This window comes from Streptomyces venezuelae (assembly GCF_008642355.1).
GTDB lineage: Bacteria > Actinomycetota > Actinomycetes > Streptomycetales > Streptomycetaceae > Streptomyces > Streptomyces venezuelae_B.
This window is the reverse complement of sequence record NZ_CP029193.1, coordinates 227,941-339,798: the sequence shown is the minus strand read 5'-3', so window position 1 is coordinate 339,798 and position 111,858 is coordinate 227,941. Positions and strand designations below refer to the sequence as shown.

Genomic DNA, 111,858 nt, shown 5'->3' with positions numbered 1-111,858 from the left:
TCGCCGTCCACACCGACACGCTGAACGAGGCAGGCTTCATCGACGCCACGTTCGACGCGGTCGCGGGCCGCACACTGCACGCCTTCCACGTCGAGGGCGCGGGCGGCGGACACGCCCCCGACATGATCACGGCCGTCTCGCTGCCCAACATGCTGCCGAGCTCCACCAACCCCACCCGGCCGCACACCGTCAACACCGTCGAGGAGCACCTCGACATGCTGATGGTCTGCCACCACCTCAACCCGGCCGTCCCCGAGGACCTCGCCTTCGCCGAGTCCCGCATCCGGCCCACCACGATCGGAGCGGAGGACATCCTCCACGACCTCGGCGCCATCTCGATCATGTCGTCCGACTCCCAGGCGATGGGGCGCATCGGCGAGGTCGTCATGCGTACGTGGCAGACCGCGCACGTGATGAAGCGACGCCGCGGTCAGCTGCCCGGGGACACCCGCGCCGACAACCGTCGCGCACGTCGCTATGTCGCCAAATACACGATCAACGCGGCCGTCGCGCAAGGCATCGACCACGAGCTCGGCTCGGTCGAGTCCGGCAAGCTCGCGGACCTCGTCCTGTGGGAACCGGCGTTCTTCGGTGTCAAGCCGCAGCTCGTCATCAAGGGCGGCCAGATCGCGTACGCGCAGATGGGCGACGCGAACGCCTCGATCCCGACCCCGCAGCCGGTCCTGCCCCGACGCATGTACGGGGCACACGGCAAGGCCCCGGCCCTCAACTCGGTCAACTTCGTCACGCGGTCGGCCCTGGACGACGGCCTGCCGGAACGCCTGGGCCTGGACAAACCGTTCGCCGCGATCCGCTCCACGCGCGGGCGGAGCAAGGCCGACATGCGCGAGAACGACGCGCTGCCCCGGGTCGAGGTCGCGGCTGACAGCTTCGCCGTGACGATCGACGGAGAACTCGTCGAACCGTCACCGGCCGCGGAACTGCCGCTCGCACAGCGGTACTTCCTCTTCTGACGGCCCGGCACCCGATACCGACGGTCCGACATCCGACAAGGCTGGCGACGATCACATGTCACGAGCAGCACTCCTCGTCCTGGCCGACGGCCGTTTCCCCGCCGGCGGGCACGCCCACTCGGGCGGAGCCGAAGCAGCCGTCAAGGCGGGCCGCATCACCGGGGCGGCGAGCCTGGAGGCGTTCTGCCGGGGTCGGCTGCACACCTCCGGGCTGGTGGCGGCCGCACTCGCGGCGGCCGCCGCCCTCGGTGCCGACCCGGCCGCTCTGGACGCGGCGGCGGACGCCCGCACACCGTCACCGGCGCTGCGCACCGCCGCGCGGCGGCTCGGCCGGCAGATGATGCGGGCCGCCCGAGCGACCTGGCCGCACCCCGAACTCGACGCGCTGGCCCGGCGGTTCCCCAAGGGAGCCCACCAGCCCGTGGTCCTCGGGCTCGCAGCCCGCGCCGCCGGGCTCGGCCCCGAGGACGCCGCGTACTGCTCGGCGTACGAAGGGATCAGCGGCCCCGCGACCGCCACCGTCCGGCTCCTCAGCCTCGACCCCTTCGACGCGACGGCTGTCCTCGCCCGGCTCGCCCCGGACGTCGACGAGGTGGCGCACCGGGCCGCCGAAACCGCGCGACGCGCCGTCGACGAAGGGGTCGACGCGCTGCCCGCGGCGTCCGCGCCGCTCCTGGAGATCAGCGCGGAGGCGCACGCGGCGTGGCCGGTGCGGCTCTTCGCGTCCTGACCACGCCCCCCTACCCGCACGGGCCCCCGCACACCGACCTCTCCCCGCACGACCGGCACCACACGAAGGAGCAGCAGCATGCACCTCGACCATTCCCACGACGGGCCCGCCGCCGTATCCGCCGACGCCCACCGCCCCGACGGCAGCCGCCGCGCGCTGCGCATCGGGCTCGGCGGCCCGGTCGGCTCCGGCAAGACGGCGACCGTCGCCGCGCTCTGCCGCGACCTGCGCGACGAACTGTCCCTCGCCGTGGTCACCAACGACATCTACACGCGCGAGGACGCCGAGTTTCTCCTCCGCGAAGCCGTCCTGCCGCCCGAGCGCATCACCGCGGTGGAGACCGGGGCCTGCCCCCACACCGCGATCCGCGACGACATCTCCGCCAACCTGGAGGCCGTGGAGGACCTGGAGGACGAGGTGGGCCCGCTCGACCTGATCCTCGTCGAGTCCGGCGGCGACAACCTCACGGCGACGTTCTCCAAAGGGCTCGTCGACGCGCAGATCTTCGTCATCGACGTCGCGGGCGGCGACGACATCCCGCGCAAGGGCGGCCCCGGCGTCTCCACGGCGGACCTGCTCGTCGTGAACAAGACCGACCTCGCCCCGCATGTCGGCTCGGACCTCGCCCGGATGGCCGCCGACGCGAAGGCCCAGCGCGCCGAACTCCCCGTGGTGTTTCAGTCGTTGCGGTCCGCCGAGGGCGTCGGCCCGGTCGCCGCGTGGGTGCGCGAGCAGTACGCGGCGTGGACCGCGTCGGCGTGACGACGGACCTCGCGCCCCGGGACGCAGCCGTGGCGGACGCCACCCCGCTCCCGGGCACCGGCGGGAGGCGACCGAACGCCGCCGGCATCCGTGCCACGGCCCGCGTCGAGGCGCGCACCGACGACCGCGGCCGCATCGCCCTGCCGGTACTCGACGGCGACGGCCCGCTCGCGCTGCGCCGCACCCGCTCCACGGGCCGCACGGCGCGCGTGACACTGGTCGGGGCGATGAGCGGCCCTCTGGGGGGCGACCGTCTCGCCGTCGAGGCGGCCGTCCACGCGGGGGCCGCGCTCCACATGGACTCGGCGGCGGCCACCATGGCCCTGCCGGGCCAGACGGAGAAGGCGGCACGCTACGACGTACGCCTGTCGGTGGCCGACGGCGCCGAACTGCGCTGGCTGCCGGAACAGCTGATCTCGGTGTGCGGCAGCGACCTGCGCGTCACGACGTGCGCCGAACTGGCAGCGGGTGCCCGTCTGGTGCTCCGCGAGGAACAGGTCCTGGGCCGCACGGGCGAGGCCCCCGGCCGCCTCACGAGCCGCCTGACGGTCCGCCGCGCCGGACAGCCGCTCCTCGACCAGGAACTGGCGTGCGGTCCCGGCGCGCCCGGCGGCTGGGACGGCCCAGCGGTCCTGTTCGGCCACCGCGCGGTCGGCCAACTCCTCGTCGTACGCCCTGAGTACGCGCACGAGAAGCCGCCCGCCGAACCGCTGGGGGAGTGGGCCGCGATCACACCGCTCGCGGGCCCGGCAGTCCTGGTCACGGCCGTCGCACCGGACGCGCTGCTGGTCCGCAGGGCGATGGACGAGGCTCTGCGGCGGCTGGGCTGAGCAGTCGCCGATAGCCGGTGTCACCCGCACCGGTTATCGGATTAGTAAAGAACCATCCCCCCATCTGTTCTCGGCCACCCCACAGGCGCGAGGATCCCCCGTACTGCTCGAATCTGCTCGAATCGATGTGCGGGAGGCCCGACTTGAGAAGGACCCCAGGGACCAGACGGCGGACGGCGGTGTTCGGATCCGCGGGGGCCCTCGTCGCGGCGACGCTGATAGCCGGTGCCGTCGCAGCCCCGACGGCGAACGCCGACGCCGCTTCGACGGCGCGGGCCGACGTGGCCCGCTCCGGCAAGGACCGTGAGATGCGCGGAGCCGTCCTCGCCGCGCAGCGTGCCGCGAAGGCCGGCATCGACTGGCGGGACTGCCCTGCCGACTGGGGACTCGAGAAGCCCATCCAGTGCGGCTGGGTCACCGTCCCCCTCGACTACGCCAAGCCCGACGGCAAGAAGATCAAGCTCGCCGTCGACCGCATCGGCAGCACCGGCACCAAGGACGAGCGCCAGGGCGCCCTCGTCTACAACCCGGGCGGCCCCGGTGGCTCCGGCATGCGTTTCCCGCGCCGTGTCACCACCAAGAACAAGCTCTGGGAGAAGACCTCCAAGGCGTACGACTTCGTGGGCTTCGACCCGCGCGGCGTCGGCCGCTCCGCGCCCATCTCCTGCGTCGACCCGCAGGAATTCGTGAAGGCGCCCAAGCTCGACCCGATCCCCGACAGCGAGGCCGACAAGCGCGCCCAGCGCAAGCTCGCCGCCGAGTACGCCGACGGCTGCCAGGAGCGCAGCGGCGCCATGCTGCCGCACATGACGACGCCCAACACCGCCCGCGACCTGGACGTCATCCGCGCCGCGCTCGGCGAGAAGAAGCTGAACTTCCTCGGCGTCTCCTACGGCACCTACCTGGGCGCGGTCTACAGCACCCTCTACCCGACGCACGTGCGCCGCATGATCTTCGACTCCGTCGTCAACCCGCGCACGGACAAGATCTGGTACGAGGTCAACCTCGACCAGGACGTCGCCTTCGAGAAGCGCCTCGTCGACTGGATGAAGTGGGTCGCGAAGAACGACTCGGCCTTCCACCTCGGCGACACCTACACCGAGGTCCGCGCCCAGTGGGAGAAGCTGCGCGCCACCGCGAAGAAGCAGCCCCTGAACGGCGTCGTCGGCCCGGCCGAGCTGCACGCGTACTTCCAGAACGCGCCGTACTACGACTCGTACTGGGTCGAGATCGCCACCAACTGGAGCACGTACGTCGCCGGTGACCCGAAGCCCCTCATCGAGGCGGCCGGCCCCGATCTGTCCGACACCGCGGGGAACATCGCGAGCGAGAACGGCAACGCCGTCTACACCGCCGTCGAGTGCGCCGACGCCAAGTGGCCGCGCAGCTGGAAGAAGTGGGACCGCGACAACACGCGCATCCACCGGACCAGCCCCTTCATGACCTGGGGCAACGCCTGGATGAACCTGCCCTGCGCGACCTGGTCGAGCAAGCAGCAGCGCCCGATCGAGGTCGAGACCCACAAGGGCCTGCCGAAGACGCTGATCATGCAGTCCACGCGTGACGCCGCCACGCCGTACCCCGGCGCCGTCGAGCTGCACAAGCGGCTCAAGGGCTCCCGCCTGGTCACCGAGAAGGACGCCGGTTCGCACGGCATCACCAACATCACCAACCCGTGCCTCAACACCCGTGTCGACGCCTACCTGTTGACGGGCGAGGTCGACGCCTCCGACGTCACCTGCGGCCCGCACGCCACCCCCAAGCCGTAGCGCACGCGGTGAACCGCACGGCCGCCACCGGCACCATCGCCGGTGGCGGCCGTCGTGTGTACCGGGCGGCTCAGGAGCTCCGGTCTCCCGCCAGCCACGCGTCCTCCGCCGCATAGTCGAACAGGTCGACCGACGGGTCATAGTTCGCCGCCATCTTCGGGAACGCCTCGCGCCAGTCGCGGTCGCCCAGGTGGGCCGTCAGCCAGTCGACCGTCTCCTCCAGGGCGTCGGCGTACGACGTCACGGCGCGGTACCCCAGCTCCCGCTCCGCCGCCGACATGTCGTAGACGACCGGATGCGGCGTGCTCCACGGGGTGACACCGACGTTCGGGGCAGGGGCTTCGCCCGGCACCGTCACCGTCTCGCTCTCGAACCCCATCACGCGGTCGACCGCCGCGCCGATCTCCGAGACCGTGAACGCCTCCGGATCGGCCGCGTTGAGGACCCGGGACCCGGGCCGCGCGGCCGCGAGCCGTACCAGCTCGGCGATGTTGTGCACGCTCACCGGGTGGAAACGGCTGCGTCCTCCATGGGTGAGGACGCGCGTGCGCCGTTTGTCCAGGTTCCGCTTCACGAAGTACAGCTCGCGCGGTGTGCGGCAGTACGGGCCGTAGATCGCGCCCGCCCGCAGCAGCGTCACCGGCAGCGTGTCGCCGAGCGCCAGGAGGTCCCGCTCGACCCTGATCTTGCGGGTGCCGTATGTCGCGTCGCCGGGCTCGACCGTGGGCCCGCTCTCGGGGATCGGCACGGGGTACTCGGGAAAGCCGTCGGGCTCGTCCTGGGTGTCGAAGCTGCGACCCCGCCCGTCCGCGTAGACCGCCCCGCTGGACAGCACCACGGCCGACCCGATCCGGTCGGCGAACCCCACGTACTGCCGGGCGTGCGCGGCCGTGAACGCCACCATGTCGACCACGAGGTCCACACCGTCGCCGAGCGCGCCCCCGAGCGCCGTGTCGTCCTCCCGGTCGAGCCGTACCGTTCGTACGTCGCCCGGCCACCGTTCGTCCCGGCCGGCACTCCGCGACGCGGCCCGCACCTCCCAGCCGTCCTCGGCGAGGGCCCGCGCCGCGACCCGCCCGATCTGTCCTGTCGCCCCGATCACCAATGCGCTCTTCATGATCGGACCGTATGCGCGGCGCGGTGCGCGCAGAAGAGGAATCTGCTGTCGGCAGACGGGCCGCCTCGGGCGTGTTCCGCTCAGCTCAACGGCATCCGCGGCCGCCGCCGCGGCTCCTTGCCCCCCGCCGCCGCGCGCTCGCGTTCCGCTTCCGCCGCCTCCTCCGCCTTCACGACGGCCGCGTACTTGTCGACGTACTCCTGCCCGGAGAGCCCGAGGATCGCGTACATGATCTCGTCGGTGACGGCCCGCAGGACGGCCTTCTCGCCGTCCATCCCGACGTAGCGCGTGAAGTCGAGCGGCTCGCCGAAACGAATCGTCACCCGCTTGAACTTGGGGAACTTCCGGCCGGGCGGCTGCGCCTCGAAGGTGCCGATCATCGCGCACGGCACCACCGGCACCTGTGCCTTGAGCGCCATCGCCGCCACGCCGACCTTGCCCTTGTAGAGCCGTCCGTCGTGCGAGCGGGTGCCCTCCGGATAGATGCCGAGCAGCTCGCCCTTGCGCAGCACGCCGAGGCCCTCGCGGATCGCCGCCTGCCCCGCCTCCTTGCCGGAGCGGTCCACCGGGATCTGCCCCGCGCTGCGGAAGAACGCGGCCGTCAGGCGGCCCTTGAGGCCGGGCCCCGTGAAGTACTCCGCCTTCGCGAGGAACGTGATGCGGCGCTTGATGATCGCCGGCATCAGGAAGTGGTCGGAGAACGACAGGTGGTTTCCCGCGACGATCGCCGCGCCGCCGTCCGGCACATGCTCCAGGCCCTCGATTCTGGGCCGGAACATCAGCCGGAGCAGCGGGCCGAGGATCACGTGCTTGAGCAGTAGGTAGAACATGGCGGCCGCCTTCCCCCTCGTCCAGGTGCCGACGCACAGTAGTCAATCGATGGCGCGGACGCGAGAGCCCATACGGGTCGTCGCGTGCGGCCGGGTGGGCGAACGACCGGCGTTGCGGCGCGACGTACGCCGCCGGAGAGGGGTGCCCTGGCTTCTTCCGGGTGTCGTCCGACGCCACGGAACGTCACCGCCGCCGTCACATCCGACGCGTGTCCCGGAGGTCTCCCATGCGTTCGCTCCCCCTCGCGGTCGCCACCGCCCTGCTCGCTCTCGGAGGGCTCGCGCCCGCCCACGCCACCGGCACCGCGGCACAGGCCGCCGACCCTGCCGCGCCCGCCCCGAAACGCGGGCTCTTCCTCACCGTCTCGGGCGCCGAGAACACCTGGGTCCGCGGCGTACTGCTGCACTGCTCGCCCAAGCCGGCCGGGGCCCACCCGCAGCCGGCCATGGCGTGCGGAGCGGTTGCTCGGGCCAAGGGCGACTTCGACGACCTGCCGGACGACCCGCATGCCTGCACGAAGGAGTTCGACCCGGTCACGGCGACGGCGACCGGGTCGTACAGGGGCAAGGCGGTGCACTGGCGCAAGACGTACCCGAACGCCTGCGCCCTGGACGCGGACACGGGCCACGTGTTCCGCTTCTGAGCCCCTCGGGTGACGGGTGCGCGCCGACACGCTCACGCGGTCCGCGACAGCACCATCGCCAGCGTGATCAGGCCGAGCACCACCCAGCCGAACCACAACCAGCCGTTGCTTCCGAGAGCCACCGTGTAGGCCGTCACCATGACGAGGCCCCCGATGGTGAACCCACCCATGGTCTTCGTGGAACCGGGCATCGCTCAGCCTCCTCCCGGCAGTCCGTGGCGCCGAGGCGCCCGGACCGCGGTCCGAAGACCATCGTGACCCGGGAAGACCCTCTGGCGCTAGCGTCCGCGAGCGGCCAGTGAGGCCAGATAGGCGTTGTACGCCTCCAGCTCCTTGTCACCGTCGCGGTCGGCGGCGCGGTCCTTGCGGCGTGCCTCGCGGTCGTCGGAGCGCCGCCACTGGAAGAGGAGGGCGACCAGGACGACCACGGACGGGATCTCGCTGAACGCCCAGGCGATGCCGCCCGCGGCCTCCTGGTCGGCGAGCGCGTCGATGCCGAGCGAGGCGGGCGGATGCATGTACGTGCCGATCATCGGCTGGCTCGCCATCATCAGCGCGATTCCGAAGAACGCGTGGAACGGCATGCCCGCGAACAGCTCCAGCATCCGCATGATGTAACCGGGGCGGTGCGGTCCCGGGTCGACGCCCATGATGGGCCAGAAGAAGACGAGGCCGACGGCGAGGAAGTGGACCATCATCCCGATGTGGCCCGCCTTGGACCCCATCAGCGTGTCGAAGAGCGGGGTGAAGTACAGCGCGTACAGGCTCGCGATGAAGAGCGGGATCGTGAACGCGGGATGCGTGATGATCTTGACGTAGCGGCTGTGGAGGAGCCACAGGAGCCATTCGCGCGGGCCCTTGCGGCCGCGCCCCGCCGCCGGCAGCGCACGCAGCGCCAGCGTGATCGGCGCACCGAGGAGCAGCAGGATCGGCGACAGCATGCTGATCACCATGTGCTGCACCATGTGCACGCTGAACATGACCATGCCGTAGTCGTTGAGCTTGGTGCACATCACCAGGAGCACGGTCAGGATGCCGAGCACGAACGAGACCGTGCGGCCGACCGGCCACTTGTCGCCGCGCCGCACGAGCCGCGCCACGCCCCACCCGTACAGGGCGAGGGCCACCAGGCAGCCGATGAGGAAGAAGGGGTCGGCCGACAGCTCGAGGCCCCGCCCCAGCGTGAACGGCGGCAGATCCATGTTCATGCCGTGCCCGCTGTGATCCATCCAGTGGCTCCTGATTCGTGCGGATTGTGCGACGTGTGTCGGCACCAGAGTAGAACTGCCCCCGGCCGCTGACGCGACCGGGGGCAGGAGTTCGGAGGGGCGACCGGACTACAGCACGCACTCCGCTTCGGCGTACCGCTCCTCGGGCACCGTCTTCAGCGTCTCCACGGCCTCGGCGAGCGGCACCATCGTGATGTCCGTGCCGCGCAGCGCCGTCATGTTGCCGAACTCGCCGCGGTGCACGGCCTCCACGGCGTGCCAGCCGAAGCGGGTCGCGAGGACGCGGTCGTACGCGGTGGGGGTGCCGCCGCGCTGGACGTGGCCGAGGATGACCGGACGGGCCTCCTTGCCGAGGCGCTGCTCAAGTTCGAGGGAGAGCTGGCGGGCGATGCCGGCGAACCGCTCGTGGCCGTAGACGTCCTTGCCGCCCTCGTCGAACTCCATGGAGCCCTCGCGCGGCTTGGCGCCCTCGGCGGCCACGACGATCGCGAACTTCTTGCCCGCGGAGAAGCGTTCGCCGACCTTCGCGGCCAGCTCCTCGATCTCGAAGGGACGCTCGGGGACGACGATGGCGTGCGCGCCCGCGGCCATGCCCGAGTGCAGCGCGATCCAGCCGGTGTGCCGGCCCATCACCTCGACGATGAGCACGCGCTGGTGCGACTCAGCGGTGGTCTTGAGGCGGTCGAGGGCCTCCGTCGCCACGCCGACGGCCGTGTCGAATCCGAAGGTGACGTCCGTGACGGCGATGTCGTTGTCGATGGTCTTGGGGACGCCGACGATGGGCAGACCCGCGTCGGAGAGGAGCCGCGCCGCCTTGAGGGTGCCCTCGCCGCCGATCGGGATGATCGCGTCGAGACCCAGCTCGGCGACGTGCCCCTTGGCGCGCTCCACGCCGTCCCGCAGATGCGCGGGCTGGACGCGCGACGAGCCGAGGATGGTGCCGCCGCGGGCGAGGATGCCGCCCACCGCGTCGAGGTCCAGCTTGCGGTAGTCGCATTCCAGGAGGCCTTTCCAGCCGTCGTGGAAGCCGATGACCTCGTCGCCGTGGTCCGCCACCGCGCGGTGCACGACGGAGCGGATGACGGCGTTCAGACCGGGGCAGTCGCCGCCGGAGGTCAGGACACCAATGCGCATGGCCCGGAATACCTTTGCAACGTGGGTCGGTGACCGGACCACGTCGTCCGGCTGGATCTCCGCCACCCTATAGGCGCCGGGGGGCCGGGCCGCACCCGGCGTCCGAGGGCTGGACGGCCCCGCTCACATGTGCGGGCGGGGCGTCAGGCGGGCCCTCGGACGGGGCGCGACAGGGGTGTTACGCGGGCTGCTGCGCGGCGTTGATGCGCTCGTTGCGCAGCGCCTCGTACCAGCGGTCGTCCGTCGGCGGCAGCGCGTTCACGTCGAGGGCCAGCTTCAGGAGCAGGTCCGCGATGAGCGGGTTGCGGGCGAGGACGGGGCCGTGCATGTACGTGCCGAAGACCGTGCCGTTGTACGCGCCCTCGGTGCCGTCGCCCGTGCCGTTGCCCCGGCCGAGCGTCACGCGGGCGAGGGGCCGTGCGGCCGGGCCGACGTGCGTGATGCCCTGGTGGTTCTCGAAGCCCGTCAGCGGCGGCAGGCCGAGCTGCGGGTCGATGTCGGCGAGCACGTCGCCGACGCACCGGTCGCCCTCGCCGCGGGTCGAGACCACGTCGAGGAGGCCGAGGCCCGGCTCGCGCTGGCCGAGGTCGTTGATGAACTCGTTGCCGAGGATCTGGTAGCCGGCGCAGACCGAGAAGACGATCGCTCCGTTGCCGACCGCGCGCTGCAGGCCGCCGTCGCGGCGCAGCCGCTCGGCCGCGAGCCGCTGCGGGCGGTCCTCGCCGCCACCGATCAGGTAGATGTCGCCGGAGGTGGGCACCGGCTGGTCGCTGCGCACGTCGTAGCGCTCGACCTGGAGGCCGCGCTGACGCGCCCGGCGCTCCACGACCAGGGCGTTGCCCTGGTCTCCGTACGTGCTGAGCAGGTCGGGGTAGACCCACACCAGCCGCAGGCTGTTGTCGCTCATGCTCATGTGTCCCTACGAAGATCTAGAGGGGCCGGGCGGGTCAGTTGCCGACGCGGCGGCGCAGGTCCTGGAACGCGGTGTAGTTCGCGATCGTCTCGATGCGTCCCGGCGGGGCGAACTGCACCGCCTCGTCGACGCTCTCGCAGACCCGGAAGTCCAGGCCTGCTACCTCCAGGCGCACGGCGAGGTCCAGCTTGCGGTCGCCGAGCACGAAGATCGGGTGACCGGCGAGCCGGGTGTAGTCGACGTCCCAGAGCCAGGAGGTGTCCGTGCCGTCGGCGCCGCGCGCGTTCACGGAGAGGATCACCGGGGTCGGCGGCGGGTCGATCAGCGAAAACGTTTCGAGCCAGCCCGCGGGGTTCTTCGCGAGCAGCAGTCGCAGGTCGCGGCCCTGGAACTGCACGACGTCGTAGCGTCCGGCGACCGCCTGCACCTGGTACATGCGCTCCAGGGCGACCTGCGGCGGCACGCCGAAGACGGCGGCCACGGCCGCCGACGACGCGGCGTTGGCCTTGTTCGCCCGGCCCGGCAGCTGCAGGTGGATCGGCCACGCCGAGCCGTGCGGGTCGAGGACGTGGTCGCCGGAGAGCACCCAGCTGGGCGCCGGACGGCGGAAACCGCACTCGCCGCAGAACCAGTCGTCCCCGGGGCGCTGCATGACGCCGCCGCAGGACGGGCACGACCAGGCGTCGTCCTTCCACTCCTGGCCGGCGGCCACCCACACCACGTTCGGCGAGGAGGAGGCCGCCCAGACGACCAGCGGGTCGTCGGCGTTGGCGATGACGACGGCCTTGGAGCCGGCCAGGCCCTCGCGCCACTTCTCGGCGAGCATGCGGGTCTCCGCGGCGCGGTCCAGCTGGTCGCGCGAGAGGTTCAGCAGGGCGATCGCCTTGGGGTCGACGTCACGGGCGACGCCCGCGAGGTACTTCTCGTCGACCTCGATCACACCGAACCTGGCGTCCGAGCCGCCGGCCAGCGCCGAGGTGATCCCGGCGGGCATGTTCGCGCCGAGCGCGTTCGAGACGACCGGGCCGCTGGCCCGCAGCGCCTCGGCGATCAGGCGCGTGGTGGTCGTCTTGCCGTTGGTGGCCGACACGAGGACGACGTCCAGGTGTGTGGCGAGCCGTCCGAGCAGTTCGGGGTCGAGCCTGAGCGCGACCTTGCCGCCGATCACCGATCCGCTGCCGCGGCCCGCTGCCCGGGACACCGCCGCGGCCGCCTTGCCCGCCGTCACGGCCAGCTTGGCCCGCGGCGACAGCGGGTCCGTGTTGCCTGACATCTGTCGAGATCCTCCTTGCGTACGGCGCCGCGCCTGCCCCCGGCATCGTTTCGCTGCTCAGCCTATCGAGATCCATCTGCAAGCCCGAATTGCGGCACCACCTCGGCACCTCGGCGGTGCCGCTCCTTCCCCTGGACCGTACTCTTGCCGTCATGCGACACGGCACGATCCCGGGCGCCTCGGGGCGCGTACGACCTCTGACCCTGCTCGGCGACCCGGTGCTGCACGCGCCGTGCGAGGAGGTCACCGACTTCGGCCCCGAACTGGCCCGCCTCGTCGAGGACATGTTCGCGACGATGTACGCCGCGCGCGGCGACGGGCTCGCCGCGAACCAGATCGGCGTCGGCCGCCGGGTGTTCGTCTACGACTGCCCGGACGACGAGGACGTCCGCCACCTCGGGCACGTCGTCAACCCGAAACTCGTCGAGTTGGACGGCGTGACGGTGCGCGGACCCGAGGGCTGTCTCTCGCTGCCCGGACTCGAAGCGGGCACGCCGCGCTTCGACCACGCCGTCGTCGAAGGTGTCGACATGCGGGGCGAGCCGGTTCAGGTGCACGGGACGGGCTGGTTCGCCCGCTGCCTCCAGCACGAGTGCGACCACCTCGACGGCGGCATCTACACCGATCGCGTCACGGGCTGGCGGCGCCGCAGGGTACTGCGGGCCGCGGCCAGGGCGCCCTGGAATTCTTGAGGCTCTCAGAAACCGGGCCCCCCGACGCGGTTGCCCGCCGCCGCGAGCCGCCCCCAGAGCAGGTCGGCGAGGCTGCGCACCAACTGGGCGCGTGGGCACGGCCGTTCGCCGAGCCACCAGTCGCCCGCCGCGTGCATCATGCCGACGATGCCGTGTCCCCACACGCGGGCGAGCTGGGCGCTCTCCGGGCCGAGGTCGACGCGCTCCTCGATGACCTCCGCGAGCTCCTCGCCGAGCCGGCGCAGCAGGGGGGCCGAGTGCAGCCCGACGTCGAAGCCCTGCTCGCCGGGGGAGGGGGCCTCCGACGGATGCATGAGGAAGCGGTAGACCTGCGGACGTGCCTCGATCGCCGCGAGGTAGGTGTCGAGCGTCGCCTCGACCCTCTCCCTGCGCTCGGCGGGGGCGTCGAGTGCGGCACGCAGCGCCTCCAGGAGGGCGTCGGTGTGCCGCTTGGCGAGTGCCGCGTACAGACCGCCCTTGTCGCCGAAGTGGCGGTACAGGATCGGCTTGGTGATGCCCGCCTCCGCGGCGATGGCGTTCATCGAGGCGCCCGGGCCGTCGCGGAGCACGACCCGGTCCGCGGCCTCGAGGAGCTCTCGCCGCCGGTGCTCCGCGGACCGCTGCTGATCGGTCCGCTGCGTGGTCTCCATCGTTTCTCCCCGCCCGTGCTGAATCGGTGACGCACGCGCAACGTAACACCCGGTGGCCCGTGCGGATCGAACGGGCCACCGGGAGTTGACATGGACTACTGGCCGGTAACAGACTGCGGTTACCGCAAGTAACGTCGCAGATGATCGCAGGTCCTGGAGGGGTCATGGCCGAGTTCACCATGGAGCTCAACGACGAACAGAAGGAAGTCCGGGACTGGCTCCACGGATTCGCCGCCGATGTGATCCGCCCCGCGGCCGCCGAATGGGACGAGCGCGAAGAGACCCCGTGGCCCATCATCCAGGAAGCGGCGAAGACAGGGATCTACTCGCTCGATTTCTACGCTCAGCAGTTCTTCGACCCGTCGGGCCTCGGCATTCCGATGGCGACCGAGGAGATCTTCTGGGGCGATGCCGGCATCGGCCTGTCCATCATGGGCACGGGTCTGGCCGCCGTCGGCGTGCTCGCCAACGGGACCGAGGAGCAGATCGGCACCTGGATCCCGCAGATGTACGGCGACGTGAACGACGTCAAGGTCGCCGCGTTCTGTTCGTCGGAGCCGGACGCCGGATCCGACGTGGCCGCCATGCGCACCCGCGCCGTCTACGACGAGGCCAAGGACGAGTGGGTCCTCAACGGCACGAAGACGTGGGCGACCAATGGCGGCATAGCCAACGTCCACGTCGTCGTCGCGGTCGTCGACCCGGAGCTCGGCTCGAAGGGCCACGCGTCCTTCATCGTCCCGCCGAACACGCCGGGCCTGTCGCAGGGCCAGAAGTTCAAGAAGCACGGCATCCGCGCCTCGCACACGGCCGAGGTCGTCCTGGAGGACGTCCGCGTCCCCGGGCACTGCCTGCTCGGCGGCAAGGAGAAGCTGGACGAGCGCATGGCCCGCGCGCGGGAGCGCGCCAAGTCCGGCGGCGAGCGCGTCAAGAACGCGGCGATGGCCACGTTCGAGGCGTCCCGCCCGGCGGTCGGCGCCATGGCCGTGGGCACGGCGCGCGCCGCGTACGAGGAGGCCCTGGAGTACGCCAAGACGCGCACCCAGTTCGGCCGCCCGATCATCGACAACCAGGGCGTCGCCTTCCAGCTCGCCGACATGCGCACCCAGATCGACGCGGCCCGCCTCCTGGTGTGGCGTGCCTCCTGGATGGCCACCACGGGCAAGAAGTTCGAGTCGGCCGAGGGCTCCATGTCGAAGCTCTACGCGAGCGAGGTCGCCAAGAAGGTCACGGCGCAGGCGGTCCAGATCCTCGGCGGCAACGGCTTCACCCGCGAGTACCCGGTGGAGCGCATGCACCGCGACGCGGCCATCTACACGATCTTCGAGGGCACGAGCGAGATCCAGCGCCTGGTCATCGCGCGGACGCTGTCGGGGATGCCGATTCGTTAGACGGGACCGCTCCCGTGCCTACTTCCGGCGCCGGTAGGTCAGCCAGATCCGCGTCGCGACCAGCCCGAGTACCACCACGCCGACGGTGATCTGCACCCAGCGGGGAAGGGCGCCGGAACCGGGGAGGTACAGGGCGAGGGCGGTCATGTCGTGCTCCTTGTCGTCCAGGCGGTGTCGCGCAGCATGCGCAGTCCGTTGAGTCCCACGATGACGGTGGAGCCCTCGTGGCCGAGGACGCCGAGCGGCAGAGGCAGGTCGCCCGCCAGGTCCCAGACGACCAGGCCGGAGATGAACACCCCGGCGATCACCAGGTTCTGCACCACCAGGCGGCGGGCGGCGCGCGACAGGGCGATGACCTTGGGGACCGCGGCGAGTTCGTCGCGGACGACGACGGCGTCGGCGGTCTCCAGGGCGAGGTCGGAGCCCGCGCGGCCCATGGCGATCCCGGTGTGGGCGACGGCGAGGGCCGGGGCGTCGTTCACACCGTCGCCGAGGACCAGCGTCCTGCGGCCGCGTGCCTCCAGGCGTCGTACGGCCTCGACCTTGTCCTGGGGCAGGAGCCCGGCGTGGACCTCGGCGCCGGGGATGCCGACCTCGGCGGCCAGGCGGACGGCGGCGCGGGGGTTGTCACCGGTCAGCAGCATCGGGGTGGCGCCGGTCAGACCGGTCAGGGCGGCGACGGTCGCCGCGGCGTCGGGACGCAGCCGGTCGGCGATGCCCAGCACTCCCACCGGGACCTCGTCGAGCAGGACGACGACGGCCGTGCGGCCACCGGCTTCGAGGTCAGTGGCGATCTCGGCGGCGTCAGCCGTCGCGGTGTCGTCATCACGGTCGAGGAGGCGGGCGGGTGCGCCGACCGTGACCGTGCGGCCGGAGACGGTGGCGGTGACGCCTACGCCGGGCGTGGAGGTGAAGTCCCGCAGGTCGGCGACGGACAGGCCGCGGGTGCGGGCGGCGTCGACGACGGCGCGGCCCAAGGGGTGTTCGCTGGGGTGCTCGGCGGCGGCCGCGAGTGCCAGCAAGGAGTCCTCGGTCAGTCCGGAGCCGGGTACCGGGCGGACGTCGGCGACGTGCGGGGTGCCCTCGGTCAGGGTGCCGGTCTTGTCCAGGGCGACCGCGTCGACCTGCCCGAGCCGCTCCATCACCACGGCGGACTTCACCAGGACGCCGTGGCGCCCGGCGTTGGCGATCGCCGACAGGAGCGGAGGCATCGTCGCAAGGACCACCGCGCACGGCGACGCCACGATCATGAAGGTCATCGCCCGCAGCAGCGAGGCGGTCAGGTCCGCGCCGAACGCGAGGGGGACCAGGAAGACCGCCACGGTCGCGACGACCATGCCGAGGCTGTACCGCTGCTCGACCTTCTCGATGAACAGCTGAGTGGGCGCCTTGGTCCGGGAGGCCTCCTCGACCATCGCCACGATCCGGGCGATCACCGAGTCCGAGGCGTCCCGCTCCACCTTCACCCGCAGGGCGCCGGTGCCGTTCAGGGTGCCGGCGAAGACCTCGTCCCCCGCCTGCTTCGCGGCCGGCAGCGGCTCACCGGTGATGGTGGACTGGTCCACCTCGCTGACCCCGGACAGGACGCGGCCGTCCGCGCCGACCCGCTCGCCGGGGCGGACCAGGACGGTGTCCCCGACGACCAAGTCCCGCGTGGGGACCGTCGATTCGCCGCCGTCGTCGGACAGACGGGTGGCGACGTCGGGCGCGGGGTCGAGCAAGCCGCGCACCGCGTCCTGGGTCCGTGCGGTGGCCAGGGCCTCCAGGGCACCGGAGGTGGCGAAGATGACGATCAGCAGCGCGCCGTCCATCGTCTGCCCGATCGAGGCCGCGCCGAGGGCGGCGACGATCATCAGCAGGTCCACGTCCAGGGTCTTCTCGCGCAGCGCCGTCAGCCCCGCCCGGGCGGGCTCCCATCCGCCGGTGACGTAGACGGCGGCGTAGAGAAGTCCCCATGACCAGGCGGGTGAGCCGGTCAACTGGAGCGGCAGCGCGATCAGGAACAGCACCAGTGCTGCGGCGGCCCAGCGCGCTTCCGGCAGGGCGAACACCCGGGTACGTCGTCCCGGCGCGGGGCGCGGGGCGGCCGGAGCCATCCGTGCGGGCGGTGGGATCAGGTCGGAGGGCATGGCGAAGCAACCCCTTCGGGGCGGGGGGACGGCGACACGCTCACCGTACAGGAACATCTGAACAGGTCTTCATATGTCACCGATAGGGTGGCGGCATGGGTCACGGAGCCGACGCCAGGAACCACGCCACCCCCCGCGAGCGCCTGGACGCGGTGGGGGCCACTGACGTCGCCGCCACCCTGCAGGCCCTCGCGACCCCCTCACGGCTGCATATCCTGGCCCGCCTCCAGGAAGGTCCCTGTGCGGTCGGTGATCTCGCCGAGGCCGTCGGCATGGAGGCCTCCGCCTGTTCCCACCAGCTCCGCCTGCTGCGCAACCTCGGGCTCGTCACCGGGGAACGCCGTGGCCGCTCCATCGTCTACGCCCTCTATGACGGCCACGTCGCCGAACTGCTCGAACAGGCCCTCTTCCACGTCGAGCACCTGAGGCTCGGCCTGCGCGACGAACCGGCCGCCGGGCGCTAGAGCGCGACGCGCGCCGCGTTCCTGGGCTGCTCGGGCAGCATGCCGATGGGTCGGCCCGTCGAGCGCTCGGCGCTCTTGCGGGCCAGATCCCTGACGATGTGGGCGGCGGGCTGAATCTCCTCGCGCGGGGAGAGGTGTGGCGCGTGCCCGGTCGGGGAGGGGTGGGTGCGGGGGGTGTCGGCGAAGGCCGCGGCCGTCGGCATGGCGACGGCCGCGAGTGCCGCGATGACGATCGCGAGGGCCCTCAAGCGTGCGCCGATGGACATCGTCTCTTTCCTCTGATTGCTCCGATTCGAGTGGGATGTCCACGAAGCTATGCACTCGACATCAAGGCGATGCGTAAGGGATGTAACGGGCGCGAGGAGTATGCGCAGCAAAGTGGTCGCCATGTCCCGGCCGGGCCCCGGGGCTCGACGCAGGCAGAAAGGAAGGCTTGCAAGTTTGACTTCCTTTCTCGTACCGTCGCTGCATGAGCGGACACTCTGAAGAGCCCACTCCGGAGCAAGTCGCCGCCGATCTGACGCAGGTCGTCGGGCGTCTCGTGCGGAAACTGCGCAGCGCGTCGCCCATGAACGGGCTCAGCCCCTCGCAGCGCTCCGTCCTCGCCCGCCTCGACCGGGGCGGCCCCACCACCACCGCGGAACTCGCGCGCGCCGAGTTCGTGCGACCGCAGTCGATGCGGATGACCGTGAGCGCCCTGGAGTCCATGGCGCTCATCGAGCGAGCCCCCGATCCGGACGACGGGCGGCAGTCCGTCCTCTCCCTGACCGACCAGGGCCGCCGCACCCTCACCGAGGGGCGCGCCGCCAAGCGGGGCTGGCTGTCGGAGGCCGTGTCCGCAGAGCTCGATCCGGCCGAACTGCGTCAACTCGCCGACGCCGTCGTGCTGTTGGAGCGACTGGTGCAGAAGTGACCGGCGCGTCCGTCGCGCGCGCGAAGCGGCGCCAGGCCCGGGAGCGGCCCGCCTTCGGAGCGCGGCTGACCGCGCCCCTGCTCCTCGGCTCCCTGCTCAACCCGCTCAACACGACCATGATCTCCACCGGCCTGGTGGCGATCGGCCACGACTTCGGCGTCGGCGCCTCCGACACCGCCTGGCTCGTCTCCGTGCTCTACCTCGCGAGCGCCGTCGCCCAGCCGGTGCTCGGCAAGCTCGCCGACAGTCTCGGACCGCGCCGCGTCCTCCTCGCCGGACTCGTCCTCGTCGTCGCATCGGGCCTGGTCGGAGCGTCGGCCCCGGGATTCGGCTGGCTGCTCGCCTCCCGGGCGCTGCTCGGGATCGGCACGTCGGCCGCGTACCCCGCCGCGATGGCCGTCCTGCGCGACGAGTCGACCCGGCTCGGCACCCCCACCCCGCGCACTGTCCTCGGCCGGCTCTCCTTCGCGGCGCTCGGCAGCGCGGCGATCGGCCCGACCCTCGGCGGCCTCCTCGTGGCGACCGCCGGCTGGCGCGCCCTCTTCGCCGTCAACGTGCCGGTCGCGGTCATCGCGTACGCCACAGCACTGCGCTGGATACCGAAGGACATACCGCGCGGGAAGGCACCGGCAGACCGGAAGGGCACGCTCGACCCGCTGGGGATCATGCTCTTCACGGGCGCGCTGAGCTGCCTCGTCGTGTTCCTGCTCGACCTGCGCCACCCGATGTGGCCCCTGCTCGCCCCGGTCGTCCTGCTCTCCGCCCTGCTCACCCGGTGGCAGTTGCGCCACCCGCACCCCTTCGTCGACCTGCGCATGCTCGGCACCCACCACGCACTCGCCCGCACCTACCTGCGGCACGGACTGAGCTACCTCGTCGTGTACTGCGTGATGTACGGCTTCACCCAGTGGCTCGAGGAGGAGCGCGGCTACTCCTCGCTGCACACCGGACTCGTCATGCTGCCGATGTCCCTCGCCGCGCTGGCCTGTTCCCTGATCGGGGCGCGCACCAAGGGCATCCGCGCGCCGCTCACCGTCGCGGCCGTGCTCCTCGCCGCGGGCAGCGCGCTGCTGCTCCTCACCACGGACTCCACACCGCTCGCCGTCCTGCTCCTGGGCGGTGCCTGCTTCGGGATTCCGCAGGGGCTCATGGGCACCGGCAACCAGGCGGCCGTGCAGCAGTTCGCGCCCGCGGAGGCCATCGGCTCGGCCGCGGGACTCCAGCGCACCGCGCAGTACATCGGCGCCATCACGGCCTCGGGTCTGATCGGCCTCGCCTACGGGCAGCGCGCCGACGACGGCGGACTGCACCTCATGGCCGCCGTGGGCGCCGTCCTCGCCCTGGCCCTCGTCGTCCTGACCGTCACGGACCGCGCGCTGTCACCGCAGGCCGCCCGAGTAGGCGCGTAGTCCCGACCGCTCACGCACGTCACCAGTACCGCTCGAGAAAGGCACCCCCCATGACCGCCACCGTCCTCGACCCCACCACCGCCCTTGTCCTCGTCGACCTCCAGAAGGGCATCACCGCGCTGCCCACCGCCCACCCCGCGCAGCAGATCGTCGAGCGGTCCGCCGCGCTCGCCCGCGCCTTCCGCGAGCGCGGGCTCCCCGTGGTCCTGGTGCGGGTGACCGGCGGCGCCCCGGGCCGCACCGAGGGGACCGCGCGGGGCACTGACGCGCCCGCGGACTGGGCTGACCTGGTGCCCGAGCTGGGACGTACGGACACGGACATCGTCGTCACCAAGCAGCGGTGGGGCGCCTTCTACGGCACCGACCTCGATCGGCGACTGCGCCGCAGGGGCGTCACCCAGGTCGTGCTCGCCGGCATCGCGACGAGCATCGGCGTGGAGTCGACGGCCCGCGCGGCGCACGAGCACGGCTACCACGTGACCGTGGCCGTCGACGCCGTCACCGACATGGACGCCGACGCCCACCGCAACAGCGTGGAGAAGATCTTCCCGCGGCTCGGCGAGACGGACACGGCGGAAGCGATCACCGCGCTGCTCGGCCGCGCCTGAGCAGCGCGGCCCGCTCGGGCGTCACGGCCGGTACACGTACGGCGTGGTCGTACAGAGCGTCGTGAAGCCGAGCCGGTCCAGGATCGGGCGGCTGTCGTCGGTGGCGTCGACCTGCAGATAGCGGTAGCCGCGCTCGACGGCGATGCGGGCGCGGTAGGCGACCGTCGCGCGGTAGATGCCCTTGCCGCGCCACAGCGGGTCGGTGCCGCCGCCCCAGAGCCCGGCGAAGTCGGTACCGGGACAGAACTCCATGCGGGCGCCGCACACCGGCCGGTCGCCGGCCATCGCGACGACCGCGACGATGTCGTCCGGTGTCTCGGCGAGCTGCGCGAGCACACGCCGTGCGAGACGCTCGCTCAGCGCCGCGTCGCCCTCGCCGAAGGCGGCCAGGTGCGCCTCGGACATGAGGCGTACGCCTTCCGCGTCCGTCACCGGGACAAGCCGGACGCCGTCGGGCAGTTCGGGGCCCGCGGGCAGCGCGGCGGCCTCGGCGACCATCAACGTCTCTGCCGGCTCGGCCTCGAAGCCTGCCGCGAGGAGCCGCTCGCCGAGGTCGGCGGGACGGTCGTACGAGTGCTGCTTCCACTCGAACTCGCGGCCCGCGGCGGTGTAATGGCGCACCTGCTCCGCGATCACGGCGTCCGCTGTCGACGTGTCGACATCGGCCCACAGGACACCGTTCCAGTCGTGCGCGGAACCGGTGACGCGCACGACGTCCCCGGTCCGCTCGACCCGGGTGTCACCGCCCTCGCCCGTGGTGTCGTGCCGGAGCTGACGGTCGTACGCGGCCAGTACCGCTGCGTGATCCATGCGGTCACCTCAGCAGCGGGGCGCGGCGGCGGCAACCGGTTTTCACCGGAGCCGGCGGGTCCTAGGCGTGCCAGCGACAGCGCAGGGCCGCCGTGGTGAAGCCGGGGCCGAAGGCGACGGCCGCGCCGTGCGCGCCGTCCTCGGGAGGGTCGGCGTGGGTGCGTTCCAGGACGCGCAGGATGCTCACGCCGCCCAGGTTGCCCTCGTGGCCGAGTGTGTCCGTGGAGTGCCGTGCGGCGTGCTCGTCCAGGCCCAGCGCGGCCGCCGTGTCGGCGATGATGCGCGGGCTGCCGGGGTGGATGACGGCGAAGTCGGGCTGCTGGGGGCCCATCCACTCCAGGAGGGGCGGTGTCACGTCGGTGACCGCGGCCAGGACCTGCTTGGTCGAGTCGAAGTGGATGCCGTCCTCCGCGATCCTGCCGCGCTGGCGTTCCAGGCTGTCGGGAAGGACGTACTCGAAGGTGTCCTCGACGGCGAGGCCGGGACCCAGCGGGGTGTCGGTGACGACGGTCGCGGAGGCCGCGTCGCCGAACAGCGCTTTGTAGATCATCGACTCGATGGTGGTGTCGCTGTGGTGGTAGATGCTGGACAGCACCTCGGAGGCGACCACAAGGACCTTGCTGCCCGGCCGTGCGGCGAGGAGGTCGGCGGCGCGGGTCAGGGCCTGGGCGCCGCCGGGACAGGCCACGGAGGTGAGTGCCACGCGGCGCAGGTCGGGGCGGAGGCCGAGCCGTGTGACGAGGTGGATGTCCAGGTTCGGGACGGCCCAGCTCGTGGTGTGCGTGGTGACGACGGCGTCGATGTCGCGCGCGGTGAGGGCGGCGTTGTCCAGGGCCGCGGCGCAGGCCCGTTCGGCCATGTCGAGCGCGTCGGAGAAGGCGACCCGGGCGCGTTCCCCGACGTCGGCCGTGCCGGACACGGTGGGGGAGTCGAGTGGGCGCGTGAAGTGGCGGGTCCGGACGCCGGAGTTGCCGATGACGCGGAGTATGGCGCGCAGGCGCGGGTGGTCGGCGTGGTGCGCGCTCACGTCGTCGGCTATCTCGGCCGTGGTGACCTTGTGGTCGCCGAGGACGGTCCGTGGTCGCAGTACGTGAGCAGTCACGAGGCGGCTCCCCATGGTCGGCGGCGCGGGTGGGGACGTGGCCAAATTACTGCACTGTGCCGAGAATGCCCTGTTGTGCGTGACCTGCTCGAATGTGTGTGCGATATCCGCCCGGGGTGGTGCGCGGTGTGTACACGAATCAGTCGGAGCGCAGGTTGGGTGCGCGCGAATGGACGCGCTGCGAGCCGCGGTGGAACACGAGGATCATCAGCCGGGAGCCGGGCGCCGTCAGGGGCTGCGCCGCGCACATCGTGACCCAGCCGGGACCCTCCAGGGCGTGCATCAGGGGACGCTCGTCACCGTCGGGGTGGGGGTGGGAGTTGCCCGCGGCGTAGAGGTCGGCGGTCTCGGGGTCGGCCAGGATCTCCTTCTCGATCTGTCGCAGGATGTCGTCGTCGGGCCGGGTGGCGAGCGCGGCCCGCAGCTGGGGGAGGACCATCGGGGCCCAGGCGGTGTGCCAGTCCATCAGGGTCTCGCGCCCGTGCGGGTCCAGGAGCATCCAGCGCAGGGTGTTGCCGGGAACCTTGCCGCCCGGGAACATCCCGGCGAAGGCCGTGTTGTACGCGAGCATCTCCCAGGAGGCGTCGGTCACGTAGGCCATGTGCCCGATCCCGTCGACCGCCTCCTGCCAGACGCCGGGGACCTCCTTGCCGGAGGAGAGGTGGAGCGGACCCGGCGGGTCCTGGAGCAGTGCGTAGCGGCAGAGGGAGACCCACTCCTGTTCGTTGAGGCCGAACAGGCGCGCCACGTCGCGCAGCAACGAGGTCGGCGGGTTGGGGTAATTGCCGGACTCGAGACGGTGGTACGTCCCGAACGTGCGGTGGAGCAGTTGGTCGACCTGGTGCTGCGACAGGCCGGGTGCGCGCCGTCCCTGGCCTGTCGGTCGGGCGAAGCCGTGCGATTCGGGGGCTATGAGGGCGCGTCGTTCGCGGAGCAGAGCGCGGAGCGCCGTCTTGTTCATGGTGGGTAATCCCTCTTGGTGCACGCCGAGTTGGAGCGTGATCAGTCTAAATATTCACATCGGCTTTGGTAGTAAACATTGCCCGAAGAAAACGATCAGTCGCTCGGGCATCATGGAGCGTGCGGGGTCACCGACCTGCAGGTTTGAACGTCGGATGACAGCCGTGCACAACAGCGGGGCATCTTGTCCGGGGAGCATGAGAATGGCTGAAATTCCCCGGCATTGGGTACCCCCTAGGCCTACAGAGCCGACGTGGGAAGCGTGTGGGACAACTGTTCGTATTCTGATCCGCGTGGTCGGAATCGGAGCAGTACAGGACCGCACAGCTCGACTTCTCGCTTCCGGTTCCGTAGGACCACCGGCTGCGGTCGGTGCCGTCACTCGCCATTACGTAGCGGCCACGGTACCGGCCGCCCGTGGTTGTTCCGGGCGCGTCAGGTGGCCGTGATGTGCTCTTCCGCCCGCGCCAGGATCTCCGAGACGCGCAGTCCGAACCGTACGTCGCACGGATGAGCCGTGCCCGTCGTCACGGACTCGAGGAGCGCGTCCACCGCGGCGCCGAACGCGTCGCCCGCGCCCTCCCACGGCGGGAGCGCCACCGTACCGCTCTCGCCGCGCAGCTCCACCGCGAGCCCTTCGCACTTCGGCGGTGCCGTCAGACTCAGCGTCGCCGTGCTGGACGCGCCGCTGTCGTGCCGCAGGATCAGGTGGACCGTGTCCCTGGGGCCCTCGGCGGCCGTCACGGCCGTCACGTCGCCGAGCACGGGCAGCAGCATCGACAGGGCGTGCGGGCCCACGTCCCACAGGCCGCCACGGCTCGCACGCCAGGGTGACGAGAACGCGGCGCTGCCGTCCGGCGCGTAGAACGAGCCGTACCAGTCGGCGCGGCCGGTGAACCAGCCGCCCGTGGCGGTCTGTTCGGCCAGCCAGGCCGCCGAGGCGGCGGTGAAGCGCAGCGTGAAGAAGACCACGGAGGCGACGCCGGCGCGTTCGGCCGCCGCGGCGAGGTCCCGCGCCCCGGCGGTCGTCGTGGCCACCGGCTTGTCGAGCAGCAGGTGACACCCGGCCGCCGCGGCCCGCGCGGCGAGCGGTGCCTGCACGTCCGGCGGCACCGCGAACGCCACGGCGTCACACGCGGCGAACAGTTCGTCCACGTCCGCGAACGCCCTCGTCCCGTGCTCGGCGGCGAGCGCGGCCGCGGGCTCGGGGCGGCGGCCCCAGATGCCGTTGAGGTCCACCCCGGGGTGCCGGGACAGCGCGGGCGCGTGCGTGGCGGAGGCCCAGGGGCCGGTGCCCACCAGGCCGAAGCGGAGTCGGTTCATGGGCCGCAGTATGACCGAAGCCGCCGACAGCGGCCCTGCCGCGGCGGGGGTGGGCGGTGGCCCGGGGCGGTTCACGGCCACGGGCCGGACGGAACGTCTCGTCCGCGCCCTTCCCGAACTCCTCCGGGTGAATTCCCATTCACCAGCTACCGTGAATGGGAATTCACCTCATTCTCGGGGGCGATGTGATGGCGCCGGTTCCCGCGGTCGGCGACGGGGGAGGGCCACGCGCCCGTCTCACGGTTCCCGTGCACGGTCGGGATCGGCGCGGCGCTCGGGCTGCCGCTGGCCGCGCTCGTCGTGCAGTACGCGGACTGGCACGCCATGTTCTGGGTGACGGCCGCCCCGAGCACGGCCGGACTGCTGCTCACCCGGTGGGCCGTGCGGGAGTCCCCGGTACGGTCGCCGGGGCGGTTCGACACATGGGGCGCGCTCGGCCTGGCGGCCGGGCTCGTCTGTCTGCCGCTCGCGGTGTCACAGGGCGGACAGTGGGGGTGGGGGAGCGGCCCTGTCCTCGGACTCCTCGCGGACGCGGTCGTCGTCCTGGCCGTGTGGTGGCGGACGCAACTGCGCGCGGAACAGCCGCTGGTGCACCTGCGCCTCGCGTCCGGACGGCGCGTCGCGCTGCCGCACCTGACCGCGTTGCTCGCCGGATTCGCCTTCTACGCCAACTCGTTGGTGACGGCACAGCTGGTGCGGGCGCCCGCCGAGAGCGGCTACGGCCTGGAGCTGTCGATCGTGGCAACGGGCCTGTGCCTGCTGCCGAACGGCGTGATCATGCTGGCCCTCTTACCGGTGTCGGCCCGTGTCTCGACAGCACGTGGTCCGAGGGTGACCCTCACCCTCGGCGGGGCGGTCATGGCGCTCGGCTATGCGGTACGCATCGTGGACAGCCGGGAGTTGTGGGTGATCGTGCTGGGCGCCGCGGTCGTGGCGACCGGGACGACCTTCGCGTACTCGGCGCCGCCCACGCTGATCCTCCGGGCGGTGCCCGTCGAGCAGACCGCGTCCGCGAACGGCGTGAACGTCCTGATGCGGACGGTCGGCCAGAGCGTTTCGAGCGCGGCGGTGGCCGCGGTGCTCGTCCGCCACACCGCGTCCGCCGGAGGCACCGAGTTCCGCACGCTCGGCGGCTACCGACTGGCCTTCGCCCTGGCCGGTACGGTGGCGCTCGTCGGCTGTGCCGTCGCGCCGGCCATACCCTCGGACACGGCCCCGGCCCCGCGGTCAGGCGGCAGGGGCGCGGGGCGCGAAGGGCCCGCGCAGGAGACCGCTCTGGAAGGAAGCTGACCATGGCCGAGGTTCGCACGGAGGGGGAGGCGCGCGTGAGCGGCGACGCCGGGTGGGTGGACAGTGGCGCCCGTCGGGCAGAGGGCGCGCCTTCGGATGCTGTGGCGGCTGGAAGAGCCGGGGCCGCCGACCGGTTCCACCCCGCCGCCCCTGGCGGGCAGGTGACGGGCGGTGCCCGTGGGGCGGAAGGGCCGCAGGGTGCGCCTTCGGGTGGCGCCGCGCTGAAGGATGCCGGAGACCGGTCCCATCCCGCCCAGTCCGGCGGGCGCAGGGACGCCGAGGCGAGCAAGGCGGCCATCGTCCGGGCCGCCCGCCATCTCCTCGCCCGGCACGCGCACGGGGACATCACCCTCAAGGCCGTGGCCGACCGGGCCGGAGTCAGCGCCCCGCTGGTCCTGAAGTACTTCGGCAACAAGGACGCCCTGTTCTCCCAGGTCATGTCGTTCGAGGCCGACGCCGACACGTTCCTCGACGCCCCCGTCGACGACCTCGGCCGCCACATGGTCCTGCACCTGCTCACCGTCCAGGCCGAGCGGGGCGCCGACCCGATCCTGCGTATCGTCTTCGCCCCGCTCCACGGCGAGCAGGGCGACATACTGCGCGCCAACTTCCGCGTACAGGTGGCCCAGCGGCTCAGCGAGCGGCTCGCGGGGCCGGACGCGGGACTGCGGGCCGAGCTCGCCGTGGGCATGCTGCTCGGCCTCGGCGTGATGTACGGCATCGCCCGCGGCCCGCACCTGCGCGCCACGGAGATCGCCGAGATCACCGACCGGTACGCACCCGCGGTCCAGGCGCTGCTGACGCCGCACTGACCCGCGCCCCACGGGAGGCGGGGGCAGCGGCCGGGTGCCGCTCCGCTCCCCGTTCCCCTCGACGTACGACCGCCACCGCCGCGAGCCCGACCGCAAGGCCCACCGCGGTCTGCGGCCCGAAGGGCTCACCGAACATCAGCGCGCCCCACAGCGCGGTCACGGGCGCCATGAGGAACATCAGCGTGTTGACCTGCGTGACCCCGGAACGCCGCAGGATCAGCCAGTACAGGCCGTACCCGCCGAACGTGGAGAGCGCGACCAGCCACGCGATCGCGCCCCAGAACGACCCCTCGGCCGGAGGCGTCGCGGCGCCGGACGCCAGCGCGAGACCAGTGAAGACGACCGCGCTGGTGACGCAGTGGGTGGTCATCGCCACCGACGGGGCCACCGTGCGGGGCGCACGCCGGTCGAGGAACGTCGCCGCCACCAGCGAGAGCATGCCGAGGAACGGTACGAGATAGGCCCAGGCGGGCGTGGCGCCGCCCTGCGAGAAGTCGGCGGCGGTGACGATGACGACCCCGGCCACGCCGAGTCCGAGACCGGTCCACTGCGTGCGCGAGACGTACTGACCGAGCAGGGGCCCGGCGAGCGCGCCCGCGACCAGCGGCTGGGTGCCGTCGATCAGTGCGGTCGTCCCGCTGGACACGCCGAGCTGGATCGCCAGGTACACGGTGAGAAGATAGCCGCTCTGCGACAGCGCGCCGACGGCTGCCTGCCGCCCCACATCACGTGCCGTCACGCCACGCCACGCCGCCCGTGACAGCACCAGCGCGACCAGCCCCAGCACCACGGCCAGCGGCAGAAAGCGCCACATCAGCACCGTCACGGCGGACGCGCTGCCCGCGCCCAGTTTGGCGCCGATGAACCCGGAGCTCCAGGTCAGCACGAAGGCGGTGGACAGCAGGACGTTCATGGGAATCTCCCGTCTCGGGCCTCCGGCGTCGGTGCGAGGCCCGTCATGGGCGAGTAAACCGTTCTGTCTACCTCGCCGAGTATACAGATCGGTATATGTGCGCTGTATACCGGTCGGTCTACCATGGGTGCATGGGTGAAAAGGCGCACGGAAAAGAAGAGGCGCACGGAGAAGAGGGCGGCGTCGCGCGCCCGCACCGCATCGTCATGACAGCGGCCGCCCGCCGCGCCCTCGACGCCGCCGGGCGCCTGTTCTACGAGCACGGCATCCACGCCGTCGGCGTGGACCTGATCGCCGTCGAGGCCGGGGTGACGAAGAAGACCCTTTACGACCGGTTCGGCTCCAAGGAGCAGATCGTCGTGGAGTACCTGGCCGACCGCGACGAACGCTGGCGTGCCTTCCTCGCCCCGTACATCGAGGCCGCGGCCACGCCCCGGGCCCGGATCCTCGCCGTCTTCGACGCCCTGCGCGACTGGGCCGACGGGGCCGACGGCCGTCTGGCCAAGGGGTGCGGCATGGTCAACGCGCACGCCGAGATCAGTGACCCCGCGCATCCCGCGTACCCGATCATCGTCGGCCAGAAGGCCTGGATGCTCGCGCTGTTCACCGATGTCGCCGGGGGTGTCGCGCCGTCCGGGGCCGAAGCCGCGCGGCTCGGGCGCACGCTCATGCTGCTGCACGAGGGTGCGCTCGTCGCCCACGGCCTGCGTGTGTTCCCGGACGCCGTCGAGCAGGCCCGTGGTGACGCGGAAGCGCTGCTGGAAGCCGTCGCGAAGAGGGGGTCGGCGCATCGTTGACAAGTCTTTGCCTGTGGCCAAAACCCTCCCTCGCGGCTGCCCTGCTGACACGAGTCAGGCCCTCCGCCATCGGTAAAAGTCGGTAAAGAGCGGCTGAAATCACCGGGGTCGACGAGCCGTGCCGTCCGCGGTGGGCGTTGACCGTGCGCAAGTACAGGAGCACGCTGCACGCATAGGTGCTAGTTACATCTAGTTCGGCGAGCGGAAGGAAAGCGCATGTGCGGCATCACCGGCTGGGTCTCCTTCGACCGTGATCTGACGGCCGAGTCCACCACCCTGGACGCGATGACGGAGACGATGTCCTGCCGCGGGCCCGACGACCGCGGCACCTGGGCCGCGGGGCCCGCCGGCCTCGGACACCGGCGGCTCGCGATCATCGACCTGCCCGGCGGACGCCAGCCCATGACCGTCGAGACACCGCAGGGCGCCGTCGCGCTCGTCTACTCCGGTGAGACGTACAACTTCACGGAGCTCCGCCGCGAACTGGCGGGCCGCGGCCACCGGTTCACCACCGAATCCGACACCGAGGTCGTCCTGCGCGGCTACCTCGAATGGGGCGAGGCCCTCGCCGAGCGGCTGAACGGCATGTACGCCTTCGCGATCTGGGACGCCCGGCACGACAGGCTCGTGATGATCCGCGACCGCATGGGCATCAAGCCCTTCTACTACTACGAGACGTCCGACGGCGTCCTGTTCGGCTCCGAACCCAAGGCGATCCTCGCCAACCCGCTCGCACGACGCCGGGTCGCCCTCGACGGGCTCAGGGAAATCTTCGCCCTCGTCAAGACACCGGGGCATGCCGTGTGGGACGGCATGCGCGAGGTCGAGCCCGGCACCGTTGTCACGGTGGACCGCTCCGGTCTGCGCCGGCACGTGTACTGGTCCCTGGAGACCCGTCCGCACACCGACGACCGCGACACCACCGTCGCCCGGGTCCGTGAGCTCCTCGACGACATCGTGCGCCGTCAGCTCGTCTCGGACGTGCCGCGCTGCACGCTGCTCTCCGGCGGCCTCGACTCCTCGGCGATGACGGCGATCGCCGCACGCCAGCTCGCCGAGGCGGGGGAGACGGTCCGCAGTTTCGCCGTCGACTTCGTCGGCCAGGCCGACAACTTCGTCGCCGACGAACTGCGCGGCACGCCCGACACCCCGTACGTCCACGACGTCGCGAAGTCGGCGGGCACCGACCACCGCGACATCGTCCTGGACTCCCACGCCCTCGCCGACCCGGACGTCCGTGCCAAGATGATCCGCGCGCGGGACATACCCATGGGCTTCGGCGACATGGACGCCTCGCTCTACCTCCTCTTCCGCGCCATCCGCGAGCACTCCACGGTGGCGCTGTCCGGGGAGTCCGCGGACGAAGTCTTCGGCGGCTACCTGCAGTTCTTCGACGAGGCGGCACGCACGGCCGACACCTTCCCCTGGCTGGTGCGGTTCGCGGAACACTTCGGCGACGACGCCGGCATCCTGCGCCCCGACCTGACCGCCGCGCTCGACCTTCCCGCCTTCGTCAAGGAGAGTTACGCGGGTGCCGTGGGCGACATCCGCCGCCTGGACGGCGAGAGCGACTTCGAGTTCCGGATGCGGAAGATCTCGTATCTGCACCTGACGCGGTTCGTCCGCGTCCTGCTCGACCGCAAGGACCGTGCCAGCATGGCGGTCGGCCTCGAGGTGCGCGTGCCGTTCTGCGACCACCGGCTCGTGGAGTACGTCTACAACGCGCCCTGGGCGCTGAAGTCCTTCGACGGCAGGGAGAAGAGCCTGCTGCGCGAGGCGACCGCCGATGTGCTGCCGCGGTCGGTCTACGACCGGGTGAAGAGCCCGTACCCCTCGACGCAGGACCCGCAGTACGCCGTGGCGCTCCAGGGGCACGTCAAGGACCTGCTCGCGCGGCCCGGGCACCCCGTCTTCGACCTGGTGGACCGGGAGGCGGCCGCGAAGGCCGCGGGGCGGGAGGCGCCGCAGATCACCCAGGCCTCGCGGCGCGGCCTCGAGCGGACGCTCGACCTGGCGCTCTGGCTGGACACCCACCGTCCGGAGATCGTCCTCACCTGACCCGCACGCCGCGTCTCCCCGGTCACCGCCTCTGCTGGTCCTCGGGGTCCGCCGAGGCGGCGAGGGTGTCGAGGAACCGCCGGAGCGCCGGGGTTCCGGCCGGGCCCAGGCCGCGCTGGACGGGCGGTACGGAAGCCCCGCGCCGACTGTCGGACGTCTGGCTCGGGCCGGGTGGCTCCTCGGCCCGGACGGTCACCGCACGGCGGATGAACTCGGCCACCGGCACCCCGAGACGGTCCGCGTGACGCAGGATCGCGGCGTACTCGTCGGGCGTGAACAAGACCTGCACAGGCTTGGCACCGTCCATGGACGCATGATGCCGCCCGGGCGTGTGTGACGCGCTGTGCTTGTCATATTCGCCCTCGAAGGCGTGAAAACCGGGGAAGGCGTCCACATGGCGTCGGAGCGAAGGTGGCGTGAAAGGGATGTGACCCCGACCGGACGGGGGAATCGCGGTCGGGGCCACATCATGTTCAACGATAAACCATGGGGTGGTGTTCCGACGTGCGGGGTCTGCCGGTGTGAACCGCGGCACCCCGCTCCTCACGTCCTCACTGCATCAGCATGATGATCGAGGCCGTGGTCCCCACGACCACGATGAAGGTGCGCATCGCCAGCGGCGGGAGCCGGCGGCCGTAGCGTGCGCCCACGAGGCCGCCCACCGTCGAACCGGCGGCGATCAGCCCCGCCGCCGTCCAGTCGACGTCCGCGACCACGATGAAGACGACCGCGGCGACGCCGTTGACGATCGACGCGAGTACGTTCTTCGCGGCGTTCAGCCGTTGCAGGTCGTCCAGGATGAACGTGCCGAACAGAGCCATGAGCAGCACACCCTGCGCCGCCCCGAAGTACCCGCCGTAGATGCCGGTGGCGAGGACCCCGCACCACATGGGTATGCCGCCGTCTGCCCGGCCGCCGCCCTCGCGGTTCCGGAGCCTGCGGGTCAGCCACGGCTGCAGCAGCACCAGGAGGCAGGCGCTCAGGATGAGCGCGGGGACCACCGCCTGAAAGGCGTCGTCGGGGAGCTTCAGGAGGAGCAGCGCGCCGATCAGCCCGCCGACGAGCGAGGCCGTGCCGAACCGTACGAGCCGCCTGAGCTGGCCCTTCATCTCCCGCCGGTAGCCGTACGCGGCGCTCAGAGTGCCCGGCACCAGGCCGAGGTTGTTCGACACATTGGCGAGCACCGGCGGGAAGCCGAAGGCCAGCAGTGTGGGGAAGGTGATGAGGGTGCCGGACCCGACCACCGCGTTGAGCCCGCCGGCCGCGACACCGGCGGCACCCACGGCCACCATTTCGAGCGCTTCCACTCAGCACCTTTCCCGATGTTCCTGACGTTGCCGGGCCCCGGGTCGACGCCCGTCGCCGGGTCGCCGCCCGGGCTGTCATCGATCTTGGTGCACGGTCAAAACCCCAGTCAATCCTCGGGTTTCCTTGCATCCCCCCAAGGGATACCTTCATCCACCGTGACCCTCGACGACCTCCGCGTCTTCATCGCCGTGTGCCGGGCGGGCAGCCTCAGCGCCGTCGCCCGTGAGCTGTCCTGTACGCAGTCCGCCGTGAGCCAGCACGTCAGGCGTCTGGAGCGGGAGCTCGGCGTGAGCCTTCTGGAGCGGCAGGCGCGGGGTGTCGTGCCCACCGCGGCGGGGCGGATCCTGCAAGCCGCCGCCTCGGACGGGATCGGCGGTATCGATCTCGCCGTGCGCCGCCTCCAGGAGCAGGTGCGCGGCGAGGGCGGCAGGGTGCGGATCACCACCGGCGCCACCTCCGTACGGCACTTCATGACCGAGGCCGTCGTCGGCTTCCGGGACCGCTACCCGCGCGTCGGCCTGGAGTTCCAGACCATGAGTTCGAGCCGCAGCTGCTTCGAGGCCCTGGCCGCCGACGACCTCGACCTCGCCTGGATCACCGTCGGCGAGCCCGTGCGCGGCATCGAGCAGCGGCCCGTCGTGGAACTGCCCTGGGTCCTGGCCGTCCGCGCCGACGATCCGCTCGCCGTGCGCCCGCGCGTCGAGCCCGCCGAACTGGCCGCGGGGCAGCTCATCACGCCGCCGGAGGGGTCGACGTCCCGCGCCCGGCTCGACGCGCGCCTCGGCGAACTGGACGTGGTGCTGCGGACGGTGACCAGCGTCGCCGACTGGGACACCGCCGTCCTCCTCGCGGAGCTCGGGCTCGGCCGGGCCGTCGTGCCGCTGCTGCCGGGGTGGCGCGAGTGCGGGCCCCCGGGGCTGCGTCTCGTTCCGGTGCCCGAACTGCCGCCGCTTCCGGTGGGGTGGGCGGTGCGCCGCTGGGATGCGCTGAGCCCGCTGGCGCGCGCTTTCGCGGACACCGTCGCCGGGCACTGCGCACCGGCCGGCCGGGTGCCGGTTCAGGGTGCCAGTCTGGCGGCACGTGTCTGAAGGTAGTGGGCCTCGGGGCGGCTGAGCGTGCCCCGGGCCGCCGACCGGTAGGCGGCGCGGGCGCGTTCGGTGTCTCCGGCCTTCTCCAGGAGGTGGGCGCGGACGGCGTCGAGGCGGTAGTGGCCCCGCAACTCGTCCTCGAACGACGCCAGTTCATCGAGGCCGGCGTGCGGCCCGTGGACCATCGCGTAGGCGACGGTCCGCCCCAGCCCGGCCATGGGTTCGGGGGTGAGGCGTACGAGAATGTCGTACAGGGCGAGGATCTGCGGCCAGTCGGTGCTGTCCGGCGTGGCCGCCTCGTCGTGGAGGGCCGCGATGGCCGCCTGCAACTGGTAGGGGCCGGGCGGGCCTTGGGCCAGTGCCTCCTCGACGAGAGCTGTGCCCTCGGCGATCGCCCGCCGGTCCCAGCGGGTGCGGTCCTGCTCGTCGAGGGGGATGAGCTCACCGTGCGGGCCGGTCCGCGCGGCGCTCCGTGCCTCGGTGAGCAGCATCAGTGCGAGGAGGCCCGTCACCGGACCTTCCCGGGGCAGGAGGCGGCGTACCGCGCGCGTCAGACGGATCGCCTCGCGGGCGAGGTCCGCTCGGCGCAGGGCGTCGCCGGAGGTGGCCGTATAGCCCTCGTTGAAGATCAGGTAGAGCACCTGGAGGACGACGGCGAGCCGCGCGTCGCGGTCCGCGGGGCCCGGCTGCCGGAAGGGCGCCCCCTTGATCTTCGCCTTGGCGCGGCTGATCCGCTGCGCCATCGTCGCCTCGGGCACCAGGTGGGCGCGGGCGATCTCGGCCGTGGTCAGGCCGCCGACGGCGCGCAGTGTCAGGGCGACCTGCGCCGCCGGGCTCAGCTCGGGGCGGCAGCACAGGAACAGCAGCGTGAGCGTGTCGTCGTCCGCGGGGGCGCGGCTCTCGCCCGGCGGGGGAGCGGTGAACGCGTCCCGGGGCGTCAGCCGCGCCGCGTCCTCCTCGCGCCGCCGCCGCGCCTCGTCGGCGCGCAGCTGGTCCATGAGACGGCGCGAGGCGACCTTGATCAGCCAGCCGCGCGGGTTCTCCGGCAGGCCCTGGTCGGGCCACTGTCGCGCCGCCGCGAGGAGCGCTTCCTGTACGGCGTCCTCGGCGGCGCCGAAGTGTCCGTACCGGCGGACGAGCGCGCCGAGGACCTGCGGCGCGTGCAGGCGCAGCAGGTCCTCGGTCCCGGTCGTGGGCCTCACGGCGTGCTCGTACGTCTCACCGGGTGCTCCGCGCGTCTCAGACCTCGCCCCCCGACGCGTCCTGGAGGGGGCGGATCACCACGGGCGGGTCGACCACGCCCTCCGGGGAGGGGCACTCGCTGATGCGCAGGGCGATCTCGGTGACGCGCTCCAGGCTCTCGCAGTCGAGCACCCAGTACCCGGCGAGCACCTCCTTCGTCTCGCCGTAGGGCCCGTCCGTGATGACCGGGCGGCCGTCCTTGTCCCGGCTGACGAACCGGGTCTGCGCCGGCTCCGTGAGTCCCTGGCCGTCGACGAGCTCACCGGACTCGGCGAGGTCGTTGTTGAGCTCGCTCATGAAGGCGAACATCGCCTGCAGTTCCTTCTCGCTCCAGGCCGGGCTGTCCGCGGACGGTTTGCCGGACATCGCTTCGTAGTCGGCCTGCGAGCCCTGGACCATCACCAGATACTTCATGACTTCGCTCCTCGGCTGTGCGGTCACCCCTTGCGGGCGACTCTCACAGGGGACGTCGGCGCACGCGACACGTTCTCGACACCTCGCGGAAAGAATTTTATCGGCGGGCAACCTTCTCTGCCCTCGGCGACGACTGATCAGCGGCCCGGTCCACCGGACACGGGCCTTCCCCCCCACGTCCGTACAGATGGGAAGCGACGCATGAGAGAACTCCACGGCAAGCCGCGGCACCGCAGAAGGAGGACGGCTCTGGTGACCGGCGCCCCGCTGGCCGTCGCCGCCGCGGGAGCCCTGGTGTACGGGACGGCTTTCGGGGCGTTCGGTGAGGACGCGGAGCCCCGCGCGGCGGCCGCGCCGGCACCCGCCGCCGCGCCGGCCTGGGCCGACGACGCCGCCGACGGCTTCGCGTCGGTCCACGCCCAGGGGCAGAAGGGGACGTACGGCGGACGGGACGGGAAGACCGTCACCGTGCGGACCCTCGCCGACCTGGAGAAGTACGCGACCGCCCGGGAGCCGTACGTGATCGTCGTGGCCGGGACCATCGCCGTGGACCCCAAGGGCAAGGAGATCAAGGTCGCCTCGGACAAGACGATCGTGGGCGCGGGCACGGCCGGGCACATCGTCGGGGGAGGCTTCTTCCTCGGCCGCGGCGTGCACAACGTGATCATCCGCAACCTGACGATCCGGGACGCGTACCGGGGCACCTGGAACGACAAGGAGCACGACTGGGACGCCATCCAGATGGACGGCGCGCACCACGTGTGGATCGACCACAACGACCTGCGGCACATGGCCGACGGCCTCATCGACAGCCGCAAGGACACCACCCACGTGACGGTGTCCTGGAACAGGCTGAGCGACAACAACAAGACGTTCGGGATCGGCTGGACCGAGAACGCCACCGCCGACCTCACGATCCACCACAACTGGTTCCGCGAGACCGAGCAGCGCAACCCTTCCACGGACAACGTCGCCCACGCGCACCTCTACAACAACTACCTCCAGGACGACGCGGGCACCCGCATCACCTCGTCCTACGGCAGCTACGCACGCGGCCGGACGAAGATGGTCCTGGAGAACAGCTACTTCAAGGGCGTCAACAACCCGGTCGTCAAGGACAGCTCCGCGGCGCTCGTGCGGCGCGGCAACGTGTTCTCCGGGACGAGCGGCCGCAACGAGAGCGGCGGCACGGCCTTCGACCCCAAGACGTACTACAAGTACGCCCTCGACAGAGCAGCCGACGTCCCCGCGCTCCTCAAGTCCGGTGCGGGACCGAGGAGTTCGCTCGGCGCGGCGGCCGGTGCCCGCGCCGCCGGCCGCGTCCTCACCGTCGCCAAGGACGGCAGCGGCCGCTACACGAGCGTGCAGAAGGCCGTCGACGCCGTACCCGCGGGCAACACCTCACGCGCCGTGATCCGTGTCGCGCCCGGCACCTACCGCGAGACGGTCGAGGTCCCGGCGAACAAGCCGCACGTCACGGTCGAGGGCACGGGCAGCAGCCGCAAGGACACCGTCATCGTCTTCAACAACGCCGCGGGGACGCCGAAGCCGGACGGTTCGGGAACGTACGGCACGGGCGGCAGCGCCACTTTCGCCGTCGAGGCCGACGACTTCACGGCCCGCAACCTCACCGTCTCCAACGACTTCGACGAGGCACGGAACCAGAAGCTGGACGGGCACCAGGCGGTGGCGCTGCGCACCGCCGCCGACCGGGTCCGCCTCGACTCGCTCATCGTCAGCGGCGACCAGGACACCCTGCTCCTCGACACGGCGGGCAAGGACAGGCCGGGCCGCGTCCACCTGACCAACTCCTACGTCATCGGCAACACCGACTTCGTCTTCGGCCGCGCGACCGCGGTCATCGACAAGTCGGTCCTCACCCTGAAGAAGCGCTGGGACGGCACGTCGGCCGGTTACGTCACCGCTCCCAGCACGGCGGCGGGGCGCAAGGGGTTCCTCATCACCCGCTGCACGGTCAACGGCGACGTGGCCGCGCGGAGCTTCCACCTCGGCCGCCCCTGGCACGCGGGCGGCGACGCGACCCTCGACCCGCAGACCACAGTCCGCGACACCGTGCTCAGTGCCGCGATCAAACCGGGCCCCTGGACGGACATGGGCGGCTTCTCCTGGAAGGACGACCGCTTCGCCGAGTACCGCAACAGCGGACCGGGTGCGGGCGGCCCCAGGGGTGACCGCCCGCACCTGACGGACGCCCAGGCCACGAGCCAGGAGACCGCCGACTGGCTCGGGGACTGGAAGCCGTAGAGCCGGACCCGGCCGCTGCGGACGGGGTCTCAGCCCATGTGGACCGGCGCCGCGCCCTCCGCCGTCTCCTGCTTGCCGGCGTTGATGGCGAGGGCGGTCACGGCGAGACCGGCGAGGAACATGACGCCGGCGCCGACGAACGCCAGCGTGTAGCCGTGGGTCAGGGCGTCCGCCGCCCTGGCCACCAGGCCGTGGTCCTTCATGGCCAGGCCCCGGTACAGCGAGGCGGCCGCGTCGGGCAGCCGGTCGTCGGCCGCCGAGGTGGAGACGGTCGCGAGGACGGCGAGGCCGAGCGCGCCGCCGATCTGCTGGGCGGTGTTCAGGAGTGCGGAGGCGATGCCCGTGTCCTGGTGCTCGACACCGCTGACCGCGCCCAGCGTCATCGGGACGAAGCCCATGCCGAGGCCGAGCGCGGTGACGAACATCGCGGGCATCAGGTGCCCGGTGTACGAGGAGTCCGGGGTCAGCGTGGCGAACCAGAACATGCCGCCCGCCGCCACGAGCAGACCGGGCCCGGCGATCGCGCGCGGTGCGAGACGTGTGACCAGCTTGGCGCTGAGCGCGGCGGCGACCCCCATGCCCAGGCTGAACGGCAGGTTGGCGAAGCCGGTCTTGACCGCGCTGTAGCCGAGGATCAGCTGCATGTAGAGGGTGAGGAAGTAGAAGGTGGCGATCATGCCTGCGCCGATGAACAGCATCGTGGCGAACGACCCGGAGCGGTTGCGGTCCCTGAAGAGCCGCAGCGGCATCATCGGGTTCGTGGTGCGGCTCTGGACGGCGAGGAAGGCCGCGAGCAGCACGGCGGCGACGGCGAAACAGGACAGCGTCAGGCTGTCGGTCCAGCCGTGCTCGCCGCCGCGCGTGATGCCGTAGACGAGGGTGATCAGGCCCCCCGTGCCGGTGACGGTGCCCGGCAGGTCGAGCCGGCCGGGATGGCGCTCCGCCTCGACGAGTGTCTTCGTCCCGGCGAGAACGGCCAGGCCGATGGGGATGTTCACGAAGAACACCCACCGCCAGTCCAGGGCGTCGGTGAGGACGCCGCCGAGCAGCAGGCCGACGGTGGCGCCGATGCCCGCCATGGCGGCATAGACGCCCATCGCCTTGTTGCGCGGCTTGCCCTCGGGGAACGTCGTGGCGATCAGGGAGAGCGCGCTGGGCGCGGCGAACGCCGCGCCGACGCCCTGGAGGACACGCGCGCCGATGAGCAGGCCCTCGTTCGGGGCGAGCCCGCCGAGCAGTGAGGCCAGCGTGAACACGGCGATGCCCACCTGGAACATCAGCCTGCGGCCGAAGAGGTCCCCGGCCCGGCCGCCGAGCAGCAGCAGCCCGCCGAAGGCCAGCGCGTAGGAGTTGACGATCCAGGCCAGGTTCGCGTCGGACACGTCGAGCGCGGTCTGGATGCTGGGCAGCGCGATGTTGGTGATGGTGCCGTCGAGCACCACCATGAGCTGGGCCGCGGCGATGACGAACAGGGCCAGGCCGAGGTGCCGGCCGCCGCCGGGCGACGCGGTGGTGTCCGCGGGCGAGGGTGTGGTGACAGCCGTGCTGTCAGCAGACATGAAAGAGCTCCAGGGCAGATACGTGGACGACACGGACACATTCCGCCGGAACGGGAATCAGACCTGGAAGGCCCCCTTCCATTCCGGTGTGAGGGGCGACGGCGGCCGCCACGAGAGGGCGGTGCGCCGCAGCGCAATCCGAGCGGTGCACCGATGCAAATGCGGCCCGGCTCGGGACGAGTAAAAACACTAACATCCAGAAACCGCTGGTCGGGGCCGTGAAAAACGAATTTTGGCAGACCTGTCGACCGACTTGACTTTTCGCTCGCTTTCCTAGGCCACCGACTTTCGACGGCTTTATGGATTCCACTTGCATTTCTGCTTCGGCTGTGAGCAATGGCAGGCCCGATGGGATGGTTGCTGTGCTCACACTTTTCACGAAAAGGCAACTCGCGCTAACGTTCACCCCCTGGACCGGGACGGGGGGGCAGTGGCCATCGGCTTGGGGGCGTTCCCGCCCGCGGCGCACGCGGAAGGGCAGAGGCAGGCGGGGGAGTTCGCCGCGGCGACCGCGTGCGCGCGTTCCGGGCGCCACGAGAGCGGACGGGACGGCGACGCCCACGAGCCGCCCGTCCCGGCGGTGCTGCGCCGCTACGGCATCGACGCCGAACGGGCCTCCGCGATGCCGGTCGACGGCACACCCGAGCGGGCTGCCGAGAGGATCGTCGAGTTCGCCCGCGTCGGCGTTGCCCGGCTCGTCCTCGGCTTCCCCGACGCCGACTGGCGCACCCGGTACGAACTAGCGGCCCAGGCAGCACGTGCGGTGCGGGTGCACCGTGCCTGGGTGCACGAAGTCGACGCGAACGAGCGGGTGTTCCGGGAGGCGGGCCGCCAGGCGGTCACCGAGGCGCCGGCCGCGGGACGTACGGGGGTCGCGGAACGCGCTGGCGGGCAGCGGTGACCGAACCGGCGCCGCCGAACACCTCGCTGTGGCGCAACCGCAACTACCGGACCTTCCTCGTCATCCAGACGCTCTCCGCCCTCGGCGACTCGTTCTCCTTCGTGGCCATCCCTCTGCTCGTGCTGCACAGCACCGGCTCGGTCGTACAGATGGGTCTGGTCACCGGCCTGACGGGCGTCGCGTCGATCGTCACCGGACTCTTCGCCGGTGTGATCGCCGACCGGTTCGACCGGCGCAGGCTCCTCATGCTCGCCGACATGGCGCGCTGCCTGCTGTACGCGCTGATCCCGCTGGTCTGGCTCCACGCGACCCCGATGTGGCTCATCTATACGGTCGTGCCGCTCACCGGCGGCTTCGCGATGCTCTTCCAGGTGACGTACGTGACCGTGGTGCCCGCCATCGTCGAGCCCGGCCAGATCATCAAGGCCAACGCCCACCTGTACGGCTCCTACGCGGTGGCGACGGTCGGTGGGCCCACCCTCGCGGGCCTCGTCGCGGCGGCGTTCGGGCCCGTGGTCGCCATCGGGATCGACGCCGCGACGTTCGCCGTGTCGGCAGCGGGGCTCCTCCTCGTCAAGCTGCGGCCCACCCCGCGGCCGATCGGGGACAAGGGGGCGGAGCGGGAGCGGGGCGCCGAACGCGGCGGTGTGCGCGGCGAGTTCCTCGCGGGATTCCGCTTCCTGTGGGCGCACCCCGTGCTGCGCCCGCTGACCGTGCTGCTGTCCCTGTTCATCTTCCTCACGCACGGCATGACCGACGTCCTCATCTTCCGGATCAAGGAGGACCTCGGGCACGGCGACGGCACGGTGGGCTATGTGCTGAGCGCGGGCACGATCGGTACGTTCCTCGCCTCGTTCCTGGTCACCCGAGTGCGCAAGCGCCTCGGCTTCGGGACGAGTTGGGCCGGCGCCGTCGCGCTCGCCGGCATCGCCGTCGCCTGCCTCGGACTGACCGGGAGCGTGCCGGTGATCGGTGCGCTCTCGGCGACGATGCTGCTGGCCACCGGCGTCGCCGGGATCTGCTCCATGTCGCTGCGACAGGAGGTGACTCCGGGGCATCTGCTGGGCCGGGTCACCGCCGCGTTCTGGACCACCCACTACTCGCTCGGCCCTCTCGGAGCCGCCGCCGTCACCGCGGCCGCCGCCGGGTTCGGGGTGGCCGAGGTATGCCTGTCCGTCGGCGCGGGCGTGGTGTGCGTGGCGCTGAGCGGGACGCTGACGGGGATCGTGCGGGCGGAGTCGCCGGAGGCGTCGTCCCGTACGGCGGCGTCGGGCACACCCGAGTCGGCGACGGAGACCGCCTGACGCAGGGGGCGAGGGTGGGCCTACCGGGAGCGGGTCGCGCCGCCGACGGTCTCCTCGTCCGACGGGCGCGCACCGCCCCGCCCGTTCCGCTTCTCGTCCCCGTGCCCCGGCCACCACGCCGCGTGCCCTATGAGCGCCGTCAGCGCCGGAGTGAAGATCAGTGCCATGACGAACGCGGCGACGAGGATGCCGAACGAGAGCGAGAAACCCATCTGGGAGAGCGTCGAGTTGCCCGCGAGCATCAGTGTCGCGAACGTACCCGCGAGGATTACGCCCGCCGAACCGATCGTCGGCCCCGAGTGGCGGACCGCCGTGCCCGCCGCGTCGTGCGGTGAACGCCCCTCACGGGCTTCCTCGCGCAGCCGCGACACCATGAGGATGTTGTAGTCCGTGCCGAGCGCGACCACGAACAGGTACATGATCACGGGCAGCATGAACATCAGGCCCGGCTGGCTGCCGATCTGCTGGAAGATCAGAGAGGTCGCGCCGAGCGTCGCGCCGAAGCCGAGCGCGACGGACAGCATCAGGTACCAGGGCGCGACCAGGCTGCGCAGCAGCAGCCCGAGGATCACCATGATGGCGAGCGCGGCCACCGGGAAGACCACCGAATAGTCGCGGTCGACCGCCTTGTTGATGTCGACGTACACCGCCGTGGTGCCGCCGACCAGCGCCTCCGTGCCGGCCGGGGCGTCCTCGTGCGCGGCGGGGCGCAGCCGGTCCTTGAGGGTCTCCAGGGCCTTGTCGGAGGCGGGCGGGTCCGAGAGGATCACGGAGTACGAGGCCGTCGTGCGGTCCGGGTTCAGCCGCGGCGCCGCCACCTCGCCCACGCCGCGGACGTCGGCGAGCTGCTTGCGGAAGGCGGCGGCCCGGGGCTCCGCGACCGGCTTGCCGTTCGTGGAGGTGAGGTACACCGACGTCGGGTCGGTACTGCCCGCAGGGAAGCCCTTCTGGAGGTCGTCCAGGGCGACCATCGACTCCTTGTCCTTGGGCAGCGAGGACCCGGCCAGGTCGAAGTTGGCCTTGTAGCCGAGCGCGCCGAGCGCGAGGGCGCCCATGAACAGCGCGGACACCACCGCCCAGACGGCTGGCCTGCGGGCGATGGAGGTGCCGAGCTTGGCGAACCCCGTGCCGTGCGGCTCCCGCTGCCAGGACTTCGAGGGCCAGAACACCTTCGTACCGAGGAGCGACACCACGGCGGGGACGAGGGTGAGGCCGGCGAGGAGGGTCACGAACACGGCGATGGCCAGGGCGGGGCCCATCGACCGCAGCATGCCGAGCGAGGACAGCGTCAGCGCGGCGAAGGCGACGATGACCGCACCGGCCGCCGACGTGATCGCCTCACCGACCCGCTCCACGGCGTGCACCATGCCGCCCTTGGGGTCCTCGCCCGCGCGCAGCGCCTCCCGGTAGCGGAACAGCAGGAACAGGATGTAGTCCGTGCCGACGCCGAACAGGACGACGGTCAGCAGCTCCTGGATGGATGAGTCGGCCTTCATGTCGAACGCCTTGTTGGCGGAGGCGATCAGACCGGTCGCCATCGGTGAGATCAGACCGATGAGAACGACGGGCAGCAGCGCGATGATGGGGCTGCGGAAGATCACGAGCAGCAGCACCACGATGATGACGATCGTGCCGACGCCGACGAGCAGCCCTGCCTTCTTCGAGGCGTCGCTCTCGTCGAGCGCCTGCGCCGCCGAGCCGGTGATACCGGCGGAGAGGTCCGTGCCCTTCAACTCCGGCTTCAGGTCGTCCCGCAGCTCTTTCACGGCGTCCTGCTGCGCGGTGTCCTCGGGGTCGGTGAGCTTCGGCATGGCGACGACGGAGGTCTGCACCTGCTTGTTGGGCGAGACCTCGCCCGGCACGACGGCTTGCACCTCGGGGATCCTCCGGTTCTGGAGATCCTTGGAGACGCGTGCCACGTCGGCGGAGTCGGCGGCGGTCAGCTTCCCGCCGTCCGAGCGCTGGAAGACGATGATCGCGCCGACGTTCTGCTGTTGGGGGAAGTCCTTCTCCTGGACGTCGGCCGCGCGAATGGACTCGTAGTGGTCCGGAAGGAAACTCGCCTCGTCGCTGCTGGAGGTGAGCTTCGGCGCCAGCGAGATGACGGCGCCCGCGGCGATCACCCACGCGAGGATGATCCACCAGGGGCGGCGCACCACGAATCGACCCAGGCCAGAGAACATCGGCTACTGCCTCTCCTCGCCCCCGAGGCAAACAGTCGTGTTCCGCCCAGGATCGACCGGAGCGGGCGGCCCCGCCACCCGAGTGACTCGTTTCCGGCCACTCGTGCCGCGGCGGGGCGCCCGTGGCGCCGACGGCCGGTCAGAAGTTGATCATGTGTCCGGCCAGGCCGTGCACCGCTTCCTTGACGGCCTCGCCGAGGGTCGGGTGCGCGTGGACGTTCCGCGCCACCTCGTGGACGGTGAGGTCCCACTGCTGGGCGAGGGTGAGCTCCGGCAGCAGCTCGGTGACGTCGGGGCCGATCAGGTGGGCGCCGATGATCTCACCGTGCGTATCATCGCTGATGATCTTGACGAAGCCGACGGTGTCGCCCAGGCCGTGCGCCTTGCCGTTGGCCTGGAACGGGAACTTCGCGACCTTGACGTCGAAGCCCTTCTCCTTGGCCTGCGCCTCCGTCCAGCCGAAGCTGGCGATCTGCGGCTGCGAGTAGGTGGCGCGCGGGATCATCGGATAGTCGAGTTCCATCGTCTCGGCGTCCGCGAGGGTCTCCGCGGCCACCACACCCATGGCCTCGGCGGTGTGCGCGAGCATCAGCTTCGCGGTGACGTCACCGATGGCGTAGATGTGCGGCACGTTCGTACGGCAGCGGCCGTCGACCTCGATCGCGCCGCGCTCGGTGAGCGCCACGCCCGTCGCCTCCAGTCCGAAGCCGGACACGTTCGGCGCGAAACCGATCGCCTGGAGGACCTTGTCCGCCTCCAGGACCTGCTGCTTGCCGTCCTTGCCCGTGACGGTCACCCGCACCTGCTCGCCCGACTCGTCGATGGACTCCACACGCGTGGAGGTCATCACGTCGATGCCCAGCTTGCGGTACTGCTTCGCCAGCTCCTTGGAGACGTCCGCGTCCTCCAGCGGCGCGACCCGGTCGAGGAACTCGACGATGGTGACCTTCACGCCGTAGTTGTGCAGGACGTACGCGAACTCGATGCCGATGGCACCCGCGCCCGCGATCACGATGGAGCGCGGCAGCGAGTCGGCGAGGATCTGCTCCTCGTACGTCACCACGCGCTCGCTGCGGCTCGTGCCGGGCAGGAGGCGGGGTGTGGCCCCGGTGGCGATGATGCAGTTCTCGAAGCCGATCGTGGCGGTCGTGCCGTCGGACTTCGCGACCTGCAGCGTGTTCGCGTCCAGGAACGTGCCCCGGCCGTCGAACTCCGTGATGCCGTTCTTCTTCATCAGGAAGTGGACGCCCTTGACCCGGCCGTCCGCGACCGTGCGGCTGCGGCTGAACGCCTCGCCGTAGTCGAAGGAGACCTGCCCGTCGACCTTGATGCCGTACGTCTTCTGCTCGTGCGTGAAGAGGTGGGCCAGCTCGGCGTTGCGCAGCAGGGCCTTCGTCGGGATGCAGCCGACGTTGAGGCAGACACCGCCCCAGTACTTCTCCTCGACGACCGCGACCCGCTTGCCCAGCTGGGCGGCGCGGATGGCGGCCACATAGCCGCCGGGTCCTGCTCCGAGTACGACGACGTCGAAGCGGTCTTCCATGGGGAGGTCCTCTCTGGGTGGTACGGATCAGGTGGTGCGGATGGCTCTGCCCCGATCATCCGTCATGAGCGGGCCAGGACGGTCGGCGGGTGAGGGACACCACAGACCCCGCTCCGACCCGGCCCGGGGGCACGGCCAGGAACCCCCGCCAACCCGCGCCTCCCGCAGGGGCGTTGAGTTTCCGTACTTCATTCACCCGAACGTGGATCACCGGATAGTGTCGCGACAAGGAACACGTTCCGTGAATCCTGCGGGAGAGGTGGAGAGCGCGCTGTGGCGAGTGACAACCAGTCCGAGACGGTGTCCGGGCCGTCCAACCCGTCCATCCCCTACGACGTCCCGACGTCGGCACGCGGCTACGGCTGGATGCTGGGCGGCAAGGACAACTACGAGATCGACCGGAAGTTCATTCTCTCCACCGTGCCCTCGTTCCCCGAGGTCGTCGACATCTGTCGGCAGAACCGCCAGTTCCTCTACCGGGCGGTGCGATACCTGACCCGTGAGCGGGGCATCCGCCAGTTCATCGACATGGGCTGCGGCCTGCCCACCGACAACAACGTCCACCAGGTCGCCCAGCGCTTCGCACCCGACGCCCGCGTCGTCTACGTGGACATCGACCCGATCGTCCTCGCGCACGGCCGCGCGCTGCTCGCCGACGACTCCTCCACGACGGTCATCATGGGGGACATGCGGGACCAGGACGCCATCCTGAACCACCCCGACCTGGTGCGGCTCATCGACTTCGACGAGCCGGTCGCCACGCTCTTCCTGTCCGTCGGCCACCACCTCGTCGACGCCGACGACCCGCGCCGCGTCCTGCGCACCATCATCGACCGCGCGGCCCCCGGCAGTTTCGTCGGCTTCTCGCAGGTCATCTGCGAGGACCCGGTGCGCGGCGCGAGGATGACCGAGCACATCGCGGGCGGCGGCGTGCCGTGGCAGACCCGGACACCCGCCGAGGTCGACGTCCTCCTCGAAGGTCTCGAGCCCGTGGAGCCCGGCGTGGTCAACCTCGTCGACTGGCGCCCCGACCCGGACCAGCCCGCTCTGGAGCCGGTCGACCCCGACCTCGTGCCGTACCTCGGCGTGACCGAGGCCAACAAGGGGATCTACGAGTACGGCGGAGTGCTGCGCAAGCCGTAGCGGACGGTTGACCCGCGGGGGTGGACGCCCCACAATGACGATCATGATCCAGCACCTGACCGCCGCCGTACGGACATTCGACGTCCCGTGGCGGCGCGGGTGCGAGCGATCGGGCCGCTAGCTGTACGGAGCCGCGCTCCGCGCCGCCCTGCACGCCCGTCCGCTCCCGCATCCGAAGGATCAGACCCGATGACTGTCGCACCCCAGCCCGCCGCCACCACCGCTCTTCGCGAAGCGCGCGTCCCCGCCGACGGCATGTACGAGGGCCGCCGCACCCTGCGCCGCCTGCCCGACGACTGGCAGGAGCGCCCCTACGAGCTCTTCGACGTCGTGCCCCAGGGGCGCGTCATCGGCGCCGAGATCCGCGGCGTCGACCTCGCCCGCCCGCTGACGGCCGCCCTGCGCGAGGAGTTGAACCGGGCCCTGCTGGAGTGGAAGGTCCTGTTCTTCCGCGGCGCCCGCATCACGTCCGAGCAGCAGCGCGCCTTCGCCCTCAACTGGGGCGAGCTCGAGACCAACCCGCTGCTCGCGCGCGGCTCCGCCGACGACGTCGTCCGCTTCGACAAGGGCGGCAGCGCCACGCCCACGTTCGAGAATGTCTGGCACGCGGACGTCACCTTCCGCGAACGGCCCGCGCTGGGCGCCGTGTTGCAGCTGCACGAGGTGCCGCCGGTCGGCGGCGACACGATGTGGGCGGACATGGCGGCGGCGTACGACAACCTTCCCGATACCATCAAGGCGCGCATCGACGGAGCCCGTGCCGTGCACGACTTCATCCCGGGCTTCGCCCGCTTCTACGGCCCGGACCGGCTCGCCCCGCTCCAGGACCGCTTCCCGCCCGTCACCCACCCCGTGGTGCGCACGCACCCGGAGACCGGGCGGCGCATGCTCTTCGTGAACACGTCCTTCACCACGCACATCGTCGGCATGGACCGCGAGGAGAGCGACCGGCTCCTCGGCCACCTCGTGCGTCAGGCCCACGTGCCGGAGTACCAGGTCCGGTTCCACTGGCAGGCGGGCGACGTCGCCTTCTGGGACAACCGTGCCACGCAGCACTACGCCGTCGACGACTACGCCCCGCACCGGCGGGTCGCGGAGCGCGTCGCGATCGCGGGTGACCTGCCGTACTGAGCGGACCCCCCCCGCCCACGCGACCGAACTGGGAGCAGCCGATGACACCTCCGCCCTCCGGCCCCGGCACACGCGGCGGCGCCCTCGCCGGAGTCAAGGTGCTCGACCTGTCCCGCGTCCTCGCCGGGCCCTACTGCGCCCAGCTGCTCGCCGACCACGGAGCCGACGTCATCAAGGTCGAACCCCCCGCCGGCGACGAGACCCGCGGCTGGGGCCCGCCGTTCGTCGCGCCCGGCACCTCCGCCTACTACCGGAACCTCAACCGCGGCAAGAAGAACATCGTCGTCGACCTGTCCGTTCCCGAGGGGCGCGACATCCTCGACACCCTGCTGCTCGGCACCGACGTGCTCGTGGAGAACTTCAAGGCGGGCACCCTCGCCAAGTGGGGTTACCCGGACGACGAGTTGCGCCGCCGGTTCCCCGCCCTCGTCCACTGCCGCGTCACCGGCTTCGGCACCGACGGGCCACTCGGCGGGCAGCCCGGATACGACGCGGTCCTCCAGGCCTACGGCGGCCTCATGAGCGTCAACGGCGAGGCGGAGGGGCCGCCGCTGCGCGTCGGCGTGCCCGTCGTCGACCAGGTCACCGGCATCCTCGCCTTCTCCGGCATCCTGCTGGCCCTGCACGAACGCCACCGCTCCGGACTCGGCCAACTCGTCGACTGCGCGCTTCTGGACACCGTGATCAGCCTCCTCCACCCGCACTCCGCGTCATGGCTCGCCGACGGTGCCGTGCCGCGCCGCACCGGTTCCGCGCATCCGAGCATCGCTCCCTACGACTGCTTCGCCGCCGCGGACGGCCCGCTCTTCGTCGCCGTCGGCAACGACCGGCAGTTCGGCGCCCTCACGGACGTACTCGACGTGCCCGAGCTGGCCCAGGACCCGCGCTTTGGCACCAACCAGGACCGCGTACGCCACCAGCGGGAGCTGCGCGCCGAGTTGGAGCAGGCCATCGCGGACCGCCCCCGCGCCGAACTCACCGCGCACCTCACGGCCCGCGGCATCCCGGCCTCGCCCGTGCACGACGTCGCCGAGGCACTCACCGCACCCCAGGTGCGCCACCGTGGCCTCGTCGTCGAGGACGGCGACTACCGCGGTCTCGCCTCGCCCGTCTCCCTGTCCCGGACACCGGCCCCGGTGCGGGCCGAGGTGCGGGACGCGGGGGCGGACACGCGCGAGGTGCTCGCCGCCCGCGGGTTCGACGAGGAGGCGATCGAGGGGGCGGTCGGACGCGGGGTGGTGCGGGCGGCCGTGACCAGGGACGACGCCTGATTGTCAGTGGCGGGTGCGAGGGTGTCCGGCATGACACCACTGCGACTCACGGACATCGAGGCGGCCCTGCGGGACAGTTGGGGCGCGGACACCTATCCGCCGGACTCGACGAACAACTGGCCTCCGGAGAACCCGGCGCGGGGCCAGTGCGGTGTGACGGCACTGGTGCTGCACGACCTGCTGGGCGGAGAGCTCATGCGGGGCGAGGTGCTCGTCGACGGCGTCCGCACGGACTACCACTGGTGGAACCGCCTGGGCGCGGGCGTGGAGATCGACCTCACCCGTGAGCAGTTCGCGCCGGAGGAGATCGTGACGGAGGGCGCCGTCATGGCGCGCCCGCCGGAGATCCGCCGCTGCCGCGAGGAGTACGAACTGCTGCGCGCCCGCGTGCTCCGCAGACTCGCCGAACGCGCCGGGAACCCGGACCCGGTGCCCGCTCACGCCACGTCGTAGACGTCCAGCCGCCCGCACATCCCGAACCGGCCCCGGATCACGGGCCGTTCGGCTCGCACCGCCGCCCGCGCCAGATAGCCGGCGTCGCCGCGCTCCAGGCGGTCGAGCTGGTCGCCGGTCGCCTCCGCCGCGGCGGCCGCACCCGCACGCCAGCGCTCCCGCCACGCCGCCGCCGGCGGCTGGGCCAGGGCGACGGCGGCACGGTGGAAGGCGGCGAGCGGCTCCGGGTCCCCTGTCTCGGTCGCCTCGCGGAGTGCCGTGAACCCCTCGACGGCCAGGTCGCGGCGGCGCCGGGTCGCTGCCGCCAGCTCGGCCTCGCTGCCGCCGGAGGGCAGGGCGACGGCGGCGCGGTAGGTCCCGGGGTCGGCGAGGAGCGGCGGCGGCAGCGTCAGGACGGCATCCCCGGCTTCGGGGAGCCCGCAGTTCTGCATGAGCACGTTGATGGTCAGTCCGCCGTCGTTGACCAGGCGGTGGATGGTTCCGGGGGTGAACCAGACCAGGGCGCCGGGGGAGAGGGGAGTCTCGCGGAAACCGTCCGCGGTCAGGGTCTGCACGGCGCCGCTCCCGCCGGTGACCGCGTACCCCTCCGAGCAGGTCAGGTGCAGATGGGAAGTTCCGCCGCGCCTGCCGTCGCCGGCCGGCCAGTTGTAGACGCTCAGCCGGGAGACCCCGATGCCGCCGGGGAGCCCCTCGTACGGGACGGGCATCGCTTGCGCTCGGGGCGGTCGGTTCACCATGGACTCCTCGCGACGTCGCCGGGTCGGATACCGGTGGAAACACTACGGCCCCCGGTGTCGCCCGACACCGGGGGCCGCCCCGCGTCCCGGCCGCCTTCCCCCACGAAAGGTCACCGGGACATCCCCTGAGTGTGGTCAGGGTCTGTGATCCCGTCAGAAGGTCAGTGCCGCACCCTCCCCGAGACCCGCCTTCATCGTGCACTGGTTGGCGAAGGTGCTCGTCCAGTTGACGTGCTTGCCGTTCCAGGCGCCGACGACGGACACGGTGACCGGACGCCACTCCTTGGTACAGATGGCGTCGGACGAGGCGCCGACGAGCCGGGCGAACTGCCCGTTGACCTTGGCGAGTTCGGCGCAGGCCGCCGCCGCCGACGGGTGGGTTCCCCCGGGACGGGGCGCACAGGTGAGCGTCACGGCGCGCTCCACCGCCGCCGACTCGGCGTTCTCGCCCTGGCCGACCGTCAGCACGAGGGCGGACGGTGCGTAGAGGCTCTCCGCCTTGGGGGCCTCGGCCTGCGCGGTGCCTGCCGTCGCGGCGAGGACGCAGGTGGCCGCCGCCGCGGCTGCTCCCACGGCCTTGAGGGTGCGACGCATGGTGAACTCTCCTTCGATCGATGCGGTTGGTGACTGCGGTGAGGAGTCTTGCCGGTGCGGAGAGTGAGTGCCATCCGGATGGTCGATTTCCGGATGTGGCGTTCCGGTGAGCGGTGACCGCACGCTCGTTCGGGCAGCTCAGGGGTGGTGGGAGCGGTTCCGTGGCGCCTGTCCAGCATATGGACGAACGGTAATGGTATAACCAGAAACGACCGTTTGACCTGCGGAAACGTAAAATTGGTTCTCTCTTCGACTACTCGCATCGTCCGGAAATCGTCGCTGAATCGCCCGCCATCCTTACGAATCGTTGGCATTTCAGCATCTGCACCCCTGGATTGGTGACCGCTCCCGCGGTGGTCATCCCCGGGCGAACGCCAGGACGGCGGCGAGGTTCATCGGCTGCCGCGTCGACACATAGACGTAGGGCGCACCGCCCCAGGCGCCGGGCAGCTCGATGCGGAGCGCGGTGGGGACGTAGGAGCGCAGGAGCAGCAGCGCGTACGGGTTCGCCCGTGCCGTGCGCCACTCGAAGGCCTCCCGCTCGTCGAGGATCTCCGTCGCGCCGAGCGCCTCGATGGGGATGACCCGCTTGCCGACGACGAGGGACCCCGGCGTCACGAGGATGCGCACCCTGCCGTGCAGGTGCACGAGTGTCGCGGACACGGCGATGCCGAGCGCGGCCGCGATCACCGCGGCGAGCGCGCCGAAGGGAATCGCCGCCACGGCCAGCCCCGCGCCGCCGAGCGCCACCAGCCCCCACCAGGAGCGGGGGACGCTCAGCCGCTCTTCGTAGATGTGCATGACCGCATCCTGGCAGGCAACCGCGCGGCGTCCGGCGGGGGGTTCCCCACACGTACCGGCAGGCAACTCCCGGCCGTCGATTCCCGTCATCGAAGGAGTAGGCGGGGCACGTGAGTTCGGTGTGACCCATGGGACTTCAGTGCCCGTGGGCGTGCCCCGATGTGCTTGATGGCAAGGAGAATCACGTTGAGACGTGTGCTGAAAGGGGCGACCGCCGCGTTAGCGGTGCTCGCGCTCGCGGCGGTGTCGCCGGGCGTCGCCCATGCCGGGTCGGCCGCCGAACCCCCGCCGACCGGGCCGCCCCCGGCGTCGGCGTCGAGCGACGGACAGGGCGGTGCGGGACTGCCGGAGGGCTGGCGGCTGACCGGCAAGGGCGAGGGCAAGGAACTCGTGTGGACCTCGTCCGACCCGGTGCCGATGGGTGACGCGAGGGTCGAGTTCCATGCCGGGGACCGGCTCCTGGGCCGGCCCGTGGCGGCGCGGGACGGGCGTTCCTTCCGGCTGCCGCTGCGCGGCGCACGCATCGGCTCCGCGCGAGAGCTGAAGGTGCTGGCGGCCGGGCGCCGCCTGGACGAGGCCGGGTCCGGCGCCGAGTCGCGCACCCCGCGGCCAGGCCGGGCCGCCCGCCCTGAGGCGCCCCTGCCCGCCAACCCGGTCGACCCCGGAGTCCCGGGCCGCTACCGCACCGTCACCGGCTCGTACACGCTCAAGTCGGTGCGCCTGCCCGGGTTCCCCGCGCCGGTGGAGATGAAGGCCCACGTGGTCGGCCCCGCCGACGCCCCCGGCAAGCGGCCCCTGGCCCTCTTCCTGCACGGCCGCCACTACACCTGCTACGGGCCGGACGGCGAGGAGGCCATGAACTGGCCCTGCGCGTCCGGCCTGAAGCCGGTGCCGAGCCAGAAGGGCTATCAGCGCGCCCAGAAACTCCTGGCCTCCCAGGGGTACGTCACCGTGTCCATCGCCGCCAACGGCATCAACGGCCAGGACCACCTCGCCGAGGACGGCGGCGCGCAGGCCCGCTCGTCGCTGGTGCGGCTGCACCTCGCCCGCTGGGCCGACTGGGCGGGCAACCGGTCCACCGCTCCGGACGCGGTGCGCGACGTCGCCCCGGCCGACCCGTCCCGCGTCCTCCTCGTCGGCCACTCCCGCGGCGGCGAGGGCGTCGACCGCGCCGCTCTGGACAGCCTCTACCGCCCGCCCGCGGCGCAGGACGGCCACCGCGGCCCGGTCCGCTGGAAGATACGCGGCAACGTCCTCATCGGCCCGACCCTCTTCAGCCAGAACCCGGCCCCCGACGTGCCGTCCGTGACGATCCTGCCGGGCTGCGACGGAGACGTGTCCGACCTCCAGGGCGAGCTCTACGCCGACGGGACGCGCGGTGTCAGCCGCGGCACCGCCCTGCACAGCGCGGTGTACATGGTCGGCGCCAACCACAACTTCTTCAACAGCGAGTGGACGCCGGGCCAGTCGACGGCACCCTCCGTTGACGACTTCTCCTCCGACGCCCCCGACCCGGTCTGCTCGAAGGGCACGAGGACCCGGCTCACGGCGTCGCGTCAGCAGACCGCCGGTGCCGTGTACACAGCCGCGGCGGCCCGGCTGTTCGTCGCGGGCGACGACCGGGTGCGCCCCCTCCTCGACGGCTCCGGCCGACGTGCTCCGTCGGCCGACCCCGCGCGAGTGCTGACCCACGCGGTGGGCGCGCACCGCACACAGGCGCTGCTGCCCGGCCCCTCCACCAAGGTCGAGGGCGGCCGTGTCTGTGCGCAGGTCGCTCCCGACGACGCCAAAGCCTGTCTGCCGCCCAACACGTCGGGCGGGTCACCGCACTTCGCGGCATGGGAGCTCGCCCCGGAACCCGGCCGCGACGCGGTCGCGATGCGCTGGTCGAGAGCGGGCACCCCGGTACGGGTGAGCCCGGCGCGCCCGGTCTCCCTGGCGGGCGCGAAGGATCTGGCGCTGCGGGTGATCGTGCCGCCCAACACCACCGGGACCCGCCTCGACGTCGCGCTCGTCGACGCCGCGGGCCGTCGCGCCAAGCTCGGCGGGGTCAGCGTGGACGGACTGCCGGGCAGCGACCGCACCGCCTCCTACTGGGGTCGCGAGGTGCGCGTACCGCTGTCGCCCACGGTCCGGGAGAAGCTGGACCTCAAGCGGGTGAAGACCGTGGAACTCACGCCGCGCACCCGCTCCGGCAAGGCGTGGCTCATGGACGCCTGGGGCTGGCGCCCGGGAACGCCCTCCGTGCGGGCGGCGCAGCTGCCGCGTGTCGACGTCGGCCGGATCACGGTCCAGGAGGGCGACTCCGGAGCGCGTACCTACCGCGTCCCCGTCACGGTGTCCGGCAAGGGCAGCGGCAAGGTCCGGGTCTTCGTGCCCGACACCGAGACGGGCGAGGTCGCGCACCGGACGCTGACGGTACGTCCCGGCGACCGTGTCGACGTGCCGCTCAAGGTCCGCGGCGACACCCGCTACAACTACGACACCGAGTACGACGCGCTGATCAAGGCGGTACGCGGCGCGGTGGTCGGCTCGTACCACGGCGGCGTGCTCGCACTGAACGACGACCCCGCGCCGAAGGTCACCCTCGAACCCGTCGCGGACCGGGTCACCGAGGGCAAGGCCCTGAAGTAGCGGATGACGCTGTCGGAGCCGGTCGACGTGGACATGATGGCCACGCTCTCCTTCCAGCCCGTCGACGGCGGTCCGGAACTGACGACCCTGGACGTCGACCCGGAGTGGCTGGAGAACGAGCTCGGCTCGGAACCACGCCCGGAGAGGCCGCTGTCCGAGTTGGAGCAGGACCAGGGACTGTTCGTGAGCGTGCCCGCGGGCGAGACGACCGCCGACGTCAGCATCCCCACGCGCAAGGATGAGCTCGGCGAGCCGGAGGAGTCCCTCAGGGGCCGGCTCTTCGTCTACGACACGGGGTGGCGGCCGCAGCCGGGCCCGGTGGTCACGGGCACGGTCCGCGACGCGTCGTAGTACACGCGACGGTCAACCCGGCTGCGCCTGAGCCGGGTTGACCGTCGCGTCGTGAGGCTCACCGGGACACGGCCGGGCCGGGCTCATTACAGTTCTCCCATGCCCGACCCCGCGAACCTCCCCGACCTGCAGCTCCTCCGCGCCGACCACGTGCCCGCGCTGCGCGCCTTCGAGGAGACCAACCGTGCCTACTTCGCGGCCTCCGTCCCCGACCGCGGAGACGCCTTCTTCCGGGACTTCGACGCGATGTGCCGCGCCCGCCTGGCCGAACAGGCCGCCGGGGTCTGCTTCTTCCACGTCCTGGTGGGCGACGGCGGCGAGATCATCGGGCGGGTCAACCTCATCGACGTGGCGGACGGCGGCGCCGAACTCGGCTACCGGATCGCCGAGAAGGCCGCGGGCCAGGGCCTGGCCACGTGGGCCGTCCGGCAGATGTGCGGCCTCGCCGGCACCGCGTACGGCCTCACCGGGCTGCGCGCCGCGACGACGCTCGACAACCCGGCGTCGCAGACCGTGCTCGCGCGGGCCGGTTTCGTGCCGGTCGGCCACATCCGCCTCGACGGCCGCCCGGGAATCAGCTACGCCCTGACGCTCTGACGCGGCCGCGACTCGTGCAGCCGCGTGTGATAGCGGCCCTCCGACTCGTACCCCTCAGGGTCCTCGCCCGCCAGCCGCACCTGCCGCACCGCGTCGCGCTGCTCGTCGGCGCTGGTGAAGAGCCGCTGGGTGTAGGTCCGCGAGGAGTCGGTCACCGTGTCGAGGCCGTGCGCCGCGAGCGTCTCGGCGATCCGCCCGTAAGGCACCGTGCGCAACACGAACGCGCTGACCCAGACCGGCAGCCGTGCACAGTCGAGCAGCGCGTCGAAGGTGCGGTGCGAGATGTAGCCGATGCCTCCGGTGACCGTGATCAGGCCGGTGCGGGCCATCGCGCGACGCAGCTCGGAGCTGGGCGGATGCCGCTCCAGGTTCTCGGCGTACGCCTCGTCGAGCAGGCCCGCGTCCAGGGCGTAACGGGTCGCGTTCGCCGCCATGTCCAGGCCGATGACCGGTGTGGCATCGGCGCGCCGCCGCGAGGCGTAGAACTCCTTGTCGCGCTCGACCATCTCGGGCGGCGTGAGCGCGGCGGCCTCCTCGCTCGTGTAGTGCGCGTACAGGTCGGCGAGCGTCAGGTCGTGGTTGAGCAGCGCCGCGTTGATGCCGTACGAGCAGCACAGGTCGAGCACGGTCACCGGGCCCTCGTCACCCGCCACCCGTGCGCGCAGGTCGCGGGTGCGGCGGAAGACCGCCTGGGCGTGCTGCGGGATCTCGTACCGGAAGGGCGCCAGCGTCCGGAAGTACGCGCGCGGGTCCGGCTGGTCGTAGATGTCGTCGAACCGGGTCTTGCCCGACGCGTTGCTTGTCCTGTGCCGGTCTGCGGCCATGGGGCACCTCCGGGAGCGAGGAAAGGGTCTGAGGCAGACGTGCACTCCTACCGGACCCTCGCCGCCCCCCGATAGACCTCGTGGCGGTATCCGGCCACGGCACCGCCCCGCCGCGGACCCGGCCCACCGCCCCGCTGACTACCCTGGAGACGATGTTCTCCTCCCAGGGTCCCACGCTGCGTGAACTCGCCGTTCAGGCGTTGTCGTCCACCGAGCACGGGTACGACCTGCTCGCCCCCAAGTTCGACCGCACGCCCTTCCGTACGCCTGGCCGGTTCCTGGCGGCGACGGCGGAGGCGCTGCGCCCGCTCGGCCCCTTCGACGCCGGCCTCGACGTGTGCTGCGGAACCGGTGCGGGCGTCGAGGCGCTCCTCCCGCTGTGCCGGGAGCGCGTCACCGGGGTGGACTTCAGTGCGGGCATGCTGGCCGCCGCGGCGCGTGCGGTGCCGCGGGACGCCGGTGGTCCGGACGGACCCGCGGTCGACTGGGTACGGGCGGACGCCCGCGCCCTCCCGCCCTCGGGCCCCTTCGACGGCGGCTTCGACCTGGCCGTCAGCTTCGGCGCGTTCGGCCACTTCCTCCCGTCGGAGCGCCCCGCCCTCTTCGCCGGCGTCCACCGGGCGCTGCGCCCCGGCGGCCTCTTCGCGTTCCCGATCGGTGCCCCGCAGCCCTTCGCCTCGCCCTGGTACTGGGCACTGCTCGGCTTCGACGCCGTGATGCGCGCCCGGAACCTCCTGTGGCGCCCGCCGTTCGTCATGTACTACCGGACCTTCCCGCTCGGCCCGGTCCGCGAGGACCTCACGGCCGCGGGGTTCGACGTACGCCTGCTGCCCCTGGAGGGTTTCGGGCGCCGCCCGGACGGCAGCCCGCACTGGCGCCTCGTCGTGGCCCGGAAGCGATAGCGCCGCCGCCCGGACGGCACGGCGGGACCGGGCGCTACGGCTTGCCGTCGGCCGCCGCCCGCAGCGCCGCCACGTCCAGCTTCTTCATGCCGAGCATCGCCTGCATGGCCCGCTGGGCCCGCTCGGCGTCCGGGTCGGTGAGGAGTTCGTCGAGCACCGTCGGGACGACCTGCCAGGACAGGCCGTACTTGTCCTTCAGCCACCCGCAGGGGCCTTCCTCGCCGCCCTCGGACAGTTTGTACCAGTAGTGGTCGACCTCGTCCTGGTCGGCGCAGAAGATCTGGAAGGACACGGCCTCGTTGAACGTGAACTGGGGCCCGCCGTTGAGCGCCGTGTAGTGCTGGCCGTCGAGGACGAACTCCACGGTCAGGACGGTGCCCGCCGGGCGCGGGGCACCTTCGCCGTAGTACGAGATGCTCTTGATCTCCGAGTTGGGGAAGACCGAGACGTAGAAGTTCGCCGCCTCCTCGCTCTGCAGGTCGAACCAGAGGCTTGGCGTGATCCTGGGCATGACGTTCTCCTGTCGCGTACGCGGCGGTCCTGTCCGCCTTCGTCTCTGCCTATGTGGACCGTCGCACCCCCCGGAACTCATCGCCACACGGCGGACCGGTCACTCCTTTTCCCGTACGTGCGGCTCCCGGTCCAGAGCGATGCCGAAGTGCCGCTCGTACGCCGCGAGCACCTCCGCCTCCGTGGTCAGTTCGAGGGTCTCGCGCTCGCCGCCCGCGGTCGTCGTCAGGGTGCGCCCGCTCAGCGTGACGCGGCCGCTCGCCGTGAGGCGGGAGCAGACGAGCGACCGCGTGAAGTGCGAGTCGGGCGACGTGCGGTGGTACCAGGCACCGACCTTGAAGTCGGACAGCGCGCGCGGACGCGGGTCGGCCAGGTACTGCCGCTTGCCGTCCTTGAGGATGTCGAGGTCGCCGTCCGGAGTCTCCGCGACGCGGAACGCGCCCGCCGGGTCGGCCTGCTCCCCGCGGTCCGCGTAGGCGAGCGGCAGCTCGCTGTGGGCGCCGAAACCGACGTCCGCGAGCCAGTCGCCGCCGTCCTCCGTGCGGACCCGCAGAGCGAGGTGGTCGAAGGGGATGCCGGGCTCTCCCGCGTCGTCGTACACCCGGGCCTGCAGCAGCACGACGTCGAACCCGAGGGCCTTCAGGAGCGCGCCGAAAGCGCCGTTGAGTTCGTAGCAGAAACCGCCCCTGCGGGCGTCCACGACCTTGCTCACCAGGGCCTTGTCGGTGAGCTCGATGTCCTGGCCGAGGTGGATCGAGAGATTCTCGAAGGGCACGCTGCGCAGATGCGCCAGATGCAGGTCGTGCAGGGCTCGTGACGTGGGGGCGGCGGGGCGCTCGGCGCCGATGCGCCGCAGGTAGGCGTCGATCCGTTCGGTGTCCATGCGCACCAGTGTGGTCCGCGGTGCGGTGGACCGGCCACAGGCCCCGGACCGCGTCGGCGCCGTCCGTCGGTCCTAGGACTTCCGGACGAGGGCGGGAGGGACGGGTGGGTCGTGCCGGGGGCCGTCAATTCGGCGGTGGCGCACCGTCGTACGTGTGTATGATCGCCGACGACGTACGCGCCGCACCCGGCGCGCGACGACACGAGTGACGCATGGAGGTGAGCCCGATGACCGCGCGGCACAGCACGCAGCACCCCGTCCGGGCCCTCCTGCCCGCGGCCCGCGTCCGCGGCCTCGTCTGACGTCCCACGCCGGACACCCGGTCGCCTGCACCGCAGACGCGACGCCACCGCCAGGAGCGCCCCCCTCCGCGACCGAACGTCGCACCCTCCTGAGCAAAGGAACCGCTTCACCGTGCACGTCACGCCCTTCCAGGTCTCCGTCCCGGACGACGTCCTCGACGACCTGCGCACCCGCCTGCGCCGCACCCTCTACACCGCGGCCTCCGCCCCGACCTACTGGGCCGCGGGCACCGACCCCCACTACCTGAGCGACCTCGTCTCCCACTGGGCGGAGGGCTTCGACTGGCGCGCCGCCGAGGCCGCGCTCAACACCTTCCCGCACCGCGTCGCCGACGTCGCGGGCACCCGTGTGCACTTCGTGCACCTGCGCGGTGTACGGCCCGAGGGCGCGCCCGCGCCGCTGCCGCTGATCCTGAGCCACGGCTGGCCGAGCAGCTACGTCGAAATGCTGCCCCTCGCGCGGCGGCTCGCCGACCCGGGCGGCCACGGCGGCGACCCGGCCGACGCGTTCGACGTCGTCGTGCCCTCCCTGCCCGGCTTCCTCCACTCCGGGCTGCCCGAGGGGCCGTTCACCCGCAGAGGCGTCGCCGGGATCTGGCACGAGCTGATGACCCGCACCCTCGGATACCGGCGCTTCGGCGCCTTCGGCGGCGACATCGGGGGCGGCGTCACCCAGTGGCTGGGGGCCCGCCACCCCGAGGACGTCGTCGGCGTGCACGTCACCTCCGCTGTGGTCCCCGGGGACTTCGACGCGCGGCCGCCGACCCCCGAGGAGCAGGCCTACCTGGACCATCTGGACGCGTACGACGCCGAGGACCAGGGCTACAGCGAGATCATGTGCACCCGCCCCGACACGCTCGCCGCCGCCCTGCGGGACTCACCGGCAGGCCTGCTCGCCTGGATCATCGACAAGTACCGGGACTGGAGCGACTGCGACGGCGACCTGGAGGCCCGCTGGGACAAGGACACCCTGCTGACCGTCGCCACCCTGTACTGGGCCACCGGCTGCATCGGCTCGTCGTTCCGGCAGTACTACGACTACGTACGGCACAACACCCCCGTGCCGCCCATCACCGTGCCCGGCGCGATCACCCTCAGCCATGAACCGGCCTTCGCGCACTACCCGAAGAGCCTTGCCGAGCGCGTCTTCACCGATCTGCGGCACTGGAGCACCCCGGGGCGTGGCGGTCACTTCATGGCGCACGAGGAGCCCGAGCAGGTCGCGCGTGAACTGCGCGAGTTCTTCCGCCCCTTGCGGCCCGCGGACTGACGGACTGCCGGGCTGACGGCGGAAGAACTCGCGGGGGTGCCGTCAGCGGCCGTCGCTCTTCCCGCCGCCCTTCTTCGTCAGGGAACAGGTGGCCGTGGCCGCCTTGTGCGGGTCGCTGACCGAGCGGGCGGTCAGGGTCAGCCGCCCCTTCGGCCGGGCGTCCGCCGTCGCGGAGACGGCGACGTCCACGTCGACCGTGGCACCCGCCCGTGCCGTGGCCAGCTTGTTGGGCAGCCAGGCGGACCAGCCGCCGCCCGCGGTCGCTGCGGAGAGCCGGTAGACGTCGGAGTCCAGGTAGCGGGCGGCGTCCTCGGGGTGCTCGCCCGGCGGGTCCGCGAGGGCGCGGCCCGTGTTGGTCAGCGGGAAGGTGCAGGTCGCGCGGCCCTTCACGGGGTTGCCGGAGGCCTCGCCGCGGTGCAGGGCGGTCCCGCGGCGCTGCGGCCCCGCGCCGTCGAGCGACTTCACGGCGATCGTGTACGACAGCACACCCGAGCGGCCGCGCCGGATGTCGGTGACGTAGAAGTGCAGACGGTTGGCGCGGTCGACGTACTCGTAGGAGCTGCCGGAGTCCGCCCCGGCGTGGAAGAGCGCGTCGCTGAGCTGCCGGTAGTCGCCCATGGTGATCTTCTGCTCGGTGCCGTCGGGGCGGACGAAGTCCACCATGTCGATGTCCTCGGGGTGTGCGTCGATCACCCAGGCGAACGGGGCGCGGTCCTGGTTCTTGGTCTTGGTGATCAGCACGCCGTTGTCCGGCGTGAAGGAGTCCATGCCCATGCGGTCCACGACCTCGACCGTGTAGTTCTCGTAGCCGCCGCCGTCGCACAGCGGGTCGGTGGCGCGGTCGCAGGCGGGGGAGAGGTCACGGGACATGGCGATGTTCACGCCGGACAGCCCCCGCGCGCCGGGCGGCGCGGACCGGGCGGTGACCTTCGCGACGACCATGCCGGACTCGTCGAGCGCGTCGCGGTCCAGGCGCAGCACGTTCTTCTCGTCCACGATGCCGAGCTTCAGCTTGTCGCGCAGGATGTGCTGGGAGCCCATCGACCCGCCCTCGGTGGCCGGGATCTTCCAGCGGGTGTGCGGTCCGCCGGGGCCGTTGAACGAGCCGCGCGACAGCATGCTCCAGATCCCGGTGTAGGCGCGGCTCAGGGGCTTGCCGTAGGGGTTGTTGTAGTTGTCGCCGATGCCCAGTATGTGGCTGAGCTCGTGGGCGTACACCCCCATGCCCGAGCTCTCGGCCTGGGTGGAGGAGCCGGTGACGGCGTTCGGCCAGATACGGGCGGCGGCCTGCCAGGACGTCCACGGCACGTAGCGGGTCGTGGCGGCGTTGGAGCCGGACAGGATCGGGGACGGCGGGCCCCATGTCCCCGGCACCTGCCCCTCCGAGCCGAACTTCATCTGGCCGAACTCCTGCCACGTGGAGGACTCGTCCTGCCCCGCGGTCAGATAGAAGACGAAGTCGTACTTCGCCGCCTCGGCCTCGCCGACCTGCGCGACCCAGGCCGCCTTGGCGTTGGTGCGGATGTCCTTGCCGCACGTGCTGTCGACGGGGCAGGCGCCCGGGTTCATGCCGGGCTCGATGCCGTACTGGAACGACTTGAACGGCATCCGGTACACACCGAAGGCCTTCAGGTCGACGCCGACGCGGCCACCGGAGTCCTCCATCCAGTACTCGTTGATGGTGTGGCCGCGGTTGAGCGCGCCGGGTTTGTTCAGGAAATCCTCGTAGAACTGCGGGAGGCGGTCGCGCGGGATGCCGGACGCGGTGGTCTGCGGATTGCCGAAGACCGTCGAGCCCGCCGGTTTGCTGACGGTGAACTCCTCGTCGGGGTAGTCGAGGAGGACCAGGGCGCCCTTGAACGTCCTGTCGGTGGGCTTCATGTCGGGGTTCGCCCAGTCGGTGCCGGGCACGGAGCGGTACTCGCTCCACGTCATGTCATCGGGATTGCGCCAGTTCTGCGGGTCGATGGGCCGCGCGAGTGACGGCCGGCCGCGGTCGGCGGGACCGGTCTCGTCCGGCGTCGCGCGGGCCGTCCCCACCGCGGCCGTCGCCAGGGCCGCGAGGACGGCGACCAGGACGGTCGCGCGACGGGCCGGACGGCGGCGCGGACGGGTGCGGGAAGCGGGCCCGTGTACGGGGCGTCTGGGGTGTTCGGTGCGTCTGTGACGGAGGAACATGGCTCACCTCGTGCCTCTTGCCGGGAGAAAAGGGACAAGTGCGTGACAAGCCGTTCGAGTGGTGCGTCAACCGCTGCCAAGGTAGGCCGCCCGAAGCGGTGATGCCAGAGTGCCTCCAGGGCGCCCCGTGGCGGGTTCCGCGTCGGCAGCGGGGCGTCAAGTGGCCTCGCCGCGGGCAGGATTGGTGCTCCCTCAGCCGGCGGGCCGCGCACACCTGACCCGCCCGGCGCGTCTTCGAGCGGAAGGAGCCGACCATGGCGGTCGACCGGCACGGCCACCCGATGTCCCGCACCGGCAAGGAGGCCGCGGCCCTCTACGAACAGGCGCTGGAACACCTGCTGTTCTTCCGCGCCGACGTCGCCGACACCTCCCGCCGGCTGCTCGCCGTCGCGCCCCGCTCGGTCATGGGTCACGTCCTCGCCGCCCACCTGGGCCTGCTCGGCACGGAGGAGAAGGAGGCCGCCGACGCCCGCGTCACGTTCGAACGCTTCAAGGAGCACGTGCACCGGGGCGAGATGACACCGCGCGAGCGGATGCACGTAGCCGCCGCCACCTCCTGGCTCAGGGGCGACCTCCACCAGGCGGGCCGGGTGCTCGGCGAGATCTCCGTGGAGTACCCGCGCGACGTGCTCGCGCTGGCCGTCGGCCACCAGATCGACTTCTTCACCGGCGACGCGGCGCGTCTGCGCGACCGGATCGGCGGCGCCCTGTCCGCCTGGGACGCGGCGGACCCGCAGTACGGCCCCGTCCTCGGCATGTACGCCTTCGGCCTCGAGGAGTCGGGCCACTACGAACAGGCGCGGGAGACCGGCCTCGCCGCCGTCGAACGCAGGCCGCGGGACGTGTGGGGCATCCACGCCGTGGTGCACACCTACGAGATGCAGGGCCGGTTCGCCGACGGCATCCGCTACCTGGACGCCCGCACCGCCGACTGGGCGAGGGGCAACTACCTCAACGTGCACAACTGGTGGCACTACTGCCTCTACGCCCTGGAGGCCGGCGACATCACGCGCGTCCTGGAGGTCTACGACGCGGCCCTGCACCACGCGGAGTCGACCGGCGCGGCGATGGAACTCCTGGACGCCGCCGCTCTGCTGTGGCGGCTGCGGCTGGCCGGGCAGGACACGGGCGACCGGTGGGGGCCGCTCGCCGACGCCTGGGCCGCCCGCCACGACGGCCCGTACTACGCCTTCAACGACGTGCACGCCGTGATGGCCTACGTCGGCGCGGGCCGCACCGCCGACGCCGAACGCCTCGTGCGCGCGCGTGAGCACTACGTCGCGTGCGGTGGCCCCGGCGTGTCCAACCACGCCATGACCGCGGACGTCGGGCTGCCCGTCTGCCGGGCGCTGATCGCGTACGGGGAGCACCACTACGACCGGGCCGTGGACCTTCTGCTCCCCGTACGGCACCGCCTGGCGGAGTACGGGGGGAGCCATGCCCAGCGCGACGCCGTGCACAAGACGCTCCTGGAGGCCGCTCTGCGCGCCGGCCGCCACGACCTGTCCCGCACCCTGCTGAGCGAGCGCGTCAACCTGCGCCCGGTCTGCCCGTACAACTGGCTGGCCCAGGCCCGCCTGGCCGACGCTCTGGGGGAGGACGCGCGAGCCGCTGTGGCCCGCGCCAGGGCGGACGAGCAGGCGGCCGACGGCGCGGCGGCGCTCAAGCGCTGACGCGCGGGCCGGCGCGGACGACCCGGGGCGGCGGGAACGGCGTGATCCGGCCAGCGGCTGTATCCGTCGCTTCCGGATGTGGATGCGTGTGGGGTGCAGGTATGCGGGCCGAGCTGCGGTGCGGCATAAGGGGAGTCGACGGTTCCGCGCCAATGATGAAGAAACCGTTGACACGTGACTGCACCCTGTGGCCTAGAAAGGGAGATCCGCTCTCCTCCCAGGGGATGACACTCCGCCCGACGCAGTACAGCGACCGTGGGTCGAGAGTCCGGCTTGCAGGCGGACTTGCTCACGTCAAAGCGCGGTGAAGATTGAGGGGAAATCCTGCTGGACCCCCTGACGTGCGGCGATCGCACCGGCAGAGGGTCGTCCGTGCCTGCCGAACCCGACGGGAGTCCCCTTCGCCGTGGCTACGTTCCTGTACAAACTAGGTCGCCTCGCCTTCCGGCGGCGCCGCTACGTGGCGCTGCTCTGGGTCGTGGCGCTGGCGGGGGCCATCTTCGCCTCCTCGGCGGCGCCCGCCCCGCCCGAGGACTCCTTCTCCATGCCGGGAACGGAGTCGCAGAAAGCTTTCGACCGTCTCGAGGAGCGCTTCCCCGACGCCAGCGCCGACGGAGCCAGCGCCCGCGTCGTGATCCGCGCCCCCAAGGGCGAGAAGCTCACCGAGGGGCAGCAGAAGAGCGAGGTCGACCGGCTGGTCGACACCATAGGCAAGGGCCCGCAGGTGTCGAGCGTCGACGACCCCTACAAGGCCAACGCCGTCAGCAAGGACGGCACCACCGCCTACGCGTCGGTCACCTACAAGGTCGCCGCCACCGAGCTCACCGACGAGGCACGGGACGCGCTGACCGAGGCGACCGACAAGACCCGCGACGCGGGCTTCACGGTCGAGACCGGCGGTGACGCCGTCATGGCCGAGCAGGAGATGGGCGGCAGCGCCGAACTCATCGGCATCGCCATCTCCGCGGTCGTCCTGATCCTCACCTTCGGTTCGCTGGTCGCAGCGGGCATGCCGCTCCTGACCGCGATCATCGGCGTCGGCATCGGCATCTCCGGCATCGCGGCGCTCGGCAGCACCCTCGACCTCTCCGCCACGACCTCCACGCTCGCGATGATGATCGGCCTCGCCGTCGGCATCGACTACGCCCTCTTCATCGTCTCCCGCTACCGAGCGGAGATAGCCGAGGGCCGCGAACCGGAGGAAGCCGCGGGCCGGGCCACCGGAACCGCCGGATCCGCCGTCGTGTTCGCCGGCCTCACCGTGGTCGTCGCCCTCTCGGGCCTCGCGATCGTCAACATCCCGATCCTCACCAAGATGGGTCTGGCCGCCGCGGCCACCGTCGTCATCGCCGTCCTCATCGCGCTCACCATGATCCCCGCGCTGCTCGGCTTCGCCGGCCGCAAGGTGCTGCGCCGCAAGGACCGCAAGAAGTCCGCGAGCGAGCTGTCCGACCCGAACGCCAAGCCGAAGCTCGGCACCCGCTGGGCGCGCTTCGTCCTGCGCCACCCGCTGTCCGTGCTCCTGGTCGCCGTCCTCGGCCTCGGCGCCGTGGCCGTACCCGCCGCGAGCCTGGAACTCGGTCTGCCGGACGAGGGCTCGTCCGCGCCGGACTCCACGCAGCGCAAGGCGTACGACATGCTGTCCCAGTCGTTCGGCGCGGGCTTCAACGGCCCGCTGATGATCACGGTCAGCAAGGACGCCGACGTCGCGGGGGCCGCCAAGACCGTCGGCGACTCGATCGCCAAGATCGACGGCGTCGCCGCCGTGACGCCCGCTCAGGCCAACAAGCCCGGCGACACCGCGATCCTGAACGTCATCCCCGAGACCGGACCGAGCGACCACAAGACCGAGGAACTGGTCAAGTCGATCCGCTCGACCGCCGACGGCATCGGCGCCGACACCGGCTCCGAGATCCTGGTCACCGGCCAGACCGCGATGACCATCGACTTCTCGCAGACCCTCGACGACGCGCTCCTGCCCTACCTCGGCCTGGTCGTCGGACTCGCCTTCCTGCTCCTGATGCTGGTCTTCCGCTCCATCCTGGTCCCGCTCAAGGCGGCGCTCGGCTTCCTGCTCTCGGTGGCCGCCGCGCTCGGCGCCGTGGTCGCGGTCTTCCAGTGGGGCTGGCTCGCCGACCTCGTGGGCGTCGACCAGCCGGGCCCGATCATGAGCATGATGCCGATCTTCATGATCGGCGTGGTCTTCGGCCTGGCGATGGACTACGAGGTCTTCCTCGTGACCCGGATGCGCGAGGCGTACGTCCACGGGGCGCGCCCCGGAGAGTCGGTCGTGACCGGCTTCACCCACGGCGGACGGGTCGTGGCCGCGGCCGCGATCATCATGATCAGCGTCTTCTCCGGCTTCATCATGGAGAACGACGACATGATCAAGATGATGGGCTTCGGTCTGGCCATCGCCGTCCTCTTCGACGCCTTCGTCGTCCGCATGGCGATCGTGCCCGCCGTCCTCGCCCTGCTCGGCAAGTCCGCCTGGTGGCTGCCGCGCTGGCTGGACAAGGTCCTTCCGAACGTCGACGTGGAGGGCGAGAAGCTCCACAAGAACCTCGGCGACACCGGGACGCCCGACGCCGAGACGGACCGGGAACTGGCCCCCGCCGGCCGCTGACACACCGCGGTCCTCGCTGAGCGGGCCGGTCGGGACACCCCACGCGTGGGGGGAGTGCCCCGACCGGCCCGCTCGGTCGTTCCCCGGGGTCCGGACGCCTCAGCGGCGGTCCGCGTAGACCATCCAGACCTGCCCGGGGGCGAAGGTCATCGGCTCGCCGTTCGGCCGGGTGAACGTGGTGCCGCCCTCGGCCGAGGGACGCTCCCAGCGCGTCGCGTACCGCTTCCCGTCGCGCAGCACCGTCGCCTTGCCGCGGCCCACCGTCTCGATGTACGGCGTCACCGCGCCGTTGACGTCCTTGAAGCGTGACGGACGCATGTTCACGTGCTGGATCACGACGGTGCGGGCGCCGAGTCGCTTCCCCGAGGTGCTGCGGGCCGGTGCGCCGTCGAAGGACGCGAGCCAGCGGCCCTGCCGCGGCGACCAGCGGAAGGTGTGGCTCGCGGAGGCGTACTGGACGGTCCGCGCGGCGGTGCGGGCACCGCCCGCCGGGGCCGGGCCGAAACGGAAGCCGATGTCGGCCGGACGTTCGGCCCGCGGCGCCGTACGCAGCAGTGCCTTCGGGCGGACGAAGAGGTTGTGCGGGGCGGGGCGTCCGCTGTGGCGGAAGTACGCGCCGGGCGCACGGTCGTGCGAACGGGCGTACAGCGGCGAGTTCCGCAGCACCTTCTGCAGGGCGCTGCGCGCCCCGGAGTACGCGAGGGCGGGCCGCCCGAACTGGCGCAGGAGCTCGATGTCCGACTCGCGCGCACTGCGCACCGGCCCGACGGCCTTCGGGAGTTTGCTGGAGTACACGCCCATCAGGCGGCTCATGCCGCCCTCGACCTTTTCCACGTAGACGATGTCGGCCCGGTCGAGACCGGTGTGCGGCCGTGCGTGGCGCGCGTTGTCGAACTTCACGGCGAGCACGGGATTCTGTTGTGCCGACTGCCCCGTGAAGGGTGAGGTGATCCGCGGGGCCGGGGCGTCCTCGGGGGAGGGGGCGCTCGCGTACGAGGGGGCTCCCACGGTGAGCGAGGCCGTGGCGACCAGGGCGAGCACTTTCGCGCCGATGCGAGTGCGACGGGTGGCCCGGACTCTCGATGCTGCCTTCAAGGCGTCTCCATTCGTGGCGGGGCGGCAGCCGCAGATGTACCTCCCGCGCCGGTACGGCCAATCACGCCTGGGCCATCCACCGGCGCCCCGTCACTCTTTCCGGGGCACGGCCCGCGTGGCACCGCCTTGAACAGGGCGCAAGTTGTCAGCACGTCTGATGCGCACTAATGTCACCACGCCTTGGTGAACGGGAAATCCGGTGTGATGCCGGTGCGGCCCTCGCCACTGTGATCGGGAAGTCCGGCTCCAGCCCTCGCGGCAGCCACTGGGTACGCACGTACCCGGGAAGGCGGAGTCCGGTCGGTACGACCCGTCAGCCAGGAGACCGGCCAAGGCGCGTTGTCCATCCACGAGGTGCTGGAGAGGGTCTGCCGAGCCATGCACATTGCCGAGGGTTTCCTCCCACCGGCGCACGCGATCGCCTGGGGCGTAGCGTCCGCGCCGTTCGTCGTCCACGGAGTCCGCTCCCTGACCCGTGAAGTCAAGGAACACCCGGAGAGCACGCTGCTCCTCGGCGCCTCCGGGGCCTTCACCTTCGTCCTTTCCGCCCTGAAGATCCCCTCCGTGACGGGCAGTTGCTCGCACCCGACGGGGACCGGGCTCGGGGCGATCCTGTTCCGACCGCCGATCATGACGGTGCTCGGGACCATCACCCTGCTCTTCCAGGCCCTGCTCCTCGCCCACGGCGGGCTCACCACCCTGGGCGCCAACGTATTCTCCATGGCGATCGTCGGGCCCTGGGCGGGATACGCGGTCTACCGGCTCCTCAAGCGGTACGACGTGCCGCTCATGGTCGCCGTGTTCTTCGGCGCGTTCGTCGCCGACCTGTCCACGTACTGCGTCACCAGCGTCCAGCTGGCCCTCGCGTTCCCCGACCCGAGCAGCGGGTTCCTGGGCGCCCTGGGCAAGTTCGGCGGCATCTTCGCCGTCACGCAGATCCCGCTCGCGGTCAGCGAGGGACTGCTCACCGTCCTGGTGATGCGGCTGCTCGTGCAGTCGAGCAAGGGCGAACTGACGCGGCTCGGCGTGCTGTTGCAGCGCAAGCGGCCGACCGCGACGACCGAGCCGACCAAGTCCACCGGGACGCAGACGGGGGCCAGTGCCTGATGAGCCGTAACGCGAAGATCAACACCCTGCTGCTCCTCATCGTGGCCGCACTCGCCGTGCTGCCCATCGCACTCGGACTCGGCGACGACGAGGAAGAGCCGTTCGCCGGCGCCGACGCCCAGGCGGAGACGGCGATCACCGAGATCGAGCCGGACTACGAACCGTGGTTCTCGCCGCTGTACGAACCCCCGTCCGGTGAGGTCGAGTCCGCGCTGTTCGCCCTCCAGGCCGCCCTCGGCGCCGGTGTCCTCGCCTACTACTTCGGAATCCGCAAGGGCCGCAGGCAGGGCGCGGAACAAGCACGTGCGGAACAGGCCGAAGAGGCGCGTGCGAAGCGGGACACCGGCCCCGCCGGGGAACCGGTCGACGCGGACGGCGGCCGGGCCGAGACCGAGCAGGTCTGATCCGGCGTGCTGCCCATCGACGCGGCGGCGCACAGCAGTCGCTGGCGCCGCCGCCACCCCGTGGACAAGGCCGTGCTCGGGCTCGGCCTCACCATTCTCGCCATCTCCCTGCCGCCCTGGCCGGGCGCCGTCCTGGTCCTGGCCGCCGCACTCGTCCTGTTGCTCGGCCCCGCGGGCGTGCCCGCCCGCAAACTGTGGCGCGCCTACCGTGTGCCGCTCGGCTTCTGCGTCACCGGCGCACTCACCCTGCTCGTCCAGGTGGGCGGCCCCGGAGGATTCGTGACGTTCGCGGAGGGCGGCCCGGCGCGTGCGGGCGGGCTGCTCCTGAGGACCTCCGCGGCCTCGCTCGGCGTGCTCCTCTTCGCCTTCACCACGCCGATGTCCGACCTGCTGCCCCGCCTGGTCAAGGCGGGTGTGCCCGCACCCGTGGTGGACGTGGCCCTGGTCACGTACCGGATGAGCTTCCTGCTCCTGGACTCCATGAGCCGCATCCGGCAGGCGCAGGCCGCCCGCCTCGGCCACACCACCCGCGCCGCCGCCTGGCGTTCGCTCGCCGGTCTCGGCGCCACGGCGTTCGTGCGCGCCTTCGACCGGGCGGGCCGCCTGCAGGTGGGCCTCGCCGGGCGCGGCTACGACGGCACCCTGCGCGTCCTCGTGCCCGAGGCCCGCATGTCGCGGTCCTTCGTCGCGGCGGGCGTGGCACTCCTCGCGGGCCTGGCGGCCCTCACCCTCGTACTGGAAAGGTTCCTCCCATGAGCGAGCCGAGGGCTCTGCGCGAGCCGGACGCTCCCGCACGGCCGCACGTCTCCGTCGTCGCCCTGCGCGCGGCGGCGTACGCGTACGAGGACGGGCCCACCGTCCTCAGCGGCCTGGACTTCGACGTCGTCGACGGCCGCGCGCTCGCACTGCTCGGGCGCAACGGCAGCGGCAAGACCACCCTCATGCGCCTCCTCAGCGGCGGACTGCGCCCCGCCGAGGGGAGCCTCACCCTGGACGGCACCCCGGTCACGTACGACCGCAAGGGCCTGACCCGGCTCCGCACCACCGTGCAGCTGGTCGTCCAGGACCCGGACGACCAGCTGTTCGCCGCGTCGGTCGAGCAGGACGTGTCGTTCGGGCCGCTCAACCTCGGCCTGCCCGACCCCGAGGTCAGGGCCCGGGTCGCCGAGGCTCTCGCCGCCCTCGACATCACCCCGCTCGCCGACCGGCCCACCCACCTGCTCTCCTACGGCCAGCGCAAGCGGACCGCGATCGCGGGCGCCGTCGCGATGCGCCCCCGCGTCCTCGTCCTCGACGAGCCGACCGCGGGACTCGACCCCGACGGGCAGGAGCGCCTCCTCGACACCCTGCAAGGACTCCGGGACGCGGGCACGACCGTGGTCATGGCGACCCACGACGTGGACCTGGCCCTGCGCTGGGCGGACGACGCGGCGCTGCTCACCCCCTCCGGCGTACGGACGGGACCGGCCGCGGAGATCCTGGCCCGGCGGGACCTCCTCGACCAGGCGGGCCTGCACCTGCCCTGGGGCATCGCGGTCGGCGAACTCCTGCGCGCCCACGGCCTGCCGACCGGCACGACAGAAGGGCCGCGCACGGCCGAGGAGTTGGCGGCGCTGGTGGCGCGCCCGGCGAGCGGGGCGGACGACGTCTGACCACCCCGGAGGCGGGGCTCAGCCGCTCTTGAGAGTGCGGTCGAGCAGCGACAGCAGCCGATCCCAGTGCCGCCGGAGCCCCTCGGCGTCGAAGGCGTCCGTGTCGGACATGGTGAAGCCGTGGGCCGTGCCCGGGTAGGTCTCGATGGCGTGGGTGACACCCGCCGCGTCGAAGGCCTTGCCGAGCTCGTCGACCGCCTCGGGTGTCAGGTCTCCCTCCGCGAGGCCCAGGTGGACCTCGGCGGTGAGGCCGTGGACGAGGCGGTGCGGGCTGTCCGGCGCGTCGGTGACCACGAAGCCGGGGTGGAAACCCGCGACGGCGGCGACCCGATCCGGGTGGGCGATGGCGGTGCGCATCGCCAGCGAGGCGCCCAGGCAGTAGCCGATCGCGGCGACCGGTCCCGCGCCGACCTCGGGCCGGGCCGCGAGGAAGGAGAGGTAGGCGTCGGCGTCCCGCAGGATCCGCTCGGTGGTGTGCGCCTGGATCAGGGGCATCGCCTGGGCGAAGACGCCGGGACGTTCCGCCTCACCGATGTGGCCCGGGAGGTCGAACACCGGCGCCGGGCCCTGCCGGTAGTAGAGGTTGGGGACGAGTACGCAGTATCCGTGCCCGGCGAGCTCGACGGCCTTGTCCGTCAGCTCGGGGCGCAGGCCGAAGGCGTCCGGGTACAGGAGCACACCGGGGTGCCGCTCGCCGTGGTCGGGAAAGGCGGCGAAGGCGTCGGCCACGCCGTCCGCGGTGGGTATCTGCAGTGTCTGGGTGGGCACGGCTTTCCTTCCGGTCGAGGTCGACGGGGAGCTCCGCGCGTCGCGAGCTCCCCGCACCCGCACGATAGGTGCTGTGCCGTGACCGGAAGCCAGCGCCCCGGGAGCGCTCGGCCGTGCCCGTTCCTCAGCAGTGCCGGTACACGTGCCCGTCCTCGCCAGCCGGCCGCACGTCGCGGTCGCGCAGGGTGACGGAGAGCTTCTTGCCCCAGGCGCGGCACGCCGCGTCGAAGTCCTTCGTCACGTACTCGATGTCGAAGACCTTCCCGTCGTACGCGGACGTGAAGTCGGGGCACTCCTTGTAGTGGGCGCACTCCTCGGTCACCGCGAAGTCGAAGCCGATCCGCTCGCGCCGGTCCAGCAGGTCGGTGGTGTTCTTCTGCGCGATGGCCAGGCCCTGGCTGTGCGCGCGCCGGGCGAGAAGACGGGCGAAGGCGGCCGCGTCGTCGGTGGTGAGCAGGCCGTCGGACCGTTCGTAGGAGTCGAGGTTGTCCGGCTCCACCGCGTCGAAGCCCGCGTCCGCGCAGCCGTCGATCCACTCCCCGACGATCTCGGCGAGCGCCTCGCGCTTCTTGCGCGTGGAGATGTCGAGGAGCGGCTCCTGCCAGTCCTCGTCGACGACCGTCCGCCCCTTCTTGTCGCGGAGGACGAGATCGCTGTGCTCGCGCTGCCACCAGCGCGCCGCCTCCTTGCCGGGCTGGGCCTGGAAGGCGTTGACGTAGCAGATGTTGTAGAGGTCCGGGGCGGGGTCGGCGGTGCGGTCGCGCGAGACGGCACGGACCTTCGCCGGGGGCTTGTACGGGCCGCCCAGCTGATAGTCGAAGGTCGCGTTCACCGGCGGCTGCCGCATGTCGTCCTCGCCGGATCCGGCGGACGGGCCGGACCCGGCGGTCGAGCACCCGACCAGGAGCGCGAGCAGCAGTGCGCCGCCCGTCCCGGCCCGTAGGGTGCGGTTCTTGCTGGTACGCCACTTGGTCCCGTTCACGCGACCATGATCGCAGCCCTCGCGGTCAGGACAGTTTCAGGGCGGTCGGTCAGGACAGTTTCAGGGCCGCCGCGGTCCGCTCGGCCATCCCGGCTTCGCCCAGGGCGTTGGGGTGCACGGGCACGAAGTTCGTGCCGAAGAGGACCGGCTCGATCCAGCGCTGTCCCGCCGGGCGGCACGCGTCGTGCGCGTCGGACGCGGCGGCCATGTCGACGAACGTCGTCCCGGTCTCTCCGGCGGCCCGCTGCGCGGCGCCGTTCAAGTGCGCCTGAAGGTCACGCAGGTACGGCACGTCGCCTTCGGCGATGGGCATCTTGGCGAAGCAGCCGGGCACGGCCTTCGCGGGGGTGATCCACGGGTAGCCGAGGATCGCGACCCTCGCCTTCGGCGACTTCGCCTTGATCTGGTTCAGGGAGTTCTTGATCGCGGGGTACGTCGTCGCGTCGATCTGGTCCTTGAACTTGTCGCCGTTGGCGTCCTTGCAGGGGCTGCCCTTGCCGCCCGACAGGATGCCCGCGCTGCCGCAGGCGAGGATCGCGTTGATGAAGGTGCTGTTGTCGTTGCCGCCGATGGTGAGCGTCACCAGCTCCGTGTCGCTCTTCAGGGCGTCGAACTGCGGGGCGACGCCGGGGTACTGGGACGAGGTGAAGTGCTTCGTCTGGGCACCGCCGCAGGTCACGTCGGTGAGGCGGGCGCCGAGGGAGGCGGCGAGGAGATGCGGGTAGTTCAGGGAGGTGCGGGCGCACAGGAGGGGGGCCCCGGGATCGAGGGGCAGTACGCCCGACCCGGCGCTGTAGCTGTCGCCGAGGGCGACGTAGCGCAGCGGGTCACGGGTGTCGGGAGCGGCGGCGGCCGGCCCCGCGCCGAGGCCGAGGGCGGCGATTCCCGTGACGGCGGCGAGGGCCGCCACTGTGCGCCGCGGTCTGGGCATACGCATGAGGGTTCTCCTCCGGGGGAGAGTGCGTGGGGGGTGGAGCTCGTGCACCGTAGTTCACGATCTTGCAACCCACTACGCGTGCGCGTGCGCATCCCCGCCCGGAGTCTTGGCACTTCGGTGACAACCACACGAACGGCCCGGTGCCCAGGGGGGCGGACAGCGGGCTTTCGCTGTCCGCCCCCCTGGGCACCGGGCCGGGTGACGACGGTTATGACACAGGCGCTCAGTCCTTGAGGATGCGCCGGAGGTTGTCGGCGTTGCCGCAGTCCGCCGCCAGCTGCTTCTCGCGCTCCGCGAGGAAGGCGGCGCCGAGCTCCTCGCGCCGCTCCATGGGGACGTTCTCGCGGGCGCCGTTGAGGATGGTGCGCTCCTCCTCGTCCGCGTGGTGGTTGACGGCCTCGACGAGTTCCTCCAGCTTCTCGTCCCACTCGTCCGAGCCGACGTCCTCGACCTCGAGCAGGGCGAGCAGCGCCTTGTTGCCCTCCTCGTGCTCCTCCTCGCCGTGCTCGACCTCTTCGTCGTCGATGTTCTTGAACCTGCGGAGCGCCGGGTAGACCTCCGCCTCCTCGGCCAGGGCGTGGGCGATGAGCAGGTCGGCGAACTCGCTCAGCGCCGCCGCCCGGTCGGCCTCGACGCTGCGCATCTTGCGGAAGAGGTCCTCCATCGTCCGGTGGTCCTGGAGGATCAGGTCGACGACGTCCTTCGTTGCGGCCATCGGGGTCTGCCTTTCTGCGAGATGGGGCCGGGGTGCTACGGACGCCGTGTACCCCGCCCGAGCCGTTCGATGAGTCGCTCCACCTCGTCGGGGTTGAGGTGGAGGAGCAGTGCGTCCTCGGGTGTGCCCGGGGCGGCGGGCGCGACGACGAGCCGCACGTGCTCGCCGGGCTGTCCCGGGGGCGGGGCGGAGAAGGACGGGGGGAGCGAGGCCCGCCAGGAGAGCAGCGCGTCGCGCAGACGGCCGTGTGCCGAGGCGGTGTCGCGCGCGGCCCAGCGCGTGGTGACGGCGTCGAGGCCGTCACCACGCGGGGCGGAGTCGGTGGTACGTGCCGTGCTGTCGGTGCGTGCTCTGCTGTTGACCATGGAGTCATCCTGGCGACCGCCCGCGGTATCCGCCTCCGGTCGGCCGCAGAGGGAGTAAATCGGCCGCCGCAGAGGGAGCAGAGAGGGGGAGCGGCGCGTCACACGGGTCGCACCCGGCTGTGCAGGAGGCAGAACTCGTTGCCCTCGGGGTCGGCGAGCACGTGCCAGCTCTCCGCGCCGGACTGGCCGACGTCGGCGCGGGTGGCGCCGAGGCCGAGCAGCCGCTCCAGTTCGGCGTCCTGGTCGCGGTCGGTGGCGTTGACATCGATGTGCAGCCTGAGCTTGCCCTTGCGGGGGTCCTGCGTGGGGCCGATGACGAGAGTCGGCTGGGGACCGCCGACGCCGCTCTCGGGCCCGATCTCGATGCTGCCGTCGTCATCCCTCCCCAGCTCGATGTAGCCGAGGACCTCGCGCCAGAACGCGGCGAGGCTTTCGGGGTCGGCCGCGTCGATGACCAGTTCAGTGATTCGGCATGCCATGGGCGGCACCCTATGTCGGCTCGCGGCGGAGCAGGACTGTTTTTCCCGGACTCCGTGGGGCAACCGAGGGGAGCAAGGGCTGTACGGAAACCCGCACAGCCGGAAACAGCTATTGAGCCAGTGCTCTCTTTGGAGGCCCGACCATGCTGAAGGCCATTGCAGACGTTCTCCGAGCCATTGGCGGAGCCATCGCCACGGTGGTCACTCTGCCGTTTCGTGCGGTCGCGCGACTCTTCGGCGGTGCTTCCGACACGGCGCACGGTCACCACTGAGGCCACCGCCGAAAAACCGCTTTATCAAAAATACATGGGAAGGGGGCCCGGGCTGAGCCCGGGCCCCCTTCCCATGTTTCCCTTTTACCAATAGTGCTTGCGGCCGCCCACCGAGTGTCCGACAGCACCGAGGACCCACAGGACCGCACCGATGACAAGAAGTGCGACGCCAATGGTCCAAAGGATGGAAACACCGGTCAGCAGACCGATGACGAGCAGAATGAGACCGAGTGCGATCATGGATCCTCCAACCCTCGGAACGATTAAAGTGTACGCCTGATCAGTGACCCGAGCCGTAGTAACCGCCGAGCTGGTCGCGGTAGGCGGGGTCGCCGAGGTGCTTTTCCCTGTCGAACTCGGGAGCGTTCTTGATCTGCTCCTTCGTGAGGGAGACCAGGATTCGCCGCTCCTCGTTGTCGATGGCCGTCACGGTGCTGGCGGGCAGGAGAACCTCCTTGCCGAAAATCCATACACCCGTGTCGACGACGATGTACTGGTTGGCGACCTCGTTGGAGTGCTTGTCGACCTTGCCGATATGGCCGTCCGCAGCCTCGACCTTGTAGCCCGTCAGGTCACTGTCCGGGCCGTGCCCCGCAGTCGGAACGTAGCTCCACATGTCGTTGTTCATTCAGGACTCCTTGATCGATACCTGACGCGCAAGATGATGAATATCGGAGGGAGTCGCAATGATCAACCGCTCCTGAACCCCGGGTGTCCTGTAATGGCGTCCTCAAACCTTTGGCGGTCGCTTCAGCTTTTTCCGATGGACCACTTATGGGCCAGCTCCGTGAAGGCCCGCGCGGCGGCGGTCCGGTAGCCGCTCTCGCGGTGCAGCAGCGTGACCGTGCGGGCGGGCAGGGCGGGGTCGAGGGGGACGGTGTGCAGGCCGGGGCGGTCCCGGGTGAGGGCGTCCGGCAGGACCGTGGCCAGCGGGGAGTGCCGGACGATCTCGGTGAGGGCGTTGATCGAGGTGGCCTCGACGGCGACATCCGGCCGTACGGCGTGCCGCGCGAGGTGGGCGTCGATGTGCACGCGTGTCGCGAAGTCACCGGTGAGCAGGGCGAGCCGGACGGCGGCGAGCTCGTCGAGCGGCAGGGGAGCGGTGCGCCCGGCGTGCGGGTGCAGGTCGCCGACCACGAGGCTGAGGGTCTCGGTGAACAGGTCCGACGCGGTCAGGCCGGGCAGGTGCGCGCCCTGGAAGGCGATGCCGAGGTCGAGTTCGTCGGCGAGCAGAGCGGGTTCCATGCGCTCCTGGGAAAGCTCCCGCAGGGACAGGGAGATGCCGGGGTGGCGGGTGTGGAGCAGGGCGGTGAGCGGACCGACGAGGTAGGCGGTGAAGGTGGGCGTCACGGCCAGGCGCAGGGACCCGCGGGACAGGTCCGTGACGTCGTGCACGGCGCGTTCGGCCGCCGCCAGGTCCTGGAGGGCGCGTTGCGCGTGAGGGAGGTAGGCGGCGCCGGCGTCGGTGAGGCGCACCGCGCGGCCGCTGCGGTCCAGGAGCGGGACGCCGACCGCGCGCTCCAGCTGGCGGATCTGCTGGGACAGCGTCGGCTGCGAGATGTGCAGCTCCTCGGCCGCCCGCGTGAAGTTGCCGTGCTCGGCGACGGCGAGCAGGTAGCGGAGGTGGCGGAGTTCAGGGGCCATGGCTGAACTATAGATGTCATCGATAGAAGTCATGGTTACTGCGTCTTGGACACTATAGATGCAGGTCGTGCAGGGTTGTTCTCACGAGAAGGGAGTGACCATGCAAGACCTCGCAGCGGGACTCAGACGCTTCCAACGGGACGTCTTCCCGGCCAAGGCGGAGCTGTTCGCGGGCCTGGCCGCCCGGCACACACCGGACACGCTGTTCATCGGGTGCTCGGACGCCCGCGTCGTGCCCGAGCTCATCACCCAGCGCGAGCCGGGCGAGCTGTTCGTCATCCGCACCGCGGGCAACCTCGTCCCGGCGCACGCGCCGTTCGCCGCCGACGGCGTGGCCGCCGGCGTCGAGTACGCGGTGACCGTGCTGGGCGTCACCGACATCGTGGTGTGCGGGCATTCGGCGTGCGGCGCGATGACCGCCCTGGCCGAGGGCCACGACCTGCGCGGCGCCCCCGCCGTCGCCGAATGGCTGCGCCACGCGGACGACGCCGTCGCCCGTACCTCCGACTCCGCGACCGGGGCGGACCGGGTACCGGCCCTGGTGCGCGAGAACGTACGCGCCCAGCTGACCCGCCTGACCACACACCCCTCCGTCGCCCGCGCCCTGGCCCGCGACGAGCTGACGCTGCACGGCTGGGTCTACGACATCCCCACCGGCTCCGTCGAGAACCTCACCCTGGCCACGGCGGCCTGATCCCCCACCCCGGCCCCTCAAATACCTCCCCCGAAAGGACACCCTCATGATCCACGCCCAGTTCGACCCCACCGCCCGCCAGGACCTCGCGGTCCGCGCCGTCGAGGCCAAGGTGCGCGAGGACCTGTCCTGGCAGCAGATCGCCGACGCTGCGGGACTCTCCGTCGCCTTCGTCACCGCCGCTGTGCTCGGCCAGCACGCGCTTCCCGCACCCGCCGCGAAGGCCGTCGCCGACCTCCTCGGCCTGGACGACGACGCGGTGACGCTGCTGCAGACCATCCCGACCCGCGGCTCCATCCCCGGTTCCCTTCCGACCGACCCGACCATCTACCGCTTTTACGAGATGCTCCAGGTCTACGGCACCACGCTGAAGGCCCTGGTCCACGAGCAGTTCGGCGACGGCATCATCAGCGCGATCAACTTCAAGCTGGATGTACGGAAGGTCGCCGACCCCGAGGGGGGCGAGCGCGCGGTGATCACCCTGGACGGCAAGTACCTGCCCACCAAGCCGTTCTGATCCACTGCCCGGAGGGCCCGGTCGCCTGTACGGCCGGGCCCGCCGCACGCCTACGATGCGGGGCGGAGCCGAGTGACGCGGGACGGACGGAGCGACGAGTGACGCAGACCGACGACGTGGTGCGCCTGGTGCGCGGCGTACTGGGCGACGCCGACCTCGTGGGCGTCTACCCGCACGGCTCGGCCGTCCTCGGCGGACTGCGCCCGCACAGCGACCTCGACCTCTTCGTCCTCGCGCGGCGCCCCACCACCGCGGGGCAGCGCCAGGCCCTCACCGACGGCCTGCTCGCCCTCTCCGGCAGCGGCGCCCCGGGCGAGTCGCTGCGCCCCGTCGAGCTGACCGTCGCCGTCCAGGACGACATCCGCCCCTGGACGTACCCTCCCCGCAGCGAGTTCCAGTACGGGGAGTGGCTGCGCGACGCGTACCTGCGCGGCCTGACTCCGGAGCCCGGACCCGACCCGGACCTCGCGCTCCTGCTCACGATGGTGCTGCGCGGCAGGGCGGTTCTCCGGGGGCCGTCACCGGAACACGTCCTCGCCCCGGTCCCGCGCGCCGACCTGAACCGGGCGATGGCCGCCGGCGTCCCTGGCCTGCTCGCCGAGCTGGACACCGACACCCGCAACGTCCTGCTGACCCTCGCCCGCATCTGGACGACCCTCGCGACCGGCGACATCACGTCCAAGGACGCGGCGGCCGACTGGGTCCTCGCCCGTGTCCCCGCCGAGCACCGGCCCGTTCTTGCCCGCGCCCGTGCCATCTACCTCGGCCTGCGGGAGGAGCGCTGGGACGACCTCCTCCCACAGGTGGAACCGCACGCCCAGCATGTCGTCCGGGAGATCGAACGGCTGTCCCGGACGTCCTGCACTCCGTTGATCACAGGGCGAGTTCACGTTCCGACCGGCACCCGCCCCATTGACATCCGACGCACCCCCGGTGAAGCTCCAAGACGCCCGTGTTAACGCTAACAACGAGTCGCCGTCGACAACGGGCAGCAGGCACACCTGAGGGAGCCATCCATGTCAGGTAGTCGTCCCCCGTCGCTGGACCGCCGCACCCTGCTCGCCGCCGCCGCGGCCGGGGCGCTCGCCACCGCCTGCGCCACCGCCGGGGGACGGCCCTCGGGCGAGGTCGCCGTACTCGGCGACAGCGCCGCCTGGGAGAAGCCCATGACCGCCGCGGGCGCGGCCATGAAGTCCGTCGCGGCGCTGCGCCTGGTGCCCGAGGTCAACCCGTCCCTCGAGTCGTTCGAGCAGATCGTGCGGTCCTCGCTGCGCACCGACAAGACGCCGGACATGCTCAAGTACTGGTCCGGCTACCGCCTCCAGGACCTGGCACGCACCGGCGGCATCGAGGACCTGACGGGCCAGTGGGACAAGGCAGCCGCCAAGGGCTGGGTGGAACCGTCGCTGCGGGAGGCGTTCACCTACCGGCGACGGGTGTACGGCCTGCCGATGAACCTCGCCTACTGGGTGATCTTCTACAACCCGCGGGTCTTCCGCGAGCACGGCATCGACACCCCGGAGACCTGGGACGGATTCCTCGGCGCGTGCGAACGCCTGAAGAAGGCGGGCGTCACACCGCTGCACGGCACCGCGGCCGACCGCTGGCCCTCCTTCATCTGGTTCCAGGAGATCCTCAGCCGCCAGGACCCGCGCTTCTACCAGGACCTGATGAACGGCCGCGAGCGCTACACCGATCCACGGGCCGAACGCGCGCTGCGCACCATCGCCTCCTTCTTCGACAAGGACTGGTTCACACCCATGGACCTGAGCCACACCGACGCGGCCGCCGCCCTCGTGCGCGGCACCGTGGGCATGGTGGCCTGCGGCACATGGCTCGGCTCCACCCTCGCTGCCGCGGGCGGCAGACCCGGCAAGAACGTCGACGCGTTCGTGCTTCCCATGGCCGACCCCGGCGCCCGCCCCGGCGTCGTCTTCGAGTCCAGCGCCCTCGTCGCCACCGTCAAGGGCCCCGACCGCACCGAGGCGCTGAAGGCCACCGGCACCTGGCTGCACCCCACCGTCATGAAGGCGTTCGCGCACACCCTCCAGGACGGCTGCCCCAACCCGCGGGTCGAGGCCGCCAACCCCGTCGTCGACGGCCTGACCAGAAAGGTGCGCGGCGACAGACTGTGGCTCCTCAACCGCTTCTGGGAACAGGGCCCGCCCGAACTCGTCGAGGCCACCGTCGACGACCTCGCCGGCTTCCTCCTGAACCCGTCCTCGTACCGCGAGACGCTCCGCACCATGCAGGACCGCGCCGACGACGCCTGGCAGGTCTGGCGGGAGGCGGAGGAGACATGACCGGGACCGCGACCCCGGCACACGGCACGACGGCGAAGTCCGTCCGTGTGCGCCGCAGGGTGCCCACCCGCACCCCGCACCAGGCCGCGAAGGCGGGCGGCGGCAGGCTCGGCGGCCCCCTCGCCGCCCTGCCCTGGGCGCTGCCCGCCTTCGCCCTCGTCGGTGTCCTGCTCGTCTACCCGTTCTTCCGCAGCGTCTACGGAAGCTTCTTCGAGGACAACGGCTTCACCAGCAGCTACACCGGACTCGACAACTACGCCCGGCTCGCCGACGACCCGATCTTCGGCCGTTCGGTCCTCAACACCCTCATGTGGGTGGCCGGCACCCTGCTCCTGCCCGTCCTCGCCGGACTCCTCATCGCCGTCGCCACCCACCGCATGCGGTTCGGCGGCATCGCGCAGCTGATCGTCGTGCTGCCGTTCGCGATCTCGGGCGCGGCCACCGCCGTGCTGTGGAACTTCATGCTGACGTCAGACGGCGCCGTCAACCAGGTGCTGCGCGGCATCGGCCTGGACGGCTGGGCGCAGTCATGGCTCCTGGAGTGGCCGCAGAACACCCTCGCGATGATCGTCGCCAGTACCTGGCAGGCCACCGGCCTGAACGTCGTCCTCTTCGCCATCGGCCTGCGCGGCATCCCGCGCGAGACCGTCGAGGCCGCCGAACTGGACGGCGCGAGCGGCTGGCGCATGTTCCGGCACATCACCCTGCCCCAACTGCGCGCCGTGACCGTCGTGGTGGTCGGCATGGCCATCGTGAACAGCCTCAAGGCGTTCGACATGATCTGGATCCTCACCAAGGGCGGCCCGTCCCGCTCCTCCGAGACCCTCGCGCTGAGCATGTACCGCGAGACGTTCCGGCTGTTCCACGTCGGTTACGGCTCAGCGATCGCCCTCGTCCTCTCCATGATCGTCGTCGCCTCGTCCTGGATGTACCTGCGCCGCCAGATGCCCGACACCGGCCCGACGAAGAGCTGAGGAGGCGTCATGGGACGCGCGGTGCGCACGCTGTTCGTCGCCGGATGCGTGGTGCTCTGGCTGATCCCGCTGTACCTGCTCGTCGTCAACGCGCTGACGCCCGCGGCCGAGTACGCGGGCAGACCCGGGTGGACCGTGCAGGGCTTCGACCTGTGGCAGAACGTGCGGACCGCCTGGGACGCGGCGGGCATCGGCGACAGCTTCCAGGCCTCGCTGCTCTACGCCGCCGTGTGCGGCCTGGTCGCCGTCCTCGTGGCGGCCATGGCGGCGTTCGCCGTCGTCGTCCTGCCCATCCCACGGCCCGCGTTCTGGTTCTGGCTGATCTACTCCGGCACTCTGTTCCCGCTGCAGATGTTCCTCGCGCCGCTCTTCGGCCTCTACGCGGACGCAGGCCTGTACGACACCAGGATCGGCCTGATGCTCGTGTACGCGGCATGGGCCGTGCCCTTCGCGTTCTTCCTCGTGCGCAACCAGCTGACGACCATGTCGCCCGAGCTGACCGAGGCGGCGCTGATCGACGGCGCGTCGTTCGGGCGGATCTTCTGGCGCATCCACGTGCCGCTGATGAAGGCGGGACTCGGCGCGGCCTTCGTCTTCCAGTTCACCGCCGTCTGGAACGACCTCCTCCTCGGCATCACCCTCAGCCGCAGCCCCGACGTACAGCCCGTCATGGCCGCCCTGACCACCCTCAACAACGCCTACGCGTCCACGGGACCGCCCGTCATCCTGGCCGGCGCGCTCATCGTGTCCGTGCCGACCCTGCTCCTCTTCCTGATGTTCCGCGGCCTGTTCCTGCGCGGCATCACCGCATCCACCCGCTGACCCGACACGCCCCCTGCCCCGGGAGAGATCCGCATGACGACACGGGCTCTGGTCCGCACCACCGACTGGGACAACGACCGGATCCGCGAGAGCCTGCGCGCCGACGTCGTGAGCGCCGAGGGAACGCTCGCCGACGGCACCGTCCTGCGGCTCACCGAGGAACCCCTGATGCGGTACGCCGACGACGGCACCCTCCTCCAGTCCCTGAGAGTCGAGACCGTCGACGGCAGGGTGGCTCCGGGGGAGTTGGGGGTACGCACCGACACCGGAACCGCCCTGCGCTGCGAGCGCGTCCCGGGGCCCGGCCGCTCCGTACGGCTGCTGCTGCCCGCCGTCGACGCACCGGCCCGCGTCACCGTCGGCGTCCCCGGCGCGCGGGACGGCATCGACGTCCGCCTGACCCCCCAGCGCCGCTGGACCCTCCACCTCGTCCACCACTCCCACCTCGACATCGGCTACACCGACCCCCAGGGCCGCGTCCTCGCCGAGCACCTGTCGTTCCTCGACTCCTGCCTGGAACTCACCCGCGCCACCGACGACTGGCCCGCCGAATCCCAGTTCCGGTGGTGCGTCGAGTCGTTGTGGTCGTTCCAGCAGTGGGCCGCGGCGCGTCCGGCCGAACAGGTCGAGGAGTTCGTACGACGGGTCCGCGAGGGGCGCATCGAGCTGACCGCGCTGCCGTTCAACCTGCACACCGAGACCTGCTCCACGGACGAACTGCACGAACTCCTGCGCCTCGCCCGCACCGTCCGCGACGCACACGGCGTCGACTTGACCTCCGCCATGCAGACCGATGTGCCCGGCGCGGTCGTCGGCCTCGTCGACGCCCTCGCCGCGGCGGGCGTCAAGTACCTGTCCGTGGCGCACAACTGGGCCGGACGCTCCGTCCCCCACCTGGTCGGCGGCGAGAAACTGCCCCGCCTCTTCCGGTGGCGCGCACCGAGCGGCAACAGCGTCCTGGTCTGGGTCACCGACACCCCGCACGGCCTCGCCTACATGGAGGGCCCGCTCCTCGGCTTCGACACGGACTACGAAGACGTCGACGACCTGCTCCCCGCCTACCTGACCTCCCTCGCCACCCACCCCTACCCCTACCGCGGCGGCATCTTCGGCTGGGCCATGGACCACACCGAGGTCAAACGCGAGCCCTACCCCTGGGACATCCTCCACCTGCGCGTCCAGGGCAAGTTCGGCGACAACGCGCCGCCCCGCCGCATCATCGCCGACACCGTCCGCCGCTGGAACGACACCTGGGCCTACCCGCGGCTGCGCCTCTCCCGCAACGAGGACTTCTTCACCGACGCCGAGGCCGGGCTCGGCGACGAGATCCGCACCTTCGAGGGCGACTGGACCGACTGGTGGGTCGACGGCATCGGCTCCGGTGCGCGCCCGCTGTCCCTGGCCAGGACCGCCCAGTCCGTGGTCGCCGACGCCCAGACCATCGGCACGTTCGCCGCCCTCCTCGGCGCCACGGGGGCCGAGGACGACAGCAGGGACGCCGCCGGGGTCTACGAAGCGGTGTCGCTCTTCGACGAGCACACCTGGGGCGCCGGCGACCCATGGACCCACGGCGACGAGGGCGGCCACTCCGGGGAGCACCAGTGGCACTGGAAGTACGGGCAGGCGATGCGCGCCCACGACGACGGCAACGCGCTCCTCGCCCGCGCGAGCGCCCGCCTCGGACAGCGGCTCGCCGCGGCCCCGGACGCGGCGGCGACGTACCACGTCGTCAACACCTGCTCCTGGCCGCGCACCGACGTCGTCCACATCTTCCTGCCCGAGAGCACCGTGCCGCCGGAGCGGCGCGTCACCGTCCGCGACGCACGCGACGGACGCCTGCTCCCCTACGAGGAGCGGCCGCAGACCAACGACGACCACCGCGACGCGGGCCGCTTCCTCCTCGTCCGCGTCGACGACGTGCCGCCCGCCGGTACGGTGCGCCTCGACGTCCTCGCCACTGCCGCGGAGCCCCACGAGGAACGGCGGAGCACGACGGTGAAGACCGCCACCGGCTGGAACCCCACCGGTGGCACCGAGAGGGAGGACCCCGCGGACACCGCGGCCGAGGCCCTCGCGCACCCCGACCCGACTCTCCTGGAGAACGAGTACTTCATGGTCCGCGTCGACCTCGCGCACGCCTGTGTCGCCTCCATCACCGACAAGAGGTCCGGCCGCGAACTCGTCCGCCAGGACGCCATCACCGGCTTCAACGGCTACCTCCACGACAGCTACACCACCGCGGGCGCCTTCAACCACAACTCCAGCCGCACCACGGCGTCCGACCGCCTCGAACACCTCGGCACCCGCGCCGTCCCCCCGCCCGCCGCGCTCATCGCCCGCCGCTCCACACCCACCGCCGAGTCCCTCACCTACGAGACCCGCCCCGCGGGCGCCAACCGGCTGCGCACCACGCTCACCCTCCGGCACGGCGTGCCCCGCATCGACATCGAGAACCGCCTCGACAAGGACGCCCGACTCGGCAAGGAGAGCGCCTACTTCGCGTTCCCGTTCGCCTTCGACGACCCGGTCGTCCGCATGGAGGCGACGGGCGGCGTCACGGGCACCGGGCTGCCCGTCGTGCCCGGCTCCGCGCTGCACATGCGGGCGGTGCGCCGCTGGGTGACGCTCGGCGACGACGAGCTGACGGTGGCCTGGTCGACGCAGGACGCGCCGCTCGTCCAGTTCGGCAACATCGCCCTGCCCTACGCGCCGTTCCCGAAGACCATGGGCCACGACGAGCCCGCCACCGTCTTCTCCTGGATCCACAACAACCTCTGGGACACCAACTTCCCCAGTCGGCAGGGCTTCGAATTCACCTACCGCTACAGCCTGGCCAGCAGTTCCCGTACCAGCGGTTCCCGTGCCGGCGGCCTGGGGCCACAGACGGCCGCCGCCTGGAGCCGCCCGATGCGCGCCGTCCGGGCCCGGGGGAGCTCGGACGGCGCGCCGGACCTGCCCGACACCCACTCCTTCGTCGACATCGACGACCCGCGCGTCCGGCTCGTCGGCGCCACCACACCGCGACCCGGCCACGTCCTGCTGCGCCTCCAGTCGTTCGCGGAAAAGCCCCTGACCTGCCGTATCCGCACCCGCTTCCCGGTCACCGCCGCGCACCGGGCGGACTACCTCGGCACCGCGGCCGAACCGCTGTCCCGCACGGACGACGGAACGACCCTCGACGTGCCGGCGCTCGGCACGACGGCCGTGCTCCTCGTACGGCCCTGACCCCGGGCCCCCGCAATCCGCATGTCCTGTCCGCACGAAGGAGAACGTGTGTACCGGCTCGACCCGCGCCACCCGCCCGCGCCCGGAGCCGTCCTCGCCACCGGCTGGCAGGCCGTCGCCGCGCGCCTGCCGACGGGCCCCGCCACCGTCGCCGTGGACGGCCCTCCGACCGCGGCCTGGGACGACCTCGCCGCACGGCTCACCGGGGAACTGACCGCACGCGGCACCACCGTGCGCGCCCTCGACCTGCGCGCCCACCACACGCCGCCCTCCGAAGTGCTCCGCCGCACCGAATCCGCCGCGGACACCAGGGACCCGTACTATGCCAAGCTCGCGGAGAACCCCCTGCACGACCTCTTCGACGAGCTTCCCCGGCCACGCCCGCCGCAGGGCCGCGAGGTGCTCCTCGTCCACGGCCCCGGCGCCGCACTTCTCCCGCACGATGTGCTCTGGTACGCCGACCTGCCCAAACGGCACGCCGAGGCGGCCGTCGCCGCCGGTAGGGGACGCAACCTCGGACTCCCCGGCGATCCGGGAAGCCTGCGACGGCTCTTCTACGTCGACTGGCCCATGCTCGACCGCCACCGGGACTCCCTCGCACCCCGCCTCGACGCATGGCTCGACCTACAGCACCCCGGCCGCCCCACATACATCGACGGCACCGGGCTCCGCGCCACCCTCGAAGGCCTCGCCCGCCGACCCGTGCGCACCCGCCCCTACTTCAACTCGACTCCCTGGGGAGGGCATTGGGCCCAGGACCGGCTCGGCTTCGACCCCACTACCCGCAACACCGCGCTCGGTTACGAACTCATCGCCCCCGAAGCGGGCGTCCTCATCGGCACGCACCCCGGCCAACAAGCCGAAGTGCCCTTCCAGTTGCTGTGTGTCCTGCACCCCGAAGCGATGCTCGGCCCGCCGGTGGCCGCCCGCTTCGGCACCTCCTTCCCGATCCGCTTCGACTACCTCGACACGCTGGGCGGCGGCAACCTGTCCGTGCACTGCCACCCCAAGGCGCGGTACATGAAGGAGCGGTTCGGCTGGTCCTACACCCAGCACGAGACGTACTACATGACCGTCGGCAGCCCGGACACCCGCGTCTTCCTGGGCCTGCGCGAGGACGTCGACCTGGACCTCTTCCGCAAGGAGATCGAGGAGGCCGCGCACGACGGGGTGCCGATGGACCCCGAGGACCACGTCATGACGTTCCCCGCCGAACAGGGCCGCCTCTTCATGATCCCGGCGGGCACACCGCACGCCTCCGGCGCGGGTAACGTCGTCCTGGAGATCAGCGCCACGCCGTACCTCTACTCCCTGCGCTTCTACGACTGGCTGCGCCCCGACGCCGACGGCCGCCCCCGCCCACTCCCTTACGAACACGGCCTCGCCAACCTGGAGACCGAACGACGCGGCGACGCCGTCGCGCAGGACCTGGTCCAGGAACCGCGCACCCTGCGCGAGGGACGGGGCCGGCGCGAGGAACTCCTGGGCGCGCTGGACGAGATGTTCTACGAGGTGCGGCGCCACGCCCTCGACGTGGGCGCCGAGACCGACGACGACACCGCGGGCCGCTTCCACGTCCTCAACGTGGTGGAGGGCGAAGGCGTCATGCTCCACACGGAGGCGGGGGAGCGACACACGCTGTTCCGCTCGGAGACGCTGACGGTGCCCGCGGCCGTCGGCCGCTACCGGCTCGCCGCCGTCGGCGAATCCCCGGTCAAGGTCGTCAAGGCGCTGGTCCGCGAGGAGCCGGACAGCCGGACCGGTTCACGGGGCGACCCGTGAGACCCGTCCTCGAACTCGGCGGCACCCACGTCACCGCGGCCCTCGCGGACCCCGGCACGGCGACCGTGCTGCGCAGGGTGCGCGAGCCGGTACGCGCGCGTGGCTCGGCCGAGCACGTCCTCGGCGCGCTCGTCCGCTGCGCCGGGGAGCTGGACGCGCCCGCCGGGGAGGTGTGGGGCGTCGCGGTCCCCGGCCCCTTCGACCACGACAAGGGCATCGCGCGCTTCGCCGGCGTCGGCAAGTTCGACGACCTGTACGGCGTCGACGTACGCGCGGTCCTCCTCGACGCGGTGTGGCCGCGCCCCGCCCACGCGGTCTTCCTCAACGACGCACACGCCTTCCTCCTCGGCGAATGGCGCTCCGGCGCGGCACGTGGCCACGAACGCTGCGCGGGCATCACCCTCGGCACGGGCGTGGGCTCGGCTTTCATGGTGGCGGGCCGCGCCCGGCACGAAGGCCCCGGCATCCCCCCACAGGGCCGCATCGACCTCGTCGATGCGGGCGGCAGACCGCTGGAGGACACGGTGTCGCGCCGCGCGATCCTGGCACACTACGGCGGCGAGGATGCGCCCCTCGACCCCGCCCTGGACGTGAGCGACATCGCGGGCCGGGCGCGGGCGGGGGAGCGTCGGGCACGACGCGTCCTCGACGAGGCGTTCACGACGCTCGGCGCGGTACTCGCCCCGCGCCTGCGCGACTTCGAGGCGACCGTTCTCGTCGTCGGCGGCGCGATGGCCGCCTCCTGGGACCTCCTTCGCCCCGCACTCCGCGCCGGCCTGGGAGATACTCCCGTCACGCTCCGCCCCGCAGGGCTGGGCGAGGACGCGGCCCTGGTCGGAGCGGCGGCGCACGTGGCGGCGGTGCGCTGAAAGCCGGTCGCCACCGGCGCACGGACGCGCCGCCGCGCCACGCCGGAACGGCACACGGGACAAACGGGAAGGATCCGCACCATGCCCGCACCGCATGACCCGCAGAGCGCCCGGGCGGCGCGCGACGCCCGTGATCGCCTTCCACGCGACGCGCATCGCGGGCAGCCCACCCTCCGGGACGTCGCCGAGCGCGCCGGGGTCAGCGCGATGACGGCGTCGCGGGTGCTGCGCGACGATCCGCAGGTGCTGCCCGCCACCCGCGCGCGCGTGCGGGCCGCGGCCGACGCACTCGGGTACCGGCCCAACGAGGTCGCGCGCAGTCTCCGGCTCGGCCGCGGCACCGGACTCGTCGGACTCGTCGTCACCAACCTCGCCAACCCCTTCTACTCACGCCTCGCCCTCGGCGTGGACTCCGTGGTCGGCGAGCACGGGCTGAAGACCGTCATCGGCAACACCGGCCAGGACCTCGAAGCCGAACGGGAACTCCTCGCCGACCTGGTGGCCCGGCGCGTCGACGGGATCATCGCGGTGCCCGCGGGCGCCGACCAACGGCACCTCGCCGCGGCCGTGGCCGACGGCGTGCCCGTCGTCCTCGCCAGCCGCCCGCCCGAGGGCTTCGCGGCGGACTGTGTCCTGGTCGACGACTTCGGCGGAGCCCACGCCGCGACGGCCCGCCTCCTGGAGCGCGGTCACCACCGCATCGGCTTCCTCGGCTCGCCGCCCGCCGTCCACACCGGCACCGAACGGCTCCGCGGCTACGCGGCGGCGCTCGCCGAGGCCGGGTTCGCCCTCGACACACATCTCGTACGCCAGGGGCAGACGGAACCGCGGCAGGCGACGCGCGCCGCCGCCGAGCTCCTCGCGCTGCCCACACCCCCGACCGCGCTGTTCTGCTCCAACAACCGGAACACGATAGGGGCGTTCCGGGCGCTGAGAGAAGCGGGCGGCGCCGACGTCGCCCTCGCCGGGTTCGACGACTTCGAACTCGCCGACGCGCTCGGCCTGCCCCTCACACTCGTCGCCTACGACACCGACGAACTCGGGCGCGCGGCGGGCCGGCTCCTCGCCGACCGCTTGCACGACCGGGCCGCGCCCACCGGGCCGCGCGAGATCGTGGTGCCCACCCACCTGGTGGAGTACGGGATGTGAGGCACCGTACGGGAGCGGAACGAAACGCGGTGGACCGTACGTTGAGCAGGGCGGGGCCACGCCGTGCGCACCCGAGGAGCTGACGTGAAGAGCCGAGGGGACGGGGGCACGCGTGTCGCAGCCAAGCCGTTCCGCGCGCCTCGCCGCATCCGCCGTCTCCCTCGTCGTCACCGTCCTTGCCCTGTTCGTCCCCTCCGCGGCGGCGCACGGGACACCGGCGGACGGGCCGCTCGCCCGGCACACCGCCGTGGCGCACGCGGAGAAACAGACCGCTCCTCACGACGTCCCGGCACTCCACGTCACCGTCGCGCACCGGCTCGACGCGCACCTGCCCGGACCGCAGCCGGCGGGGCCACCCCGCACGGCGGTCGACACGGCGCCGCACCGCGCCCTCGGCGGACCCGACGTCCGCCCCGAGGCCATCCCGGCCACCCCACGAGGGGCCGGAGCGCAGGCCGCACCGCGCGGCCCGCCCCGGCGATGAGCACGCAGACGCAGACCTTCCACGACGCCTGACCCGGCACATACGCACACCGCGCGTGCGACGGCCCGTCACGCGTCCTTCCGCCCTGCCCTCATCGTGGCCCTCATCGTGGAGAACCCATGTCCCGCGCGCCCCTGTGGCGGGCGATCGTCGCGCTCGCGGCCGTCGCCCTGTCCCTCTACATCGCCCTCACCCAGTCCGCTCGCCTAGGCCTCGACCTGCGCGGCGGCACACAGATCGTCCTGGAGACGAAGGACTCGCCCACCACCAAGGCGGACGCCGAGTCCACCGACCGCGCCCTGGAAGTCCTCAGGCAGCGCGTCGACGCGCTCGGCGTCGCCGAACCCGGCATCGCACGCTCCGGCGAGAAGCGCATCATCGTCGAACTCCCCGGAGTGCAGGACCCGCGCAAGGCGGCCGAGGTCATCGGCCGCACCGCCCAGCTGACCGTCCACCCCGTCACGGGGGAGTCCGCCGAGAAGGGCACGGCGAAGCCCGCCCCCGACGGATCACGGACCCTGCCCGACCCCGACCGGAAGGGCAGTTACCTGACGCTCGGACCCACCGCGCTCACCGGCCAGGGCGTCAAGGACGCCCAGGCCACCCTCGACCAGCAGTCCCTCGCCGGGTGGCTCGTCACCCTCGACTTCCGCAAGGACGCGGGCGACACCTGGGCGAAGATCACGGGCGAGGCGGCCTGCGCACCGCAGAACGCCCCCGAACGCCGCGTCGCCATCACCCTCGACGACAAGATCATCTCGGCCCCGGGCGTCAACCAGGGCGTACCGTGCAAGACCGGCATCACCGGCGGCACCACCCAGATCACCGGCGACTTCAGCCAGTCCGAGGCTCGCGACCTGGCCGCACTCGTCAAGGGCGGCGCCCTGCCGGTCCCCGTCGACGTCGTCGAGCAGCGCACCGTCGGCGCGACGCTCGGCGCCGACGCCATCGAGGCGAGCGCCACGGCCGCCGTCATCGGCATCGCCCTGACCGCCCTGTTCATCACCGTCGTCTACCGGCTCATGGGCGCGCTCGCCGCCCTCGCCCTCGCGCTGTACGGCCTCATCTCGTACGCGGCCCTAGTCGCACTCGGCGCGACGCTCACCCTGCCCGGTCTCGCCGGGTTCGTCCTGGCCATCGGCATGGCCGTCGACGCCAACGTGCTCGTCTTCGAACGCGCACGGGAGGAATACCTCGGCGTCCGCTCCGCGGACCTCGCCAAACCCGTGCGCACCGGCTTCGCGAAGGCGTGGAGCGCGGTCGTCGACTCGAACGTGACGACGCTGCTCGCCGCGGGGCTGCTGTTCTTCTTCGCCACCGGACCCGTCAAGGGCTTCGGCGTCACCCTGTCCATCGGCGTGCTCGCCTCGATGGTCACGGCCCTGGTCATCACCCGCGTCCTCGCCGACTTCGCCGTGAGCCGCCCCTTCGTGCGCAAACGGCCCGCCCTGACGGGCATCGCCACCACGGGCCGCGTCCGCACCTGGCTGGCACGCCGCAAACCGGACCTGGTGCGCCACCGGCGCCGCTGGCTCGGCGCCAGCGCCCTGCTGGTCGTCGTGGCGGTCGCGGGCATCGCGCTGCGCGGCCTGGAGTTCGGCGTCGAGTTCACCGGCGGCCGCCTCGTCGAGTACAGCACCAGCAGGCCCGTCGACGCCGACACCGCCCGCGGCGCCGTGTCCGACGCGGGCTTCCCGCGCGCGGTGGTGCAGGAGTCGGGGGACGGCGACATCTCCGTACGCACGGAACGTCTGACCGACGCCGAACAGCACCGCGTCAAGGAGGCCCTCCAGGAACACGGCGGCACGGTCACCGTCGAGCGCGACGAGATGATCGGGCCGAGCCTCGGAGACGAACTGCGTCAGAAGGCGCTCATCGCCCTCGGTATCGCCGTCGCGGCGCAACTGATCTACCTGAGCGTGCGGTTCCGCTGGACCCTCGCGGTGGCGGCCGTCTCGGCGATGGTCCACGACGTGCTGCTGGTGGTGGGCCTGTTCGCCTGGCTCGGCAAGCCCGTCGACAGCGTCTTCCTCGCCGCCCTGCTCACAGTGATCGGCTACTCGGTCAACGACACGGTGGTCGTCTTCGACCGCGTGCGCGAGGTGCGCCGCCGCGATCCGCGCGGTGACCTGGAGGCCACCGCCAACCAGGCCGTCGTGCAGACGCTGCCGCGGACCGTGAACACGGGCATGGGCGCGCTGTTCATCCTCACCGCCCTCGCCGTGCTCGGCGGCGACTCCCTCGCGGACTTCTCGCTGGCCCTGATCGCCGGGGTCCTGGTCGGCATGGCCTCGACCGTCTTCACGGCCGTCCCGATCGCCGTCGCACTCGAACGCCGCAACCCGGCACCGCCGCCCTCCCGGCCGACCCGCGCGAGCGGCTCGGGCGACACACCCGACGGATACAGCCCTCTGGAGGCGCGCAGGAGGAAGGAGCGGGGGACCGGCGCGGTCGTCTGAGAATCCGGTCTCGGGGCTCCGGCCGGGGGCCCCGGGACCGCTTCCGTGGGGCGCGGTCCGGACCCCGCGGGTGCCGCTCCCCGCTACGACGGTGCCGGGGCGCCCGGCAGTACGCCGGAGATCCGCAGCAACCTGCCCTGCCGATTGCTGACGTGGATCAGGCCGCCGTCGCGGTCCAAGCCGATGCCGCTCACGTTGCCCAGGCCGTCGGCCACCACGCGATGCCGTCCCTTGGCCTCGCCGTCGGCCACGACGACCTCGTGCACCTTGCCGCCCGCCGAGTCGCAGACGTACGCGCGGCCCGCGCCGTCCAGCGCCACGCGGACGCTGTACCCGAGACCGGTGGCCACGGTGCGCGACGTGACGCCGTCCGCCGTCAGGTCGACCTCGTACAGCCCGCCGAGGTCGTACTGACCGACGTACGCCCTGCCCCCGGCCAGCGCCACCCCGGCGGCCCTCGGCACCTTCCAGGTGCGCTGCCGCTCCGCCGGGCGGCCGGTCAGGCCGTACTCGATCAACTCGCCCTTCTCCACGTCGGTGACGTACGCCCGGCGGCCCGGCAGGTCCAGGGCCACGCCGTACGCGTGCATGCCCTCGGCGACCACGACCGGAGGGGCGGTGCGGTCGGTCAGGTCCACCGTGAAGAGGCGCTTGCCGCTGTAGTCGGTGAGGTAGGCCAGGTTGCCCGCCGGATCCAGCGCCACGTCGTTGACCTGGCCCGGCGTCACCAGGACCCATTCGATGCCGTCGCGGTCACCGGCACCGTCGCGGACGTCGGCGGCGAGGTCCACCTTCAGCAGCCTGCCGCCGTTGTACCGGTCGGTGACGTACGCCTTCCGGTTCGCCCGGTCCAGCGCGAGGCCGTCCGCCGTGCCCAGTCCTTCGGCGAGCGTGACGGGAGGCTTGCGAGAACTTCCCTGTGCCGCACCGGAGGCCTTGTGCAGAGGGTGCAGCTTGCCGTCGAACTCGAGTTTCTCCAGCTCGAAGACTTCATGGACCCCGGCGAGAGTGGAGACGAGCTCAGCTTCCCCCCGCTGCAGGAACGGCCTGCCCTCGTCCGTCAGGTCGAAGGTGTCCTGGGCTCCGCCGGTCTCGCCGAGCTTCCAGGCGATGACCTGCGCGTAGGCCGGCTCCTTGGCCTGCGGGCCGTCCGGGCGCGTCTCTTTGACCTCCACCGGCTCGGGGTAAGAGAGCGCGACCCACCCGCCGAAGGAGACGGGGAATGCGTAGTCGAACCTGCGCACCTGGCGCCGCTGCGTGGCCAGGACGTCCACCCGGCTGCCGACCTCACCGCTCAGCGTGGACGACGTCTTGAACGCGGTGGTCAGCGAGCCGCTGACCGACGCGGTGATCCCCAGCATCAGTTGCGCCGACAGCTCGCCGGTGCCGGTGGCGGTGCTCGTGGCCGTCGTCGTACTGGTCGACTGTGACTGCGACTCGGAGTCGACGCCCTGGTTGTCCTTGCTGTTCTTGAGGGTGGTCTTCTGAGACTGGTTGGCCGCCATGCTCTTCTGCAGTTGCTGCTGGAGCGAGGCGGTGACCTTCGCGCCGAAGGTGAGCTGCACCTGCCCCTGGAGCGACCAGCTGATCGTGTTGGAGATCGAGAACTCGACCGTGTGCGACCACTTCGTGGGGACGGGGTCGGTCCGGTTCACGTACGTCTGCTTGGAGATGACGTCAGGAGGGGGCTGTGCGATGTCGGCCCGCTCCTCGACGAGCGGCACACCGACCGTCATGTAGGCCGTCCAGCCACGCTCGTGCGCCGTGGCCTCCGCCTCGGGGAATTCCTGGAAGCGCCCCTTGTTCAGGGAGAACCCGGTGGGGTGGACATACCGGTCCGTACCGTCCGGATTTTTCCTCTCGGCCCTCCTCTTCAATTTCTCCCCGTCCCGCTCCAGGATCGCGGGGGCCTTTGTGGCGACGTCAAGTTCTTTCAGATTTCGGCCGGTCAACGGGTGGCGCATGTACCGTTCGCCGAGATGAGCCGTGCTCACGTTGTTCTTTTTGGCTTCGGCCATATCCTTGGGCTCTCCCTTTCCCGCGGAACTCAACGATGTGAAAGTCACGCACCTTCGGTCGGCGTGCTGTCGGTCCTTTCGACTTTCGCGGCCGCTTCGGCGTTCTTCCTGCGCATTTCCTCCATCTCTTCGTCGCTCATCCTCTGCAGGTCCTCGGCCTTGACGCCCGGCCGGTCCTCGTCCTTGATCTCCGCCTTAACCTTCTTGGACGTCTCGCCCTCGGCCGAGGACGCCATACTGCTCGTCGACGCGGGATCCTCGCAGGTGGCCCGCTGTTCGGCGGCTGCCGAACCGGTCCTTCGGAACAGCGGGGAGAGGAAGCCGTCCATGATGCGGAGCGCCTCCGGCGATGTCTCACGCACGATTTTCGGGTCGCGCTCGACCTCCGGAATTCCGTCGTACAGTTCCGGGTCGACCCCTTCCCGTTCGGGCCGGGCCCCCGGGATGTTTTGGGACACCTTTTGAGCAGACTCCTCGGCGGACCGGGCTTCACTTCCGCCACCCTCGAAGATGTTCTTGAAAGACATGGTCTCCCCTTCAGTCGTGGTCACTGCCTACCCCCGAGGCAATGCGCCCATCCGGCTCCGATTCACTCATGGTGCCCATCACCTGCCCCTGGGGCGGCCGTAACGTTTATTCGGGCCGCGATGTCGGCCGAAATTCCATCCTCGACCGGTGTTTTACCTCGCGTGACGTACGGAGACGGCCCGCTCCCCGGGCCGAAATGGCCCGCCCTGGACCCGCAAAGGGCCGGGGCAGGGCCGTCGCTCGCTCGGTCGCCGGGGCGGCGTCCGGGCGGCGTCGAACTGCAGAGCGGGGTGAGTCCTCGCCAGTCTCGGCACGCGCCCACACGACGAGGCGGTACGTGGACGGCCTCCGCAGGTGGCGGACGGCCGAGTCGCTTAACGTGGCCATATGGTCACAAAACGAAACGCAACCGCCGTCCGGCGCGGTCGCCCCGCGCGCACCCGGAGCACGGGCCTCATCTGTGTCGCCGCCGCGGCAGGAGCGCTGCTCGTCGGCTGCGGCAACGACGACGGCGACAACACGCAGACCGACACCTCCACGGCCGGGCGGGCGGCCTCGCCCTCGTCCTCCCCGTCGTCCGACGGGGGCGGCCTCACGGACGACCAACGCGAGCGCAAGGAACTCGTCCCGAAGGCCAAGGTCGGCTACGACAAGGCGCTGGACGCGGCGATCGCGACGGTCGACAAGGCGAAGCCCGTCTCCATCGAGCTCAAGGGCACGCCGGACAAACCGGTCTGGAAGGCCGAGGTGGCGACCGCGGACGGCGCCACCCACGACGTCGACGTCGACGCGGTCACCGGCAAGGCCGGGCAGGCGCGGGCCGACAACGACCAGGACCAGGACGACAAGCGCGAGCTCGCGGACTGGCTGAAGAAGGCGACCGTCACCGCGCAGCAGGCCGCGCAGACCGCCACGGACAAGAAGAAGGGCACCGTCACCTCGGTGGAGCTCGACGACTCCGACAAGGGCGACACGGTGCTGTGGTCCGTCGACGTCGTCACGACCGACGACTGGAACAAGACGACGTACGACATCGACGCGGCCAACCGCAAGATCGTCCGGGAGCACGTCGACCGGGACTGACACCTGACCGGCCCGACTCCGCACGGAACCTCGTACCCGTGCCGCCGTGACACCGGCGCGAGGATGGGCGCATGGATGTTCGTCAGCTGGAGTACTTCCTCGCGATCGTCGACCACGGCGGTTTCAATCGGGCGGCGTCGGCCCTCTACCTCTCCCAGCCGTCGCTGTCCCAGGCGGTCCGTGCGCTGGAACGGGACCTCGGCAGCAGCCTGTTCCACCGCATCGGCCGCCGCGCCGTGCTCACCGAGGCGGGCACGGCGCTGATCGAACCCGCCCGTGCGGCCGTACGCAGCCTGGCCACGGCCCGTGCCAGCGTCGCCGCGGTGCACGAACTGCGCGAGGGCCGGCTCGACATCGCCGCCATGCCCTCCCAGGCGGTGGAACCCCTCACCACGATGATCCGCCGTTTCACCGGCCGCCACCCCGGCGTGTCCGTCAACATCCGGGCGGCGTTCACCTCGCGCGACGTCATCGACATGGTCCGCACCGGCGCCGCCGAACTGGGCCTCCTCGCGACGTCCGGCCCCCTCGCCGACAAGGCGGTGCTCTCGCACGACGTGGGCGAGCAGCGCTTCGTCCTGGTCACCCCGCCCGACGGGCCCTTCCCCGTGGGCCGCCCGGTGGCCCGCGAGGAGTTGGCGGGTCATCGGCTGATCGTCGGGCAGCGGGGCACCGGCATGCGCGCCTACGTCGACGGTCTCCGCGAGCGCGGCATCGACTTCGCCGTCGCCGCGGAGACCGAGCACCGCGTGGCGATCCTGCCGCTGGTCCTCGCCGGGGTCGGCCTCGCCGTCGTCACGGAGTCCTGGCGCACGGCCGCCGAGCGTGCCGGCGCGCTGGTCCTGGACATCGAGCCCCGGACGACCCTGCGCATCGCGCTGGTGAGCCGCAGGGCCGAGCAGTCACCGGCCGCCCGGACCTTCCTCACGTGCGCCCTCGCCGAGTGCCCGTAGGCGCACGCGACGAGCCGGGACATAGGCGTGCCCTATAAGGCAGATCGGCAGAGCGTCTTGGACGCTCGAACACGCCCGTTGCTGCAATCGGGGGCATGACCCACCACCACATCGCACTCATCCCCGGCGACGGCATCGGGACCGAAGTGCTGCCTCCCGCACAGCGGGTCGTCGACGCGGCCGGCGCACGCCACGGCTTCACCTGCTCGTACACGGCGTACGACTGGTCGTGCGAGCGCTACGCCCGCGAGGGCGCCATGATGCCCGCGGACGGGCTCGACCAGCTGCGCGACAAGGACGCCATCCTCCTCGGCGCGGTCGGCTACCCGGGCGTGCCCGACCACGTCTCGCTCTGGGGCTTGCTGATCCCGATCAGGCGGGGCTTTCGCCAGTACGTCAACGTGCGGCCCATCCGCGTCTTCGAAGGGGTCGAGAGCCCGTTGCGGGCCGCCGTCCCCGGGGAGGTCGATTTCGTCGTCGTACGCGAGAACGTCGAGGGCGAGTACAGCGAGATCGGCGGCCGGCTGAACCGGGGCTTCGCGGAGGAGATGGCCGTACAGGAAGCCGTGTTCACGCGCGCGGGGGTCACCCGCGTCCTGGACTACGCCTTCGGCCTGGCCGCCCGGCGTGACCGCAGACTCACCTCGGCCACCAAGTCGAACGGCATCGTCCACACTTTGCCGTTCTGGGACGAGCTGGTCGCCGAACGGGGCGCGGAGCACCCGGCGGTGGTGTGGGACCAGGAGCACATCGACGCGCTCGCCGCGAAGTTCGTCCTCGACCCGGCCCGCTTCGACGTCGTGGTCGCCTCCAACCTCTTCGGTGACATCCTCAGCGACCTGGCCGCCGCCGTGGCGGGCTCCATCGGGATCGCCCCGGCCGCCAACCTCAATCCGGAGCGCGACTTTCCCTCGATGTTCGAACCGGTCCACGGCTCCGCCCCCGACATCGCGGGCCGCGGCATCGCCAACCCCCTCGGCGCCATCTGGTCGGCGGCGCTGATGCTCGACCACCTCGGACACCGCGCGGCGGCCGACGACATCACGGCCGCGATCGCCGCGGTGCTCGCCAAGACCGACGTGCGCACCCCGGACCTCGGCGGCGACAGCACGACGGCCGAGTTCACCGAGAAGCTCCTCGAACTGCTCTGACACGTTCCCCGGCGAGGAGTCACGCCATGGCAGCAACCGCGTCCACCACCCCCGGCACCCCACCGTCCGCGCCATCGCCCTCCGCGACCTCCGAACCCTCCGCCCCCTGGTACCGGCAGCTGTACTTCTGGGTCCTGACCGCGATCGTCGCCGGCATCCTGACGGGCTGGCTCCGGCCCTCCGTGGGCGTCGCCCTGGAACCGGTCGGCACCACGTTCGTCTCGGCGATCAAAATGCTGATCGCCCCGATCGTCTTCCTGACGATCGTCGCGGGCATCGGCGGTGTCGACAGCCTGCGCCGGGTCGGCAGGGTGGGCCTCAAGTCCCTGCTCTACTTCCAGGCGGGCACCCTCGCCGCCCTCGCCGTCGGACTGGTCGCCGTCAACCTCTTCCAGCCCGGCGCGGGTGTCCACGCCCACCCCGGAGACCTGCGGCTCTCCGGCGAGGCCGCGCGGTACGTGAAGGACGGCGAGGACCAGAGCTGGTGGCACTTCCTCACCGACATCGTGCCGTCCAGCGCGGTGGGGGCGTTCGCCGAGGGGAACATCCTCCAAGTCATCTTCTTCGCCGTCCTGTTCGGTGTGGCGCTGAAGGCCGTGGGGCCTGTCGGCGCGCCCCTGGTCGACGGCGTCAACCGGCTGAGCGCGGTCGTCTTCAAGATCCTCCACTACGTGATGCTCGCCGCGCCCGTCGGCGCGTTCGGCGCCATGGCCTACACCATCGGCAAGTACGGCATCTCCACGCTCACCAGCCTCGGCCGGCTCATCGGCCTGTTCTACGGCACGTCGCTGTTCTTCGTGGTGGTCGTCCTGGGCGGCGTTCTCGGCCTGCTGCGCATCAACATCTTCCGGCTCCTTCACCACCTGCGGGAGGAGTTCCTCATCGTCCTCGGCACGTCGTCGTCGGAGAGCGTGCTGCCGAGGGTGATGGCCAAACTCGAAGGGCTCGGCCTGCGCAGGGACATCGTCGGACTGACCGTGCCGACCGGGTACTCCTTCAACCTCGACGGGAGCTCCCTCTATCTCTCCCTGGCAGCGGTCTACATCGCCCAGGCCACCGACACCCCGCTCACCCTCGGCCAGCAGCTCGGCCTGCTCGCCGTCATGATCCTGACGTCCAAGGGGTCCGGAGGCGTCACGGGCGCCGGGTTCATCGCCCTGGCCGCCACGCTGTCCGCGGTCGGCACCGTGCCGGCCGCGGGCATCATGCTCATCTTCGGCATCGACAAGTTCATGTCCGAGTGCAGGGCCCTGACGAATCTCGCGGGGAACAGCGTCGCCACCCTGGTCGTGGCCCGCTGGGAGGGCGTCCTCGACACGGCACGCGTCAACAGGGTCCTGCGCGGCGGGCGTCCCGAGCCCTCGCCCGAACTCTCGACCGACCCCTCGAAGGAGTCGGCCGGGCACGGAACTTCGACGGCGGGGAAGGCGTTGGCGGAGTGACGCGCACAAGCGCGTGGACGAACGAAGCAGTCGAGGTGGCACGAATGGCGATGTGGGACCGGATCAAGGACCAGGCCAAGGGTCTGCAGCAGTCGCAGGGGGCGCGCGGCTCCGGCGGCCACGGACGACCGGGTTCGGGCTCCGGCGGGGGATCGAAGGCCCAGCTCGTGGGTGTGCTCAAGTCCCAGCTGGCCTCCTTGAAGACGGAGCTCAAGAGCGGTGCCTACCGCGACGCGAGCATGGCCATGTGCGCCCTGGTCGCGGCGGCCGACGGCTCGGTCGACCCCGCCGAGCGCCAGCACGTGGAGTCGCTGATCGTGCAGAACGACGTGCTGCAGAACTTCCCGCCGGACCAGCTGCGGCAGCGGTTCAACAAGCACGTGGACCAGCTGTCGCTCAACTTCCAGCAGGGCAAGGCCGAGGCGATGCAGGAGATCGCCAAGGCGGCGAAGAAGCCGATGGAGGCCAAGGCGGTCGTGCAGACCGGCTTCGTCGTCGCCGGCGCGGACGGATACATCGCGCCGGCGGAGGAGCAGGTCCTCCGTGAGGCGTGCGCGGCGCTGAACGTGTCCCCGCAGGAGTTCGGTCTCTGACCGGTCGGGACCGGTAGGGGACCGGAGCCGACGACAGGCCGAGGGCGGGCTCTTACGCCGCCACGGTGTCCAGGGCCGGGCCGATCACGTCGAAGGCCCGGTCGAGGAGTTCGGCCGGGTCCTCGGCGCCGTCGCTGCCGCTCCACCGCTGCAGCACGGCGTCGAACGCGGTGAGGGCCATCCCCGCGGCCAGCCGTGGATACAGCTCGGCCTCGGGGGCCAGCCCCGTCCGGCGGCCCATCTCCTCCGTCAGGTCGTCGCGCCACTGCGCCTGCCGCTCCAGGAAGCGGGCCAGCAGGGCGGGCGTCCGCAGGATCAGCTGCACCACGCTCAGCGCCCGCTCGGAGTGGTCGGAGCGGGCGGAACAGATGGCGAGGGGGACCTTCACGGCGTTCCGCAGCGCTTCGGCGTGGGACTCCCCGGCGGGACGGTCCGCCAGCTCCGCGCGCATTCCGGTGCCCATGTCGGCCAGGAACTGGACGACCACGTCCTCCTTGGACGCGAAGTACCGGAAGAACGTGCGTCGGGACACTCCGGCGGTGGCCACGATCTCGTCGATGGTGACCGCGTCGTACCCCTTCAGCGCCAGCAGTTGCAGCGCGGACTCGGTCAGCTCGTCCGAGACGAGGCGGCGCTTGCGTTCGGCGAGGCTCATTCGGGGGTGGGAAGTCACCCGGTCATCGTACAGGTCGGGCGTCCGGATGCCCCCTTTGTCACTCAGAGGCAGGGCGGCATTCCATGCCGTATGTGGCGAGAGGTGCCGCCCTGCCATATAGAGCGGGGGCGTGTCAGGGCTGGCTCAGAACTTGCGCCAGCGTGCACTCGCGAACGAGAAGAGCCCGAAGGCCACGAGGCCGACGGCGATCAGCGCGAGCAGCCAGGGCCCCGCGCCGGTGTCGGCGAAGGAGCGCAGCGTGTTGTCCATCCCCTTGGCCTGGCCCGGCTTGTGCCGCAGCGCCGCCGTGATGGCGAAGCCGCCCGCGACGCCGAAGACCACGCCGCGTGCCGTCCCGCCGGTGACGCCGAGGATGTCGGTCGCCTGGCGCATCCGTCGCGGCATCTGGGAGACGCGCAGCTTGTCGCGGAACTTGCGGAGCAGCGCGCGGCCCGCGATCCAGACGCCCGCCACGAGCACGCCGGCGCCCGCCGCTGCGACGATCCACTGTCCGGCGGGCCAGTCGAGCACCTTCGCCGTCGCGTCCTGGGTCTGCTTGTCGCTCGATCCGCTGCCGCTGCCCTGGTCGCCGGCTGCGTAGGCGATGACGGTGTACGTCACGAAGCTGTAGAAGAGGAAGCGCGCGCCCGCCATGGCTCGCTTGCCCGCGGTGTTTCCGTCCGGCCCCGCCTGTCCGAAGAAGACTTCGGAGAGCCGCCACAGCGCCATGCCCGCGAGGGCGCCCCCGAGCAGCCACAGCATGACGTGCCCGAAGGGGCGTTCCGCGATCTCGGCCAGGGCGCCGCCCCGGTCCGCCTGGCGGCCGTCGCCTCCGTCGGAGAACGCGATGCGCAGGGCCAGCGCGCCGACGAGGAGATACAGGACACCACGTCCGACGAACCCGGCGCGTGCCACCGCTGCCACGCCTCGTCCCTTGGCTGCGCGCCTTGCTTTGCCCTTGCCGCGCACGGTGGCCGACGTGAGACGCACGGAAGGGAGGCGCATGGATCGGAGATGCATGGCTACCGGATGCCCCCGGCGCCCTGCCTCATGCCGACCTCTGTGAGCCCCGGACGTGGGGCTCTTTCGGCATGCTCGGACGGCTGCCCGGCGGGTGGCCCGGATTGCGGCCCGGACCGGGCCGCGTCAGCGGAACCCGATCCGGGAGCCGGTGCGCGTGCACGGGACCGGCGCGCCGGCCGGAATCGTGAACGCCTTGTCGAGTGAGGTGATGCGCAGCAGCCGCCGATTGCGCGCGCTGCCCGGCACGAGCCACAAGGTGCCCCGGTCGGGGGCCACCCTCTTCCGGATCCGCACGAGCAGACGCAGACCACCGGCGTCCATGAACGTCACCTCCCGCAGGTCCGCGACGACCCGAGGGCCGGCCCGGTCCATGAGCGCCATGACACGGGGGGCGAGCTCCTGGTCGGCCCAGGCGTCCAGTTCGCCCCAAAACGCAAGGACATCAGTGCCGTTCACCACGCGGTGGTGCAGGCCGAAGGTGAAGTCGGCGGTGCCCGTTTCCCAGTCCAGCAGTGTCTTCTCCCTTCACGGAGAGTAACCAAAACGGTGGTGGCGTGGCGTACGAAGACCGGCGCCGGACGCCACCGGGGTCCTGGGCGGCACCGAGGTCATGTGTCAATCGTTCCCGCTCAGAGCCGTTCGTACCCTCGTAGGGTGATGTGATTAACCGGGAGGCGGAGTTGACGGGTCGTCAAATCGTCGATTACGCAACGTAATCACGTCGCTGTGGGTGAGTCCTACGAGGGCCGGCCCCGCTCCCGCTCGACCGGCAACCACAGTTCGGCCTCCGCCTCCGTGCCGCCCGGCGACAGGCGCGTGCGCAGGATCTCCGGGCCGGGTCGGCTGCGGTACGGATTCGACGGGAACCACTCCGTGAACACGTCGCGCCACAGGTTCTGGATGGCCTGCGGTGCGGGGCCCGACGTCGTGAACACCGCCCACGTCCCGGCGGGCACGGGCAGCACGGAGGCGCCGGTATGGGCGTCCAGGGCGGACGCCGACGTGATCACGCCCTGGTAGTAGTCGAGTTCGGTGCCCTCCGCGCGGCTCGGGTCCAGGTCGTCGCAGACGGCGAGCATCCCGTGCGGCTCCTGGTCCGCCAGCTTCTCCAGGCGCTGCCGGTCCTCCGGGCCGATTCCGCGGACGAAGTCGACGATCGCCCGGTTCGGCCCCGAGTGCACCAGCGGCACCCGGGCCTTGAACCCGACGACGGCGAAGTCCGGCTTGTCCACCACGCGGTACCGCAGGTCGCTGCTCCCTTCGACGGTGAGACGAAAGGTCATCCGGGACTGGGAGCTGAGCGCGGCGCCGGTGCGCCGGGCCTCACCCGGCCCGACGCCGTGCATGGCGCGGAACGCCCGCGCGAACGCCTCGCCCGAGCCGTAGCCGTGGCGGACCGCGATCTCCAGGAGCGTGTCATGGTCCGCCAGCACCTCCGCGCCCGCGAGAGTGAGCCGTCGGCGCCGGACGTACTCCGAGAGCGGCATGCCCGCCAGCGCGGAGAACATCCGGCGCAGGTGGTACTCGGAAGTGGCCGCGATCCGGGCCGCCTCGGCCACGTCGACGGTCTCGTCGAGGTGGCGCTCGATGTACTCCATGGCCTCGTTGAGCCGCTCCAGCACGTCCGGCCCCTTCCTGTTCGGTGATCACCACCCTAGGGACCCCGCCGGGTACGTGCCGGTGCGTGCCGTGCGCCTCCCGCGGTCAGCGCACGAGGTCCGCGGGCAGTTCCACCCGGCGCCTCGGTGCGGTGCCGTCCAGGGCCGGGCGGCCGTCGAAGACGCGGAGCCCGGCCGCCGCGCAGGCGTAGGCGAGGTCGCGCGCGTCGTACGGCACGTCCGGGCCGGTCTGCCAGAACCGGAAGTGCCAGTACGTGGTCGGGTCCGTCGCGTCGGGGGAGAGGCCGACCTCCTCGTGCTCCACGCACACGCCGTCCCGCGCCAGTGTGCCGTGGGTGCCGCCCTTCGGGTTGAAGTACATGCCGTAGGCGGTGGTGCCGGCCGACACCGCGCCCAGCAGGGTCTCGTCGCTCGGCATGTATCCGATCTGGGTGATCACGCAGCCGCCGGGGTCGCCCGGAACCTCGACCACCGAGACGAAGCGGTAACTCTTGTCGTAGTCGTCCGCGTCATCCCAGTCGTCCATGTCGATCTCTTCGTCGTCGTCGAACGGGGCGTCCTTCGGGAGGAGTTCGGGACAGAGCGCCGGGTCGGCACCGAGGCGGCGGACGACCTCCGCCCCGTCCAGGTCGCGCACGAAGGCGATGCCGAGCCCTTCCGTCCACCTGCCTTCGTCGACGAAGGCCGCGACGAGCGCGTCGGCGGCGCGGAAGGCCGCGAACTCTTCGTCCGGCAGCACCACCGCGCCCGGCAGATCCGCGACGACCGGAGCGAGCGGCGTCGTCAGCAGCAGCCGCCCCGGGGACCAGGGTCCGGTCTGCGGCGTCCAGACGTCCGCGCCGGCTCCGATCAGCGTACGCACACACTCCTCGTCGCCCTCACAGGCGGCGTGCCACAGCGCGGTGTGCCCCTCGTCGTCGGACGCGTCGACGTCTGTGACGTGGGGGAGGAGCAGGCGCACGGACGCCGCGCCGCCGTCCCGGGCGGCCAGGTGCAGCGGGGTGCGGCCGGACCAGACGTCGGCGTCGGCGGACGCGCCCCCGTCGAGGCGGGCCCGGATCAGCGCCGGGTCGCGCCAGCCCTCGTACCCCAAGCCTTCCCAGTCGGCTCGTGGCACGTATCGCTGCCGCGCCTCCTCGCGCTCGCGCAGGTCGCGGAGTTCGTACGCGGACATCGGGCGGGCGAGGAAGCCGGGCGGGCCGCCCCACCGGGCGAAGACGAGGAACCGGTCCCCTGTGGCGCGGGGCGTCGGCAGGCCGGGCCACACCTCGACGGCACGGGCGGACGCGGCACGCAGGGCATCGGCGTCCACCGGCGTACTGGTCTCCGGGATCTCCTCGTCCGGCCACTCCACCACCAGACGCGTCGCTCCGGACGGGGGCAGCTCCGGCAGGTACAGGTCCACATCGGTCCTGAAGAGGGAGTCCCGCATTCCGCCGGTGTCCAGCGGGATCAGCCCCGCCGACGCCGCCGACCGGGCGGCGGCCGGACGCGCCGCGGGCCCCAGGGCCGTCGTGGACTTCGTCCCGTGCGGGTCGAGCGAGGTCACGCGGCGCCCGTCGCCCAGCAGCAGCCCCACCCGCAGTCCCGACTGCCGGGCCCGGCCGTCGCTCTGCCGGTGGACCGTCCGGTGCACGGCGAGGTGCAGCGTGACCGAGCCGGGCCACACGGACCAGCCGGACAGCAGCGCCTTGGCGGTCGGCCCGCTCCCGGCCACCGCGGGCTGCGGCACCGACGCGGGCGCGAACCAGTCGAGCGGCGGCCTCTCCCGGCCCACGTGCTCGTCCGGAGGGCCCAGCAGGACCGACTCGCCACGCCGCCCAGCAGGTTCCCCGGACGGGTCCTCGAGCCGTTCTCCCACCGGGTACACCAAGTCGTCGAAGAATCCCATGTGGTCATGCTGACAGCAGGCACTGACACCGGTCCCTGCGCACGCGCCCGGTGACGGCCCATCAGCTCCCGGTGGGCACCCGGCTCCGCTCAGCACAGTCGAGCAGCGTCGGCAGCGCCCGTTCCAGCAGGTCGACGCCGTGCGCGTACGGCAGCCGCAGCCGGTCGCGGAATCCGTCCACCGCGGAGAACGCGGACCCGGGCACGACGGCCACCCCCCGGCGTCGCGCCAACTGCGCCAGCGCCTCCGTGTCGGTGCCCGGCACCCGGACCCACAGGGCGGGGCCGCCGGCCGGCCGGTCCCACTCCCAGTGCGGGGCACGCGAGCGCAACAGCTTCTCCGCGCCCGCCAGTTGCTCGCGCAGCACCGCACGGCGAGCGGTCCGCGCCCGCGGCAGCCCGGCGAGCAGCCGCGACGCCACCAGCTGGTCCACGACCGAACACGACAGGTCCACCGACGTCTTGATCTTCGCGAGACGCGCCACGATGTGCGGCGACGACCGCACCCACCCCACCCGGAGCCCGCCCCAGAACAGCTTCGACAGCGTCCCCACCGTGATCGTGGAGGTCACGGGGAGCCGGGCCGAGAGCGGCACGGGCGCACCGTCGTGCGCGAGACCGAGCTCCGCGCACGCCGTGTCCTCGACGGTGAACAGCTCGCGCTCGCCCAGCGCCGACGCCCACTCCCGCAGCGCTGCCCCGTCCAGGCTGCGCCCGGTCGGGTTGTGCACGGACGGCTGGAGGTAGACGAGTCGCGGCCGTACCTTCGCGCCGAGCCGCCGCAGGGCCCCCGCGTCCGATCCCGCGCCGCCCGCGCCCGGCCCGTCCCCGCCGATCGGGACGAGCCGTGCCCCGCGCGACCGCAGCGCCTCCAGGGCGCCCCGGTAGGTCGGGTTCTCCACGACGACCGTGTCGCCGGGGTCGACCAGCGCCTGCGCGACCAGCCACACGGCCTGCTGCGATCCCGCCGTCACCAGGATCTGCTCCGGCTCGGTGGGCAGCCCGGCCCCGCGGTAGTACGCCGCTATGCCCTCGCGCAACTCCGGGAGCCCGTGCGTCAGATAGCCGTCCGCGCGCAGCAGCGGGGCGAGCTCCGCGCCCGTCAGCGCCCCGACCGTGTCCGCCACCGCACCGAGTCCGTCCAGCGCGCCGCTCGACAGGTCCGCGCCGCTCGTCCGGGCGTCGAAACTGGCGAGGCGGCCCTCGCCCCCGTGCCGCTCCTCGTCCGCGGACTGCTCCAGGGCGCCCGAGCCGCGCAGCCGGGACCCGCTGCCGCGCCGGCTCTCCAGCCATCCCTCGGCCTCCAGGAGGCTGTACGCGGCGGTCACCGTGGAGCGGCTCACACCCAGGACGCCCGCGAGTTCGCGTTGAGAGGGCAGGGTCGAGCCGGGAGCCACGTCCGCGCGCTCCGCGAGCTCCCGCAGAGCGTCCGCGAGCCTGCGCGGAAGTGGAGCCGCGCCCTCCGATGACCAGCCGGTGAGCAGCCGCGACAAACGGGCCGTCGGGATCTTCGCCATGCCCTTCATCTTCGCCTACTCGCGTGCCGCGCAGGCCAATCGGGTCCCACTGGCCGTTGCCCGGGACGGTGACCGGTCGCAGGATCACAGCACCGAGCACCTGAAGGAGTGTGGAGTACATGGCGACCGTGGTCCTCGTCGGCACGCTGGACACGAAGGGCGAGGAGTACGCGTGGCTGCGCGAACGGCTCCGGGAGTACGGCAGTGACGTCCTGCTCGTCGACGTCGGTGTGCTGCCGCCGCCCGCCCACGCGCCCGTCGCCGACATCCCCGCCGACGTGGTGGCACGGGCCGCCGGACACGACCTCGGGTCGCTGCGCGCCGCCGGGGACCGCGGCGCGGCGGTCGCCGCGATGGCCGACGGACTGACCCGTGTCGTGCTCGACCTGCACCACCAGGGCAAGCTGCACGCGGTGCTCGCGGCCGGGGGCAGCGGCGGCTCGGCCATCGCCTCGCAGGCGATGCGCGCCCTGCCCATCGGCGTGCCGAAGGTCCTGGTCTCCACCATGGCGGGCGGCGACGTGGCGCCGTACGTCGACAGCAGCGACCTCACGATGATGTACAGCGTCGTCGACATCTCCGGCATCAACTCCGTGTCGAGCCACATACTCGGCAACGCGGCGGCCGCCGCGGCCGGCATGGCCCGCCGCCAGGAGCGCAGCTACGAAGAGCTCGCGGGCCCGCGCCGCAAGGTCGTCGCCGCCACGATGTTCGGCGTGACCACGCCCGCCGTCGACGCGGCCCGCGCCCGTCTCGCCGAACTCGGCTACGAGGTCCTGGTCTTCCACGCCACCGGCGCGGGCGGCCGTGCCGTGGAGAAGCTCGCCGCCGACGGCCTGCTGGACGGCGTCCTCGACCTGACCACCACCGAACTCGCCGACGAACTCGTCGGGGGAGTGCTCAGCGCGGGCCCCGACCGGCTCACCGCGGCGGGCGCCGCCGCCATCCCGCAGGTCGTCGCGCCCGGCGCCCTCGACATGGTGAACTTCGGCCCCGCGGAGAGCGTTCCCGAGCGTTTCGCGGGCCGGCGGTTCCTGGTCCACAACCCGACGGTCACCCTGATGCGGACGACCGCACGCGAGATGGCGGCCCTCGGCGCCATGCTCGGCCACAAGCTCGCCGCGGCCCGCGGCCCCGCCGAACTCTTCTGGCCCCTGCGCGGACTCTCGGCCGTGGACATGCCGGACGCGCCCTTCGCCGACCCGGTGGCCGACAGGACGGGCCTCGACGCACTGCGCGCCACCGTCTGCGGCAGCGGCGTCCGCCTCCACGAAGTCGACGCCCACATCAACGACGGGACCTTCGCGGTGGCCATGGCCGACCGCCTGCACCAGTTGATCGGCGAACGCGCCGCCTCCCAGGCCGCCCGCTGACCCCACCGCTTCGAGGAGCAACCCCATGAACCGCAAGGAAGCACTCGCCCGGCTGCACGCCCAGGTCACCGCCGGGCAGCCCGTCATCGGAGCGGGAGCGGGCACCGGACTCTCCGCCAAGTGCGCGGAGGAGGGCGGCGTCGACCTGCTCATCATCTACAACTCCGGCCGCTACCGGATGGCGGGCCGCGGCTCGCTGGCCGGACTCCTGCCGTACGGCGACGCCAACGAGATCGTCGTCGACATGGCGCGCGAGGTCCTGCCCGTCGTCCGCGACACCCCGGTCCTCGCGGGCGTCTGCGGCACGGACCCGTTCCGCCGCATGGACCTCTTCCTCGACCAGCTCAAGGCCATGGGCTTCACCGGCGTGCAGAACTTTCCCACCGTCGGCCTGTACGACGGCACGTTCCGCGTCAACCTCGAAGAGACCGGCATGGGGTACGGCCTGGAGATCGACATGGTCCGCGCCGCCCACGAACGCGACCTGCTGACCGCGCCCTACGTCTTCGACCCGGAGCAGGCCGCCGAGATGGCGAGGGCCGGCGCCGACGTCCTCGTCCCGCACGTCGGCCTCACCACCAAGGGATCCATCGGCGCGGGCACCGCCATGACCCTCGACCAGGCGGCGGCCGCCGTGCAGGACATGCACGACGCCGCCAAGAGGGTCAACCCGGACGCCCTCGTGCTCTGCCACGGCGGACCCATCGCCGAACCCGAGGACGCCCGGTACGTCCTGGAGCACACCACCGGCATCGTCGGCTTCTTCGGCGCCTCGTCGATCGAGCGGCTGCCCACGGAACGGGCGATCGTCGAGCAGACGCGGGCGTTCAAGTCCCTCGGCGCCTGAAGGCCTTCGGTGCCGGAGGTGTTACCAGAGGCGGGCGCCCCGCCGCGCCAGATAGCGGTAGGGGCTGACGTCCGAACCGTAGTGGCGTCGGGACCGTATCTCCAGGTGGAGGTGGGGACCGGTGGCACGCCCCGTGCTGCCGCTGTTCCCGAGGCGCGTCCCGGCGCGGACGCGGGCACCCTTGCGCACCCGGATGCGGGAGAGGTGCCCGTACACCGCGTAGTGCCCGTCCGGCATCCGCACGGTGACGGCCTTGCCGTACGCACCCGACCAGCGGGCGAGCACCACGACCCCGCCGCCCACCGCGTACACGGCGGTGCCGCTGGGGACCGCGAGGTCGATGCCGGTGTGATGGCCCGCGAGCCAGTTGCCGCGCGCCCCGTACCGGGTGGTGATCCGGTATCTGCGGCGCAGTGGAAGAGTGAACCGCCGGGGACCGGCCGCGAAACCGCGCTCCTCGTCCTCGGGAAACTCCGCGTCGCCGTCGGCGAGCGCCGACTCGAACTCGGCGTCGTAGTCGGCGTCGCAGGAGTCGAACTCCTCGTCGGCCCGTGGCGCGGCCGCCCCCGCCGTGAGGGCGCCGCCGGCCAGCAGCACCGCTGCCATGCCCAGTACGTCACGTCGTGTGGTGCCCGCTTCGCGCGGGCTCTCTATGTGGTGGCCCATCTCACTCAGCAGACCGTCAGGGGCGCGGGAACGCACGTCGGCTGCGCCATCCGGAGGACACGGGGCCCGCCCGCCGCACTCTCCGGAACGGGGGCGCAAACCCTCATAACCGACCGGACTGGTGCTCAGTACGAACTGATATTGGACGCCTTGAGAGCCCCGCGACGATACTGGTCGCGCAAGGAAAGAGCGGTCATTCGCGGCCGTGTTCACGGGGCGCTCGAATTTCTCGCATGACGCGTGACGACGTGTGAGGAATGTGCGGCGACCCATTTCCATGCACATCGAGGGGTAGGGCAGCGATGCATCGCGCACTGGATTCAGGGTGGAACTCGTCGAGGTACGGAGTCCCCCGGTCTCTCTGAAAGGACCGGATTCCCGGCATGGACGCGGCGGACACCACGGTGCTTCTCGACCGCGTCCGCGGGACGGTGGACGAACCGCGGCGCGGCGTGGCCGAGGTCGACAGCGGCCGGGCCGCGCCGCACCGCGGCAACCGGCTGGTGCGGCGGGCCGGCCTCCTGGGGCTCCTGATGCCACGGGAGTTCGGCGGCGCGGAAGTCTCCTTCCTGGACCGCACGAAAGTCCTGGAGACGCTCGCCACAGGTGACGGAGCGACCGCACTCGGACTGGCCACGCACTACACGGCCATCGGCTCGCTCTGCGAAACAGGCGTATCCGAACTCCCCGCCGCCGCCGTCCGTTTCCGCACCTGGCTGTTCCGTGAAGTCGTCGAACACGGACGCATGCTCACCTCGGCCACCACCCAGACGGGCACCGGCACCGGTCTCCGTGATATTCACGCCACCTGACGAAACACCGGTGCCCACTACATCCTCAAAGGCACCACGCCCTCCGTGTCCCCCGCAGACATCGCCGACCACTATGTGATCGCGGCCCGCGAGGAAAACGCCCCGATCGGCGGCCAGGTGTCGCACTTCGTGGTGTCCAGGAACGGGAGCCGCACTGGACGGTTTCCGCCTGTCCGGGCGCCCACTTGGGGATCGCGGAGGCCCGGAGGCGCTCACCGCGGTGCACGCGGCGAAGTGCTGCGTCGGCGAACTCGCCCCCCGCCTCGCCCTGGGCGCCGAGGAGTGTCTGGACCACGTCGGCAGGCCGACACTCTGCCTCACCACGTCCGACGCCGGGAACCGCGGACAGCCGCGCCTCTAGAGGGCGATCCACTCCGTGGCCGTCGTCACCTCGTCGAGAACGTCCGGGAGCGGCTCCGTTCCCAGACCCGGCCCCTTGGGGACGTCGAGATGGCCGTCCGTGAGCACGAACGGCTCGGTGATGTCGGTGGCGAAGTAGCGGTGCGAGCCGGAGGTGTCACCGGGGAGCGTGAACCCGGGCAGCGCCGCGAGCGCGACGTTGGCGGCACGCCCGATGCCGGTCTCCAGCATGCCGCCGCACCACACGGGGACGCCGTGGGCGCGCGCGATGTCGTGGATCCGCCGGGCCTCCAGGTAGCCGCCCACCCTGGCCGGCTTGACGTTGATGATCGAGCAGGCACCGAGCGAGATGGCGGCGGCCGCGTGGGCGGCGGACTCGATGGACTCGTCCAGGCAGATCGGGGTGCGCAGGAGCTTCGCGAGCTGCGCGTGTTGCACCATGTCGTCGTTGGCGAGGGGCTGTTCGATCAGCAGCAGACCGAAGTCGTCCAGCCCGGCGAGGTGCTGGGCGTCGACGAGGGTGTACGCGGCGTTCGCGTCGACCTGCAGCAGCAGACCGTCCCCGAAGCGTTCGCGCACCGCGCGCACGGGCTCGACGTCCCAGCCCGGCTCGATCTTCAGCTTGATCCGGACGTACCCCTCCGCCACGTACCGCTCGACGGCGTCGAGGAGTTGGGGGATCGAGTCCATGATGCCCACGGAGACACCGCAGGGGACACGGTCGCGTGCCGCGCCCAGGTACGCCCCGAACGACTCGCCGGTGGCCCGCAGCTGGGCGTCGAGGACCGCGCTCTCCAGGGCGGACTTCGCCATGCGGTGACCGGTGAAGGGCTCGAGGGCCCGGCCCACGGTCGCCGCGTCCACCCCGTCCTCGGGCAGCGCGGGGATCAGGAACTTGCGCAGGACGTCCTGCGCCCCGTCGACGTACTCACCGCAGTAGCGGGGCTCGGACATCGCCGCGCACTCGGCCCAGCCCTCACCGTCGGTGGTGACGACCCGCACGAGCAGCACGTCACGGGCGGTCTCGACGCCGAACGAGGTGCGGAACGGCGCGACGAGCGGCATCGCGATGCGGCGCAGCTCGACGCCGGTGATCTTCGATGTGGTCACTGGTTGCTCCCGGTGGGCTGGTGTGCGGAGGCGGGGGTGCGGTGGAGGACGTAGCTGCGGCGGTCGTGGAGGCCGAGGACGCGGGCGCCGTCGGCGAGCAGGGTGCCGAGGGTCTCCCGCACGGCGAGCCGCCAGGCATGGGCCGCGGCGGCGTCGGTGCGGCGCAGCGCCTCGATGTCGTCCGGCAGGTCGATCAGGACGAACTCGGCGTCGGTGGGCTCCGGCTGGGGGAGTCCCGCGCGGTCGCGCACGGCGTGTGCGGCTCCGGCGGGCAGGGGGATGCCGTTCCGCTCGGCCGCGGGGCATGGCGCCGACAGGTCCCAGGCGGTCAGGACGCGGTCCGACTCGTCGCCGCCGTTGATGGCGTCGTCCATGGCGCCGTAGAAGGACTCCAGGTACTCCTCGGGCCGCGCCCCGAGTTTGGTGAGGTTGAAGTGGGCGTTGCGCCGGATGAGGGGGTCGTACGTCCACGTGATGCGCTTCAGGCCGCGGTCCAGGGCCCATTGGCGCTGGTGCAGCTTGAGGGCGAGGCCTATGCCGCGGCCCATGGCGGCGCCCGTGATGTGGGAGTGCAGGGTGGTGCCCGCGGGCTCTGCGAAGAAGGCGACGGAGGCGCCTGTCAGGCGTCCGTTCTCGTACGCTCCGGCGACGTAGTTGCCCGCGTGGCTCAGCGCGCGCATGATCTCGGCGGAGATCGGGCCCGTGCCGGGCTCGGTGCCCCAGATGTCGGCGTAGAGACGGCAGACGGTCTCGAACTCCTCCATGGTGTGGAGTTCCCGGATGTCGAGGTGGTTCACAGGAGCGCTCCGACGAGGTGGGCGAGGAGTCGGGTGCGGGGCGGCATCTCGGCGGTGACGACGTGTTCGTGGTCGGCGTGCGCGCCGTCGCCGACGGCACCGAGGCCGTCGAGCGTCGGACAGCCGACGCCCGCCGTGTAGTTGCCGTCGGACGCCCCGCCGACGGCCGTCTGCCGGAGCGGGCCGATGCCGATGCGGTCCCCGATGTCGGCGGCCAGCGCGAACAGGCTCAGGGAGGATGCGGCGTCCAGGGGCGGACGGTTGGGGCCGCCCGCCACCTCGATGCGGGCTTCGGGGTGGTGCGGGACGAGGTCCTTGAGGAGGTCGTCGACGGCGGTCTGGGCGGCCGGGGTGGGAACGCGTGCGTCGATGTGCAGCCGGGCGCGGGCCGGAACGGTGTTGGTGGTCGTGCCGGCCGACAGCACCGTCGGTGTGATCGTCGTGCCCGGCCCGGTGCGGGCGTTCACCGCGTCGGTGATGTCCCGCAGGGCGAGGAGGTGGTGGCCGAGC

General features: G+C 71.7%; 106 protein-coding genes, 2 pseudogenes and 1 riboswitch (2 of these 109 cut by a window edge). Of the genes and pseudogenes, 56 read left to right on the top strand and 52 right to left on the bottom strand.

From position 1 onward, the window contains the following. The 5 genes from DEJ47_RS01500 to DEJ47_RS01480 form a co-directional block, all read left to right on the top strand. Positions 1 to 974, top strand: partial view of an urease subunit alpha gene (locus DEJ47_RS01500; RefSeq protein ID WP_150164137.1) — the 3' portion only. 748 nt of this gene lie to the left of the window's left edge; the window shows 974 of its 1,722 coding nt (coding positions 749-1,722); its start codon lies beyond the left edge, outside the window; its stop codon occupies positions 972 to 974. 55 nt (positions 975 to 1,029) lie between these two features. Continuing rightward, the gene (locus DEJ47_RS01495) at positions 1,030 to 1,704 is read left to right on the top strand and encodes an urease accessory protein UreF (protein ID WP_150164136.1); all 675 of its coding nucleotides are present in this window, start codon (positions 1,030 to 1,032) and stop codon (positions 1,702 to 1,704) included. A 78-nt stretch (positions 1,705 to 1,782) separates the two neighbouring features. After that, positions 1,783 to 2,466 (top strand): urease accessory protein UreG, encoded by a 684-nt coding sequence (ureG, locus tag DEJ47_RS01490; RefSeq protein ID WP_150164134.1) that lies wholly within the window; start codon positions 1,783 to 1,785, stop codon positions 2,464 to 2,466. A 29-nt stretch (positions 2,467 to 2,495) separates the two neighbouring features. Further along, complete coding sequence (locus tag DEJ47_RS01485) at positions 2,496 to 3,296, top strand: urease accessory protein UreD (protein WP_223828661.1); 801 nt, start codon at positions 2,496 to 2,498, stop codon at positions 3,294 to 3,296. A gap of 125 nt (positions 3,297 to 3,421) precedes the next feature. Next, positions 3,422 to 5,065: an alpha/beta hydrolase gene (locus tag DEJ47_RS01480; RefSeq protein ID WP_150164130.1), complete on the top strand. Its 1,644-nt coding sequence runs from the start codon at positions 3,422 to 3,424 to the stop codon at positions 5,063 to 5,065. A gap of 70 nt (positions 5,066 to 5,135) precedes the next feature. Here DEJ47_RS01480 and DEJ47_RS01475 read toward each other — a convergent pair whose 3' ends face one another. Then, complete coding sequence (locus DEJ47_RS01475) at positions 5,136 to 6,182, bottom strand: NAD-dependent epimerase/dehydratase family protein (RefSeq protein WP_190415221.1); 1,047 nt, start codon at positions 6,180 to 6,182, stop codon at positions 5,136 to 5,138. Between the two features lie 80 nt (positions 6,183 to 6,262). Then, complete coding sequence (locus DEJ47_RS01470) at positions 6,263 to 7,012, bottom strand: lysophospholipid acyltransferase family protein (RefSeq protein ID WP_150164128.1); 750 nt, start codon at positions 7,010 to 7,012, stop codon at positions 6,263 to 6,265. Positions 7,013 to 7,239: 227 nt separating this feature from the next. On the opposite strand from DEJ47_RS01470, the gene DEJ47_RS01465 reads away from it, so the two are divergent. Beyond that, positions 7,240 to 7,656 carry an SSI family serine proteinase inhibitor gene (locus DEJ47_RS01465; protein ID WP_150164126.1) on the top strand — a complete coding sequence of 139 codons (417 nt, stop codon included), beginning with the start codon at positions 7,240 to 7,242 and terminating at the stop codon, positions 7,654 to 7,656. 32 nt (positions 7,657 to 7,688) lie between these two features. Here DEJ47_RS01465 and DEJ47_RS01460 read toward each other — a convergent pair whose 3' ends face one another. The 5 genes from DEJ47_RS01460 to DEJ47_RS01440 form a co-directional block, all read right to left on the bottom strand. Next, on the bottom strand, positions 7,689 to 7,847 hold the full coding sequence (locus DEJ47_RS01460) for a hypothetical protein (RefSeq protein ID WP_107098122.1): 159 nt from the start codon (positions 7,845 to 7,847) through the stop codon (positions 7,689 to 7,691). A gap of 87 nt (positions 7,848 to 7,934) precedes the next feature. After that, entirely contained in the window at positions 7,935 to 8,885 is a 951-nt protein-coding gene (locus tag DEJ47_RS01455) for a cytochrome c oxidase assembly protein (RefSeq protein WP_150164124.1), read from the bottom strand. A 108-nt stretch (positions 8,886 to 8,993) separates the two neighbouring features. Beyond that, positions 8,994 to 10,019: a 6-phosphofructokinase gene (locus DEJ47_RS01450; protein WP_150164122.1), complete on the bottom strand. Its 1,026-nt coding sequence runs from the start codon at positions 10,017 to 10,019 to the stop codon at positions 8,994 to 8,996. A 178-nt stretch (positions 10,020 to 10,197) separates the two neighbouring features. Then, positions 10,198 to 10,926 carry a type 1 glutamine amidotransferase gene (locus DEJ47_RS01445; RefSeq protein ID WP_150164120.1) on the bottom strand — a complete coding sequence of 243 codons (729 nt, stop codon included), beginning with the start codon at positions 10,924 to 10,926 and terminating at the stop codon, positions 10,198 to 10,200. Between the two features lie 40 nt (positions 10,927 to 10,966). Continuing rightward, the gene (locus DEJ47_RS01440; protein WP_150164118.1) at positions 10,967 to 12,205 is read right to left on the bottom strand and encodes a Mur ligase family protein; all 1,239 of its coding nucleotides are present in this window, start codon (positions 12,203 to 12,205) and stop codon (positions 10,967 to 10,969) included. A 152-nt stretch (positions 12,206 to 12,357) separates the two neighbouring features. Here DEJ47_RS01440 and def point away from each other — a divergent pair, with 152 nt between their 5' ends. Then, positions 12,358 to 12,897: a peptide deformylase gene (def, locus tag DEJ47_RS01435; RefSeq protein WP_150164116.1), complete on the top strand. Its 540-nt coding sequence runs from the start codon at positions 12,358 to 12,360 to the stop codon at positions 12,895 to 12,897. Between the two features lie 5 nt (positions 12,898 to 12,902). Here def and DEJ47_RS01430 read toward each other — a convergent pair whose 3' ends face one another. Next, a complete protein-coding gene (locus DEJ47_RS01430) occupies positions 12,903 to 13,547 on the bottom strand; it encodes a TetR family transcriptional regulator (protein ID WP_150164114.1) in 645 nt (214 codons plus the stop codon). A 164-nt stretch (positions 13,548 to 13,711) separates the two neighbouring features. Here DEJ47_RS01430 and DEJ47_RS01425 point away from each other — a divergent pair, with 164 nt between their 5' ends. Next, positions 13,712 to 14,938: an acyl-CoA dehydrogenase family protein gene (locus DEJ47_RS01425; protein ID WP_150164112.1), complete on the top strand. Its 1,227-nt coding sequence runs from the start codon at positions 13,712 to 13,714 to the stop codon at positions 14,936 to 14,938. Between the two features lie 18 nt (positions 14,939 to 14,956). Here DEJ47_RS01425 and DEJ47_RS37295 read toward each other — a convergent pair whose 3' ends face one another. Both DEJ47_RS37295 and DEJ47_RS01420 read right to left on the bottom strand, forming a co-directional pair. Beyond that, positions 14,957 to 15,085: a hypothetical protein gene (locus tag DEJ47_RS37295; protein WP_263398880.1), complete on the bottom strand. Its 129-nt coding sequence runs from the start codon at positions 15,083 to 15,085 to the stop codon at positions 14,957 to 14,959. Further along, positions 15,082 to 17,067 carry a heavy metal translocating P-type ATPase gene (locus DEJ47_RS01420; RefSeq protein ID WP_150164110.1) on the bottom strand — a complete coding sequence of 662 codons (1,986 nt, stop codon included), beginning with the start codon at positions 17,065 to 17,067 and terminating at the stop codon, positions 15,082 to 15,084. The genes DEJ47_RS37295 and DEJ47_RS01420 overlap by 4 nt, the downstream gene beginning before the upstream one ends. A 95-nt stretch (positions 17,068 to 17,162) precedes the next feature. On the opposite strand from DEJ47_RS01420, the gene DEJ47_RS01415 reads away from it, so the two are divergent. After that, positions 17,163 to 17,531: an ArsR/SmtB family transcription factor gene (locus DEJ47_RS01415; protein ID WP_150164108.1), complete on the top strand. Its 369-nt coding sequence runs from the start codon at positions 17,163 to 17,165 to the stop codon at positions 17,529 to 17,531. Here the strand turns inward: DEJ47_RS01415 and DEJ47_RS01410 are convergent. Beyond that, positions 17,528 to 17,797: a hypothetical protein gene (locus DEJ47_RS01410; protein ID WP_150164106.1), complete on the bottom strand. Its 270-nt coding sequence runs from the start codon at positions 17,795 to 17,797 to the stop codon at positions 17,528 to 17,530. The two genes, DEJ47_RS01415 and DEJ47_RS01410, sit on opposite strands and share 4 nt — an antisense overlap. 203 nt (positions 17,798 to 18,000) lie before the next feature. Between DEJ47_RS01410 and DEJ47_RS01405 the strand changes: the two genes are divergently transcribed. Genes DEJ47_RS01405 through DEJ47_RS01395 form a run of 3 tightly spaced genes read left to right on the top strand, consistent with a single transcriptional unit; the run spans position 18,001 to position 20,461 of the window. Then, on the top strand, positions 18,001 to 18,444 hold the full coding sequence (locus DEJ47_RS01405; protein ID WP_150164104.1) for a MarR family winged helix-turn-helix transcriptional regulator: 444 nt from the start codon (positions 18,001 to 18,003) through the stop codon (positions 18,442 to 18,444). Beyond that, positions 18,441 to 19,853: an MFS transporter gene (locus DEJ47_RS01400; protein WP_223828187.1), complete on the top strand. Its 1,413-nt coding sequence runs from the start codon at positions 18,441 to 18,443 to the stop codon at positions 19,851 to 19,853. Before DEJ47_RS01405 ends, DEJ47_RS01400 begins: the two co-directional genes overlap by 4 nt. Before the next feature lie 50 nt (positions 19,854 to 19,903). After that, positions 19,904 to 20,461: an isochorismatase family protein gene (locus DEJ47_RS01395; protein WP_150164102.1), complete on the top strand. Its 558-nt coding sequence runs from the start codon at positions 19,904 to 19,906 to the stop codon at positions 20,459 to 20,461. 21 nt (positions 20,462 to 20,482) lie between these two features. On the opposite strand, the gene DEJ47_RS01390 is transcribed toward DEJ47_RS01395, so the two are convergent. The 4 genes from DEJ47_RS01390 to DEJ47_RS01375 form a co-directional block, all read right to left on the bottom strand. Further along, a complete protein-coding gene (locus tag DEJ47_RS01390; RefSeq protein ID WP_150164100.1) occupies positions 20,483 to 21,271 on the bottom strand; it encodes a GNAT family N-acetyltransferase in 789 nt (262 codons plus the stop codon). Positions 21,272 to 21,332: 61 nt separating this feature from the next. Continuing rightward, entirely contained in the window at positions 21,333 to 22,373 is a 1,041-nt protein-coding gene (locus DEJ47_RS01385) for a 3-oxoacyl-[acyl-carrier-protein] synthase III C-terminal domain-containing protein (RefSeq protein WP_150164097.1), read from the bottom strand. 139 nt (positions 22,374 to 22,512) lie between these two features. After that, entirely contained in the window at positions 22,513 to 23,334 is an 822-nt protein-coding gene (locus DEJ47_RS01380; protein WP_150164095.1) for a helix-turn-helix domain-containing protein, read from the bottom strand. Between the two features lie 434 nt (positions 23,335 to 23,768). Continuing rightward, positions 23,769 to 24,656 (bottom strand): Gfo/Idh/MocA family protein, encoded by an 888-nt coding sequence (locus DEJ47_RS01375; protein WP_150164093.1) that lies wholly within the window; start codon positions 24,654 to 24,656, stop codon positions 23,769 to 23,771. A gap of 234 nt (positions 24,657 to 24,890) precedes the next feature. Here DEJ47_RS01375 and DEJ47_RS01370 point away from each other — a divergent pair. Both DEJ47_RS01370 and DEJ47_RS01365 read left to right on the top strand, forming a co-directional pair. Next, positions 24,891 to 25,946: pseudogene (locus DEJ47_RS01370) on the top strand (MFS transporter); the annotation flags it as partial. Positions 25,947 to 26,167: 221 nt separating this feature from the next. After that, positions 26,168 to 26,758, top strand: coding sequence for a TetR family transcriptional regulator (locus DEJ47_RS01365; protein WP_150175365.1), 591 nt, complete (start codon positions 26,168 to 26,170; stop codon positions 26,756 to 26,758). Here DEJ47_RS01365 and DEJ47_RS01360 read toward each other — a convergent pair. Further along, a complete protein-coding gene (locus DEJ47_RS01360) occupies positions 26,709 to 27,671 on the bottom strand; it encodes a DMT family transporter (RefSeq protein ID WP_150164089.1) in 963 nt (320 codons plus the stop codon). The genes DEJ47_RS01365 and DEJ47_RS01360 overlap by 50 nt on opposite strands. A gap of 206 nt (positions 27,672 to 27,877) precedes the next feature. On the opposite strand from DEJ47_RS01360, the gene DEJ47_RS01355 reads away from it, so the two are divergent. Further along, the gene (locus tag DEJ47_RS01355; protein WP_150175364.1) at positions 27,878 to 28,468 is read left to right on the top strand and encodes a TetR/AcrR family transcriptional regulator; all 591 of its coding nucleotides are present in this window, start codon (positions 27,878 to 27,880) and stop codon (positions 28,466 to 28,468) included. Between the two features lie 216 nt (positions 28,469 to 28,684). Beyond that, positions 28,685 to 30,526, top strand: a complete 1,842-nt coding sequence (gene asnB, locus DEJ47_RS01350; RefSeq protein WP_150164088.1) for an asparagine synthase (glutamine-hydrolyzing) — start codon at positions 28,685 to 28,687, stop codon at positions 30,524 to 30,526. A gap of 22 nt (positions 30,527 to 30,548) precedes the next feature. Here asnB and DEJ47_RS01345 read toward each other — a convergent pair whose 3' ends face one another. Together DEJ47_RS01345 and DEJ47_RS01340 are read right to left on the bottom strand one after the other, a co-directional pair. Next, positions 30,549 to 30,833, bottom strand: coding sequence for a plasmid mobilization protein (locus tag DEJ47_RS01345; protein WP_150164087.1), 285 nt, complete (start codon positions 30,831 to 30,833; stop codon positions 30,549 to 30,551). Positions 30,834 to 31,077: 244 nt separating this feature from the next. Further along, positions 31,078 to 31,833, bottom strand: a complete 756-nt coding sequence (locus DEJ47_RS01340; RefSeq protein WP_150164086.1) for a sulfite exporter TauE/SafE family protein — start codon at positions 31,831 to 31,833, stop codon at positions 31,078 to 31,080. A 156-nt stretch (positions 31,834 to 31,989) separates the two neighbouring features. On the opposite strand from DEJ47_RS01340, the gene DEJ47_RS01335 reads away from it, so the two are divergent. Then, positions 31,990 to 32,922, top strand: a complete 933-nt coding sequence (locus tag DEJ47_RS01335; protein ID WP_150164085.1) for a LysR family transcriptional regulator — start codon at positions 31,990 to 31,992, stop codon at positions 32,920 to 32,922. On the opposite strand, the gene DEJ47_RS01330 is transcribed toward DEJ47_RS01335, so the two are convergent. Further along, positions 32,892 to 34,124, bottom strand: a complete 1,233-nt coding sequence (locus tag DEJ47_RS01330) for an RNA polymerase sigma factor (protein ID WP_150164084.1) — start codon at positions 34,122 to 34,124, stop codon at positions 32,892 to 32,894. The two genes, DEJ47_RS01335 and DEJ47_RS01330, sit on opposite strands and share 31 nt — an antisense overlap. Positions 34,125 to 34,161: 37 nt before the next feature. Continuing rightward, positions 34,162 to 34,578 carry a YciI family protein gene (locus DEJ47_RS01325; RefSeq protein WP_150164083.1) on the bottom strand — a complete coding sequence of 139 codons (417 nt, stop codon included), beginning with the start codon at positions 34,576 to 34,578 and terminating at the stop codon, positions 34,162 to 34,164. Positions 34,579 to 34,779: 201 nt separating this feature from the next. Between DEJ47_RS01325 and DEJ47_RS01320 the strand changes: the two genes are divergently transcribed. After that, on the top strand, positions 34,780 to 36,843 hold the full coding sequence (locus tag DEJ47_RS01320) for a pectinesterase family protein (RefSeq protein ID WP_150164082.1): 2,064 nt from the start codon (positions 34,780 to 34,782) through the stop codon (positions 36,841 to 36,843). 29 nt (positions 36,844 to 36,872) lie between these two features. Here DEJ47_RS01320 and DEJ47_RS01315 read toward each other — a convergent pair whose 3' ends face one another. Further along, positions 36,873 to 38,402, bottom strand: coding sequence for an MFS transporter (locus DEJ47_RS01315; protein WP_150164081.1), 1,530 nt, complete (start codon positions 38,400 to 38,402; stop codon positions 36,873 to 36,875). Positions 38,403 to 38,832: 430 nt separating this feature from the next. Between DEJ47_RS01315 and DEJ47_RS01310 the strand changes: the two genes are divergently transcribed. Together DEJ47_RS01310 and DEJ47_RS01305 are read left to right on the top strand one after the other, a co-directional pair. Then, positions 38,833 to 39,303: a hypothetical protein gene (locus tag DEJ47_RS01310; RefSeq protein WP_150164080.1), complete on the top strand. Its 471-nt coding sequence runs from the start codon at positions 38,833 to 38,835 to the stop codon at positions 39,301 to 39,303. Then, positions 39,300 to 40,607, top strand: a complete 1,308-nt coding sequence (locus DEJ47_RS01305; protein ID WP_150164079.1) for an MFS transporter — start codon at positions 39,300 to 39,302, stop codon at positions 40,605 to 40,607. Before DEJ47_RS01310 ends, DEJ47_RS01305 begins: the two co-directional genes overlap by 4 nt. A 20-nt stretch (positions 40,608 to 40,627) precedes the next feature. Here the strand turns inward: DEJ47_RS01305 and DEJ47_RS01300 are convergent, their stop codons facing one another. Beyond that, on the bottom strand, positions 40,628 to 42,790 hold the full coding sequence (locus DEJ47_RS01300; protein WP_150164078.1) for an MMPL family transporter: 2,163 nt from the start codon (positions 42,788 to 42,790) through the stop codon (positions 40,628 to 40,630). A gap of 139 nt (positions 42,791 to 42,929) precedes the next feature. Further along, on the bottom strand, positions 42,930 to 44,333 hold the full coding sequence (lpdA, locus tag DEJ47_RS01295) for a dihydrolipoyl dehydrogenase (protein ID WP_150164077.1): 1,404 nt from the start codon (positions 44,331 to 44,333) through the stop codon (positions 42,930 to 42,932). 273 nt (positions 44,334 to 44,606) lie between these two features. Here lpdA and DEJ47_RS01290 point away from each other — a divergent pair, with 273 nt between their 5' ends. From DEJ47_RS01290 to DEJ47_RS01275, 4 genes are all read left to right on the top strand, one after another. After that, on the top strand, positions 44,607 to 45,476 hold the full coding sequence (locus DEJ47_RS01290; protein WP_223828186.1) for an SAM-dependent methyltransferase: 870 nt from the start codon (positions 44,607 to 44,609) through the stop codon (positions 45,474 to 45,476). 255 nt (positions 45,477 to 45,731) lie between these two features. Continuing rightward, a complete protein-coding gene (locus DEJ47_RS01285; RefSeq protein ID WP_150175362.1) occupies positions 45,732 to 46,607 on the top strand; it encodes a TauD/TfdA dioxygenase family protein in 876 nt (291 codons plus the stop codon). Positions 46,608 to 46,648: 41 nt separating this feature from the next. Further along, positions 46,649 to 47,878 (top strand): CaiB/BaiF CoA transferase family protein, encoded by a 1,230-nt coding sequence (locus DEJ47_RS01280; protein ID WP_150164076.1) that lies wholly within the window; start codon positions 46,649 to 46,651, stop codon positions 47,876 to 47,878. A gap of 30 nt (positions 47,879 to 47,908) precedes the next feature. Next, a complete protein-coding gene (locus tag DEJ47_RS01275; RefSeq protein WP_150164075.1) occupies positions 47,909 to 48,331 on the top strand; it encodes a hypothetical protein in 423 nt (140 codons plus the stop codon). Here DEJ47_RS01275 and DEJ47_RS01270 read toward each other — a convergent pair. From DEJ47_RS01270 to DEJ47_RS01260, 3 genes are all read right to left on the bottom strand, one after another. Then, on the bottom strand, positions 48,316 to 49,038 hold the full coding sequence (locus tag DEJ47_RS01270; RefSeq protein WP_150175361.1) for a cupin: 723 nt from the start codon (positions 49,036 to 49,038) through the stop codon (positions 48,316 to 48,318). The genes DEJ47_RS01275 and DEJ47_RS01270 overlap by 16 nt on opposite strands. Positions 49,039 to 49,221: 183 nt before the next feature. Further along, complete coding sequence (locus DEJ47_RS01265; protein ID WP_150164074.1) at positions 49,222 to 49,662, bottom strand: subtilase-type protease inhibitor; 441 nt, start codon at positions 49,660 to 49,662, stop codon at positions 49,222 to 49,224. A gap of 357 nt (positions 49,663 to 50,019) precedes the next feature. Further along, complete coding sequence (locus tag DEJ47_RS01260) at positions 50,020 to 50,463, bottom strand: DUF3093 family protein (RefSeq protein WP_150164073.1); 444 nt, start codon at positions 50,461 to 50,463, stop codon at positions 50,020 to 50,022. Between the two features lie 168 nt (positions 50,464 to 50,631). Between DEJ47_RS01260 and DEJ47_RS01255 the strand changes: the two are divergent. Together DEJ47_RS01255 and DEJ47_RS01250 are read left to right on the top strand one after the other, a co-directional pair. Beyond that, positions 50,632 to 53,448, top strand: a pseudogene (locus DEJ47_RS01255) (alpha/beta hydrolase family protein). Between the two features lie 99 nt (positions 53,449 to 53,547). Further along, positions 53,548 to 54,045 (top strand): GNAT family N-acetyltransferase, encoded by a 498-nt coding sequence (locus DEJ47_RS01250; RefSeq protein WP_150164072.1) that lies wholly within the window; start codon positions 53,548 to 53,550, stop codon positions 54,043 to 54,045. Here the strand turns inward: DEJ47_RS01250 and DEJ47_RS01245 are convergent. After that, positions 54,027 to 54,869, bottom strand: coding sequence for a hypothetical protein (locus DEJ47_RS01245; RefSeq protein ID WP_150164071.1), 843 nt, complete (start codon positions 54,867 to 54,869; stop codon positions 54,027 to 54,029). The two genes, DEJ47_RS01250 and DEJ47_RS01245, sit on opposite strands and share 19 nt — an antisense overlap. A 152-nt stretch (positions 54,870 to 55,021) precedes the next feature. Here DEJ47_RS01245 and DEJ47_RS01240 point away from each other — a divergent pair, with 152 nt between their 5' ends. After that, positions 55,022 to 55,771 (top strand): class I SAM-dependent methyltransferase, encoded by a 750-nt coding sequence (locus tag DEJ47_RS01240; RefSeq protein ID WP_150164070.1) that lies wholly within the window; start codon positions 55,022 to 55,024, stop codon positions 55,769 to 55,771. Positions 55,772 to 55,805: 34 nt separating this feature from the next. Here DEJ47_RS01240 and DEJ47_RS01235 read toward each other — a convergent pair whose 3' ends face one another. Further along, on the bottom strand, positions 55,806 to 56,282 hold the full coding sequence (locus DEJ47_RS01235) for a VOC family protein (protein WP_150164069.1): 477 nt from the start codon (positions 56,280 to 56,282) through the stop codon (positions 55,806 to 55,808). Positions 56,283 to 56,381: 99 nt separating this feature from the next. After that, complete coding sequence (locus DEJ47_RS01230; protein ID WP_150164068.1) at positions 56,382 to 57,164, bottom strand: arylamine N-acetyltransferase family protein; 783 nt, start codon at positions 57,162 to 57,164, stop codon at positions 56,382 to 56,384. A 414-nt stretch (positions 57,165 to 57,578) separates the two neighbouring features. Between DEJ47_RS01230 and DEJ47_RS01225 the strand changes: the two genes are divergently transcribed. Then, complete coding sequence (locus tag DEJ47_RS01225; protein ID WP_150164067.1) at positions 57,579 to 58,736, top strand: epoxide hydrolase family protein; 1,158 nt, start codon at positions 57,579 to 57,581, stop codon at positions 58,734 to 58,736. A gap of 42 nt (positions 58,737 to 58,778) precedes the next feature. Here the strand turns inward: DEJ47_RS01225 and DEJ47_RS01220 are convergent, their stop codons facing one another. Then, positions 58,779 to 60,914, bottom strand: coding sequence for a M6 family metalloprotease domain-containing protein (locus DEJ47_RS01220; RefSeq protein ID WP_150164066.1), 2,136 nt, complete (start codon positions 60,912 to 60,914; stop codon positions 58,779 to 58,781). A gap of 254 nt (positions 60,915 to 61,168) precedes the next feature. Between DEJ47_RS01220 and DEJ47_RS01215 the strand changes: the two genes are divergently transcribed. Both DEJ47_RS01215 and DEJ47_RS01210 read left to right on the top strand, forming a co-directional pair. After that, a complete protein-coding gene (locus tag DEJ47_RS01215; RefSeq protein ID WP_150164065.1) occupies positions 61,169 to 62,587 on the top strand; it encodes a tetratricopeptide repeat protein in 1,419 nt (472 codons plus the stop codon). A gap of 406 nt (positions 62,588 to 62,993) precedes the next feature. Then, entirely contained in the window at positions 62,994 to 65,213 is a 2,220-nt protein-coding gene (locus tag DEJ47_RS01210) for an MMPL family transporter (RefSeq protein WP_150164064.1), read from the top strand. Positions 65,214 to 65,312: 99 nt separating this feature from the next. On the opposite strand, the gene DEJ47_RS01205 is transcribed toward DEJ47_RS01210, so the two are convergent. Then, positions 65,313 to 66,308 (bottom strand): DUF3048 domain-containing protein, encoded by a 996-nt coding sequence (locus DEJ47_RS01205; RefSeq protein ID WP_150164063.1) that lies wholly within the window; start codon positions 66,306 to 66,308, stop codon positions 65,313 to 65,315. Between the two features lie 164 nt (positions 66,309 to 66,472). Next, positions 66,473 to 66,657: riboswitch (cobalamin riboswitch) on the top strand. Positions 66,658 to 66,686: 29 nt separating this feature from the next. Here DEJ47_RS01205 and DEJ47_RS01200 point away from each other — a divergent pair. From DEJ47_RS01200 to DEJ47_RS01185, 4 genes are read left to right on the top strand one after another with little or no spacing between them, the layout of a single operon-like run. After that, positions 66,687 to 67,415, top strand: a complete 729-nt coding sequence (locus DEJ47_RS01200; protein WP_150164062.1) for an energy-coupling factor ABC transporter permease — start codon at positions 66,687 to 66,689, stop codon at positions 67,413 to 67,415. After that, complete coding sequence (locus DEJ47_RS01195; protein ID WP_150164061.1) at positions 67,415 to 67,819, top strand: energy-coupling factor ABC transporter substrate-binding protein; 405 nt, start codon at positions 67,415 to 67,417, stop codon at positions 67,817 to 67,819. The genes DEJ47_RS01200 and DEJ47_RS01195 overlap by 1 nt, the downstream gene beginning before the upstream one ends. Positions 67,820 to 67,825: 6 nt before the next feature. Further along, entirely contained in the window at positions 67,826 to 68,575 is a 750-nt protein-coding gene (gene cbiQ / locus DEJ47_RS01190) for a cobalt ECF transporter T component CbiQ (RefSeq protein ID WP_150164060.1), read from the top strand. Continuing rightward, on the top strand, positions 68,572 to 69,471 hold the full coding sequence (locus tag DEJ47_RS01185; RefSeq protein WP_190415219.1) for an energy-coupling factor ABC transporter ATP-binding protein: 900 nt from the start codon (positions 68,572 to 68,574) through the stop codon (positions 69,469 to 69,471). The genes cbiQ and DEJ47_RS01185 overlap by 4 nt, the downstream gene beginning before the upstream one ends. Positions 69,472 to 69,489: 18 nt before the next feature. Here the strand turns inward: DEJ47_RS01185 and DEJ47_RS01180 are convergent, their stop codons facing one another. The 6 genes from DEJ47_RS01180 to DEJ47_RS01155 all read right to left on the bottom strand — a co-directional run bounded on the left by DEJ47_RS01180 (position 69,490) and on the right by DEJ47_RS01155 (position 73,717). After that, entirely contained in the window at positions 69,490 to 70,239 is a 750-nt protein-coding gene (locus DEJ47_RS01180) for a dienelactone hydrolase family protein (protein ID WP_150164059.1), read from the bottom strand. Between the two features lie 124 nt (positions 70,240 to 70,363). Then, positions 70,364 to 71,221 (bottom strand): endo alpha-1,4 polygalactosaminidase, encoded by an 858-nt coding sequence (locus tag DEJ47_RS01175; protein WP_223828185.1) that lies wholly within the window; start codon positions 71,219 to 71,221, stop codon positions 70,364 to 70,366. Between the two features lie 49 nt (positions 71,222 to 71,270). Further along, the gene (locus DEJ47_RS01170) at positions 71,271 to 72,152 is read right to left on the bottom strand and encodes an SGNH/GDSL hydrolase family protein (protein WP_150175358.1); all 882 of its coding nucleotides are present in this window, start codon (positions 72,150 to 72,152) and stop codon (positions 71,271 to 71,273) included. A 229-nt stretch (positions 72,153 to 72,381) separates the two neighbouring features. Beyond that, positions 72,382 to 72,873 (bottom strand): hemerythrin domain-containing protein, encoded by a 492-nt coding sequence (locus DEJ47_RS01165; protein ID WP_150164058.1) that lies wholly within the window; start codon positions 72,871 to 72,873, stop codon positions 72,382 to 72,384. 35 nt (positions 72,874 to 72,908) lie between these two features. Next, positions 72,909 to 73,238, bottom strand: a complete 330-nt coding sequence (locus tag DEJ47_RS01160; RefSeq protein ID WP_150164057.1) for a hypothetical protein — start codon at positions 73,236 to 73,238, stop codon at positions 72,909 to 72,911. 98 nt (positions 73,239 to 73,336) lie between these two features. Further along, positions 73,337 to 73,717 carry a VOC family protein gene (locus DEJ47_RS01155; protein WP_150164056.1) on the bottom strand — a complete coding sequence of 127 codons (381 nt, stop codon included), beginning with the start codon at positions 73,715 to 73,717 and terminating at the stop codon, positions 73,337 to 73,339. A 143-nt stretch (positions 73,718 to 73,860) separates the two neighbouring features. Here DEJ47_RS01155 and DEJ47_RS37290 point away from each other — a divergent pair, with 143 nt between their 5' ends. After that, positions 73,861 to 73,989, top strand: a complete 129-nt coding sequence (locus DEJ47_RS37290) for an LPFR motif small protein (RefSeq protein ID WP_263398772.1) — start codon at positions 73,861 to 73,863, stop codon at positions 73,987 to 73,989. Between the two features lie 84 nt (positions 73,990 to 74,073). On the opposite strand, the gene DEJ47_RS36215 is transcribed toward DEJ47_RS37290, so the two are convergent. From DEJ47_RS36215 to cynR, 3 genes are all read right to left on the bottom strand, one after another. Beyond that, complete coding sequence (locus DEJ47_RS36215; protein ID WP_165284346.1) at positions 74,074 to 74,229, bottom strand: DUF6131 family protein; 156 nt, start codon at positions 74,227 to 74,229, stop codon at positions 74,074 to 74,076. 40 nt (positions 74,230 to 74,269) lie between these two features. Further along, positions 74,270 to 74,617 carry a PRC-barrel domain-containing protein gene (locus tag DEJ47_RS01150; protein WP_150164055.1) on the bottom strand — a complete coding sequence of 116 codons (348 nt, stop codon included), beginning with the start codon at positions 74,615 to 74,617 and terminating at the stop codon, positions 74,270 to 74,272. A gap of 122 nt (positions 74,618 to 74,739) precedes the next feature. Continuing rightward, positions 74,740 to 75,633 (bottom strand): transcriptional regulator CynR, encoded by an 894-nt coding sequence (cynR, locus tag DEJ47_RS01145; RefSeq protein WP_150164054.1) that lies wholly within the window; start codon positions 75,631 to 75,633, stop codon positions 74,740 to 74,742. A gap of 100 nt (positions 75,634 to 75,733) precedes the next feature. Between cynR and DEJ47_RS01140 the strand changes: the two genes are divergently transcribed. The 12 genes from DEJ47_RS01140 to secD all read left to right on the top strand — a co-directional run bounded on the left by DEJ47_RS01140 (position 75,734) and on the right by secD (position 90,911). Beyond that, a complete protein-coding gene (locus DEJ47_RS01140) occupies positions 75,734 to 76,327 on the top strand; it encodes a carbonic anhydrase (RefSeq protein WP_150164053.1) in 594 nt (197 codons plus the stop codon). 46 nt (positions 76,328 to 76,373) lie between these two features. Next, positions 76,374 to 76,844 (top strand): cyanase, encoded by a 471-nt coding sequence (gene cynS, locus DEJ47_RS01135; protein ID WP_150164052.1) that lies wholly within the window; start codon positions 76,374 to 76,376, stop codon positions 76,842 to 76,844. 98 nt (positions 76,845 to 76,942) lie between these two features. Continuing rightward, positions 76,943 to 77,803 (top strand): aminoglycoside adenylyltransferase family protein, encoded by an 861-nt coding sequence (locus tag DEJ47_RS01130; protein ID WP_150164051.1) that lies wholly within the window; start codon positions 76,943 to 76,945, stop codon positions 77,801 to 77,803. Positions 77,804 to 77,860: 57 nt separating this feature from the next. Then, a complete protein-coding gene (locus DEJ47_RS01125) occupies positions 77,861 to 79,147 on the top strand; it encodes an ABC transporter substrate-binding protein (protein WP_150164050.1) in 1,287 nt (428 codons plus the stop codon). Then, on the top strand, positions 79,144 to 80,121 hold the full coding sequence (locus tag DEJ47_RS01120) for a carbohydrate ABC transporter permease (RefSeq protein WP_150164049.1): 978 nt from the start codon (positions 79,144 to 79,146) through the stop codon (positions 80,119 to 80,121). The genes DEJ47_RS01125 and DEJ47_RS01120 overlap by 4 nt, the downstream gene beginning before the upstream one ends. A gap of 9 nt (positions 80,122 to 80,130) precedes the next feature. Continuing rightward, on the top strand, positions 80,131 to 80,943 hold the full coding sequence (locus DEJ47_RS01115; RefSeq protein WP_150164048.1) for a carbohydrate ABC transporter permease: 813 nt from the start codon (positions 80,131 to 80,133) through the stop codon (positions 80,941 to 80,943). Between the two features lie 33 nt (positions 80,944 to 80,976). Further along, positions 80,977 to 84,168 (top strand): glycoside hydrolase family 38 C-terminal domain-containing protein, encoded by a 3,192-nt coding sequence (locus DEJ47_RS01110; RefSeq protein WP_150164047.1) that lies wholly within the window; start codon positions 80,977 to 80,979, stop codon positions 84,166 to 84,168. Between the two features lie 48 nt (positions 84,169 to 84,216). Further along, complete coding sequence (locus DEJ47_RS01105; RefSeq protein ID WP_150164046.1) at positions 84,217 to 85,950, top strand: class I mannose-6-phosphate isomerase; 1,734 nt, start codon at positions 84,217 to 84,219, stop codon at positions 85,948 to 85,950. Beyond that, positions 85,947 to 86,819: an ROK family protein gene (locus tag DEJ47_RS01100; protein WP_150164045.1), complete on the top strand. Its 873-nt coding sequence runs from the start codon at positions 85,947 to 85,949 to the stop codon at positions 86,817 to 86,819. The genes DEJ47_RS01105 and DEJ47_RS01100 overlap by 4 nt, the downstream gene beginning before the upstream one ends. A gap of 81 nt (positions 86,820 to 86,900) precedes the next feature. Next, positions 86,901 to 87,968: a LacI family DNA-binding transcriptional regulator gene (locus DEJ47_RS01095; protein WP_150164044.1), complete on the top strand. Its 1,068-nt coding sequence runs from the start codon at positions 86,901 to 86,903 to the stop codon at positions 87,966 to 87,968. A 112-nt stretch (positions 87,969 to 88,080) separates the two neighbouring features. Continuing rightward, entirely contained in the window at positions 88,081 to 88,452 is a 372-nt protein-coding gene (locus tag DEJ47_RS01090) for a hypothetical protein (RefSeq protein ID WP_150164043.1), read from the top strand. Between the two features lie 119 nt (positions 88,453 to 88,571). Further along, the gene (gene secD / locus DEJ47_RS01085; RefSeq protein WP_150164042.1) at positions 88,572 to 90,911 is read left to right on the top strand and encodes a protein translocase subunit SecD; all 2,340 of its coding nucleotides are present in this window, start codon (positions 88,572 to 88,574) and stop codon (positions 90,909 to 90,911) included. A gap of 83 nt (positions 90,912 to 90,994) precedes the next feature. Here secD and DEJ47_RS01080 read toward each other — a convergent pair whose 3' ends face one another. Together DEJ47_RS01080 and DEJ47_RS01075 are read right to left on the bottom strand one after the other, a co-directional pair. After that, positions 90,995 to 92,929, bottom strand: a complete 1,935-nt coding sequence (locus DEJ47_RS01080; RefSeq protein WP_150164041.1) for a YncE family protein — start codon at positions 92,927 to 92,929, stop codon at positions 90,995 to 90,997. A 44-nt stretch (positions 92,930 to 92,973) separates the two neighbouring features. Continuing rightward, on the bottom strand, positions 92,974 to 93,480 hold the full coding sequence (locus tag DEJ47_RS01075; RefSeq protein ID WP_223828184.1) for a hypothetical protein: 507 nt from the start codon (positions 93,478 to 93,480) through the stop codon (positions 92,974 to 92,976). Positions 93,481 to 93,844: 364 nt separating this feature from the next. Here DEJ47_RS01075 and DEJ47_RS01070 point away from each other — a divergent pair, with 364 nt between their 5' ends. The 5 genes from DEJ47_RS01070 to DEJ47_RS01050 all read left to right on the top strand — a co-directional run bounded on the left by DEJ47_RS01070 (position 93,845) and on the right by DEJ47_RS01050 (position 98,679). Beyond that, the gene (locus DEJ47_RS01070; protein ID WP_150164040.1) at positions 93,845 to 94,540 is read left to right on the top strand and encodes a PepSY domain-containing protein; all 696 of its coding nucleotides are present in this window, start codon (positions 93,845 to 93,847) and stop codon (positions 94,538 to 94,540) included. Positions 94,541 to 94,611: 71 nt separating this feature from the next. Then, positions 94,612 to 95,493 carry a LysR family transcriptional regulator gene (locus DEJ47_RS01065; RefSeq protein ID WP_150164039.1) on the top strand — a complete coding sequence of 294 codons (882 nt, stop codon included), beginning with the start codon at positions 94,612 to 94,614 and terminating at the stop codon, positions 95,491 to 95,493. Positions 95,494 to 95,588: 95 nt separating this feature from the next. Then, positions 95,589 to 96,644, top strand: a complete 1,056-nt coding sequence (locus DEJ47_RS01060) for a tartrate dehydrogenase (RefSeq protein WP_150164038.1) — start codon at positions 95,589 to 95,591, stop codon at positions 96,642 to 96,644. A gap of 26 nt (positions 96,645 to 96,670) precedes the next feature. Beyond that, a complete protein-coding gene (gene dctA, locus DEJ47_RS01055; RefSeq protein WP_150164037.1) occupies positions 96,671 to 98,086 on the top strand; it encodes a C4-dicarboxylate transporter DctA in 1,416 nt (471 codons plus the stop codon). Between the two features lie 44 nt (positions 98,087 to 98,130). Then, positions 98,131 to 98,679, top strand: coding sequence for a tellurite resistance TerB family protein (locus DEJ47_RS01050; protein ID WP_150164036.1), 549 nt, complete (start codon positions 98,131 to 98,133; stop codon positions 98,677 to 98,679). A 52-nt stretch (positions 98,680 to 98,731) separates the two neighbouring features. Here DEJ47_RS01050 and DEJ47_RS01045 read toward each other — a convergent pair whose 3' ends face one another. From DEJ47_RS01045 to DEJ47_RS01020, 6 genes are all read right to left on the bottom strand, one after another. Continuing rightward, positions 98,732 to 99,334 carry a TetR family transcriptional regulator gene (locus tag DEJ47_RS01045; RefSeq protein WP_150175356.1) on the bottom strand — a complete coding sequence of 201 codons (603 nt, stop codon included), beginning with the start codon at positions 99,332 to 99,334 and terminating at the stop codon, positions 98,732 to 98,734. A gap of 144 nt (positions 99,335 to 99,478) precedes the next feature. Next, positions 99,479 to 100,324 (bottom strand): DUF1206 domain-containing protein, encoded by an 846-nt coding sequence (locus DEJ47_RS01040; RefSeq protein WP_398337857.1) that lies wholly within the window; start codon positions 100,322 to 100,324, stop codon positions 99,479 to 99,481. 156 nt (positions 100,325 to 100,480) lie between these two features. Then, positions 100,481 to 100,813, bottom strand: a complete 333-nt coding sequence (locus DEJ47_RS01035) for an STAS domain-containing protein (protein WP_161236602.1) — start codon at positions 100,811 to 100,813, stop codon at positions 100,481 to 100,483. Positions 100,814 to 101,094: 281 nt separating this feature from the next. Further along, positions 101,095 to 101,979 (bottom strand): AraC family transcriptional regulator, encoded by an 885-nt coding sequence (locus DEJ47_RS01030; RefSeq protein ID WP_150164033.1) that lies wholly within the window; start codon positions 101,977 to 101,979, stop codon positions 101,095 to 101,097. 82 nt (positions 101,980 to 102,061) lie between these two features. Further along, positions 102,062 to 103,867 (bottom strand): ankyrin repeat domain-containing protein, encoded by a 1,806-nt coding sequence (locus tag DEJ47_RS01025; protein ID WP_150164032.1) that lies wholly within the window; start codon positions 103,865 to 103,867, stop codon positions 102,062 to 102,064. A 61-nt stretch (positions 103,868 to 103,928) separates the two neighbouring features. Next, positions 103,929 to 105,383, bottom strand: a complete 1,455-nt coding sequence (locus tag DEJ47_RS01020; protein WP_161236605.1) for a PLP-dependent aminotransferase family protein — start codon at positions 105,381 to 105,383, stop codon at positions 103,929 to 103,931. Positions 105,384 to 105,502: 119 nt separating this feature from the next. On the opposite strand from DEJ47_RS01020, the gene DEJ47_RS01015 reads away from it, so the two are divergent. Both DEJ47_RS01015 and DEJ47_RS01010 read left to right on the top strand, forming a co-directional pair. Beyond that, positions 105,503 to 106,756 (top strand): Tm-1-like ATP-binding domain-containing protein, encoded by a 1,254-nt coding sequence (locus tag DEJ47_RS01015; RefSeq protein ID WP_150164030.1) that lies wholly within the window; start codon positions 105,503 to 105,505, stop codon positions 106,754 to 106,756. A gap of 25 nt (positions 106,757 to 106,781) precedes the next feature. Further along, positions 106,782 to 107,603 carry a phosphoenolpyruvate hydrolase family protein gene (locus tag DEJ47_RS01010; RefSeq protein ID WP_150164029.1) on the top strand — a complete coding sequence of 274 codons (822 nt, stop codon included), beginning with the start codon at positions 106,782 to 106,784 and terminating at the stop codon, positions 107,601 to 107,603. A 21-nt stretch (positions 107,604 to 107,624) separates the two neighbouring features. On the opposite strand, the gene DEJ47_RS01005 is transcribed toward DEJ47_RS01010, so the two are convergent. Next, complete coding sequence (locus DEJ47_RS01005) at positions 107,625 to 108,269, bottom strand: M23 family metallopeptidase (protein ID WP_150164028.1); 645 nt, start codon at positions 108,267 to 108,269, stop codon at positions 107,625 to 107,627. 383 nt (positions 108,270 to 108,652) lie between these two features. On the opposite strand from DEJ47_RS01005, the gene DEJ47_RS01000 reads away from it, so the two are divergent. Continuing rightward, a complete protein-coding gene (locus tag DEJ47_RS01000; RefSeq protein ID WP_150164027.1) occupies positions 108,653 to 109,081 on the top strand; it encodes an acyl-CoA dehydrogenase family protein in 429 nt (142 codons plus the stop codon). Between the two features lie 220 nt (positions 109,082 to 109,301). Then, positions 109,302 to 109,442, top strand: coding sequence for a hypothetical protein (locus DEJ47_RS36210; protein WP_190415211.1), 141 nt, complete (start codon positions 109,302 to 109,304; stop codon positions 109,440 to 109,442). Here the strand turns inward: DEJ47_RS36210 and menC are convergent. The 3 genes in view from menC to DEJ47_RS00985 are tightly spaced (at most 41 nt apart) and all read right to left on the bottom strand, a layout consistent with a single transcriptional unit that may run on beyond the window. After that, positions 109,439 to 110,506 carry an o-succinylbenzoate synthase gene (gene menC / locus DEJ47_RS00995; protein WP_150175355.1) on the bottom strand — a complete coding sequence of 356 codons (1,068 nt, stop codon included), beginning with the start codon at positions 110,504 to 110,506 and terminating at the stop codon, positions 109,439 to 109,441. The two genes, DEJ47_RS36210 and menC, sit on opposite strands and share 4 nt — an antisense overlap. Before the next feature lie 41 nt (positions 110,507 to 110,547). Beyond that, positions 110,548 to 111,348 carry a GNAT family N-acetyltransferase gene (locus tag DEJ47_RS00990; protein WP_150164026.1) on the bottom strand — a complete coding sequence of 267 codons (801 nt, stop codon included), beginning with the start codon at positions 111,346 to 111,348 and terminating at the stop codon, positions 110,548 to 110,550. Beyond that, a protein-coding gene (locus tag DEJ47_RS00985) for a M20 family metallopeptidase (protein WP_150164025.1) crosses the window boundary here: on the bottom strand, positions 111,345 to 111,858 show its end. 617 nt of this gene lie beyond the right edge of the window; the window shows 514 of its 1,131 coding nt (coding positions 618-1,131); its start codon lies beyond the right edge, outside the window; the stop codon is at positions 111,345 to 111,347. The genes DEJ47_RS00990 and DEJ47_RS00985 overlap by 4 nt, the downstream gene beginning before the upstream one ends.

Excerpts from the sequence above, each read along its gene's own strand:
- DEJ47_RS37290 (WP_263398772.1), top strand. The coding sequence starts at position 73,861 with ATGCTGAAGGCCATTGCAGACGTTCTCCGAGCCATTGGCGGAGCCATC.
- DEJ47_RS01240 (WP_150164070.1), top strand. The coding sequence starts at position 55,022 with ATGTTCTCCTCCCAGGGTCCCACGCTGCGTGAACTCGCCGTTCAGGCG.
- DEJ47_RS01280 (WP_150164076.1), top strand. The coding sequence starts at position 46,649 with ATGACACCTCCGCCCTCCGGCCCCGGCACACGCGGCGGCGCCCTCGCC.
- DEJ47_RS01045 (WP_150175356.1), bottom strand. The coding sequence starts at position 99,334 with ATGAGCCTCGCCGAACGCAAGCGCCGCCTCGTCTCGGACGAGCTGACC.
- DEJ47_RS01345 (WP_150164087.1), bottom strand. The coding sequence starts at position 30,833 with ATGGACGGTGCCAAGCCTGTGCAGGTCTTGTTCACGCCCGACGAGTAC.
- DEJ47_RS01325 (WP_150164083.1), bottom strand. The coding sequence starts at position 34,578 with ATGAAGTATCTGGTGATGGTCCAGGGCTCGCAGGCCGACTACGAAGCG.
- menC (WP_150175355.1), bottom strand. The coding sequence starts at position 110,506 with ATGCCGCTCGTCGCGCCGTTCCGCACCTCGTTCGGCGTCGAGACCGCC.
- DEJ47_RS01020 (WP_161236605.1), bottom strand. The coding sequence starts at position 105,383 with ATGGCGAAGATCCCGACGGCCCGTTTGTCGCGGCTGCTCACCGGCTGG.
- DEJ47_RS01065 (WP_150164039.1), top strand. The coding sequence starts at position 94,612 with ATGGATGTTCGTCAGCTGGAGTACTTCCTCGCGATCGTCGACCACGGC.
- DEJ47_RS01080 (WP_150164041.1), bottom strand. The coding sequence starts at position 92,929 with ATGGCCGAAGCCAAAAAGAACAACGTGAGCACGGCTCATCTCGGCGAA.
- DEJ47_RS01275 (WP_150164075.1), top strand. The coding sequence starts at position 47,909 with ATGACACCACTGCGACTCACGGACATCGAGGCGGCCCTGCGGGACAGT.
- DEJ47_RS01095 (WP_150164044.1), top strand. The coding sequence starts at position 86,901 with ATGCCCGCACCGCATGACCCGCAGAGCGCCCGGGCGGCGCGCGACGCC.
- DEJ47_RS01470 (WP_150164128.1), bottom strand. The coding sequence starts at position 7,012 with ATGTTCTACCTACTGCTCAAGCACGTGATCCTCGGCCCGCTGCTCCGG.
- DEJ47_RS01220 (WP_150164066.1), bottom strand. The coding sequence starts at position 60,914 with ATGTTCCTCCGTCACAGACGCACCGAACACCCCAGACGCCCCGTACAC.
- DEJ47_RS01430 (WP_150164114.1), bottom strand. The coding sequence starts at position 13,547 with ATGGAGACCACGCAGCGGACCGATCAGCAGCGGTCCGCGGAGCACCGG.
- ureG (WP_150164134.1), top strand. The coding sequence starts at position 1,783 with ATGCACCTCGACCATTCCCACGACGGGCCCGCCGCCGTATCCGCCGAC.
- DEJ47_RS01245 (WP_150164071.1), bottom strand. The coding sequence starts at position 54,869 with ATGGCCGCAGACCGGCACAGGACAAGCAACGCGTCGGGCAAGACCCGG.
- DEJ47_RS01445 (WP_150164120.1), bottom strand. The coding sequence starts at position 10,926 with ATGAGCGACAACAGCCTGCGGCTGGTGTGGGTCTACCCCGACCTGCTC.
- cynS (WP_150164052.1), top strand. The coding sequence starts at position 76,374 with ATGATCCACGCCCAGTTCGACCCCACCGCCCGCCAGGACCTCGCGGTC.
- DEJ47_RS01060 (WP_150164038.1), top strand. The coding sequence starts at position 95,589 with ATGACCCACCACCACATCGCACTCATCCCCGGCGACGGCATCGGGACC.
- DEJ47_RS01155 (WP_150164056.1), bottom strand. The coding sequence starts at position 73,717 with ATGGCATGCCGAATCACTGAACTGGTCATCGACGCGGCCGACCCCGAA.
- DEJ47_RS01380 (WP_150164095.1), bottom strand. The coding sequence starts at position 23,334 with ATGAACAAGACGGCGCTCCGCGCTCTGCTCCGCGAACGACGCGCCCTC.
- DEJ47_RS01375 (WP_150164093.1), bottom strand. The coding sequence starts at position 24,656 with ATGAACCGACTCCGCTTCGGCCTGGTGGGCACCGGCCCCTGGGCCTCC.
- DEJ47_RS01140 (WP_150164053.1), top strand. The coding sequence starts at position 75,734 with ATGCAAGACCTCGCAGCGGGACTCAGACGCTTCCAACGGGACGTCTTC.
- asnB (WP_150164088.1), top strand. The coding sequence starts at position 28,685 with ATGTGCGGCATCACCGGCTGGGTCTCCTTCGACCGTGATCTGACGGCC.
- DEJ47_RS01185 (WP_190415219.1), top strand. The coding sequence starts at position 68,572 with ATGAGCGAGCCGAGGGCTCTGCGCGAGCCGGACGCTCCCGCACGGCCG.
- DEJ47_RS01160 (WP_150164057.1), bottom strand. The coding sequence starts at position 73,238 with ATGGTCAACAGCAGAGCACGCACCGACAGCACGGCACGTACCACCGAC.
- DEJ47_RS01480 (WP_150164130.1), top strand. The coding sequence starts at position 3,422 with ATGTGCGGGAGGCCCGACTTGAGAAGGACCCCAGGGACCAGACGGCGG.
- DEJ47_RS01195 (WP_150164061.1), top strand. The coding sequence starts at position 67,415 with ATGAGCCGTAACGCGAAGATCAACACCCTGCTGCTCCTCATCGTGGCC.
- DEJ47_RS01465 (WP_150164126.1), top strand. The coding sequence starts at position 7,240 with ATGCGTTCGCTCCCCCTCGCGGTCGCCACCGCCCTGCTCGCTCTCGGA.
- secD (WP_150164042.1), top strand. The coding sequence starts at position 88,572 with ATGTCCCGCGCGCCCCTGTGGCGGGCGATCGTCGCGCTCGCGGCCGTC.
- DEJ47_RS01450 (WP_150164122.1), bottom strand. The coding sequence starts at position 10,019 with ATGCGCATTGGTGTCCTGACCTCCGGCGGCGACTGCCCCGGTCTGAAC.
- DEJ47_RS01150 (WP_150164055.1), bottom strand. The coding sequence starts at position 74,617 with ATGAACAACGACATGTGGAGCTACGTTCCGACTGCGGGGCACGGCCCG.
- DEJ47_RS01265 (WP_150164074.1), bottom strand. The coding sequence starts at position 49,662 with ATGCGTCGCACCCTCAAGGCCGTGGGAGCAGCCGCGGCGGCGGCCACC.
- DEJ47_RS37295 (WP_263398880.1), bottom strand. The coding sequence starts at position 15,085 with ATGACCGCCCTCGCCCTGTACCTCCCCGGTTCCGGCGCCCTTCCCCGC.
- DEJ47_RS01270 (WP_150175361.1), bottom strand. The coding sequence starts at position 49,038 with ATGCCCGTCCCGTACGAGGGGCTCCCCGGCGGCATCGGGGTCTCCCGG.
- DEJ47_RS01440 (WP_150164118.1), bottom strand. The coding sequence starts at position 12,205 with ATGTCAGGCAACACGGACCCGCTGTCGCCGCGGGCCAAGCTGGCCGTG.
- DEJ47_RS01005 (WP_150164028.1), bottom strand. The coding sequence starts at position 108,269 with ATGGGCCACCACATAGAGAGCCCGCGCGAAGCGGGCACCACACGACGT.
- cynR (WP_150164054.1), bottom strand. The coding sequence starts at position 75,633 with ATGGCCCCTGAACTCCGCCACCTCCGCTACCTGCTCGCCGTCGCCGAG.
- DEJ47_RS01010 (WP_150164029.1), top strand. The coding sequence starts at position 106,782 with ATGAACCGCAAGGAAGCACTCGCCCGGCTGCACGCCCAGGTCACCGCC.
- DEJ47_RS01475 (WP_190415221.1), bottom strand. The coding sequence starts at position 6,182 with ATGAAGAGCGCATTGGTGATCGGGGCGACAGGACAGATCGGGCGGGTC.
- DEJ47_RS01360 (WP_150164089.1), bottom strand. The coding sequence starts at position 27,671 with ATGAACGTCCTGCTGTCCACCGCCTTCGTGCTGACCTGGAGCTCCGGG.
- DEJ47_RS01260 (WP_150164073.1), bottom strand. The coding sequence starts at position 50,463 with ATGCACATCTACGAAGAGCGGCTGAGCGTCCCCCGCTCCTGGTGGGGG.
- DEJ47_RS01250 (WP_150164072.1), top strand. The coding sequence starts at position 53,548 with ATGCCCGACCCCGCGAACCTCCCCGACCTGCAGCTCCTCCGCGCCGAC.
- DEJ47_RS01405 (WP_150164104.1), top strand. The coding sequence starts at position 18,001 with ATGAGCGGACACTCTGAAGAGCCCACTCCGGAGCAAGTCGCCGCCGAT.
- DEJ47_RS01015 (WP_150164030.1), top strand. The coding sequence starts at position 105,503 with ATGGCGACCGTGGTCCTCGTCGGCACGCTGGACACGAAGGGCGAGGAG.
- DEJ47_RS01355 (WP_150175364.1), top strand. The coding sequence starts at position 27,878 with ATGACAGCGGCCGCCCGCCGCGCCCTCGACGCCGCCGGGCGCCTGTTC.
- DEJ47_RS01315 (WP_150164081.1), bottom strand. The coding sequence starts at position 38,402 with ATGTCTGCTGACAGCACGGCTGTCACCACACCCTCGCCCGCGGACACC.
- DEJ47_RS01425 (WP_150164112.1), top strand. The coding sequence starts at position 13,712 with ATGGCCGAGTTCACCATGGAGCTCAACGACGAACAGAAGGAAGTCCGG.
- DEJ47_RS01120 (WP_150164049.1), top strand. The coding sequence starts at position 79,144 with ATGACCGGGACCGCGACCCCGGCACACGGCACGACGGCGAAGTCCGTC.
- DEJ47_RS01320 (WP_150164082.1), top strand. The coding sequence starts at position 34,780 with ATGAGAGAACTCCACGGCAAGCCGCGGCACCGCAGAAGGAGGACGGCT.
- DEJ47_RS01455 (WP_150164124.1), bottom strand. The coding sequence starts at position 8,885 with ATGGATCACAGCGGGCACGGCATGAACATGGATCTGCCGCCGTTCACG.
- DEJ47_RS01415 (WP_150164108.1), top strand. The coding sequence starts at position 17,163 with ATGGGTCACGGAGCCGACGCCAGGAACCACGCCACCCCCCGCGAGCGC.
- DEJ47_RS01235 (WP_150164069.1), bottom strand. The coding sequence starts at position 56,282 with ATGCCCAGGATCACGCCAAGCCTCTGGTTCGACCTGCAGAGCGAGGAG.
- DEJ47_RS01070 (WP_150164040.1), top strand. The coding sequence starts at position 93,845 with ATGGTCACAAAACGAAACGCAACCGCCGTCCGGCGCGGTCGCCCCGCG.
- dctA (WP_150164037.1), top strand. The coding sequence starts at position 96,671 with ATGGCAGCAACCGCGTCCACCACCCCCGGCACCCCACCGTCCGCGCCA.
- DEJ47_RS01395 (WP_150164102.1), top strand. The coding sequence starts at position 19,904 with ATGACCGCCACCGTCCTCGACCCCACCACCGCCCTTGTCCTCGTCGAC.
- def (WP_150164116.1), top strand. The coding sequence starts at position 12,358 with ATGCGACACGGCACGATCCCGGGCGCCTCGGGGCGCGTACGACCTCTG.
- DEJ47_RS01230 (WP_150164068.1), bottom strand. The coding sequence starts at position 57,164 with ATGGACACCGAACGGATCGACGCCTACCTGCGGCGCATCGGCGCCGAG.
- DEJ47_RS01460 (WP_107098122.1), bottom strand. The coding sequence starts at position 7,847 with ATGCCCGGTTCCACGAAGACCATGGGTGGGTTCACCATCGGGGGCCTC.
- DEJ47_RS01110 (WP_150164047.1), top strand. The coding sequence starts at position 80,977 with ATGACGACACGGGCTCTGGTCCGCACCACCGACTGGGACAACGACCGG.
- DEJ47_RS01050 (WP_150164036.1), top strand. The coding sequence starts at position 98,131 with ATGGCGATGTGGGACCGGATCAAGGACCAGGCCAAGGGTCTGCAGCAG.
- DEJ47_RS01115 (WP_150164048.1), top strand. The coding sequence starts at position 80,131 with ATGGGACGCGCGGTGCGCACGCTGTTCGTCGCCGGATGCGTGGTGCTC.
- DEJ47_RS01390 (WP_150164100.1), bottom strand. The coding sequence starts at position 21,271 with ATGGATCACGCAGCGGTACTGGCCGCGTACGACCGTCAGCTCCGGCAC.
- DEJ47_RS01285 (WP_150175362.1), top strand. The coding sequence starts at position 45,732 with ATGTACGAGGGCCGCCGCACCCTGCGCCGCCTGCCCGACGACTGGCAG.
- DEJ47_RS36215 (WP_165284346.1), bottom strand. The coding sequence starts at position 74,229 with ATGATCGCACTCGGTCTCATTCTGCTCGTCATCGGTCTGCTGACCGGT.
- DEJ47_RS01420 (WP_150164110.1), bottom strand. The coding sequence starts at position 17,067 with ATGCCCTCCGACCTGATCCCACCGCCCGCACGGATGGCTCCGGCCGCC.
- DEJ47_RS01170 (WP_150175358.1), bottom strand. The coding sequence starts at position 72,152 with ATGCCCAGACCGCGGCGCACAGTGGCGGCCCTCGCCGCCGTCACGGGA.
- DEJ47_RS01000 (WP_150164027.1), top strand. The coding sequence starts at position 108,653 with ATGGACGCGGCGGACACCACGGTGCTTCTCGACCGCGTCCGCGGGACG.
- DEJ47_RS01165 (WP_150164058.1), bottom strand. The coding sequence starts at position 72,873 with ATGGCCGCAACGAAGGACGTCGTCGACCTGATCCTCCAGGACCACCGG.
- DEJ47_RS01215 (WP_150164065.1), top strand. The coding sequence starts at position 61,169 with ATGGCGGTCGACCGGCACGGCCACCCGATGTCCCGCACCGGCAAGGAG.
- DEJ47_RS01200 (WP_150164062.1), top strand. The coding sequence starts at position 66,687 with ATGCACATTGCCGAGGGTTTCCTCCCACCGGCGCACGCGATCGCCTGG.
- lpdA (WP_150164077.1), bottom strand. The coding sequence starts at position 44,333 with ATGGAAGACCGCTTCGACGTCGTCGTACTCGGAGCAGGACCCGGCGGC.
- DEJ47_RS01025 (WP_150164032.1), bottom strand. The coding sequence starts at position 103,867 with ATGGGATTCTTCGACGACTTGGTGTACCCGGTGGGAGAACGGCTCGAG.
- DEJ47_RS01410 (WP_150164106.1), bottom strand. The coding sequence starts at position 17,797 with ATGTCCATCGGCGCACGCTTGAGGGCCCTCGCGATCGTCATCGCGGCA.
- DEJ47_RS01495 (WP_150164136.1), top strand. The coding sequence starts at position 1,030 with ATGTCACGAGCAGCACTCCTCGTCCTGGCCGACGGCCGTTTCCCCGCC.
- DEJ47_RS01300 (WP_150164078.1), bottom strand. The coding sequence starts at position 42,790 with ATGTTCTCTGGCCTGGGTCGATTCGTGGTGCGCCGCCCCTGGTGGATC.
- DEJ47_RS01125 (WP_150164050.1), top strand. The coding sequence starts at position 77,861 with ATGTCAGGTAGTCGTCCCCCGTCGCTGGACCGCCGCACCCTGCTCGCC.